General features: G+C 63.5%; 100 protein-coding genes, 2 tRNA genes and 1 other RNA gene (2 of these 103 cut by a window edge). 40 read left to right on the forward strand and 63 right to left on the reverse strand.

Translation table 11 applies throughout. The features are described from left to right. Both ACQY6T_RS02455 and ACQY6T_RS02460 read right to left on the reverse strand, forming a co-directional pair. A protein-coding gene (locus tag ACQY6T_RS02455; protein ID WP_428628020.1) for an MFS transporter crosses the window boundary here: on the reverse strand, positions 1-1,181 show its 5' portion. Its footprint begins 478 nt before the window's first position; the window shows 1,181 of its 1,659 coding nt (coding positions 1-1,181); the start codon lies at positions 1,179-1,181; the stop codon falls past the left edge of the window. Between the two features lie 118 nt (positions 1,182-1,299). Continuing rightward, entirely contained in the window at positions 1,300-2,682 is a 1,383-nt protein-coding gene (locus ACQY6T_RS02460) for a DEAD/DEAH box helicase (protein ID WP_428628021.1), read from the reverse strand. Positions 2,683-3,050: 368 nt separating this feature from the next. Here ACQY6T_RS02460 and ACQY6T_RS02465 point away from each other — a divergent pair, with 368 nt between their 5' ends. Continuing rightward, positions 3,051-4,523, forward strand: a complete 1,473-nt coding sequence (locus ACQY6T_RS02465) for a glycerol kinase (RefSeq protein WP_428628024.1) — start codon at positions 3,051-3,053, stop codon at positions 4,521-4,523. Between the two features lie 32 nt (positions 4,524-4,555). Here the strand turns inward: ACQY6T_RS02465 and rpmE are convergent, their stop codons facing one another. From rpmE to rpsB, 12 genes are all read right to left on the reverse strand, one after another. After that, positions 4,556-4,783, reverse strand: a complete 228-nt coding sequence (gene rpmE, locus ACQY6T_RS02470) for a 50S ribosomal protein L31 (protein ID WP_088439403.1) — start codon at positions 4,781-4,783, stop codon at positions 4,556-4,558. Positions 4,784-4,887: 104 nt separating this feature from the next. Continuing rightward, entirely contained in the window at positions 4,888-5,367 is a 480-nt protein-coding gene (gene fabZ / locus ACQY6T_RS02475) for a 3-hydroxyacyl-ACP dehydratase FabZ (protein ID WP_428628027.1), read from the reverse strand. 5 nt (positions 5,368-5,372) lie between these two features. After that, on the reverse strand, positions 5,373-6,071 hold the full coding sequence (locus ACQY6T_RS02480) for an OmpH family outer membrane protein (protein ID WP_428628030.1): 699 nt from the start codon (positions 6,069-6,071) through the stop codon (positions 5,373-5,375). Continuing rightward, complete coding sequence (gene bamA, locus ACQY6T_RS02485) at positions 6,071-8,743, reverse strand: outer membrane protein assembly factor BamA (protein WP_428628032.1); 2,673 nt, start codon at positions 8,741-8,743, stop codon at positions 6,071-6,073. Before bamA ends, ACQY6T_RS02480 begins: the two co-directional genes overlap by 1 nt. A gap of 72 nt (positions 8,744-8,815) precedes the next feature. After that, positions 8,816-9,946 (reverse strand): RIP metalloprotease RseP, encoded by a 1,131-nt coding sequence (rseP, locus tag ACQY6T_RS02490; protein WP_428628821.1) that lies wholly within the window; start codon positions 9,944-9,946, stop codon positions 8,816-8,818. Further along, positions 9,939-11,102, reverse strand: coding sequence for a 1-deoxy-D-xylulose-5-phosphate reductoisomerase (locus ACQY6T_RS02495; RefSeq protein WP_428628034.1), 1,164 nt, complete (start codon positions 11,100-11,102; stop codon positions 9,939-9,941). Before ACQY6T_RS02495 ends, rseP begins: the two co-directional genes overlap by 8 nt. A gap of 1 nt (position 11,103) precedes the next feature. Further along, positions 11,104-11,781: a phosphatidate cytidylyltransferase gene (locus ACQY6T_RS02500; protein WP_428628036.1), complete on the reverse strand. Its 678-nt coding sequence runs from the start codon at positions 11,779-11,781 to the stop codon at positions 11,104-11,106. 3 nt (positions 11,782-11,784) lie between these two features. Beyond that, positions 11,785-12,471: a polyprenyl diphosphate synthase gene (uppS, locus tag ACQY6T_RS02505; RefSeq protein WP_428628038.1), complete on the reverse strand. Its 687-nt coding sequence runs from the start codon at positions 12,469-12,471 to the stop codon at positions 11,785-11,787. Between the two features lie 122 nt (positions 12,472-12,593). Further along, the gene (gene frr / locus ACQY6T_RS02510) at positions 12,594-13,148 is read right to left on the reverse strand and encodes a ribosome recycling factor (protein WP_428628039.1); all 555 of its coding nucleotides are present in this window, start codon (positions 13,146-13,148) and stop codon (positions 12,594-12,596) included. Positions 13,149-13,178: 30 nt separating this feature from the next. Beyond that, positions 13,179-13,910 (reverse strand): UMP kinase, encoded by a 732-nt coding sequence (gene pyrH, locus ACQY6T_RS02515; protein WP_428628041.1) that lies wholly within the window; start codon positions 13,908-13,910, stop codon positions 13,179-13,181. A gap of 233 nt (positions 13,911-14,143) precedes the next feature. Beyond that, positions 14,144-15,070 (reverse strand): translation elongation factor Ts, encoded by a 927-nt coding sequence (gene tsf, locus ACQY6T_RS02520; protein ID WP_428628043.1) that lies wholly within the window; start codon positions 15,068-15,070, stop codon positions 14,144-14,146. 197 nt (positions 15,071-15,267) lie between these two features. Next, positions 15,268-16,113, reverse strand: a complete 846-nt coding sequence (gene rpsB / locus ACQY6T_RS02525; protein WP_428628046.1) for a 30S ribosomal protein S2 — start codon at positions 16,111-16,113, stop codon at positions 15,268-15,270. Between the two features lie 314 nt (positions 16,114-16,427). Here rpsB and ACQY6T_RS02530 point away from each other — a divergent pair, with 314 nt between their 5' ends. Beyond that, a complete protein-coding gene (locus ACQY6T_RS02530; protein ID WP_428628047.1) occupies positions 16,428-16,688 on the forward strand; it encodes a hypothetical protein in 261 nt (86 codons plus the stop codon). Here ACQY6T_RS02530 and ACQY6T_RS02535 read toward each other — a convergent pair. Both ACQY6T_RS02535 and ACQY6T_RS02540 read right to left on the reverse strand, forming a co-directional pair. Next, on the reverse strand, positions 16,672-17,445 hold the full coding sequence (locus ACQY6T_RS02535) for a CDP-alcohol phosphatidyltransferase family protein (protein WP_428628048.1): 774 nt from the start codon (positions 17,443-17,445) through the stop codon (positions 16,672-16,674). The genes ACQY6T_RS02530 and ACQY6T_RS02535 overlap by 17 nt on opposite strands. 1 nt (position 17,446) lies before the next feature. Continuing rightward, complete coding sequence (locus ACQY6T_RS02540) at positions 17,447-18,181, reverse strand: phosphatidylserine decarboxylase (protein ID WP_428628051.1); 735 nt, start codon at positions 18,179-18,181, stop codon at positions 17,447-17,449. Positions 18,182-18,319: 138 nt separating this feature from the next. Here ACQY6T_RS02540 and ACQY6T_RS02545 point away from each other — a divergent pair, with 138 nt between their 5' ends. Beyond that, positions 18,320-19,534 carry an NADP-dependent isocitrate dehydrogenase gene (locus ACQY6T_RS02545; RefSeq protein WP_428628054.1) on the forward strand — a complete coding sequence of 405 codons (1,215 nt, stop codon included), beginning with the start codon at positions 18,320-18,322 and terminating at the stop codon, positions 19,532-19,534. 66 nt (positions 19,535-19,600) lie between these two features. Next, positions 19,601-21,388 (forward strand): cation:proton antiporter, encoded by a 1,788-nt coding sequence (locus ACQY6T_RS02550; protein ID WP_428628057.1) that lies wholly within the window; start codon positions 19,601-19,603, stop codon positions 21,386-21,388. On the opposite strand, the gene ACQY6T_RS02555 is transcribed toward ACQY6T_RS02550, so the two are convergent. After that, on the reverse strand, positions 21,385-24,255 hold the full coding sequence (locus ACQY6T_RS02555) for a M16 family metallopeptidase (protein ID WP_428628058.1): 2,871 nt from the start codon (positions 24,253-24,255) through the stop codon (positions 21,385-21,387). The two genes, ACQY6T_RS02550 and ACQY6T_RS02555, sit on opposite strands and share 4 nt — an antisense overlap. Before the next feature lie 153 nt (positions 24,256-24,408). Between ACQY6T_RS02555 and ACQY6T_RS02560 the strand changes: the two genes are divergently transcribed. After that, a complete protein-coding gene (locus tag ACQY6T_RS02560) occupies positions 24,409-25,269 on the forward strand; it encodes a carbon-nitrogen hydrolase family protein (RefSeq protein WP_428628061.1) in 861 nt (286 codons plus the stop codon). Positions 25,270-25,404: 135 nt separating this feature from the next. On the opposite strand, the gene ACQY6T_RS02565 is transcribed toward ACQY6T_RS02560, so the two are convergent. Next, the gene (locus tag ACQY6T_RS02565; RefSeq protein ID WP_428628064.1) at positions 25,405-25,683 is read right to left on the reverse strand and encodes a hypothetical protein; all 279 of its coding nucleotides are present in this window, start codon (positions 25,681-25,683) and stop codon (positions 25,405-25,407) included. A gap of 123 nt (positions 25,684-25,806) precedes the next feature. Next, complete coding sequence (locus tag ACQY6T_RS02570) at positions 25,807-26,604, reverse strand: NUDIX hydrolase (protein WP_428628066.1); 798 nt, start codon at positions 26,602-26,604, stop codon at positions 25,807-25,809. Between the two features lie 103 nt (positions 26,605-26,707). Between ACQY6T_RS02570 and ACQY6T_RS02575 the strand changes: the two genes are divergently transcribed. Beyond that, positions 26,708-27,340, forward strand: coding sequence for a DUF4126 domain-containing protein (locus tag ACQY6T_RS02575; protein WP_428628068.1), 633 nt, complete (start codon positions 26,708-26,710; stop codon positions 27,338-27,340). A 183-nt stretch (positions 27,341-27,523) separates the two neighbouring features. Continuing rightward, complete coding sequence (locus ACQY6T_RS02580) at positions 27,524-30,280, forward strand: autotransporter outer membrane beta-barrel domain-containing protein (protein ID WP_428628070.1); 2,757 nt, start codon at positions 27,524-27,526, stop codon at positions 30,278-30,280. Positions 30,281-30,286: 6 nt separating this feature from the next. Here ACQY6T_RS02580 and ACQY6T_RS02585 read toward each other — a convergent pair whose 3' ends face one another. The 3 genes from ACQY6T_RS02585 to ACQY6T_RS02595 form a co-directional block, all read right to left on the reverse strand. After that, positions 30,287-31,510 (reverse strand): NAD(P)/FAD-dependent oxidoreductase, encoded by a 1,224-nt coding sequence (locus ACQY6T_RS02585; protein ID WP_428628072.1) that lies wholly within the window; start codon positions 31,508-31,510, stop codon positions 30,287-30,289. A 129-nt stretch (positions 31,511-31,639) separates the two neighbouring features. Beyond that, a complete protein-coding gene (locus ACQY6T_RS02590; protein WP_428628075.1) occupies positions 31,640-32,419 on the reverse strand; it encodes a LytR/AlgR family response regulator transcription factor in 780 nt (259 codons plus the stop codon). After that, positions 32,419-33,552 (reverse strand): sensor histidine kinase, encoded by a 1,134-nt coding sequence (locus tag ACQY6T_RS02595; RefSeq protein WP_428628078.1) that lies wholly within the window; start codon positions 33,550-33,552, stop codon positions 32,419-32,421. The genes ACQY6T_RS02590 and ACQY6T_RS02595 overlap by 1 nt, the downstream gene beginning before the upstream one ends. 107 nt (positions 33,553-33,659) lie before the next feature. Here ACQY6T_RS02595 and ACQY6T_RS02600 point away from each other — a divergent pair, with 107 nt between their 5' ends. After that, on the forward strand, positions 33,660-34,109 hold the full coding sequence (locus ACQY6T_RS02600) for a LuxR C-terminal-related transcriptional regulator (RefSeq protein ID WP_428628080.1): 450 nt from the start codon (positions 33,660-33,662) through the stop codon (positions 34,107-34,109). Positions 34,110-34,371: 262 nt separating this feature from the next. On the opposite strand, the gene ACQY6T_RS02605 is transcribed toward ACQY6T_RS02600, so the two are convergent. Beyond that, a complete protein-coding gene (locus ACQY6T_RS02605) occupies positions 34,372-35,478 on the reverse strand; it encodes a hypothetical protein (RefSeq protein WP_428628083.1) in 1,107 nt (368 codons plus the stop codon). Continuing rightward, a complete protein-coding gene (locus ACQY6T_RS02610) occupies positions 35,475-35,996 on the reverse strand; it encodes an ankyrin repeat domain-containing protein (protein ID WP_428628085.1) in 522 nt (173 codons plus the stop codon). Before ACQY6T_RS02610 ends, ACQY6T_RS02605 begins: the two co-directional genes overlap by 4 nt. A gap of 301 nt (positions 35,997-36,297) precedes the next feature. Here ACQY6T_RS02610 and ACQY6T_RS02615 point away from each other — a divergent pair, with 301 nt between their 5' ends. From ACQY6T_RS02615 to ACQY6T_RS02630, 4 genes are all read left to right on the forward strand, one after another. After that, positions 36,298-36,756: a lysozyme inhibitor LprI family protein gene (locus tag ACQY6T_RS02615; RefSeq protein ID WP_428628088.1), complete on the forward strand. Its 459-nt coding sequence runs from the start codon at positions 36,298-36,300 to the stop codon at positions 36,754-36,756. 9 nt (positions 36,757-36,765) lie between these two features. Then, positions 36,766-37,194 carry a hypothetical protein gene (locus ACQY6T_RS02620; protein ID WP_428628090.1) on the forward strand — a complete coding sequence of 143 codons (429 nt, stop codon included), beginning with the start codon at positions 36,766-36,768 and terminating at the stop codon, positions 37,192-37,194. A 118-nt stretch (positions 37,195-37,312) separates the two neighbouring features. Beyond that, positions 37,313-37,708: a DoxX family protein gene (locus ACQY6T_RS02625; protein WP_428628091.1), complete on the forward strand. Its 396-nt coding sequence runs from the start codon at positions 37,313-37,315 to the stop codon at positions 37,706-37,708. Positions 37,709-38,138: 430 nt separating this feature from the next. Beyond that, positions 38,139-38,777 carry a LuxR C-terminal-related transcriptional regulator gene (locus tag ACQY6T_RS02630; protein ID WP_428628093.1) on the forward strand — a complete coding sequence of 213 codons (639 nt, stop codon included), beginning with the start codon at positions 38,139-38,141 and terminating at the stop codon, positions 38,775-38,777. A gap of 17 nt (positions 38,778-38,794) precedes the next feature. On the opposite strand, the gene ACQY6T_RS02635 is transcribed toward ACQY6T_RS02630, so the two are convergent. From ACQY6T_RS02635 to ACQY6T_RS02645, 3 genes are all read right to left on the reverse strand, one after another. Beyond that, entirely contained in the window at positions 38,795-40,384 is a 1,590-nt protein-coding gene (locus tag ACQY6T_RS02635; RefSeq protein ID WP_428628096.1) for an ATP-binding protein, read from the reverse strand. 267 nt (positions 40,385-40,651) lie between these two features. Further along, positions 40,652-47,686 carry a putative Ig domain-containing protein gene (locus ACQY6T_RS02640; protein WP_428628099.1) on the reverse strand — a complete coding sequence of 2,345 codons (7,035 nt, stop codon included), beginning with the start codon at positions 47,684-47,686 and terminating at the stop codon, positions 40,652-40,654. Between the two features lie 259 nt (positions 47,687-47,945). After that, positions 47,946-48,032, reverse strand: a tRNA-Leu gene (locus ACQY6T_RS02645). A 201-nt stretch (positions 48,033-48,233) separates the two neighbouring features. On the opposite strand from ACQY6T_RS02645, the gene ACQY6T_RS02650 reads away from it, so the two are divergent. The 7 genes from ACQY6T_RS02650 to ACQY6T_RS02680 all read left to right on the forward strand — a co-directional run bounded on the left by ACQY6T_RS02650 (position 48,234) and on the right by ACQY6T_RS02680 (position 58,636). Continuing rightward, positions 48,234-49,172: a complex I NDUFA9 subunit family protein gene (locus tag ACQY6T_RS02650; protein ID WP_428628101.1), complete on the forward strand. Its 939-nt coding sequence runs from the start codon at positions 48,234-48,236 to the stop codon at positions 49,170-49,172. Next, positions 49,172-49,972, forward strand: a complete 801-nt coding sequence (locus ACQY6T_RS02655; RefSeq protein ID WP_428628104.1) for an undecaprenyl-diphosphate phosphatase — start codon at positions 49,172-49,174, stop codon at positions 49,970-49,972. The genes ACQY6T_RS02650 and ACQY6T_RS02655 overlap by 1 nt, the downstream gene beginning before the upstream one ends. Positions 49,973-50,130: 158 nt before the next feature. Beyond that, positions 50,131-51,573: an NAD(P)-dependent oxidoreductase gene (locus ACQY6T_RS02660; protein ID WP_428628107.1), complete on the forward strand. Its 1,443-nt coding sequence runs from the start codon at positions 50,131-50,133 to the stop codon at positions 51,571-51,573. Positions 51,574-51,595: 22 nt separating this feature from the next. Then, on the forward strand, positions 51,596-52,771 hold the full coding sequence (locus ACQY6T_RS02665) for a DUF2059 domain-containing protein (RefSeq protein WP_428628110.1): 1,176 nt from the start codon (positions 51,596-51,598) through the stop codon (positions 52,769-52,771). Positions 52,772-52,795: 24 nt separating this feature from the next. After that, positions 52,796-57,322, forward strand: a complete 4,527-nt coding sequence (gene gltB / locus ACQY6T_RS02670) for a glutamate synthase large subunit (protein WP_428628112.1) — start codon at positions 52,796-52,798, stop codon at positions 57,320-57,322. A gap of 120 nt (positions 57,323-57,442) precedes the next feature. Continuing rightward, on the forward strand, positions 57,443-57,886 hold the full coding sequence (locus ACQY6T_RS02675) for a hypothetical protein (RefSeq protein WP_428628115.1): 444 nt from the start codon (positions 57,443-57,445) through the stop codon (positions 57,884-57,886). Between the two features lie 78 nt (positions 57,887-57,964). After that, positions 57,965-58,636 (forward strand): glutathione S-transferase family protein, encoded by a 672-nt coding sequence (locus tag ACQY6T_RS02680; protein WP_428628117.1) that lies wholly within the window; start codon positions 57,965-57,967, stop codon positions 58,634-58,636. A gap of 122 nt (positions 58,637-58,758) precedes the next feature. Here the strand turns inward: ACQY6T_RS02680 and ubiG are convergent, their stop codons facing one another. Next, a complete protein-coding gene (ubiG, locus tag ACQY6T_RS02685) occupies positions 58,759-59,484 on the reverse strand; it encodes a bifunctional 2-polyprenyl-6-hydroxyphenol methylase/3-demethylubiquinol 3-O-methyltransferase UbiG (protein ID WP_428628119.1) in 726 nt (241 codons plus the stop codon). A 158-nt stretch (positions 59,485-59,642) separates the two neighbouring features. Between ubiG and ACQY6T_RS02690 the strand changes: the two genes are divergently transcribed. Together ACQY6T_RS02690 and ACQY6T_RS02695 are read left to right on the forward strand one after the other, a co-directional pair. Beyond that, on the forward strand, positions 59,643-60,890 hold the full coding sequence (locus tag ACQY6T_RS02690) for an aspartate kinase (protein WP_428628121.1): 1,248 nt from the start codon (positions 59,643-59,645) through the stop codon (positions 60,888-60,890). Positions 60,891-60,974: 84 nt separating this feature from the next. After that, positions 60,975-61,898, forward strand: a complete 924-nt coding sequence (locus tag ACQY6T_RS02695) for an alpha/beta fold hydrolase (protein WP_428628124.1) — start codon at positions 60,975-60,977, stop codon at positions 61,896-61,898. Here the strand turns inward: ACQY6T_RS02695 and ACQY6T_RS02700 are convergent. The 3 genes from ACQY6T_RS02700 to ACQY6T_RS02710 are packed head-to-tail and all read right to left on the reverse strand — an operon-like array spanning position 61,895 to position 64,007. Then, positions 61,895-63,004, reverse strand: coding sequence for an HlyD family secretion protein (locus tag ACQY6T_RS02700; protein ID WP_428628127.1), 1,110 nt, complete (start codon positions 63,002-63,004; stop codon positions 61,895-61,897). The two genes, ACQY6T_RS02695 and ACQY6T_RS02700, sit on opposite strands and share 4 nt — an antisense overlap. Beyond that, on the reverse strand, positions 63,001-63,417 hold the full coding sequence (locus ACQY6T_RS02705) for a PaaI family thioesterase (RefSeq protein ID WP_428628129.1): 417 nt from the start codon (positions 63,415-63,417) through the stop codon (positions 63,001-63,003). The genes ACQY6T_RS02700 and ACQY6T_RS02705 overlap by 4 nt, the downstream gene beginning before the upstream one ends. Further along, positions 63,414-64,007, reverse strand: coding sequence for a TetR/AcrR family transcriptional regulator (locus tag ACQY6T_RS02710; RefSeq protein ID WP_428628131.1), 594 nt, complete (start codon positions 64,005-64,007; stop codon positions 63,414-63,416). The genes ACQY6T_RS02705 and ACQY6T_RS02710 overlap by 4 nt, the downstream gene beginning before the upstream one ends. Positions 64,008-64,063: 56 nt before the next feature. Here ACQY6T_RS02710 and ACQY6T_RS02715 point away from each other — a divergent pair, with 56 nt between their 5' ends. Both ACQY6T_RS02715 and ACQY6T_RS02720 read left to right on the forward strand, forming a co-directional pair. Next, positions 64,064-65,677 (forward strand): DHA2 family efflux MFS transporter permease subunit, encoded by a 1,614-nt coding sequence (locus ACQY6T_RS02715; protein WP_428628133.1) that lies wholly within the window; start codon positions 64,064-64,066, stop codon positions 65,675-65,677. A 122-nt stretch (positions 65,678-65,799) separates the two neighbouring features. Beyond that, positions 65,800-66,456, forward strand: coding sequence for a hypothetical protein (locus tag ACQY6T_RS02720; RefSeq protein WP_428628137.1), 657 nt, complete (start codon positions 65,800-65,802; stop codon positions 66,454-66,456). 127 nt (positions 66,457-66,583) lie between these two features. On the opposite strand, the gene katG is transcribed toward ACQY6T_RS02720, so the two are convergent. From katG to ACQY6T_RS02735, 3 genes are all read right to left on the reverse strand, one after another. Further along, positions 66,584-68,776: a catalase/peroxidase HPI gene (gene katG, locus ACQY6T_RS02725; protein ID WP_428628139.1), complete on the reverse strand. Its 2,193-nt coding sequence runs from the start codon at positions 68,774-68,776 to the stop codon at positions 66,584-66,586. Positions 68,777-69,125: 349 nt separating this feature from the next. Continuing rightward, positions 69,126-71,672 (reverse strand): TonB-dependent receptor, encoded by a 2,547-nt coding sequence (locus ACQY6T_RS02730; RefSeq protein WP_428628142.1) that lies wholly within the window; start codon positions 71,670-71,672, stop codon positions 69,126-69,128. A gap of 90 nt (positions 71,673-71,762) precedes the next feature. Beyond that, on the reverse strand, positions 71,763-71,933 hold the full coding sequence (locus ACQY6T_RS02735; protein WP_428628144.1) for a YezD family protein: 171 nt from the start codon (positions 71,931-71,933) through the stop codon (positions 71,763-71,765). A gap of 190 nt (positions 71,934-72,123) precedes the next feature. Between ACQY6T_RS02735 and ACQY6T_RS02740 the strand changes: the two genes are divergently transcribed. From ACQY6T_RS02740 to ptsP, 3 genes are all read left to right on the forward strand, one after another. After that, a complete protein-coding gene (locus ACQY6T_RS02740) occupies positions 72,124-73,128 on the forward strand; it encodes an NAD(P)H-dependent flavin oxidoreductase (RefSeq protein ID WP_428628147.1) in 1,005 nt (334 codons plus the stop codon). 32 nt (positions 73,129-73,160) lie between these two features. Further along, complete coding sequence (locus ACQY6T_RS02745) at positions 73,161-73,916, forward strand: hypothetical protein (RefSeq protein WP_428628149.1); 756 nt, start codon at positions 73,161-73,163, stop codon at positions 73,914-73,916. Between the two features lie 89 nt (positions 73,917-74,005). Continuing rightward, positions 74,006-76,303, forward strand: a complete 2,298-nt coding sequence (ptsP, locus tag ACQY6T_RS02750; protein ID WP_428628151.1) for a phosphoenolpyruvate--protein phosphotransferase — start codon at positions 74,006-74,008, stop codon at positions 76,301-76,303. On the opposite strand, the gene ACQY6T_RS02755 is transcribed toward ptsP, so the two are convergent. After that, positions 76,300-77,298, reverse strand: coding sequence for a phosphatase PAP2 family protein (locus tag ACQY6T_RS02755; RefSeq protein WP_428628153.1), 999 nt, complete (start codon positions 77,296-77,298; stop codon positions 76,300-76,302). The genes ptsP and ACQY6T_RS02755 overlap by 4 nt on opposite strands. A gap of 140 nt (positions 77,299-77,438) precedes the next feature. On the opposite strand from ACQY6T_RS02755, the gene ACQY6T_RS02760 reads away from it, so the two are divergent. Beyond that, a complete protein-coding gene (locus ACQY6T_RS02760; protein ID WP_428628156.1) occupies positions 77,439-77,855 on the forward strand; it encodes a GFA family protein in 417 nt (138 codons plus the stop codon). A 2-nt stretch (positions 77,856-77,857) separates the two neighbouring features. On the opposite strand, the gene ACQY6T_RS02765 is transcribed toward ACQY6T_RS02760, so the two are convergent. Genes ACQY6T_RS02765 through ybeY form a run of 6 tightly spaced genes read right to left on the reverse strand, consistent with a single transcriptional unit; the run spans position 77,858 to position 83,603 of the window. Then, positions 77,858-79,252 (reverse strand): serine hydrolase domain-containing protein, encoded by a 1,395-nt coding sequence (locus ACQY6T_RS02765; protein ID WP_428628159.1) that lies wholly within the window; start codon positions 79,250-79,252, stop codon positions 77,858-77,860. 1 nt (position 79,253) lies between these two features. Further along, a complete protein-coding gene (locus tag ACQY6T_RS02770) occupies positions 79,254-79,607 on the reverse strand; it encodes an MmcQ/YjbR family DNA-binding protein (RefSeq protein ID WP_428628160.1) in 354 nt (117 codons plus the stop codon). Beyond that, positions 79,604-80,929 carry a replication-associated recombination protein A gene (locus tag ACQY6T_RS02775; RefSeq protein WP_428628163.1) on the reverse strand — a complete coding sequence of 442 codons (1,326 nt, stop codon included), beginning with the start codon at positions 80,927-80,929 and terminating at the stop codon, positions 79,604-79,606. The genes ACQY6T_RS02770 and ACQY6T_RS02775 overlap by 4 nt, the downstream gene beginning before the upstream one ends. Positions 80,930-80,936: 7 nt before the next feature. Continuing rightward, entirely contained in the window at positions 80,937-82,094 is a 1,158-nt protein-coding gene (locus tag ACQY6T_RS02780; RefSeq protein ID WP_428628166.1) for a glycosyltransferase family 4 protein, read from the reverse strand. A 41-nt stretch (positions 82,095-82,135) separates the two neighbouring features. Continuing rightward, a complete protein-coding gene (locus tag ACQY6T_RS02785) occupies positions 82,136-83,077 on the reverse strand; it encodes a hemolysin family protein (RefSeq protein ID WP_428628169.1) in 942 nt (313 codons plus the stop codon). Positions 83,078-83,096: 19 nt separating this feature from the next. Further along, on the reverse strand, positions 83,097-83,603 hold the full coding sequence (ybeY, locus tag ACQY6T_RS02790) for an rRNA maturation RNase YbeY (protein WP_428628171.1): 507 nt from the start codon (positions 83,601-83,603) through the stop codon (positions 83,097-83,099). A 234-nt stretch (positions 83,604-83,837) separates the two neighbouring features. On the opposite strand from ybeY, the gene ACQY6T_RS02795 reads away from it, so the two are divergent. Then, positions 83,838-84,146, forward strand: a complete 309-nt coding sequence (locus tag ACQY6T_RS02795; RefSeq protein WP_428628173.1) for a hypothetical protein — start codon at positions 83,838-83,840, stop codon at positions 84,144-84,146. Between the two features lie 211 nt (positions 84,147-84,357). Here ACQY6T_RS02795 and ACQY6T_RS02800 read toward each other — a convergent pair whose 3' ends face one another. Further along, complete coding sequence (locus tag ACQY6T_RS02800) at positions 84,358-85,224, reverse strand: sigma-70 family RNA polymerase sigma factor (RefSeq protein ID WP_428628175.1); 867 nt, start codon at positions 85,222-85,224, stop codon at positions 84,358-84,360. After that, positions 85,224-85,679: a carboxymuconolactone decarboxylase family protein gene (locus ACQY6T_RS02805; protein WP_428628177.1), complete on the reverse strand. Its 456-nt coding sequence runs from the start codon at positions 85,677-85,679 to the stop codon at positions 85,224-85,226. The genes ACQY6T_RS02800 and ACQY6T_RS02805 overlap by 1 nt, the downstream gene beginning before the upstream one ends. Positions 85,680-85,819: 140 nt before the next feature. Here ACQY6T_RS02805 and ACQY6T_RS02810 point away from each other — a divergent pair, with 140 nt between their 5' ends. Continuing rightward, complete coding sequence (locus tag ACQY6T_RS02810) at positions 85,820-86,197, forward strand: DoxX family protein (protein ID WP_428628180.1); 378 nt, start codon at positions 85,820-85,822, stop codon at positions 86,195-86,197. Positions 86,198-86,383: 186 nt separating this feature from the next. Here the strand turns inward: ACQY6T_RS02810 and ACQY6T_RS02815 are convergent, their stop codons facing one another. From ACQY6T_RS02815 to ACQY6T_RS02870, 12 genes are all read right to left on the reverse strand, one after another. Beyond that, positions 86,384-87,358, reverse strand: coding sequence for a DUF6607 family protein (locus ACQY6T_RS02815; protein ID WP_428628182.1), 975 nt, complete (start codon positions 87,356-87,358; stop codon positions 86,384-86,386). 19 nt (positions 87,359-87,377) lie between these two features. Next, entirely contained in the window at positions 87,378-89,633 is a 2,256-nt protein-coding gene (locus ACQY6T_RS02820) for a TonB-dependent hemoglobin/transferrin/lactoferrin family receptor (RefSeq protein ID WP_428628184.1), read from the reverse strand. Between the two features lie 371 nt (positions 89,634-90,004). Next, positions 90,005-91,840, reverse strand: a complete 1,836-nt coding sequence (locus ACQY6T_RS02825; protein ID WP_428628187.1) for a cell envelope integrity protein TolA — start codon at positions 91,838-91,840, stop codon at positions 90,005-90,007. A gap of 95 nt (positions 91,841-91,935) precedes the next feature. Beyond that, complete coding sequence (locus tag ACQY6T_RS02830) at positions 91,936-92,958, reverse strand: PhoH family protein (protein WP_428628190.1); 1,023 nt, start codon at positions 92,956-92,958, stop codon at positions 91,936-91,938. A 137-nt stretch (positions 92,959-93,095) separates the two neighbouring features. Continuing rightward, a complete protein-coding gene (miaB, locus tag ACQY6T_RS02835) occupies positions 93,096-94,445 on the reverse strand; it encodes a tRNA (N6-isopentenyl adenosine(37)-C2)-methylthiotransferase MiaB (RefSeq protein ID WP_428628191.1) in 1,350 nt (449 codons plus the stop codon). Positions 94,446-94,452: 7 nt separating this feature from the next. Then, complete coding sequence (locus tag ACQY6T_RS02840; protein WP_428628193.1) at positions 94,453-95,238, reverse strand: lysophospholipid acyltransferase family protein; 786 nt, start codon at positions 95,236-95,238, stop codon at positions 94,453-94,455. Next, positions 95,210-95,635 carry a Fur family transcriptional regulator gene (locus ACQY6T_RS02845; protein WP_428628196.1) on the reverse strand — a complete coding sequence of 142 codons (426 nt, stop codon included), beginning with the start codon at positions 95,633-95,635 and terminating at the stop codon, positions 95,210-95,212. The genes ACQY6T_RS02840 and ACQY6T_RS02845 overlap by 29 nt, the downstream gene beginning before the upstream one ends. A 132-nt stretch (positions 95,636-95,767) precedes the next feature. After that, positions 95,768-96,202: a MucR family transcriptional regulator gene (locus ACQY6T_RS02850; protein ID WP_428628198.1), complete on the reverse strand. Its 435-nt coding sequence runs from the start codon at positions 96,200-96,202 to the stop codon at positions 95,768-95,770. Between the two features lie 108 nt (positions 96,203-96,310). Next, positions 96,311-96,793, reverse strand: coding sequence for a GNAT family N-acetyltransferase (locus ACQY6T_RS02855; RefSeq protein ID WP_428628201.1), 483 nt, complete (start codon positions 96,791-96,793; stop codon positions 96,311-96,313). After that, complete coding sequence (gene tsaB / locus ACQY6T_RS02860) at positions 96,790-97,407, reverse strand: tRNA (adenosine(37)-N6)-threonylcarbamoyltransferase complex dimerization subunit type 1 TsaB (protein WP_428628203.1); 618 nt, start codon at positions 97,405-97,407, stop codon at positions 96,790-96,792. Before tsaB ends, ACQY6T_RS02855 begins: the two co-directional genes overlap by 4 nt. 19 nt (positions 97,408-97,426) lie before the next feature. Beyond that, a complete protein-coding gene (locus ACQY6T_RS02865) occupies positions 97,427-98,020 on the reverse strand; it encodes a malonic semialdehyde reductase (protein ID WP_428628206.1) in 594 nt (197 codons plus the stop codon). Between the two features lie 36 nt (positions 98,021-98,056). Continuing rightward, a complete protein-coding gene (locus tag ACQY6T_RS02870) occupies positions 98,057-98,632 on the reverse strand; it encodes a NifU family protein (protein ID WP_428628208.1) in 576 nt (191 codons plus the stop codon). Between the two features lie 62 nt (positions 98,633-98,694). On the opposite strand from ACQY6T_RS02870, the gene ACQY6T_RS02875 reads away from it, so the two are divergent. The 3 genes from ACQY6T_RS02875 to ACQY6T_RS02885 all read left to right on the forward strand — a co-directional run bounded on the left by ACQY6T_RS02875 (position 98,695) and on the right by ACQY6T_RS02885 (position 100,951). After that, a complete protein-coding gene (locus ACQY6T_RS02875) occupies positions 98,695-99,567 on the forward strand; it encodes a hypothetical protein (RefSeq protein WP_428628209.1) in 873 nt (290 codons plus the stop codon). Between the two features lie 17 nt (positions 99,568-99,584). Then, positions 99,585-99,660 (forward strand) — tRNA-Thr (locus ACQY6T_RS02880). 184 nt (positions 99,661-99,844) lie between these two features. Beyond that, complete coding sequence (locus tag ACQY6T_RS02885) at positions 99,845-100,951, forward strand: helix-turn-helix transcriptional regulator (RefSeq protein WP_428628212.1); 1,107 nt, start codon at positions 99,845-99,847, stop codon at positions 100,949-100,951. 287 nt (positions 100,952-101,238) lie between these two features. Here the strand turns inward: ACQY6T_RS02885 and ACQY6T_RS02890 are convergent, their stop codons facing one another. Beyond that, on the reverse strand, positions 101,239-101,871 hold the full coding sequence (locus ACQY6T_RS02890) for a cation transporter (RefSeq protein ID WP_428628214.1): 633 nt from the start codon (positions 101,869-101,871) through the stop codon (positions 101,239-101,241). Positions 101,872-101,939: 68 nt separating this feature from the next. Here ACQY6T_RS02890 and ACQY6T_RS02895 point away from each other — a divergent pair, with 68 nt between their 5' ends. After that, positions 101,940-102,350: a MerR family transcriptional regulator gene (locus ACQY6T_RS02895; RefSeq protein WP_428628215.1), complete on the forward strand. Its 411-nt coding sequence runs from the start codon at positions 101,940-101,942 to the stop codon at positions 102,348-102,350. A gap of 186 nt (positions 102,351-102,536) precedes the next feature. Here the strand turns inward: ACQY6T_RS02895 and ssrA are convergent. After that, positions 102,537-102,892: a transfer-messenger RNA gene (ssrA, locus tag ACQY6T_RS02900) on the reverse strand. A 25-nt stretch (positions 102,893-102,917) separates the two neighbouring features. Next, complete coding sequence (gene mscL / locus ACQY6T_RS02905) at positions 102,918-103,340, reverse strand: large conductance mechanosensitive channel protein MscL (protein WP_428628217.1); 423 nt, start codon at positions 103,338-103,340, stop codon at positions 102,918-102,920. A gap of 142 nt (positions 103,341-103,482) precedes the next feature. Here mscL and ACQY6T_RS02910 point away from each other — a divergent pair, with 142 nt between their 5' ends. Genes ACQY6T_RS02910 through ACQY6T_RS02925 form a run of 4 tightly spaced genes read left to right on the forward strand, consistent with a single transcriptional unit; the run spans position 103,483 to position 106,178 of the window. Beyond that, positions 103,483-104,073 (forward strand): LemA family protein, encoded by a 591-nt coding sequence (locus ACQY6T_RS02910; RefSeq protein WP_428628218.1) that lies wholly within the window; start codon positions 103,483-103,485, stop codon positions 104,071-104,073. Next, complete coding sequence (locus tag ACQY6T_RS02915; RefSeq protein ID WP_428628823.1) at positions 104,073-104,927, forward strand: TPM domain-containing protein; 855 nt, start codon at positions 104,073-104,075, stop codon at positions 104,925-104,927. Before ACQY6T_RS02910 ends, ACQY6T_RS02915 begins: the two co-directional genes overlap by 1 nt. Positions 104,928-104,939: 12 nt before the next feature. Then, the gene (locus tag ACQY6T_RS02920; RefSeq protein WP_428628220.1) at positions 104,940-105,620 is read left to right on the forward strand and encodes a TPM domain-containing protein; all 681 of its coding nucleotides are present in this window, start codon (positions 104,940-104,942) and stop codon (positions 105,618-105,620) included. A gap of 9 nt (positions 105,621-105,629) precedes the next feature. Next, positions 105,630-106,178, forward strand: a complete 549-nt coding sequence (locus tag ACQY6T_RS02925; protein ID WP_428628222.1) for an NUDIX hydrolase — start codon at positions 105,630-105,632, stop codon at positions 106,176-106,178. A gap of 100 nt (positions 106,179-106,278) precedes the next feature. Here the strand turns inward: ACQY6T_RS02925 and ACQY6T_RS02930 are convergent, their stop codons facing one another. The 5 genes from ACQY6T_RS02930 to carA form a co-directional block, all read right to left on the reverse strand. Then, positions 106,279-106,914, reverse strand: coding sequence for a rhomboid family intramembrane serine protease (locus tag ACQY6T_RS02930; protein WP_428628224.1), 636 nt, complete (start codon positions 106,912-106,914; stop codon positions 106,279-106,281). A gap of 13 nt (positions 106,915-106,927) precedes the next feature. After that, complete coding sequence (greA, locus tag ACQY6T_RS02935; RefSeq protein WP_428628227.1) at positions 106,928-107,404, reverse strand: transcription elongation factor GreA; 477 nt, start codon at positions 107,402-107,404, stop codon at positions 106,928-106,930. Between the two features lie 92 nt (positions 107,405-107,496). Continuing rightward, positions 107,497-110,832: a carbamoyl-phosphate synthase large subunit gene (gene carB, locus ACQY6T_RS02940; protein ID WP_428628228.1), complete on the reverse strand. Its 3,336-nt coding sequence runs from the start codon at positions 110,830-110,832 to the stop codon at positions 107,497-107,499. 4 nt (positions 110,833-110,836) lie between these two features. Then, positions 110,837-111,256: a hypothetical protein gene (locus tag ACQY6T_RS02945; protein ID WP_428628231.1), complete on the reverse strand. Its 420-nt coding sequence runs from the start codon at positions 111,254-111,256 to the stop codon at positions 110,837-110,839. Next, positions 111,257-112,531, reverse strand: coding sequence for a glutamine-hydrolyzing carbamoyl-phosphate synthase small subunit (carA, locus tag ACQY6T_RS02950; protein WP_428628232.1), 1,275 nt, complete (start codon positions 112,529-112,531; stop codon positions 111,257-111,259). Between the two features lie 131 nt (positions 112,532-112,662). Between carA and ACQY6T_RS02955 the strand changes: the two genes are divergently transcribed. The 3 genes from ACQY6T_RS02955 to dnaG form a co-directional block, all read left to right on the forward strand. After that, entirely contained in the window at positions 112,663-113,115 is a 453-nt protein-coding gene (locus ACQY6T_RS02955) for a GatB/YqeY domain-containing protein (RefSeq protein WP_428628234.1), read from the forward strand. Between the two features lie 120 nt (positions 113,116-113,235). Continuing rightward, the gene (locus tag ACQY6T_RS02960) at positions 113,236-113,628 is read left to right on the forward strand and encodes an endonuclease domain-containing protein (RefSeq protein ID WP_428628236.1); all 393 of its coding nucleotides are present in this window, start codon (positions 113,236-113,238) and stop codon (positions 113,626-113,628) included. A 64-nt stretch (positions 113,629-113,692) separates the two neighbouring features. Beyond that, positions 113,693-114,891, forward strand: the 5' portion of a protein-coding gene (gene dnaG / locus ACQY6T_RS02965; protein WP_428628238.1) for a DNA primase. Its footprint extends 685 nt past the window's final position; 1,199 of the gene's 1,884 nt are visible here — the first part of the coding sequence; the start codon lies at positions 113,693-113,695; its stop codon lies beyond the right edge, outside the window.

Below are 114,891 nucleotides of genomic sequence, written 5' to 3' on the forward strand. Positions count from 1 at the left end.
GCGTCGCGCGAGGCATAGGGTATGCCGGCTTTCGCCAGATAGGATTTCGCCACATCGCAGGCGGTCCGGTCGAACTTGTTCTTGCCAACGGGATCGAACTGGACAGAGCAAGCGGCGGGATTGGCGACCACCGTCACCGGCGCCTTGGCCTGTGCCTCGGCCAGCGCCGGATTGGCGGCCGCGGTCAGCATGTGGAACGCCGGGAAATAAGTCAGTGCGGCAAGCGCGCAGCCGGCGAGGATAATCGGCTTGCGGCCGATCCGGTCGCTGAGCCAGCCGAACAGGATGAAGAAAGGGGTACCAAGCGCGAGCGCGATGGCGATCAGGATGTTCGCGGTAGCACCGTCGACCTTCAGCGTCTTTTCGAGAAAGAACAGCGCGTAGAATTGACCGGTGTACCAGACGACCGCCTGCCCCGCGACCGCTCCGAACAGCGCGATGATCACCCATTTCAGGTTGGCCCATCGCCCGAACGCCTCGGTCAGCGGCGCCTTTGAGGTCGTGCCTTCGTCCTTCATTTTTTGAAAGACCGGGCTTTCGTTCAGCTGCATGCGGATCCACAGCGACACGCCAAGCAGGATGATCGAGATCAGGAACGGCAGGCGCCAGCCCCAATCGGCAAACGCTTCCTCGCCGATCAGCGAGCGGATCGTGATGACGACGCCGAGCGCCGCGAACAGGCCGAGGGTCGCGGTGGTCTGGATAAAGCTGGTGAAGAGGCCGCGTTTCCCTTCGGGGGCATGTTCGGCCACGTAGGTCGCCGCGCCGCCATATTCACCGCCCAGCGCCAAACCCTGGAGCAAGCGCAGCACCACGAGCAGCACGGGCGCCGCGACGCCGATCGATGCATAGCTGGGCAGGACGCCGACGAGGAAAGTCGACGCGCCCATGATCCCCATGGTGACGAGAAAGGTGTTCTTGCGCCCGACGAGGTCGCCGATGCGGCCGAACACCAACGCCCCGAACGGCCTTACCGCGAAGCCCGCGGCAAAGGCGCCGAGCGCGAAGATGAAGCCGGTGGTTTCATTGACGCCCGAAAAGAATTGCGCCGAAATGACCGTCGCGAGCAGGCCGTAGAGGTAGAAATCATACCATTCGAACACCGTGCCGAGCGACGACGCGAGGATGACCTTGCGCTCGCTTTGGCGGGTGTCGATGGGTGCCGCGATATCTTCGGTCATTATCTTCCCCCGTTCGCCCTGAGCCTGTCGAAGGGCCGTTCTTTCGTTTAGCCGACGCTAGAGGAAAGGACGGTGCTTCGACAAGCTCAGCACGAACGGAATAGGAAGATGGTTATGCTTAGCCGACGCGGGTTACCGCGCTCTTGTGGGCGCCAACGCTTTTGTTGCGCGGGCGGAAGCGACGCTTGCGCTGACCTTCGGCCGTCGCATCACCAGCTGCGCCATCGCGGCGCGGGCCGCGCTCGCCTTGCGGCTTGCTGCCATTGCGGCCGCGATTGGCGTCCTGGCGCTGACGGTTCGGGTCACGGCCCTGGCTGCCGGTGTCGCGCGGACCCGCAACGGGCTTGGGCAGGTTGCGCACCAGCTCGTTGAAATTCTCCGGCAGCGCCATCGGCTCGGACTTGCTGCGCGTGACGCGTTCGATGTCCTTCATATACGGCCGCTCATCGGGGGCAATGAAGCTGATCGCCATGCCCTCGGCGCCGGCGCGCGCGGTGCGGCCGATGCGGTGGACATATTGTTCGGGCACATTCGGGATCTCGAAGTTGATGACATGGCTGACGCCCGACACGTCGATGCCGCGTGCGGCGATGTCGGTCGCGACGAGCAGCTTGATATCGCCCGAGCGGAACGCCTGCAAAGCATGGGTGCGCTGCGACTGGCTCTTGTTGCCATGGATCGCCATCGCCTTGATCCCGGCGCCCGCCAAGTGGCGCACGACGCGGTCGGCGCCATGCTTGGTGCGGGTGAAGATCAGCGCGCGGTCGATATCCTGGGTCGCGACGACCGAGTGTAGCAGCGCCTGCTTTTCCTTTTGTTCGACGAAGGTCGCGAACTGGCGGATTTTCTCGACCGTGGTCGCCTGCGGGGTGACCGAGACGGTGACGGGATCATTGAGGAACTGTTCGGCCAGGCCGGCGATTTCCTTGGGCATCGTCGCCGAGAAGAACAGGTTCTGGCGGCGCGACGGCAGCAGTTTCGCCACGCGGCGCAGCGAATGGATAAAGCCCATGTCCATCATCTGGTCGGCTTCGTCCAAAACGAAGATTTCGACATCGTCGAGGCGCAGCGCACGCTGGTCGATCAGGTCGAGCAGGCGGCCCGGGGTGGCGACGAGGATGTCGACGCCGCCCGACAGGTCGCGGATCTGCTTGTTGATCGGCACGCCGCCAAACACCGTCGACACCGACAGCTTGGTGAAACGGCCATAATCGCGGCAGCTCTGCGCGATCTGCGCCGCGAGCTCACGCGTCGGGGCGAGGACGAGCATCCGGCAACCGCGCGGGGTCGGGCGGTGCGGATAGGTCAAAAGATGGTGGATCGAGGGCAGCGAGAAACCGGCGGTCTTGCCGGTGCCGGTCTGCGCGATGCCGCACAGGTCGCGGCCCTTCATCAGCGGCGGGATCGCCTGCGCCTGAATCGGTGTCGGCACGGTATAATCCTTGGCGGCAAGCGCGCGATTGATGTCGGCGTGCAGGCCAAAGTCGTTAAAAGTTGTCATAAATACTCACTATGAGCGACGCGCAGGCGCATCCGTTCGGATCGAACGGACGGCGCACGGGCCGCGGGTTCGAAACGACCCGCGTGAAAGGGTGCCTCTGGGGACAAAGCGCTGGTCCGACTCGTCCCGCGCCTGAGATTGGGCGGGAAAATCACGCTGCCGGTGGTTACGGCGGGTCATCCCGCCATGCTGCGCTGCACAACATATGGCATGGGTTGCGCGGTTTTGCAAGATAATTGCGCGGCATTCGTTAACGGCCTTCTTAACCCAGTCGCCCCGAGCTTGTCGAAGGGCCGTTCTTTCTTCATCAGGATGGAGAAAAAAGCAGGGCTTCGACAAGCTCAGCCCGAAAGGATGAGGGGTTTCTAATGGCCGAGAAGATCATCGTCATCGACGAGGGGACTACCTCGACCCGTACAATGCTGTTCGCCGCCGACGGCATCCCGCTAGGCAGCGCGCAGCGGGAGTTTCAGCAGCATTATCCCGGGGCTGGGCTGGTCGAACATGATGCCGCCGAAATCTGGGAGGCGACGCTGGCCTGCACCCGGGCGATGATCAAGAAGGCCGGGGGTGCCGAGCACGTCGCCGCCATCGGCATCACCAACCAGCGCGAGACCGTCGTGTTCTGGGACCGCACCACCGGCGAACCGCTGGCGCCCGCGATTGTGTGGCAGGACCGGCGCACCGCCGCCGACTGCGCGGCGCTGAAAGACGCGGGGCATGAGGCGGCGGTGCAGGCGACCACCGGCTTGCTGCTCGATCCCTATTTTTCGGGGAGCAAGATCGGCTGGGCGCTGAAGCATTGGCCGCAATTGCACGAGGCGGGCGCGCGGCTCGCGATCGGGACGATCGAATCCTATCTGATCTTTCGCCTGACCGGCGGCGTGCATGTCAGCGATGCGAGCAACGCGTCGCGGACGTTGTTGATGGACATCAATGGTAGCGGCGGCTGGGACGCGGGGCTGTGCGATTTGCTCGGGGTGCCGATGGCGCTGCTGCCCGAAATCACGGGTTGCACCACCACCGTCGGCACGACCGACCCCGATCTGTTCGGCGGCGCGATTCCGATCTGCGGCATGGCAGGCGACCAGCAGGCGGCGACGATCGGGCAGGCGTGCCTGGCGCCGGGTCAGACCAAGGCGACCTTCGGCACCGGCGCCTTCATCCTGTCGGCGAGTGGCACCGCGCGCCCATACTCAACCAATCGCCTGCTCGCGACGGTGCTGGTGCAAGAAGGCGATGTCCGGTCTTACGCGCTTGAAGGATCGGTGTTCGTCGCGGGGAGCCTGATCAAATGGCTGCGCGACGGGCTCGGCCTGCTGGCCAATGCGGGCGAGAGTGAGGGGCTGGCGCGGTCGGTCGCCGATAATGGCGGGGTGTATCTGGTCCCTGCCCTCACCGGGCTGGGCGCACCGCATTGGCGCCCCGATGCGCTTGCCGCGATCTCTGGCCTCAGCTTTGCCAGCGGCAAGGCGCATGTTGCGCGCGCGGCACTGGAGGCGCAGGCGTATCAGGCGCACGACCTGAAATCCGCCTTTGCCGCCGATGGCGTCGATTGGGCCGATTTGCGGATCGACGGCGGCATGGCGGCGAACGACTGGATGGCGCAGGATCTGGCCGACATGCTGGAGCTGACCGTCGAACGGCCCGATTTCGTCGAAAGTACAGCTTTGGGTGCCGCGATGCTCGCGGCGACCGGCGCGGGGCTCTATCCCGATCTGGCGAGCGCGGCGAAGGCGATGCGCGGCACCGCCACCCGCTTCACGCCTGCGCTGGGCGCCGACAAACGCAAAGCGCGCCTTGCCGGGTGGCAAAGCGCGCTTGCAAAGGTTTTGAGCTGACCGCCGAATCCCCGCCTTGGTGGGGACAGGGCTTAGCGCTTGAGGGTGAGGCCACCGAAGCGCTTGTTGAACTTGGCAACCTGGCCCGCGGCGTCGAGCATGCGGCCGTTACCGCCGGTCCATGCCGGGTGCGCGGTGGGATCGATTTCGAGCGTCATCGTGTCGCCCTCTTTGCCCCAGGTCGAGCGCGTCTGATATTCGGTGCCATCGGTCATCTTGACCGTGATCATGTGGTACGCGGGGTGAATGTCTTGTTTCATGTCTTGGCTCCTGTGCCGCTGGTTACCGACCAGCGTGCGCGAGTCTGTGCGTCCGGGGACGCGAAGGTGCGGCCCCTAACGGCGAATGCCGGATTTGGCAATAGTTAGTCCGTCGGCGGATCGGCAATCATCGCGGTGAACTGGCATTCTGCCGCCAGCACACCATTCAGCATCGCCTTGCCTTCGAACCGGCAGACGCTGCGCTTGGCCTGGATGATCGTCGCGTGCAGGTCAAGCAAGCAGCCAGGTTCGACCGGCTTGCGGAACTTCGCCCCGTCGATCGCCATGAAATAGACAAGCTTGCCGGTCCCGGCGAGGCCCATCGATTCGATCGCGAGGATGCCGGCGGCCTGTGCCAGCGCCTCGACGATCAGGACGCCGGGCATGATCGGCCGACCGGGGAAATGCCCTTGGAAAAAGGGCTCGTTCATCGTCACCGCCTTGATCGCGTGGATCGAGGTGTCCTTCACCATCGATTCCACCCGGTCGACGAGCAGCATCGGATAACGGTGCGGCAGCAGCGTCAGGATCCGGCGGATATCCACCGGACCCAACGCCCCTGCCGCATTTTCCCCGTCAACCATGACGTTTAGCGGGTCGTCGGCGCGGTGCCGGTCGGTGCCGGAGCCGGTGCGGCGGGCGTCGCGCCCGGCTGCGCCGCGCGGGCGGCGTCCATCAGCTGCTGGTTGCGCTGCTGAACAAGCTGACCCGGCTGATAACCGGCAGGGACCGCGGTCGACACGTTGGGCAGCAGACGATTGAGTTCGACCACGACGGCATCGGTGATGTCGACGTTATTCTCACGCGCCAAAACCGCATCAGGATTGAGCAGCAGGTCGATCTTTTTTGCAGCCATTGCGGCCTTGATCGCATCGTTCATGCGAACGCTGATCTGGTCTTCGACATAAGCGATGGCGAGTTCGATCGGACGGCCGATCTGACCGAGTTCGGTCTGCGCAGCCTGGCGCTTGTTCTGGACCGCTTGGCCGGCCGCTTGCAGCGCCGCCTGATTCTGCGGGGTCTTTTTCGATTCTTCGTTATATTTGGCGATCAGGACGTTGATTTCGGCCTGCAGCGTTTCGCCGCGCGACTGCTGCTGATCGATCTGCGCCTTATAGGTGGTTTCGATCTGCTGCGACGCGACGGTGAAGGCGTTCGAGCGTGCGGCGGCAACGCGAACGTCGGCCACGGCAACGGCTTTGGCCTGCGCGATTGCGGGGACCGCCACGATCGGCGAAACCGACAGCGTGGCGACGGCGAGCGCCGAAGCGACAAGAATTTTCTTCATCAGAATTGGGTTCCTACGTTGAATGAGAAGCGTTTGGTGTCATCACCCTCTTCTTTGCGAAGGGCGTATGCGAAATCGATCCGGAAAGGACCGAACGGAGAGTTCCAGTTGACCCCGGCGCCGATCGATACTCGCGGCATCCAGCTGTCGCCAAAGAAGCGTTCCTCGAACGGCGGCAGCGGCGCGAAGCCCGTGGCGCAGGTGGTGAACTGCCCGGTTGGAGCACCCGCCGCGTCGGGCGTATTGGTTGCGAAATTCGTCGCCCCGGTGGTGGAATTGCGACACAGATATTTGGTGAGCCCATCGGCCGGGTCGCGGAAATCGGCGAGCGTCGTCAGCGTCGGACGCCTCACGCTGAACACCGATCCGACGTCGAGGAAGATCGACGGCCGCAGCCCCAATTCCTTGGCACCGGTGCCGAGCGGAATATCGATCTCGACGCGGCCCTGATAATAGGCGCGGCCACCGAGCGCATCGTCGATCTGGGCGTCGCTGCTGGTGTCGAGAACCGGCGCGGCCGGATTGGTCAGATCGACATTGGCGTAGCGTACGACGCGGGGGCCGATGCCGCGGATGTCGAAACCGCGCATCTGCGGTTCGCCCAGGAAGAAACGGTCGGTCAGGCGGACTTTGTCGCTGGTCGGGGTCGGGGCGCTGCCGAACGGATAGATATAGCCGCCCTCGGCCGAGATGTTGAGGATGAAGCGGCTGCCAAGGTTGAAGTGCTTCGAACCGTTCGCGCGGGTGCGGACATATTTGACGCTCCCGCCAAGGCCGGCGAAATCCTGGCTGAGCGACAGCGACTGGCCGCGCGTCGGACGGATGCGATTGTCGCGGTCATCATAAGCGAGCGTATAACCAACGAGCGAGGTCGTCCGCTTGCCGATCGCGTCGCACAGATACCGACCGGCGACGAGGGGATCGCACTGATCGCCGAAGAAATAGATGCCGCGATCGAGCGTCACATCGTCGTAGTTCAGACTGTAACGCCCAAAGAAGGACATGAATTCGGTCAGCGGCACACCGGCGTTGAGCTGAAAGCCGGTCGTCACCTGCTGGAACGTCGTCTGACGATCGTTGTTGATGAAGTTGAACGAGTTCAAATCACGGCGATAGACGCTGCCGCCAACCGAGATATTGCGGTCGAACAGATAGGGCTCGGTAAAGCCGAGCTCGATCGATTTCGAATAGCTGGAATAATTGACCGAGGCCTGAAGCTGCTGGCCCAAGCCGCGGAAGTTGCGCTGACGGATCGACGCCTGCAGCAGGAAATTCTCGATCGACGAGAAACCCGCCGACAGTGACAATTCGCCGGTCGGCTTTTCCTCGACATTGGTTTCGAGGATGATGCGGTCGGGGGCGCTGCCCTCCTTGCGCTCGATCTCCAGATTTTCCTGGAAATAGCCGAGGCTGTTCAGGCGGTTCTCGGTACGTTTGATGCCAAAGCTGTTGAACGCGTCGCCCTCGTTCAGGCGGAATTCGCGGCGCACGACCTTGTCGTGAGTCAGCGTGTTGCCGTTGACGTCGATGCGCTCGACATAGGTGCGCGGGCTTTCGGCGACGTTGAAGGTGATCTGCATCGTCCGCGTTTCGGGATCGCGGCGGAATTCGGGGTTGATGTCGGCAAAGGCGTAACCGAACAGGCCGGCGGTCTCGCTCAGGCTTTCGACCGTGTCCTCGACCAGCTTCGCATCGTACCAGTCGTCTTTCTTCATCGGCAGCAACGTTTTCAGCATTTCGGGCTGGAAGTCGCGCAATTCGCTCTTCACGTCGATGTCGCCGAACTTGTAGCGCTCGCCTTCCTCGACGACATAGGTGATGATGAAGTCCTGCTTGTTGCTCGTCAGCTCGGCCACCGCCGAAATGACGCGGAAATCGGCATAGCCGTTTTGCAGATAAAAGAGACGCAGCTTCTGCTGGTCATAAGCCAGGCGGTCGGGATCGTAGCTGGTGTTCGACGACAGGATCGTCAGCAGACCCGATTCCTTGGTCGCCATTTCGTCCTTGAGATCGCCGTCGCTGAACTTCTCGTTGCCGATAATGCTGATCTGGCGGACTTTGGATTTCGGCCCTTCGTTGATTTCGAACACGACATCGACGCGGTTCTGGTCGAGCGACACCATCTTGGGTTCGACGGTCGCGGCGAAACGGCCCTGACGCTTGTACAGCTCGATGATGCGCGCGACGTCGGCGCGGACTTTCGAACGCGTGAAAATCTGGCGCGGCGCGAGCTTGATCTCGGGCCGGATCTTGTCTTCTTTCAGGCGTTTGTTGCCTTCCAGGATGACGCGGTTGATCACCGGGTTTTCGGTGACCTGAATGGTCAGCGCACCGCCATTGTCGGTGATCTGGAAATCCTTGAACAGCTCGGTCGCCGCCAGGTCCTTGAGCGCCTGATCGAGGATCGAACGGTCATAGGCCTGGCCGACGCGCAGACGCAGGTACGACAGAATCGTCTGTGCCTCGAGCCGCTGATTGCCGACGACGGTGATCGACCGGACAGTGGTCGCGGTCGGAACCGCTTCGCTGGCGGGGGCCGGGACGGCGGGAGCGGCGACGGGCGGCGGCGCAACTTCCTGCGCCATGACCGGCGTTGCCAGCATCGTGCCAGCCAACAGAAGTGCCGACAGCTGTGTCCGGCCCAAGAATTTGTGTGAAGCCACGCTGTTCATCCCGAAAAAATAACTCAAAAGCGACCAACCCGCCTGACCGCGGGCTCGCGCGCACTCCCTGCCCCAGACTCGCTAGCCAATCAAGCGCGCGATCCCGTTCCACAAGCCCAATGAGCCCAAATCGTTGAAAGTCACGACCAGCATCAGCGTGACCACCGCCGCAAAGCCAACCCGGAACGCCCATTCCTGCACCTGCGGCGGTGCAGGACGGCGCCGGATCGCCTCATAAGCGTAGAAAAGCAAATGACCACCATCGAGCATGGGCAATGGCAACAGGTTGATGAACCCCAGATTGATGGAAATGAAGGCGATGAACCAGATAAACGTCGCGATCCCCAGCGTCGCGACCTCGCCCGACTGTTTTGCGATCTTGACCGGCCCGCCCATGTCCTTGACCGAACGCTGCCCGGTCAGGAATTGCCCCAGGACATTCCCCGTGAGCCGCATCAGCGCCCAGGTCTGATCGGCGCCCGCGCGGACGGCGGCCAGGGGACCAACTGTCGAATAAACCGGAGCGCCTGAACGGATACCGATCATCGCTTGTTCGACCTTGTTGCCGAACTGATCGGTTTGCGAGACCACGCGGGGGCGCAGAACAACATCGATACGTTCGTCACCGCGCGCGATTTCCAGATTGGCGGGTTTGCCGAGGTTGACGGCGACGACCGCCTGAATGTCCTCGAATATCGCGATCGAGCGGCCATCGATGCTGACGATGCGATCGCCTACTTGCAAGCCGGACTGCTGCGCGGCGCCGTTCGGGTCCACTGCGCCCACCACGGCGGGCGTCCTGGGCGCGCCATAGGTCATGAACAGCGCGGCGAAGATCGCGATCGCAAACAGGAAATTGGTTACCGGCCCCGCGACGACGATCAGCGCGCGTTTCCACACCGGCTGGGCCGGGAACGTGTGCGACCTTTGCTCGGCGGGCAGTTGCTGCCATTCGGCATCGGGCTGACTGACGGCGTCGCGGTCGCCCGCGAACTGAACATAGCCGCCCAGCGGCAGCCAGCCGATTTTCCATTCGGTGCCGCGTTTATCGGTCCAGCCAAGAATCTTGCGCCCGAAGCCGATCGAAAAAGTATCGGCCTTCACCCCGCACCAGCGGCCGACGATATAATGGCCATATTCGTGGACGAACACGAGCGGGCCAAGCACCGCCAGAAACGCAATCGGATAGAGCCAGAGCGGTACATCAAGCATGTTCATATTGGTCCACAAAATGCTGGGCAGCCGCGCGCGATGCGGCATCGACGCTGAATATGTCCTGAAGCGACGTCGGCGCGGCGGGCGCATCGCCATCGATCACCCGGCGCACCGTGTCAACGATCGCGGAAAAGGAGATGCGGCCCGCCAGGAAGGCGGCGACCGCCACTTCGTTCGCGGCGTTGAGCTGCGCCGGGCGCGCACCGCCCGCGGCGATCGCGGCGCGGCACAGCGCGGTGGCGGGAAAACGCACCTCGTCGGGCGCCTCGAAATCGAGCCGCGCGATGCTGGCCAGATCGAGCGGGGCGCATGGCGTCGCCATCCGCTGCGGCCAGGCGAGCGCGCTGGCAATCGGGATGCGCATGTCGGGCGAGCCGAGCTGCGCCAGCGTCGAACAATCGATATATTCGACCAGGCTGTGGATCACCGATTGCGGGTGGACGAGGATCTCGATGCGGTCGAGCCCGACCGGGAACAGATGATACGCCTCGATCAGTTCGAGGCCTTTGTTCATCATTGTCGCCGAATCGACGCTGATCTTGGCGCCCATCGACCAGTTCGGATGCGCGACCGCCTGCGCCGGGGTGACGCGCGCCATGTCGGCGGCGCTCATCGTGCGGAACGGCCCGCCGCTGGCGGTCAGGATGATACGCCGCACCTGATCGATCCGCCCGCCCGCGAGGCACTGGAAAATCGCATTATGCTCGCTGTCGACCGGCAGGATGGTGGCGCCCGACGTTTGCGCCGCGGCGGTCATCAGCGTTCCCGCCGATACCAGCGCTTCCTTGTTGGCCAGCGCGACGTCGTGCCCGACCTCCAGCGCCGCCATCGTCGGGGCAAGCCCGGCGGTGCCGACGATCGCCGCCATCACCAGGTCGGTCGGCAGCTTGGCCGCCGCGACCAGCGCTTCGGCGCCCGCCGCGGTTTCGATGCCGGTGCCGGCCAGCGCTTCGGCGAGTTCGGCATGGCGCGATGCATCGGCGACCACAGCAATGTCGGGGCGAAATTCCTTCGCCAGCTTCGCAAGCTCCGCCACGTCGCTGTTCGCGGTCAGCACCCCAACCTGCCAAGCCTCGCCATCGCGGCGGACGAGGTCGAGCGTCGATTGCCCGACCGATCCCGTCGCACCGAACAGCGAGAGGCGGCGCGTCATATCAGCCAGCCGCCCGCACGGCGATCTGGCCAGCGAAGGCAAGCGCGCCGAGCAGCAGTGCGACCGGCAGCACGCCGTCGACGCGGTCGAACAGGCCGCCATGCCCGGGGATGAGCTTGCCCGAATCCTTCACCCCGGCGCGGCGTTTCATCCAGCTTTGCGCGAGGTCGCCCAGCTGCGCGAGCAGCCCCATGAACAGGCCGATCCACAGCGGCACCCCGATGATGCCCGCGCGGTCGCCGATCGTGGCGCTGGCGATCAATGCCGCGACCATGCCGCCGATCAGCCCCGACCAGGTTTTCGATGGGCTGATTTTGGGAGCGAGGCGCGCGCCGCCAAAGGCGCGGCCAGCGAAATAGGCACCGATGTCGGTCGCCCAGACCATGCCAAACACCCAGAGCGCGGCGGTCATGCCCAGCGCGTCGCGGATGAACCACAGTCCCGCCATCGCGCCGAGGACGAGGACCGGGCCGAAAATCTTGAGCGCGGCCTTGGCGCCGCCGCCCAGGGCCATCGCGCGCACTAGTGCGAACCATTCGACAAGGACGAGCGCGCCGCCGACGAGCAACAGCAACCCGAACGCAAAACCACCAAACCACAGCGCGGTGCCCGCAATCGCGAACAGGATGAGCGCCGATCCGGCCCTGACCCAAAAATCCGAATTACGCGCTGCGGCCATGCCCTAAAGTCCCCCGTAACGGCGATCGCGCCGCGCAAAATGATCGAGCGCCGCCGCCAGATCGGCGGGCGTAAAGTCCGGCCACAGCCGGTCGGTGAAATACAGCTCGGCATAGGCCGACTGCCACAGCAGGAAATTCGACAGCCGCACCTCGCCAGACGTGCGGATGAGCAGGTCTAGCGGCGGCATGTCGGCGGTATCGAGATGCGCTGCGATCGCGTCCTCGGTGATTGCGCCTTCGGCAGCGGCGGCCGTGGCGGCGCGGACCAGTTCGTCCTGGGCACCATAGTTGAGCGCGACCGCCAGCGTCGTGCGCTTGTTGCCCGCGGTGCGTTCGAGCGCATTTTCGATCAGTTTGACGACGTCGGGCGCCAGTGCGCGCCAATTGCCGATGACCTTCAGCTTGACGTCGTTGGCGGCGAATTCGTCGAGATCGCTGAGGATGAAGCGCTTCATCAGCCCCATCAGGTCGCTGACTTCCTCTTCGGGTCGCTTCCAGTTTTCGGACGAAAAGGCGTACAGCGTCATCGCCTCGATACCGAGATCGCCCGCCGACCGGACGATCGTGCGCACCGCCTCGACCCCGGCGCGGTGGCCGGCGATGCGCGGTAACAGGCGTTTTTTTGCCCAGCGGCCATTGCCGTCCATGATGATCGCGACATGGCGCGCGCCGTGATGCTGCGTTGTCACGAAAAGACCTCAGAACCCGTTCGTGTCGAGCGAAGTCGAGACACCCGCCGGGCTTGCGCACCGACGAGTGGTGTCTCGACTTCGCTCGACACGAACGGAAAAGGGGTCGGCGTAAGAACGCACTAGCCCAGGATTTCCTTTTCCTTCGACGTTGCCGCGGCGTCGAGTTCGGCGATCGTCGCGTCGGTCAGCTTTTGCACCTCGGTTTCGTGGCGCTTGCGCTCGTCCTCGCTGATTTCCTTTTTATTCTCGTCGGCCTTCAGATTGTCCATTCCGTCGCGGCGGACGTTGCGCACCGCGATGCGCGCCGCCTCGGCATATTTGCCGGCAAGCTTCGACAGCTCCTTGCGGCGTTCCTGTGTCATTTCCGGGATCGGCAGGCGCAGCATCTGGCCGTCGACGATCGGGTTGAGGCCAAGCCCGGCCGAGCGGATCGCTTTGTCGACCGGGCCGACGTTTGATTTGTCCCACACTTGCACCGTCAGCATCCGCGCCTCGGGGGCGCTGACCGATGCGACCTGGTTCAGTGGCATGTTGGCGCCATAGACCTCAACCGTCACCGGATCGAGCAGCGCGGTATGCGCGCGTCCGGTGCGCAGGCCCGACAGATCGCTCTTCAGCGCCTCGACCGCGCCTTGCATCCGGCGCTCCAGGTCGGCCTTGTCATATTTCGCCATCGTCTCTTCCTCTTCTTATATTTCGTGCGTTCAGGCGTTTCCGGGGGCGTCGGCCACGACCGTCGAAACGCCCTCGCCTGCCAGAACCCGCGCCAGATTGCCGGCTTCGCGAATGTTGAACACGACGATCGGAATATGGTTGTCGCGGCACAGCGCCACGGCGCTCGCGTCCATCACCTTCAGATTGTCGGCAAGGACCCGGTCATAGCTGAGCGTGTCGTACCGGACCGCCGACTTATCCTTTTTGGGATCGGCGTTATATACGCCATCGACACTGGTCCCTTTCAGCAGCGCGTCGCATTTCATCTCCGCAGCGCGCAGTGCGGCGCCGCTGTCGGTGGTAAAATAGGGGGCGCCAACGCCGGCGGCGAAGATCACCACCCGGCCTTTTTCGAGGTGGCGTTCGGCGCGGCGGCGGATCACCGGTTCACACACCTTGTCCATCTCGATCGCCGACTGGACGCGCGTTTCGACGCCAAGCTGTTCCAGCGCATTCTGCATCGCGAGCGCATTCATGACGGTGGCGAGCATCCCCATATAGTCGGCTTGCGCCCGGTCCATACCCTTGGCAGCGCCCGCCATGCCGCGAAAGATGTTGCCGCCGCCGATGACGAGGCAGATTTCGAGCCCGGTTTCCTTGGCTTGCTTGACCTCGGCCGCCATGCTCGCAACCGTTTCGGGATCGATACCGAACGGGGTCGAGCCCATCAGCGCCTCGCCCGACAGTTTCAGCAAAATGCGTTTCATGCCGGGCAGTGCCATGATCGGTGGGAACCTCTTTGGGGATTAGATACGCGAATGGCGCGCACCCTAGTGAAGGCGCGCGCCATTGCCAAGCGGACTGCCGCGTCAAGCAATTGCTATCCCCACCTTCGTCGCTCCGGACTTGATCCGGGGTCCATCTGCCGCCGAGGGGTCGGATGGATGCCGGATCAAGTCCGGCATGACGAAAAAAGGGGGCCAGCTTTTGCCTAAAACCGCAGCCCAATTCTCTTTTAGACGCCGGCGACCGCCGCGACTTCCGCCGCGAAATCGCTTTCTTCCTTCTCAATGCCTTCGCCGAGCTGGAAGCGGGTGAAACCCTTGAGCGTGATCGTCGCGCCGACGTCCTTGCCGGCGGCGGCCACGACTTCGGCGACCGGGGTCTTGCCATCCATCACGAACAGCTGCGACAGCAGCGCGTTTTCCTTGCGGAACTTGGCGATGCCGCCATCGACCATCTTCGCCGCGATGTCGGCGGGCTTGCCCGACTGAGCAGCCTTTTCCTCGGCGATCGCCCGTTCGCGGGCGATCAGGTCGGCGTCGAGATCGTCACCGTTCAGCGCCAGCGGGTTGGCGGCGGCGACGTGCATCGCCAGCTGCTTGCCCAGCGGTTCGAGGACATCGGCACCGGCGGTCGATTCAAGCGCGACAAGCACGCCGATCTTGCCCATGCCGGGGGCGGCGGCGTTGTGAACATAGGCAGTGACGACGCCCGATTTGACCGACATGATCGCGCTGCGGCGCAGCGACTGGTTTTCACCGATCGTGGCGATATTCTGGGTCAGCGCTTCGGTGACGGTGCCGCCGGCCGGATAAGCTGCGGCGCCCAGCACATCGGCGTCGGTGATGTTACCGGCGAGCGCGACATTGGTCACGTCGCGAACGAAACTCTGGAACTGTTCGTTCTTGGCAACAAAGTCGGTTTCGCTGTTCACTTCGACCATCGCGCCGCGCGTGCCGTCGGTGGCAACGCCAACCAGGCCTTCGGCGGCAACGCGGCCGGCCTTTTTGGCGGCGGCGGCGAGACCCTTGGTGCGCAGCCAGTCGATCGATGCTTCGACGTCACCGCCATTTTCGGCGAGTGCCCTTTTGCAATCCATCATCCCTGCGCCCGTGCGGTCGCGCAGTTCCTTGACGAGAGCGGCCGTAATTTCAGCCATCGGTGATCCTTTCAAATGAGATGCGGCCCCGAGAGGGAACCGCTGCGCCGCACGCGTGGCGGCGCGACAAGTCAAAACAATGACCGAGGGCGGCGGCTGCTGTTCGCAGCGCGCCGCCCCGTCATTCAGGCGCGCTTAGGCGTCGCTCTGACGTTCGGTTTCGGCAGCCGCTTCAGCGGGAACCTGTTCGTCTTCGGTCACCGGAGCAGCAGCTTCAGCAACCGGGCTTCTTCCGCTGCGGGAGCGGGTTCGACAGCCGGGGTTTCTTCGGCAACCGGAGCGGCAGCTTCTTCGACCAGCGCCGGTTCGGCGACGGGCTCTACCGCTGCGCCAAGGTCTTCGCCCCGATCGGCGCGAGCCTGCTGGCCGCCACGCGTCGCCGCCTGGGCAATCGCATCGCAATAGAGGCGGATGGCGCGCGCGGCGTCATCGTTCGCCGGAACCGGGAATGCGATGCCGTCGGGCGAAACGTTCGAATCGAGGATCGCGACGACCGGGATACCCAAGACGTTGGCTTCCTTGATCGCCAGTTCTTCCTTGTTCGCGTCGATCACGAACATCACGTCGGGAATACCGCCCATGTCGCGGATGCCGCCCAAGCTGGCTTCCAGCTTGTCGCGCTCGCGCGTCTTGTTGAGGACTTCCTTCTTGGTCAGACCCGAGGTGTCACCCGACAATTGCTCTTCGAGCGCCTTCAAACGCTTGATCGAACCCGAGATCGTCTTCCAGTTGGTCAGCATGCCGCCCAGCCAGCGATGGTTGACGAAATGCTGACCCGAAGCGCGCGCCGCGTCAGCGACGGGGCCCTGCGCCTGGCGTTTGGTGCCGACGAACAGGACCTTGCCGCCCGATGCCGCCGACGAGGCGACAAATTCCAGCGCGCGCGCGAAAAGCGGCACGGTCTGCGACAAGTCGAGAATGTGAATGCCGTTGCGCGCACCGAAGATATACGGCTTCATGCGCGGGTTCCAGCGGTGGGTCTGGTGGCCGAAGTGGGCGCCAGCCTCGATAAGATTCTGCATCGTGACGACAGGTGCCGCCATAGTCTTTCTCCTTCCGGTTGGTCCTCTGGAAAGCAAGAACCGAACGTCCGCAAGCGGAACAGTCCGGCACCGGTTTATGTGCGCCTTCCATGTGGAATGGCCGGGCCGTTAGCCGCCTTGGTTGTCAAAAGCAAGGGGCCGGCGCGCGTTTTCGGGTTCAGCGGAAATGGGGCGCCCGACTCAACTCGGCGACAAAGCGACTCCGTTCGTCGCAAATGTGTTGAGAACAAAACAAGAACATGGAACAAAAAGCCCAACGAAACCGTCGCTGGTTAACAAAAGGTTTCGCACACAGAAGCCGAAAGGACAAGATCATGGTTCAGGTCGCAGCTGCCCTCCTCTTCGCTCTCGCCGCCGGGCTCGGCATCACGGTGATCCTCGCCATGCTGAAATCGAACGAGAATGCGATTCTCTCGGCGCTGCTCGGCGAAGGTGCTTTCCAGATTGTACCAGCGCCCGAAGCCGGTCCTGCCCCGAGCGTGATTCCGATGCGCCGTGCGGCCGAACGTCGCAACATGGCGCTCCGGGTCCCCGCCGCTATGCCGACCCGTCCGCAGTTCAGCCGCGCCGCCTGACCTTCGCATAGCTGACGAGGCCGAAGGGCAGCATCACGACATATAGGGCGCATACGCCAAGGAGCGTCAGCCACGGCGCGGTGACGAGCGCCGCGCCAAGCAGCCCAACTCCTGCCAAGGCGAACAGGCGCCACGACCGACGCAGGCGGATCGACGACCAGCTGTAGGTCGGGATTGCCGAGATCATTAGCATGGCGACGCCGAGCGCCCAAGGCATGACGATATACCATTGGCGGAACAGGTCGTTGTCGGTCACCAACCACAGATAGACCGGAACGAACGACAGCCCCGCGCCCGCGGGTGCCGGAATGCCGGTCATGAACCCCGCGGATTTGTGCGGCTGAAAATCGGCATCCATGCGCGAGTTGAAGCGGGCGAGCCGCAACGCACAACATACGGCCAGCGCGAGCGCCGCGGTCCAGCCGAATTTGGGCGCATCGGCAAGCGACCACAGAAACAGGATCATCGCCGGCGCCACGCCAAAAGCGATCACGTCGGACAGAGAATCGAGTTCGGCGCCGAACTTGCTCTGCGCACGCAGCAGCCGGGCGATGCGCCCGTCCATGCCGTCAAGCACTCCGGCGACGATGATCATCGTAATGGCCGCCGCCCATTCACCGCCAATCGCGAAGCGGACCCCCGTCAGCCCCGAACAGAGCGCTAGGATCGTGATCGCATTAGGAGCAAAGGCGCGCAGCGGGATGCCACCGATGCGGCGGCGCTCGGCCTCGGTGACGGACTGATCCCTGCCAGCCACCCTATTGCCCAATGCCGTCGATTATGTCGGCCTTTCCGATCCGTGCAACCACGGTCTCGCCAGCGAGGGTCCGTTGGCCGAGCAGCACTTGCGGCGTCGTACCGGCGGGCAGATAGACATCGACGCGGCTGCCGAAACGGATCAGGCCGACGCGCTGGCCGGTGGCCAGCTGATTGCCCATGGTCACAAACGGCATGATGCGCCGCGCGACGAGACCCGCGATCTGCGTAAAGCCGATGCGGACGCCATCGGCGCGTTCGACGACGAAATGCTGGCGTTCATTTTCCTCGCTCGCCTTGTCGAGGTCGGCATTCAGGAATTTGCCCGGAATATAGACCAGCTTGCGCAGCGTCCCGGCGACCGGCGTGCGGTTGATGTGAACGTCGAAGACGCTCATGAAAATCGATACGCGTAGTATGGGGGCGTCGCCGAGCCCGTCGGGTCCGGCGATCTCCGGTGGCGGCGCCACTTCGGCAATCTGGGTCACAAGCCCGTCCGCAGGGGCGATGACGACATCGCTGCTAGTCGGGGTGATGCGGGCGGGATCGCGGAAAAAGGCGCCGACCCACAATGTCACGCCGAACATCAGCCAGCCGATTATTTCCCAGCCGAGCAACCAGAAACAGAGCGTGATGATGGCGGCGATCAAAAGGAACTTGCGTCCTTCTGGATGGATCGACGGCCATTGCCATTTGATGCCGCCACCGGGGCGGTTGGAAGAGATGATGTTGGACATGGCCGTTCTTCTAGGGTGCGCGTCTGACACTGACAATGGATAAGGCACGGCCCGGGTTCCACCACGCCCATTGATCAATCGCGCCGCTTTGCCTAAGGCCCGCTGCAACTCCGACTCCCCAAGGATAAAGGCAGCAGCATGGGCAAGATCAAGGTAGCCAACCCCGTCGTCGAACTCGACGGCGACGAAATGACCCGGATCATCTGGCAATGGATCCGCGAGCAGTTGATCCTGCCCTACCTCGACATCGACCTTCATTATTACGACCTCAGCATCGAAATGCGCGATCAGACCGATGACAAGATCACCGTCGACGCCGCCAATGCGATCGCCAAATATGGCGTCGGCGTGAAGTGCGCGACCATCACCCCCGACGAACAGCGCGTCGAGGAATTCGGCCTCAAGAAAATGTGGAAATCGCCGAACGGCACGATCCGTAACATCCTGGGCGGCGTGGTGTTCCGCGAACCCATCGTGATGAAGAACGTCCCCCGTCTCGTGCCCGGCTGGACCGACCCGATCGTCGTTGGCCGCCACGCCTTCGGCGACCAGTATAAGGCGACCGATTTCCGCGTCCCCGGCCCCGGCAAGTTGCGCCTGGTGTTCGAAGGCGAAGACGGCAAGGTCATCGACGAAGAAGTGTTCCTGTTCCCCTCGTCAGGCGTCGCGATGGCGATGTACAACCTCGACGATTCGATCCGCGATTTTGCACGCGCCAGCCTGAACTATGGCCTCGCGCGCAAATGGCCGGTGTATCTGTCGACCAAGAACACGATCCTGAAAGCCTATGACGGCCGCTTCAAGGACATCTTTGAAGAGGTGTTCAACGCCGAATTCAAAGCTGATTTCGACGCCGCGGGCATCGTTTACGAACATCGCCTGATCGACGACATGGTCGCGTCGGCGCTGAAATGGAGCGGCAAGTTCGTGTGGGCCTGCAAGAATTATGACGGCGACGTCCAGTCAGACACCGTCGCGCAGGGCTTTGGCTCGCTCGGCCTGATGACCAGCGTGCTGATGACCCCCGACGGCCAGACGGTGGAATCGGAAGCCGCGCACGGCACCGTCACGCGCCACTATCGCATGCACCAGCAGGGCAAGGCGACATCGACCAATCCGATCGCATCGATCTTTGCCTGGACCGGCGGGCTCAAGCACCGCGGCAAGCTCGACGGCAATGCCGAGCTGATCAAGTTCGCCGACGACCTGGAAAAAGTCTGTGTCGCGACGGTCGAAAGCGGCAAGATGACCAAGGATCTGGCGCTGTTGATCGGCCCCGACCAGAATTGGCTGACCACCGAAGGTTTCTTTGAAGCGATCGTTGAAAACCTGGAAAAGAAGATGAGCAGCTGAAAACAACCAAAAAGGTTGGGATAGCCATCTAGCCAATCGGGGCCGGCCTGCATAAGGTCGGCCCTTATGGTATCGGAAACAGACACCTCCGCCATCGGCAACGCGCTGGTGGTCCTCGGCGCCGCGGGCATCGTCATCCCGGCGTTCGCGCGTTTTCGCCTTCCCCCCGTCATCGGTTTCATCCTGGTCGGGTTGCTGGTCGGTCCGTCGGGGCTGGGATCGCTTGCGGGTGAGTATCCGTGGCTTAAACATATCACGATCGGGTCGACCGAGGACATCGCGCTGTTCGCCGAATTCGGCATCATCCTGCTGCTTTTCTCGATCGGACTCGAGCTGTCGTTCCGCCGGCTGTGGCAGCTCCGCAAACTGGTGTTTGGCATCGGCGCCGCCGAACTGCTGCTCGGCGGATTGATCCTCGGGGTCGCGTTGAAGCTGATCGGTGGTTATTCGACCCCAGCAGCTTTCGGACTTGGCATCGCGCTCGCCCTATCGTCCACCGCGCTGGTCCTCCCCATCGCGGGAACGAAATCAGCGGTTGGCCGAGCGTCTTTCTCGATGCTGTTGTTCGAGGATCTGGCGATCGTCCCGATCATCTTCATTCTCGGCGCGCTGGCGCCAAACGCCGCGGCTGACAACACCGAAGTGCTGCTGACGACCTTGTGGCAGGGCGCCGTCGTCGTTGCGGTGCTCGCGCTCGCCGGCTGGTTCCTGCTGCCGCGCATCTTTGCGCAGGCGGCGCGCGCCAAGGATCCCGAACTTTTCCTTGCCGCCAGCCTGCTCGTCGTGATCGTCGCAGCGATGGCGACCGCAGCGGTCGGTCTGTCGCCGATCGTCGGCGCGCTGCTGGCAGGGCTGATGATCGCCGAAACCGAATATCATAACGAGGTCGAAGCGATCACCGCGCCGTTCAAGGGTCTGGCGCTCGGGGTCTTCCTGATCAGCGTCGGCATGGGGCTCAACCTCAAGACGATCGCCGAGCAATGGCCGCAACTGATCGTCGCAGTCGTCGGGGTGGTTGCGATCAAGGCGATCGTCACGGCAGCGCTGCTGCGTTTTTCCAACGTCGCGCGGCGGGGCACGGCGGCCGAGGTCGGCTTGCTCATGGCGAGCCCGTCCGAGACGACTTTGATCGTGCTCGCGACCGCACTGCAGGCCCAGATCATCAGCCGCAACACCGCCGAATTCTGGCAGCTGGTGACTGCGATCGGGTTAACGATCACGCCCTTGCTCGCACGGGTCGGCCACGACATCGCGCGGCGGCTCGAAATGCGCAGCGAAGGGCCAAAGCCCGACGAAACGCCCGAGGGGCGCACTGTCGTTGTAGGCTTCGGCCGTGTCGGCCACACCGTCGCCGAACTGTTACGCGAACATGGCCGACCCTATATGGCGGTCGATGCCGATATCGACACGGTGGCGGCGGCGCGGCGCGACGGCTTCATCGTCCGCTTTGCCGATGTTGCGCGGCCGGGCGCGCTCGACAAGCTGGGGATCGAGACCGCCAATGCCGTCGTCCTGACGATGGACGACCCGGTGCAACAGCTTCGGATGACGCGGCAGCTACGCCAGAAATATCCCGCCCTGCCGATCATCAGTCGCGCCCGCGACGCCGACCATGCCGCCACCCTTTATCAAGCGGGCGCCAGCGATGCCGTCCCCGAAACGCTCGAAAGCTCGCTGCAACTGGCCGAAGCGGTGCTGATCGACCTGGGCGTCGCAATGGGTCCAGTGATCGCGTCGATCCACGACGTGCGCGCCAAGATGCGGCGCGACATCATGACCAAAGGGGCGCTGGAGCGCGAACCGCGCATCCGTAAAGTACGAGCCCCCACCGCCCCGGGGAGCGAAACCGCCTAGCGCCCGCCCGCGGCAGGCGCGGTCGCCGCGCCGAGCGCCGACGCATCGGCGAGCGTCATCCCCTTGGGCAAGATCGCCAGCGACCATTGGCGTTCGGGCGCCAGATATCGCTGCGCCAGCCGCTGGACGTCGGCGGCGGTGACGGCGGAAATATCATCCTGGATCGACAGTGCCGCCGCAGTGACGCGCGGATCGCGCGTCGCGCCTTCCAGCAGGAACATCCAATAGACATTGCCCGTCGAGGCCCGCGCCACCTGCTCACGGATCGGCACCGCATTGCGCGTCAGTTCATCGGCGCTAACCGGCTTCGTCACAAGATCGGCGGCGATGTCCCGCGCGATGCCATAGAAACGGTCGAGATCCTTTGGCGCGAGCAGACTGCCGACGAGCAGATAGCCCCCGCTGTCGAATCCGGTCGGCCAATGGCTGTCGACCACGGGGCCATAGCTCGCTCCCTGTTCTGCGCGAAGGCGGTCGAACAGGCGGTCGTTGAATATCGCCGCGAGCACTTCCAGGCCGCGCGCGTCGCGCGGGCTGGCGAGGCCGCCGCTGGTCGGCCAAGCGGTCATCGCCGCTGCCTGTCCCTGTTCGCCGCTATGATAAGCAATTTCGGGGACGGTCACATGCTTGGCAAAATCGACGCGCTGGCCGCTGGCCGGGGCCAAGATCGGCCGCGGCGCCAGCGCACCCAATGTGCTTGCGAGAATCTGCCGATAATCGATCGATTCCAGATCGCCGAAAATCTGCACCTCGATCGGCCCGCTGGCCAGCCGCGGTTCCCAAAACGCGCGGAACGCCGCAGGGGTCAGCGCTTCGATCTGCGCCTTGTCAGGCGCCGCCCAGCGCGCGTCGTTGTTGGTCAGCCAACCGCGCAGATTGCGGTCCAACACCGCATTGGGCGTGGCATCATTCAGGTCGTAGCCCGTGAGATAACCGATGCGGAGGCGTTCGATCGGCGCAGGGTCCCAACGCGGTTGCGCCAGCTTGCCGGCGATCAAACGCATCTGGTCCGCCAGATCGGCCGGCTTGCTTTCCGCCGAAAGTTCAAACGCGTCGTCGTCGATCGCGAAATTCAGCTGAATCTGGCGCCCGTTGGTCAGCTGGTCGATCTCATTCTGTCCCCACGGCCCGATGCCGCTCGCCATTAGGGCGTAATCGCCGGTCCAGAGCAGGTTCGGCGCGTCTGCCGCGACGCTGCGGTTGCCGGTGCCAAAGCGCACGTTGACGCGCACCTTGCCCGGTTCGACTTTGTTGTTCGATACCAGCGCCGTGACGCCATTCGCAAATTCGATGCGTTCGGCGCGCAGCCCGAGGAGGCTGCTGGTCGAACTGATCGTCCCCGGCTTTCCGACCGCGGGCAGTTGGTCGAAGTCGGCTTTTACCGTCGCCAGCCGGTCGTCGCGCGCGGTCACCGGTGCCTTCAATGCGGCGAGGACCGCAGCATTGCCGCCCGCCGCAGTCGGGGTCGTCAGGACCGCGCGCGTCACCGGTGCCGCGAAGATGGCCTTGCTGATCTCCAGCATCACCTTGGGCGTTGCCGACGCACGGATCGCCTTGAACATGTCGACCTGCCCCTGCGGGCTGGTGACGGTCTCGCCGATATCGACGGCCCGCACCATATCGTCGGCCAGTCGCGCACCCGGTTCATTGCGGGCATTTTCCAGTTCCTTGACCAGAAAAGCTTGAATCTCGTTGGCTTCGCGGTCGATATCGGCCTGCGATGGCGGATTTCGCACCGCATCGGCGATGACCCCGCGCACGTCAGCGAGTGCGGCTTTCCAATCGCTGAGCGGAACGATCGATGCCATCGTCACGTCGGCGCTGCGGCTGACATATTGCTGTTCGACCGTCGCCACCAGATAGCTGCCGCCGCTGCGCGCGCGGTTTTCCAATCGGCGATTGACGAGCGCCTGGGCGATGAACTCCAGATAAAGCCGCCGGGTGTTTTTGACCGTGTCGATCCGTTTCTGCCACGGACGCACCATTGCCAGCGTCAGCGCCAGCGGCTGGTTCGCTTCGACGATCTCGCGCGCGGCCGGTGCCTTTGGATCGGGCTTGCCGAAATCGGGGTTCGCGGGATTCACGCCAGTGCCGCGCCAGTCGCCGTAATATTTCGCGACCAGCCGCGCCAGCTCTGCCGGATCGGCGTCGCCGACGATGACGACCACCGCCCGTTCGGGACGATACCAGCGCTTGTGAAAGGCCGCGACCGTCGTCGCGCTCGCCTGGCCGAGCGATGCCGTGGTTCCGATCGGGGAGCGGTCGCCGAGCAGCTGGCCGGCAAAAAGATGCGCGTTGGTCGCATCGCCAATTCGCTTTTGCGGACCGTCCGATTCGCGCAGTTCGGACATCACGACGCCCCGCTCCGCACCAACTGCAAGCTCTGAAATCCTGGGTTCACGGATCATTCCCGACAGCAATTTCATGCTCTCGTCGAGGTTGACCGGCGTGACGCTGGGCAGGTCGAGCTGATAAACGGTCTGGGTCGGCGTCGTCTGCGCGTTCGAATCGCTGCCAAATGTGACCCCGAACCGCTGCCAAATGCGCTTGGCTTCGCCGTCGGGAATATGTTCGGACCCGCGAAAGGTCAGATGCTCGAGCAAATGCGCATAGCCGCGCTCCTGCTCGGTTTCGAACATCGATCCCACATCCATGCGGACGCGGATCGACACCTGTCCCGGCGGGACACCGTTGTTGCGCACCGCGTAACGGACGCCGTTGGGCAGCACCCCGAATTGCCACGCGGTGTCGCGCGGAATGTCACTGCCGGCATAGAGCCAGTCGCCGCTCGGCGCCTGCCGGTCGGCCGTGGCGGTCGCAGTGCTGGCTTGCTGTGCATGGACGGCAAACGGCAACAGCAACAGCACCGCGGAGGCGGCGCACAGAAGCGATCGGGAAGTTCGGAGCGGCATACGCGCAGGAGAATGGACCATTGTGCCATCTTATCGCCTTCAAACCTTGCTGGCCACTGAACTGTCGTGGCTCTTGTCCTGCAAACAGCATCGGATTAGCCATGGACGATGACCCCGACCACCAATCCGCCAGCCGCCGCCCCAATCGCTGCGCTCGTCCAGATGTCCAGCGGGATCGATCCCGCAGCCAATCTGGCGACGATCGACCGGGCGATGACCGAGGCCGCAGCAGGCGGCGCCGCAATGGCCTTCCTGCCCGAAATGTCGGTGTTGCTCGATCGCGACCGCGCCCGATCGGGGCGCCATATCGTTCGCGAAGGCGACAGCGCGTGGCCTGCTGCGCTTCAGGAGTTAGCGCAAAAGCACGGCCTTTGGCTCCATTCGGGATCGATGCCGCTGCTGTCGGAAGATGGCGCGCAGCGGATCAACCGCAGCCACGTCATCGCCGCCGACGGCAGCATCCACGCCCGTTATGACAAGATCCACATGTTCGACGTCACCTTGCCATCGGGCGAAAACTGGGCCGAATCATCGGCCTATGCCAGCGGCGACGCGCTGGCGGTTGTCGAGACGCCGCTCGGACGATTGGGACTCAGCATCTGTTATGATCTGCGGTTTGCCGAACTTTACCGGGCGTTGGTCGATCGCGGCGCGACCCTCATTGGCATTCCAGCGGCGTTCACCGTGTCGACTGGCGAAGCGCATTGGCACGTGCTGATGCGCGCGCGGGCGATCGAAACCGGCTGTTTTGTCTTGGCGGCGGCTCAATGCGGCGGCCATGACGATGGCCGGTCGACTTATGGCCATAGTCTGATCGTCGATCCGTGGGGCGCCGTGCTCGCCGATGCAATGCGCGATCATGCGGACTATCGCGTGATCTTTGCGCCGATCGAGGCCGCCAAGGCGAACGAGGCCCGGCAAGCGATTCCATTGGATCGATCAAGAGCCAACCGGAATATCACGCTTTAACGGCGATCACCGCCGGACCCGTCGTGAAAAACCGATACACATCGTGAAAATCGACAGGCCCGCGCGTTCTGAACACGCGCAAAAGGCCCCGAGCGAAGCTCGGAGCCTTTTGGTATCAGTATCGATCAGCCGAAATTACGGGCTGGTCGGCGAGTCGTCGTTGTTGTCCGACGCGAGGATGATGCCACCAACGATCGCAGCAAGAGCGAGAAGCGCGATGATCCAGCTGGTGCTGCCTTCGAGTTCGCTCTGGCCGTCAACAGCCGAAGCTGCGCGTGCTGCGGGAGCAGCCGAAGCGGCAACCGGGGCCGCGATCATCGAGGTCGCTGCGAGGGAGATCGCAGCTTTCTTAAGAAGGTTCATCATTTTCTCCGTCCACTGGAATAGTTTTTGTCGAATCAAACCAGGGGACATCCCCGATCTGCTTCTGCATCGCCCTTCTAGGGTCAGCGTTCAGCAATTGCAACGACGATCTGCCCTACCCCGCCAATTCTTAGCAAATTGCTAAATAGAGAGAAAATTGCGCTCTCAACCCGCTTAACCACGGCGAACATGGTCGAAGGATTCGCTGGTAACAGGGTAGCCTAGATGCCCCGGGATGCACAGATAGGACTGCCCTTCGCGGTCTTCGATCCACGGCGTGATCAGTTCGACCGGAAACTGAACAGAATGGTCCGAAAAGCCGGAAAAATCAGTGGCCTGAGCAAGCCGTTCCAGATTGCGGCGGGTGGGAAAAATCACCGACACGTCGCCGCGATCGGCCATCGCCAGCGTTCCCTCGGCGCTCGCCCAGAAAATATGGCTGTGTTCGGCCTCTTCAACCGTCAGCTCATGGCTGTGCGGCGGAGCAGCGACCGCGTAAAATCGCGTGTCGAATGTCCGTGCCTCTTTGAAATTGGGACACCAGCGCGCGAAAGGTACAAATGATTCCAATGCGATTCGGTCGCCACGCGCCGCAAGGATGTCGGAAAGCAGGGTGCCGCCAAGCAACGCCGTTCGAATAGCGGGAACCTCTTCCTCCGCCAGCGCGGGCCAGCCGACGGCAAGTCCTGTTTCTTCCAGTGTCTCGCGAAGCGCCGCCACCCGCGCGGCCCCGTCAGCCTCGCCGAGTTCAGGTGCTTGCTGGCGCGCCACCAAATAGTCGTCGGGATCGACGCGGCCGCCGGGAAACACCACTGCGCCCGCGGCAAACGCCATGGTCGTCGAGCGTTTGACCATCAGTATTTCGTCTGGTCCGTCTTCCTCCGACGGACGCATGATAACCAGTGTGGCCGCAGGAATCGCACCTTCGGGCAAGATCTCGGGCGGGGCGGACGGCGGAACAGCACTGGTCATGTTCAACGCGATAACCGCCTCGCTTCCGCTTGTCATCTCGGCATTGCGGGTCCGCCGGTGCGGGTGCAAGAAGGAACTAGTCGGGCGGACAAGGAGCAGGATATTGGGCATTGTCGAGATTTTGGGCGTTGCCGGCAGCCTGAGCTTGCTCGCGGGTTGGCGGCTGTACCTGACCATATTGGCGACCGGCACCGCGATGCATTTCGGCTGGCTGCCGCTTCCCGAACATCTTGCGGCCTTGCAGGTGCTGGCCAATCCCTGGGTGCTCGGCGTCGCTGCGGTCGGCACCATCGCCGAATTCCTCGCCGACAAGATCGCCTGGGTCGATTCGATATGGGATATGATTCACAGCGTCATCCGGCCGCTCGGCGGCGCCTTGCTCGCGCTCGCGCTCGTCGATGCATCCGATCCGACATGGCAGGTGATTGCGTTCCTGCTCGGTGGTGGCGGCGCGCTGTTAAGCCATGGCGCCAAGGCGACGACGCGTGCCGTCGTCAATGTCAGTCCCGAACCGTTCAGCAATGCGGTGGTTTCGACCGGCGAAGACGTCGCGACGGGCGGCCTGCTCGCGCTCGCTATCGCCTATCCGCCACTCGCGATCGTTATCGCGATCTTCATGGCGATCGCAGCCGTCGTCGTGATCATCGCGCTGCGCCGACTGCTCCGCAATCTCAGGACGACGCTGAAGAGGGCGCTGGGCGATGAGCCGGTGCCCGCGACGAAAACGCTGCCCTGACGCTTCGTCCGCGCCGTTGGCAATTTGGCAAGAAATGCCTTATAACCCCTCAGAATATCCGCACTATTTCCCGGCAGGTTCGGGGGATGGGGACCAGGCGGCGCCCAGTTAAAAAGGGGAAGCCAAATGGCCTGCACGGCACAATCATCGATCTTTCGGACCGATGGCGATCCTGGTTTTCCCATGTTCGTCCGCCGCCGACTTGCCCTGTCGACCGCGCTTATGTTCACGGTGAGCCACACATCTCCCGCTTTTGCCCAATGCGTTTTCACGCCGGCGGCCGGTGACGACACCCATATCTGCAGCAGTGGAACTTCGCCGGGCGGCCTCGACGACCCCGACGGCAATAATCGACTGGACCTTCCGACAGGCGGATCGGGTACCATTGCCGGCAACGTCACCTTCGGCGCGGGCGCCGACATCATCGTCATGCGATCGGGACGGATCACCGGATCGGTCGATCAGGGCAATGGCAGCGATCGGTTCGAAATCAGCGGCGGCGCGATCTTCGGTAATGTCCAGCAAGGCGAAGGCGTCGACGATTTCCGGATGACAGGCGGCGAAATCAACACGCTCAATCAGGGCGGGGCGCTCGACACATTTTTCATGTCGGGCGGGCGGATCGTCGATGCTTTCGACGACGGCGACATCGCGATGATGACCGGCGGACGCATCGGCCGCGTCAATATGAAACTCGCCGACAATTTGTTCGACATGTCCGGCGGCACGATCGACCGCAATCTTGTCACCGGGTTCGGCAATGACACCATCATCCTGTCGGACGGCACGATCGGCGGCAATATCAGCGTGTCGGGCGGCACCGACAGCGTCACGATCACCGGTGGTTCGGTCGGCGGCGATGTGTTGATGAGTGTCGGGACCGACAGCTTCGTCTGGGATGGCGGCGGCGTCGTGCACGGCATGGTCGATTTGGGCGGCGATAACGACAGCGCCCGGCTCGCCAATCTGAATAACGCAAATCTTGGCGGGTCGCCGCGCTTCACCGGCGGCGCTGGAACCGACGCGCTGGTTCTGGACAATGTCACGACGGGCGGAGTCGCGCGCTTCGACGGCTGGGAAGCCATCGCCGCGACGAACGACACTGAACTGACTTTCGACGGATTTCTGGCGCTGGGCGATGCGGACACCGGCACCGGAAGCTTCATGCTCGATGCGTCGAGCACAATCTTTGGCGGCGGCGTGAACGGCGGGATCGTTGCCTTCGCCGCCGACCAGCGCGCCACGGTCGTCAACGCCGGGCGGATCGACCTGACCAATGGCGGCACCGGCCCGGGCGACAGTTTCACGATCCGCGGCGACTATGTCGGCGATGGCGGGCTGTTATTGCTCGACACCGTGCTGGCGGGCGACGGCGCGCTGTCCGACAGGCTGGTCATCGACGGCGGTTCGGCATCGGGTACGACCGGGGTCACGATCCTGAACGCCGGCGGCGTCGGGGCAACGACCACGCAGAACGGCATCCTGATTGTCGAGGCGATCAACGGCGCAGCGACGGCGAGCGGCGCGTTCGCACTCAACCACCGCGTCGCGGCTGGCGCCTTTGAATATTATCTGTTCAAGGGCGGGGTCTCTGCGGGTACCGGCGACAACTGGTATCTGCGCTCGACGCTGGTTACCCCGCCGCCCGCAGTCGCACCGCCCGCGCCCGCCCCGGCGCCGCCGCCGCTGGAGCCCGCGCCGCCGCCGCCCGAACCCGCGCCGCCTGAGCCGCCCGCGCCTCCTCCCCCGCCTGTCCCGCCGCCGCCACCGCCGCCGCCCGAGCCGACCCCGGTCGATCCCGACCCGATCGATCCGGCGCCGCCAGTGGTGATCGCCGACCCGGCGCCGCCGCCCACACCCGCTCCGCCGCCAGCGCCTGAACCCGACCCGCCGGCACCGCCGCCCGAACCGCCGAGCGAGCCTACCCCCGTCCCTACGCCCGGCATCGCCAGCGTCCCGCCGACGCCCGAGGCGACCCCGGTCGTCGCCGATGTGGTGCCGCTCTATCGGCCCGAAGTTCCGGCGTTCGTCGTTGCGGTTCCGCTCGTTCAACATCTGGCGTCGGTGTCGTTCGGCACCTTCCACGAACGGCGCGGCGAACAGGCGTTGCTGCGCAGCGATGGGGCGCTACCCGCGACATGGGGCCGGCTGTTGGGCGAGGACAGTGAGATCAAATGGGACGGCGACGTCGCCCCCTCGTTCGATGGTGACCTCACCGGATTTCAGATCGGCCAAGACCTGGTTGGCTTGGGCGAAGACGGTGGCACCTATCTGCGCCTCGGCGTGTTCGGCAGCCGGACCGAGGCCGACGGCAAGGTGCGCGGTCAGGCGATCGGCTGGAACGACCTGGATGTCGGCCGTGTCGATGCCAAGAGCAGCAGCCTTGGCGGCTATGCGACCCTTATCGGCGCCTCTGGCTGGTATGTCGACGCGGTGCTGATGCGCAGCTGGTTCAAGGGCGATGCGGCCGCGAGCACCGGCATGGCGATCGACATCGACGGTACCGGCTGGGCGGCGTCAATCGAGGCTGGTTATCCGATCGCTTTGTCATCGCGCTGGAGGCTGGAACCGCAAGCGCAGATCGTCTGGCAGCAGATCAAGCTCGACGATCAGGCCGACATGTTCTCGGCCATCGACTTTGCCGCGAGCGATAGTGTCACGGGGCGTCTCGGCCTGCGCCTGCAGGGCGAATATGGCGGGCTCCAGCCTTATCTGCATGCGAGTCTGTGGCACGGCCTGTCCGGACATTCGACGACGCGCTTTGGCACTGACCCCATCCGCACCGATCTGGGGCGGACCGAGGCCGAGGTTGGCGCCGGACTGGTCGCGCGCCTTAGTAAACATGTCGAGGTGCACGCCAAGGGCGATTATGCCTTCAATGCCGACGGCCCGCATAGTCGCCGGCTGGGCGGCACGGTCGGTGTAACGATCCGCTGGTAGGCCGCGTCAGGCGGGGAGCAGCGCCTTCAGCGGCGTTTCTGTGTCGGCGAGCTGCTCGGCTGTCGCCAGCAGGCCTGCGGTGACGATCAGTCGGCCTTGGACATAATCCTTGGTCGCATTGACGCAGTCGATCGCGATGACCTTGCCCGCTTTGAGATAGACGACCGAGAAGCTGCGGTTCGCGGGATCGCCGCGCATCACCGCGCGGTCGTGGCCGGTCGACAGGCCTGCGGTTTGAAGCTTCAGATCATATTGGTTCGACCAGAACCACGGAATCGCATGGTAAGGAGCTTCATCGCCGACGATGCCCTTGGCGACGACATTCGCCTGGTCGTTGGCGTTCTGCACCGATTCCAGCCGGATCACCACGCCTTCCGCAAAGTCATTCTCGTGCGCCGCGCAGTCGCCGATCGCATAGATGTCGGGCAGACTCGTCCTGCACAGGCGGTCGACGAGGACGCCGTTGCCGCCCTCGGCCCCCGCCGCGATCAGCGGCTCGACCGCCGGAACAATGCCAATGCCGACAATAACGAGATCGGCCGCGATGACCTCACCGTCGGCCAGCCGCACGCCGGTGACGTGGCTATCGCCCTCGATCGCCTCGACCGCGACGCCGAGCCGCAGATCGACGCCATGCTCGCGATGCTCGCGTTCGTAAAAGCGCGACAGCTCGGTTCCGGCGACGCGCGCCAGCACCCGGTCGAGCGCCTCGAGCAGCACGACCTTCTTGTCCGCTTTGCGCAGTACCGCTGCGGCCTCGAGCCCGATATAGCCGCCGCCGATGACGACGATCTGGCCTGCGGTTTCGGACGCCGCCTTCATCGCGTCGGCATCGGCGCGGGTCCGCACGCCCTGCACGCCGGGCAGATCGCCGCCGGGGATCGGTAGCATCCGGGGCGAGCCGCCGGTTGCCCAGACGAGCTTGCCATAAGTGATCGTCTCACCGCTTTCGGTGGTCACGCTATGCGCGGCCGGATCCACCGACATGACCCGCGTGCCGAGCAACATCGTCACCTCGCGCTCGTCCCAATATCTGGCGGGACGCAGCTGAATGCGCTCAAATTCCTTCTCGCCGGCGAAATATTCCTTCGACAGCGGCGGGCGCTCATAAGGTAGCTCGGGTTCGTCGCCGATGATCGCGATGCTGCCCGCAAACTTTTGTGTGCGCAGCATGATCGCAACCTGCGCCCCGCCGTGTCCGGCCCCCACAATCAACACATCGAAATGCATCAGCCGCTCTCCACGCTACCCGCGAACGCGTCCCTTGCATGCGACGTCAGATGAGACAAGCCACGCCGACCTGCCGGTCGGCAAAGAAAAGCTTGGACGGTGCGGGTTGCGGACCCGTCGCCGTACCGATCAATCGCGGCGGGCGAGGCGCGCGCGAATGGCCGCCGTATAGGTGCGACCAACACGCAATTCGGCGCCATCGTTCAGCACCGCGATCAGGGAATGGAATTGGCCGCTTTTCACGCGCTCGACCGCATCGATCCGCACCATCGTGCTGCGATGAATCCGCAGAAATTGCTGCGCCGGTAACAGCCGTTCGAGCGTCGCCAGATTTTCGTTGTACAAATAGCTTTGGCCCTCGGCGTGGATGCGAACATAGTCGCGCTCCGCGCCCACATGACTGATGCTTTCGGGCTTGATACGGACATATTCGCCGCTCGCTCGCACCCAAAGCTCGGCCACGTGCGGCCGCGCGCTGTCCCCCGTCGCGCGCAGGTTGGCGACGACTTCTTCCAGTTCGCGGATGCGGTCGGCGTTGCCCGCTTGTTCGGCAGCCGCCCGCGCTCGTTCCATCGCAGTCTGGAACCGCCCCGTTTCGATCGGCTTGGTCACATAATCGACCGCATGGGCATCGAAGGCACGCAGCGCCTGATCGTTGAACGCGGTGACAAAAACGACAGCGGGGGACGGTTCGGGCAAATGCCGGAGCAGGTCGAAACCACTCCCGCCGGGCATCCGGATGTCGAGCAGGATGATGTGACAGACCGAATTGGCCAGCCAGTCGATCGCCTGGGCGACATTGCCCACCTGGCTCACTTGGCCGACCCATGGCAATTGCTGCGCCAGACGCACGGCGCGGCGCCGCGCCAGCGGCTCGTCATCAACCACCAATATCGCCAGCCCCTGCATCAAACCGCCCAGGGCAGCCTGATTTCGGCGCGAAACAGCGCCGGCGTCAATTTCGTTTCAAACGAGCTTTCGCTACCAAAGCGCGCCGCGAGCCGTTCGGCCACATTGCGCAATCCGATCCGACCGCCCGACCGCGACGCGCCTTCGTCAATCGAGCAGAGATCGTTTTCGACCCGGATACCGAGTTGGGCACCATCGCGCCACGCGGTGATCCGGATCCCGACTTCGCCAGTGCAAGGCTCGACGCCATGCCTGACCGCATTTTCGACCAGCGGTTGCAAAATGAGATTGGGAACGAGCGCGTCCAGCGCGGCTTCGTCGACATCGATCGTGAAACGCATGCGGTCGGGAAAACGCTCGCGCTCGATCTCGAGATAATCCTCCTGCAATTCCAGTTCAGCCGCCAAGGTTACGTCCTTCATCGGGTCGAGCTCGAGCGTCTGGCGCAGGAAAGTGGACAGCGAGAACATCATGCGCTGCGCCCGCGCGGTGGCGCCCTCCTCGACCAGCCCCATCGCCGAATTCAGCGTGTTGAACAGGAAATGCGGGTTGATCTGATACCGCAAAGCCCGCATCTGCGCCGCCAACGCCTCCTCGCGAGCCAGCGCCAGACTGCGCTCGCGATCGCGAACGTCAAAGCTGTAGATCATCGCGATATAGAGGCATGACCAGCCGAAAAACATCGCGGTACTGGATATCATCGTGTGGCCGAACTGGACATTGTCGAACACCCATTGGGCCGGCCGCGCCATCCACAGATAGATGAAGATGTCGAACACGCTGTAGATTGCCGCGGCAAGGATCGAGAAGGTGAACGCAACCACCACCTTGGTAAAAATCGACGCCGCGCGGATCCGAAAGAGCAGCACAGTGACCACCAGCGTCAGGGCCGCCCCGAAACTGTTCAGGATCACTTTGCCGAATGCCGACGCAATCGGATCGGTACCGACGATGCCCCACAACAGGCTGTCCGAAAGGAGCACGCAAAGCCAGAACAGCGCCGCAAGCTTGACCGTCATCGCGGTAATCGCCTTGCGTTCCTGCACCGCGCCCAGCCCCGACGATCCGTGCTGGTTTTCGCCTTCGGCCGCAACAGCGTCCGATTTCGTCGCGCGCCCTTGAACGCTCGTCATTGATGGCAAGCCATTGGTAGAAAACTCCACCCGTTCATTGTGTCCTGCAAGCCAACCGCCGGTTTGCCTCTCATTCTTCGTTACCATTGCGATAGCATTGCCGCGCCATGAAACATATCGACCCATCATTTTATCCTGTGCCCGATGCGGCATTGGACTGCCCCGACCTCAACGACCGGACCGTCGTCCTGGTCACCATATCGCGGTATCGCGAGGAAGACGTCATTTCGCGGATCCAATCCGCCCTTCCCGGTTCTGACATCATCAATCTGTCGCAGCTCTATATCGATCGCAATTTGGGAGACGCAGACACCGCTCATGGCTCCACCCCACCGCTCGCACCGCTGACGCATCGGCAGCAGGAAATTCTGGACTATCTGTTGCACGGGCTTTCGAACAAGGAAATCGGCCGCAAGCTGGGGCTGTCGCATTTCACCGTGCGCAATCATGTGTCGAATATCTTGCGCATCCTGGGCTATCCCTGTCGCCGCACGATGCGGCGCTCGCTGACCTCCGACCGGATCACGTCGGCATACCCCACCACCTTGGCCGCCTGACCACTGGCGGACGGCCGCACGCCAACGGCCGTCGGCGAAAATGCGGCGCCGGATCCATGGCGTTGCGCATCGACCATGATCGATCAAGCCCGGCGCCCAACCGGACGCAAGATGGTGAAATAACAGCCCCTGCATCGACGCAATCCTGTGGAAATTTATCGACGACCACAGCCTAGCCGAGCTTTGGGGCGAACCCAATCGACCGCGTGAACCGGTACATGTCGCGATCGGCGGCGACCGGGGCGCGACGTCATAGCTTTGCTTACTGCGTGGGCGCCCCGCATCGCGGGTCGTCCGGCGACACGAACTCCAGCCGCTCGATCAAGTCAAATCCAACTCGTCCCGATTCGCCGGCAGGAAAGCGGATATCCAGACGACTGTTTCGTTCTTTGCCCAATTCAATCAGCCAACTGCCGTCTTCGCGAACCCCGGGCGGTGCGTAAGGCGGACCGACACCGCGGCTGGGATAAAATGTTATCGCGCTGTCGTGCAATTGTCCGGCCGGATGTTCGCTGGCGTTATCGGGATCGGTGCGCCGCATGGGTTCGACCGGGCCGGACAAGGTCACGGCGACACCGTCCCGCAACCAATAGGATTGCCCGCTGCGCAGCGATTTCCAAGGTCGGCGCAATTGCTCTCCGGCATGAAATGCGAAACCGATCCCGCCTTGGCAGTGATAGCCTGCCCCCTCGTCGGGTCGCGGCGGGTAGCGACCGGCGTAAAAGGGATCGTCAAAGGACCGCGCAAATCCTGCCGTGCCATAGTCGCGCTTGCCCGCCGCCAGGTCTGCCGGTCGTACGCAGTCGGAAACGCCCGCAGCATTCAGCTGAAAACGCTCTAACAGCGCCTTGTCGGCATCGCTGCCGTCGAACGAAGGCGACGCGACGATCAGCATCGACACCATGCCGTCCGACGGTGAGGAGGCGGCCCGCGTCTCGATGGCGTAACGCACATCGTCCTTGCCAAAGCCCTCGGGGGCAAATTTCGCATAGGATATGGCGCTCTGCGGCAGCTCGCCCGAATAGCGAAAAGCGATCGCCGCACTGGTCGGCGTTTGGCCCAACGTAAATTGGCCGACAGTAAATACGCCATGCTTGACCGGTCCATCGAACAGCATGAACGCCGAGGGCGGTAGAACCATCGGCGTTGCGGCAATCAGATATTCGTCGTTGATGACCCGAAAAATTGGGCCGACCAGATGCACCGCCTCATTCGTCCGGAGCGCGATCGATAGATCATCTTCGCAGACGGTGAGCGGTCCATAGGCGCCATATTCAGGTGGTATCGGCGGTGGCAGCGTCGCTTGCACCGGTCTGCAGAGCAGCACAGCGAGCATGGTGAAACAAGGCAGGATCATTTTCCGGGTCATGGCGTGTCCGTTTCCAAAGCGATGTCGTGCTGCAAAAGCCATGTGGCGACCGCGCGGCGTAACCGCCATGTTTCTTCGTTCAGCAAGTGACCGGGTGTCATGAACAGATAGCGCTGAAATGTCTGCCCCTGCGCGTTGCGCGCTGCGGCGGGCGCGCCTGCGTTCAACAGCGTCAGCACGTATCGCGGTTTATTGATTTGTGCCGCGACGTGCAGCGGCGTGTTACCCGTCATATCGGTCTGCGCGAGGTTCGCACCCGCGGCCATCAGCAAGGTGAACTGACGGTCGCGTTCCGCCAGCATCGCTGACATGATCGGGGTGCGGCCGCTGACGCGATTGCGCGTGTCTGGACTGAGGCCGCGCGCCAGAAACAGCTCGAGATAGGCGGGGTTGCGGTCCATCGCGGCGTAGTGGATCGCGGTGTCGCCGTCGCGGTCGGGCAACATGGGATCCGCGCCGGCATCCAGTAATTTGCGCAATGCGCTGGGGTGCGACCCCTCGACGATCTGCTGCGCCATGGGCGGTCGGCTGGGCGAAGCCACCATGTCGGCCATACCCGCCATCGCGGCCGCATCGCTTGCGCCAGATACGACAGGTGCCAGGCAAGCCCAGAGCAGTGCGAGCCCCCACGCTCCGCGTCGCGTCTTTGAAATCTCCATTGCGTTGATGATCGCGTTCGATCGGCGAAAAACAACGTTCGCCGATGCACTGGTACGCCGCTCGCCCTGCCGCTGCGCTGCGCCGCGCTCTATCCCGTCAAAGGACGACGGGCCGCTTGACTGTTTGAGGCCGCGCAATGTCGCGACAGGAGACCATGTGGTGGCAAAACTGCGCAGCGGATATGGCCCATTCGGCCGATCGACATTCGCTGTCGCCGGGCTCGTCGCGGCGGGTATCGGTGGTCTGTCGGCGACCGAGCCAGCCGCCGCGGATCGTTCGCCCGAATTTCGGCAATGTGTCCGGGGCAGTGGCGGCGTGACGGCGGCGATGCAGGATTGCATGGCGGACGAATATCGTCGGCTCGATCGGGCGCTGAATCGATCGTACCGCGACGCGCTGCGCCGCTTGCCGAGCGATGCCGCCCGGTCGCAGCTGCAGGCATCGCAACGGACTTGGCTGAAAACACGCGGGAACATTTGCGACGACGAACTCGCACGATCGGGGATGGCGGGCGGGTCAGGCGGCCAGCTTGTCGAGGCCAGCTGCCGACTACGCATTTTGTCAGACCGTACCCAATGGCTGCGCGCCTATCCGCAGCCGATCCCTCAAGGAAGATAATCCAGACCGATGGACGTAACCGACACCGCGAAACTTCTGCTCTTTTCGGGCGCCGCCTCGATGCTTTTTTCCACGTTCCTCGGCTTCCTGATGCTGGCGCCGATGCAGCCGTGGGGGCGCCAATTTTTGAAGGGTATGAATTTCAAACAGTTCGGCGCCGCGCATCTCGACTGGCTCATGCTCGGTCTGATGCAGGGGCTGGTTGGGGGGCTGGTGACGGTCTTTGCCGTCAATCCGCCGATGGTCGCGGTGTGGGCTATGGTTCTTGGTGCCTGGCTCAATCCCCTCGCCTATGTTTTTCGCGCCTTCGGCGTCAACGCCTTCGCATTCGAAGGTGCCGCAAAGCAGCGGCTGGCGGCGACGTTGGGCCTCGGTTCCAGCGTGGCGATTGCTTACGCCTGGGTGTTGATCCTCGCCGCGTGCTGGAACGCCTGGTGATGCGTGGCAGGACGCCAACGATGCACCGGTGCGTCGTACTCGTTGCCATGGCACGGCCGCCATGGTGTTCAACAGCATGCGAATGACAATTGCCCGATTCCACTGGTCGAATGGCCTGATGCCGATAACGCTCCTGCTCGCTCGCGTCGCGACGGCCGGATTCTTCATGATACATGCCATCTCGCGCATCATCTACGGCACGATCCCGCAATTCGGCCAGTTTATGGAATCGCTGAGATTTCCGGCGGGCGAAGTGCTGGTTTGGGCGATCACCCTGACCGAACTGGTTGCCGGCACGCTGATTATCCTGGGCCGATTTGTCCGCCCCGCTGCCGCGGCGCTGATGGCGATCGCGGTCGGCGGCATTGTCCTGATCCATCGCCATTTCGGCTGGTTCGTCGGCGAACATGGGACAGGCGGCAGCGAGTATAGCGTGGCACTGATCGTCCTGTTGCTGTTGATCATGGCGGACGACCAAGACCGTGTTCGCAACAACGCTGGATTGATGCCCTGAAAATTGTTGGGCGCGCTGTGGGTGCGGCCGCAACATGCACCGATCCGCTAGAGCATCCCGCTAGCAACGGTTTCGTACCATATTTTGCAGCGGCCACCACGCACCCGGCGATGACGTGCTAGCCCTTCGCTGCAGTTGCTCACCGCCATCGACTGCGCCAAACTAAACCATCGATGCTGCCGTCACGCCCACCGGCATTTGCGTCACAAAGGCGTTTGCGATGCGGCAAAAAGGCAGCTTCAGATCCGCCAATGGGTCGCTTGGTGGCGGAGGGGGCGCGCAGCGATGCGAGTCCCCTCCTTTTTGCGCCAGAAAAAGGCGAACCGGTACGTCATCGCACTGGCATCTACCGCCGCATTGCGCAACCAAAGCGCACAGCTTGCGACTGCTCAACCGGGCACGGCCAGGCGGTATCGGAGTATAGCCAACCATGCCGACATCGCGCGCCGAACGGATTCTGGTTGCCGACGACCATCCCCTATTCCGCGACGGAATGTGCCGCTTGGTTGGCGGCGCCTTTCCACGCGCCGAAATGCTGGAGGCGGGTAGCATTGACGAAGTGCGGACGCTGGCCGGCAATGGCGCCGCGCCGACGCTCTTCATTCTCGACCTGATGTTCCCCGGCATGGATCCTGCTGCGACGATTGCCGCGCTGCGTGCCGACTATCCGACATCGTCGCTGATCGTCATTTCGATGAGCGATGATGCAGAAACGATCCAGCTCGTCATGCGTCAAGGCGCCGACGGCTTCATCGCCAAAGCTGTGCAATCCGACGCAATGCTTGCTGCGATCAAGTCGGTCTGCAATGGCGATACGACGGTGCTTGCTCCGACCACGGCATCAATCCTTCCGCAACCACCGCAGCGACGGCGCGCTCAGGAATTCACGCCGCGTCAGCGCGATGTGTTGTCGCAACTGGCGATGGGCAAGACGAACAAGGAAATCGGTCGCCACCTCGACATATCGCCGTTCACCGTCCGCATCCATGTGTCGGCACTGCTGCGCATATTGGGCGCGCATACGCGGTCTGAAGCAGCGACAAAGGCCAATGCCATGGGTTTTCAATAGCGCGACCGACCGGCGCGCTATCCCGTTTTTCGACGGCGCAGCGCCGCGATGGCCGACCGCAGCTCGGCGGGTCGCACCGGTTTTTTCAGGACCAGGACGTTCGGGTCGGCAAGGGTCTCCTCAATCGCCATTTCGTCGTGTCCGGTCATGACGATTGCCATGGGTGGCGGCGTTTCGTGGCGATGCAACGCGATGCAGTCTGCCCCCGTTACTCCACCGCCGATATCGAAATCCGTCACGATTAAATCGCAAGGCTGGGGATACGGCGGAACGGTGGACCATGCAGCGACTTCGGCGCCCCACGTGCGCAGCAGATGCGCGGTCGCATCGAGCACATCGACGTCATCTTCGATCAGCAATATGCGCATATCGTGCAGCGGGGCGGCATAGCTGCTTTCGCGATTGAGCACCGGCAGTTCCACCGGAGAGGCTGGAGTCAAACCGTGGATCGCGACCGCAGTACCGTGGCCCGGCCTTGCACGAATCTCCGCTTCGAGTCCCATCAATGCACCCAACCGTTTCACGATCGAAAGCCCCAGCCCGACACCCTGCATGTCGGCGGCACCCAATTTGCGGATCTGGTAAAATTCGTCGAACAGCCGCGGAAGATGCTCTGCCGAAATACCCGGGCCACGATCGATAACCCAGATCGAAAGCATGTTGCCACGCGGGCGACAGCCGATCAGGACGGGCCCGCGCGGTGCATATTTGATCGCGTTCGACACCAAGTTTTGCAGCATCGTCAGCAAAAGCGCCCTGTCTGCAAGAACGATCCGGTCGGAAGCAACGAAGCGCAGGTCAACATCCGCCCATTGCGCGCTGACCTGATTCTGCTGTTCGAGCATGCGGAACAACTGGATGATGGAAACCGGTTCGAGCTTTGGCGTCACAGCGCCGCTGTCGAGAGTCGAGATGTCGAGCAGCGAACGGAACAGTTCGGCAACACCTTGAAGCGATCGATCGATCCGATCGACGATGCCGCGCTGTTCGGGCGCAAGGCCGGTTTGGTTCAGACTGTTCAAGAAAAGACCGATCGCGTGAACGGGCTGCCGCAGGTCGTGGCTGGCCTGCGCCAAAAAGCGCGATTTCGCGGTGTTCGCCTCCTCTGCGTCGCGGCGCGCTTGCTCGATGTGGCGGAGCAATGTCTGGATGTAGATGGGAACGATCAAGGTCGTAAGCGACAGGGTAAACACCAGGATGGGATTGGCCTGCCAATATGGTGTTAGCGCCGTGATCACGGCCAGCGTAATCTGCACCATCACCCCCGCGACAATCATATATCGCGACCCGAAGCGCAGACCGTTACCCACCGTCACCCACATAATAATCGCATAGGTCGGCAGCATCGCCTGACCGCCGACGATGATCGCGAAACCAAGCCCCGCATAGTCATTGACCATCCCGAAAATTCTGCGCGCGGGATAATGGCCGGGGAAGCGAATGATGAGGTAAAGAAGCCCGATAGCGAGCGGCGTGTAGCATGCGAAGTAGCTCAGCACGTCGATCGCCCAAGCCGCGACATGCCAGTCGCGCGAGGCGATAATGCTGGCGACCATGGCGTAGGACGACACAAATATGAGGATGAACAGCCGGATCCACGCCTGCATCCGTTCCGAATGATCTTCGACGGCCGTGCTGTTCGCGCGACAACAAAGGCGTTGCGCTTGACGCCTTACCTCCGAGGCGAGGCCTCCGTACCGCATGCCACCACCCCGTCCCGGATTAACGCGCCCATCAGAGCTCGACAGCCGCGCGCGAGGCTTGCCGCCAACGCGCCGTGGGGCAAGGCGCGCGGTGTACCGTGACATTTTTCCAACCAACCACGGAAACATCCGCGCGGCGCCTTCAACGCCGCGCGGCGGTCCCCAAGCGGGTCAGAATGCCTGTTTAACGTTAATCAACACACCCTGATCGGTCCCCGCGCCGCTGTTGCTGCGACGTGAATATTCGATGTCGACCGCGGTCCGATCGCCGATTGCCATCTCGACCCCGATCCCCATCAACAGCCGGCTGCGCGCGTAGCCCGTCAGCGGAACCCCGTTGAACGGCCCCGAGATCTGATCGAAATAGGCGACCAATGCTTCGCTATCGCGCTCGATATCGCGCTGATATTCCAGCCGCAGGCGCGGCAAGAAAAAGCCGTTCTCGACCGCAATCCGATAATCGACATTGGCCCCCGCGCCGATCGTGGTGAATGCCACATCCTGATCGAGGTAGGTCAAGTCGAACACCGATCCGCTGTTTTCGGTGTAACCGTTGAGCTTGCCGCGCTGCGCGTCGATCCGCGCATAGGGCGTGAAGCGCCAGTCGCCGCTTTCGATATCGGCGCCGGCCGATACCGAACCGAACCATTGGCGACCGCTGCGCGACGAATTGACCAGCGCGCCCGACAGCGTGACATAACGGCGCAGGTCAAAATCGAGCCACTGATACCCTGCCAGCCAATCGACGTAGAGACCGCCGCCGAGCAGATGGCTGCCATAGATCGCCAGCGTTTTCGCTTCGCCCTCGCTCTGCGACCCGTTGCGACCGACATCGGTGGTCTCGCGGCCAAGGCCGACCCCGACCCCGGCAGCGAACGACGGACTGAAGCGATAGTCGGCGCCAAAGGTGATGCCTTCCGATTCAAAGCGTTCGGACGGGCGTCCGGTCTGTTCGTCGCGGTCCCCCCAGCGGATCGCTCCGCCCGCCCAGATGGTGAGCGGTGCCTGCGCGTTGCCCGAGCCATCCGTGGCGGCTGCCGTGCCGGTGTCGTCGGCGGGCGCCGCCGACCCGATTGCGCCGCCACCGAGCATGCCATCCGACATCAGGCCGCCCTGGGTGTTGCCGCCAAAACCGCCCGGCCGGCGATTCGGTCCGCCTGCCGCGTTGCCGCCCGCATTGGCACAGATCGGATTGGTCCAGGCGGTAACGGTATCGATGCAATGATCCGATGCGCTGATCCGCAGCGAGTTGCTGAACCCGCCTCCCCCACCGCCGCGACGCATCCCTTCGAGCCGGCGATTGAAATTGCCGACCTGGGTGTCGACAAAGCGCCGCGCCGAGTTGACCTGCGCCTGAACCAGCCCCCGCACTTCGGGGTCATTCGCCGGATTGGGCCGCGCAACGATCCGCAACGTGTAGGTAATCGTTGCCGTCGAAGGTGTGCCGCCTGTGCTGTCGCTGACCGTGATCGCAAAGGTGACATCGCCGGACCCCGTGGGGGTTCCGGCGATCACGCCGGTCACCGCGTCGATTGCCAGGCCCGGAGGTAGCGTCCCCGAACTGACTGCGAAGCGGTAGGGCGCGATGCCGCCCGTGGCGGTGAGCGGCTGGCTGTAAGCAACGCCCTGCGTCCCCGCCGGCAGCGTTGCCGGAGTGACGGTAATCGCGGAATTTGCCACGGTCAGCGTCAAGCTGGCGGCGCCAGCCTGACCATTGGCGTCGGTGACAGCGACGGTGAAGGCAAAGGCGCCCGCCGCCGCCGGCGTTCCCGAAACAACGCCGCCGGTGGACAGCGACAGTCCCGCGGGCAGCGCGCCGCCGCTCAGCGCAAAGCGGTACGGCGCGACCCCGCCCGCGGCGGTCAGCGTCGCGGTATAGGCGGCACCGGCGGTCGCACGCGGCAGGTCGGTCGGGGTTACCGTCACCAGCGGTGCGACGACGGCAAGGCTGTAATTACCCTGGACCGTGAACGGCGCGCCCGCCCCGGTCGATCCGGTATCGGTGGCGGTCACCGCGAAGCTGAAACTGCCCGATGCCGTCGGCGACCCGGAAAGCAGTCCGGTCGACGGATTAAGGGTGACACCCGCCGGCAGATTGCCGGTCAGGCTGTAGCTGTAGGGACCGACCCCGCCGGTCGCGGTAATCGCCTGACTATAGGCGGCCGCATAATTGGCGGTGAAGCTGCCCGTTGCGGGGGTTAGCGTCAGCGTCGGCGCGTTGACGACGAGCGTAAAGCTCTGGCTCGTGCTGAACGGCCCGTTGCCGGTCGACGCGTCGGTACCAGAGACAGTGAGGGCAAAACTGCCCGCGCTGGTCGGGATTCCCGATACGGTCACGCTGTTCGCGCTGCTGCCGCTGATCGCCAGCCCGGTCGGCAGGTTGGTCACCTGATAGCCAGCGAACGGCTGGGAGCCGCCGCTGAAGGTGAAGATCTGACTATACGGCATTCCCGCCGTTGCCGTCAGCGGTCCGCCGGCCGCGATGGTGATCGCCGGGTTGGCGACGGTAATCGTGACCGTGGCCGGAACCGACGTCCCGCCCGCGTTGGTCGCGGTGTAGGTAAAGCTGTCGGTACCGGCGAAATCCGCATTCGGCGTGTAGGTGATGCTGGTGCCGCTGGCCACCGCGGTCCCGCTGGCCGGGCTCGAGGCGATTGCGACGCTGGTCGCGGCACCGCCGGTGATGTTGAGCGCGATCGGGTTGGCGGTGCTGCCATAGGCAACGGTCGCCGACACCGAATTGGCGACGGGTGGCTGCTGGACGATCTGCACCGAATAGCTTTGGGTAGCCGAATAGGGGCCGGCACCCGTGCTGCTGTCGGTCGCGGTGGCGGAGAAGTTGAACGTGCCAAAGGCGGTAGGGGTGCCCGAGAGGGTTCCGCCGGACGACAGCGTCACGCCAGCCGGCAACGCGCCCGCCGTGACCGCATAGCTGTATGGCGCCGTGCCGCCGGTCGCGGGGTTCAGCGCCGCATTATAGGCGACCCCGACCTGTCCGGCGACCAGCGTCGTCGGCGGCAGCACGACCGTCGCAGCACCGATCGCCAGGCTGTACGCACGGCTGCCCGTCTGTCCATTGGCGTCGGTCGCGGTCAGCGTGAAGTTGAACGTGCCGCCGGCGGTCGGCGTCCCGGCGAACACGCCGCCCGCAGACAGCGTCAGCCCCGGCGGCAACGCGCCCGCAGAGAGCGCATAACCATAGGATGCGACGCCGCCCGAGGCGGTCGCCGTCTGGTTATAGGCGATCCCGACGGTGCCGGCCGGCAGCGTTTCCGGCGCGATCGTGATCGTCGGCGCGGGGACGTTGATCGTGTAGTTTTGCGCGATGGTAAACGGCGCACCCGCGCCGGTCGCACCGGTATCGGTCGCGGTAACCGTGACCGGATAGCTGCCCGGTGCGGTCGCGGTGCCGCTGAGCGTATTGCCACTGAAGTTCAGACCTGTCGGAAGGGTTCCGGTCAGCGCGTAGCTGAACGGACCGACGCCGCCGCTCGCGGTAAAGGCTTGCGAGAAGGCGGCGCTGTAGGGCGCGGTGAGCGTCCCCGCCCCCGGCGTCATCGTCAGCGACGGCGCCGCGACGACCAGCGTGAAATTCTGGCTGGCATTGAACGGCCCGTTGCCGATCGACGCATCGGTCGCCGACACGGTGATCGTGAAGCTGCCGGCGCTGGTCGGTGTCCCGATCGCTTCGACCGTGTTAGCGCCGCTGCTGCCTGCCTGCATCCCGGCGGGCAGGCCGGTGACCTGATAGTTGGTGAACGGCTGGGTGCCGCCCGTGAAGGTGAAGCTGTTGTTATAAGCCGTGCCGACCGTCGCGGTCAGTGGACCGCCCGCGGTGATTGTGATCGTCGGACCGCCAACCGTAATTGTGACCAGCGCCGGCGCCGAATTCGCGCCATTGTTGCTGGCGATATAGGTGAAGCTGTCCGACCCGGCAAAGCCGGTATCGGGAATATAGCTGATCGTCATCCGATCCACGACCGCCCGGCCCCGGGTCGGCGGCGTCGCGACCGCAACCGAATTGGCATTGCCCGTGATGCTGAGCGGGACGGGGGTCAGTCCGGCGCCATAGGGGATATTCGCGCTGACCGGATTGGCCACCGGCGGCGTGTTGACGATGTTGATCGAATAGCTTTGCTGAACGACCGCCGAGCCATTGGGATTGCTGTCGGTCGCGGTGACCACAAAGCCGAAATTATTGGCGGTCGTCGGGGTTCCCGTTATCGCGCCAGTCGGCGACATCGTCAGACCATTGGGCAGCCCGCCCGAGGTCACGACATAGCTGTAGGGGGCGACGCCGCCCGTCGCCGCGTTGATCTGCGCGGAATAGGCGACATCGGTCCCCCCGTCGGGCAGCGCCGTCGTCGGCAGGACGAGCGCCGGAACATCGACGGTGAGCGTGTAGGCACGGCCACCCGTATAGGGGCCAGGCGCCGCGGTGGCATCGGTCGCGGTAATCGTGAAGGTGCGCGGGCCACCCAGCGTCGGTGTGCCCGACAAGGTTCCGCCGGTCGCGAGAGTGAGACCGGGAGGCAAGCTGCCCGAGGTCACGGCAAAGCTGTAAGGCGCGATCGACCCGTCGGCGGTGATGGTCTGGCTGTACGCCACTCCAAACGTCGCGTTCGGCAGCGATACCGGCGTCAGTTCGATGAACGGCGGCGCGACAGTCACCGTATAAGCGCGGCTGGTCGAGTAGGGTCCGGGCGCTCCGCTGCTGTCGAGCGCGGTAATCGTGAAATTGGCGTTGCCCGCCGCGACCGGGGTTCCCGACAGGGTGCCGTCCGACGCAAGCGCCAGCCCTCTGGGCAGCGTCCCCGCGGTAACCGTGTAACGATAGGGCGCGACGCCGCCATCGGTCGTCAGGATCGCGCTATAGAAAACGCCGACCGTCCCGTTCGGGAGGTTTTCGGGCAAAATGTTCAGCAGCACGTCGTCGTTGACGATCGTCGCGGTTGCGGTGCCGGTCGCGATGGTGACGTTAAACGCGCCCGACAAGACGGCGGTAAAGCTCTCGTCGCTTTCCGGGGTGGTGTCGCCAAGGATCGTCACCGGGAAATTCTTGGTCGTTTCGCCGGGCTGGAACACAAGGGATGCGGTGGTCGCATTAAAGTCGCTGCCCGCGGTCGCCGATCCGTTGACAGTCGCGGCATCGATCGACACCTGCTGGCCGCTGGGGGCATCGAGGGTAATCACGAAGTTCCGGACCACGGCCCCGCTATTGCCTTCGACCACCGAAAAGCCGTTGATCGAAGCCGACGGCAACGGATCGTCGTTGGTGATCACACCCGTACCCTGCGATCCGTTGACAAAGGCGCCGGTGACATTGGCGATCCGGACAAAGAAATCCTCGTCGGCCTCGTTCAGCAGATCGCCGTTCACGACGACGGTGAAGGTCGCCGACGCTGCGCCCGCTGGAATAGTGAAGCCGGTCTGGCTGTTGGCGACATAATCCTGACCCGCGGTCGCGAACCGGTTGAAGGTCGCAATATCGAGGGTCACGCCCCCGGTCGCGGCCGGCGCCGACAGCGTCAAGGTGAAGACAGCGTTGGTCGTCCCGCTATTGCCCTCGGTCACCGTGGCATTGCCGACCGTGATACTGGGGAAATCGTCGTTGGTGATCGTACCGGTCGCGCTGGCCGGCGTGCCGACGACATAGCCTGCCCCGGCGGCAAGGGTGATGATGACCGTCTCGTCGGGTTCGATCGTGCCGTCCGAATTGGGATTGATGACGATTGTCTGGCTGGTCGATCCGGCCGGGATGACGACCGTCGTTCCCGTCGAGGCATAATCGTTGCCGTTGGTCGCGGTACCGCCCAACGTGAAATTCACGGTCAACGCCGAGGTCGGTGCGGCGTCGAGCGCAACGGTATAGACCAGATTCGGGGCGCCATTTTCCAACACGCTGGCCGGCGACACGGTGATCGTCGCAGTGGGCACATCGTCATTGAGGATCGTTCCGGTCGCCGAAGCGGGTGCGCCGACAAGGTACCCGGCCCCCGTCGCGACGGTCAGGATGACCGTTTCATTGGCTTCGACGGTGCTGTCGGCGGTGGGATCGATGGTCACGGTCGCAGTGGTGGCGTTGGCGGGAATCGTCACGGTGGCGACGCCGCCCGCATAGTCGGTTCCGGAGGTCGCTGTGCCGCCAGTGGTCAGGTTGACGGTCAGCGGGCTGGCGCTGGCGGCGCTGCGCGTGACCGTATAGACCAGATTGGTCGCGCCATTTTCGGAAACGGATGCCGGCGCCACCGCGATAGACACGGTGGGCTGCGCGACGACATTGATCGTCAAAGTTTCGAGTTCAAAATAGGGTGCGTTTGACGGCGTGCTGGCGTCAGTGACGCGCAATTGCACTGTGGCGCTGCCGGTGGTCGCCGGAGTGCCGGATATAAGGCCGCTGGGCGACAGACTGAGGCCGAACGGCATCGGCGTGCCCGGTGGTTCGGTGGCGTAGATATGCGGCGAGAGGCCGCCGTTGGTCGCCAGTTGCGCCGATGCCGGAACGCCCGCGGCCAGTGTTACGGTCGGCGTCGCCAGCGATAGCGAAGGGTTTTGCACCGATCCCGAGTAGCTTTTGACCGAGAAGGCACCCACCGAATCCTGAGACCGAACGCTAAAGGAGTAGAGCCCGCGCTGCGTCGGCGTGCCGGACAGCACCCCCGTCCCGCTAAGCGACACGCCGGGCGGGAAGGAGCCGCTGGCGAGCGAATAGGTATAGGGAGCAGTTCCGCCGGTCGATGACAGGCTTTGGTTGACCGGCGTGCCGGCAATCAGCGTCGGCAGGGTGTTCGGCGATACGACGATCGCCGACGTGGGCGGTGTAATCGTGATCGTGAACCGGATCCAACGCAGGTCGAGGTCCTCCATTTCGAAGGTGTCCTGGGTCGCGGAATCGCCGTTGTGGGTATAAATAAGAACGGATTTAGCGGTGCTTGGCGGCACGAAATCCTGACGCACGCTTGCCTGACCGTGCGAAGGCCCGTTGCGGGTTTGCGCAGGACCATTGCCGTAACCAAAGTTGTAATCGTCACAATCGGTTATATCGATTTCGATCGAACCGCCATTGGCGACGGTCGCGGTTTGCGGCGGGCAAGCCAGAGACGTGTGCTGCGCACTGGCGGTTCCAGGCATCATGGCACCCAATGCGACGAGCACCGCAATTACCATCCAGCGCGCAGCCATCGTGCGCAAAACCGCCAGTTTCATAATATCCCGTTCCCCGCGCCGCCCGTCGAATGACAAGACCACCCGCGGCGAACCCTAGGGATAGGAATGGAACACCACTAGAAAGGGAAATGTACTAGTTCACATCAATTTAGCGATCGAAGTCGATAGAATATGGCAAGTAAGAGCCAGCGGTTCCGGCTCGAAAAAGCCAGCCCGGCGAACCCTTGTCGCACCGCAAACAGGGCGTCCCCGCGACCGCTTGCGGAGCCGGATTTCGGATATCGCGCTGACAGGAAAATGGTGCCCAGAAGAGGACTCGAACCTCCACGACCTTGCGATCGCCAGCACCTGAAGCTGGTGCGTCTACCAATTCCGCCATCTGGGCACGGGGTAGGAGCGGGCGCTTAGCGGCGGGGCTATCGGCTTGTCAACCGCGGCGCGCGCCTTGACGATCATTTTGTCGAAAAGCCGCGGGTTTCGTCCGGCAACTCCGCCCTCGCCCCTTGCCCCCTTCCCCGCTTCGCGGCATGGGAAGCCGTGCGGCGCCCTCTGCGCCATGTTCAAGAATCGATCACAGGCGGACGCAATGCAGAAACTCGACGGGCAATTGATCACGGTGTTGGGCGGCGGGGGCTTTGTCGGGCGCTATGTCGTGCAACGCCTGCTCGCGCGCGGTGTGCGCGTCCGCATCGCGCAACGCACCCCACGTGCCGCGACCTTCCTGAAACCGCTCGGCGGGTTGGGCCAGACGCAGTTCGTCACCGCCGACGTCCGCGACCCCGCCAGCATTGCACGCGCGGTGAAGGGTAGTGATGCGGTGATCAACCTGGTCGGCGCGTTCGACAATATGCAGGCGGTGCAGGCCGATGGTGCAGGCCATGTTGCCGCCGCCGCGAAAGCCGCTGGCGTCCGCGCCCTCGTCCATATCTCGGCAATCGGCGCTGATCGCGACAGCGCGTCGGCCTATGGCCGCAGCAAGGGCGACGGCGAAGCCGCGGTCCGCGCCGCCTTTCCCGATGCCGCCATCCTGCGCCCGTCGATCGTCTTTGGCCGCGAAGATCAGTTTATCAACCGCTTTGCCGGAATGATCCGCATGGCGCCCGTGATCCCGGTGGTAGCCCCGCATGCGAAATTCCAGCCGGTCTATGTCGGTGACGTCGCCGATGCGGTCGTCGCCGCGCTGGGCGATACCGTTTCGGGCCAGACCTTTGAGCTTGGCGGGCCGCAGGTGCTGACGATGGGCGAGCTTCAGCGATGGATCGCCGACGCGATCGGTCGCAAGCCGCTGTTCGTCGACGTCCCCGATGTCGTTGCGGGGGGGCTCGCGTCGGGGTTCGGCTGGGCCCCCGGCGCGCCGATCACCAAGGATCAGTGGCTGATGCTGCAAAACGACAACGTGGTCGCGAACGGCGCGGCGGGCTTGGCCGAGCTTGGCGTTGCGCCGACATCGCTGGCGGCGGTCGCCGACGACTGGCTGGTGCAATATCGCCGCCACGGCCGTTTTGCTCAGCTTGCCTCGCGCTGATGGGTATCTGGCTCACCGTCATCATCCTCGGCATCGTCGAGGGTCTGACCGAATTTCTTCCCGTCTCGTCGACGGGCCACCTGATCCTCGCGACCGAGCTGCTCGGTTATGACGCGTCGCGCTGGGCGATCTTCAACATCGCGATCCAGCCGGGCGCGATCCTGGCGATCGTGGTGCTTTATCGGAAATTATTCTGGGACATGTTCACCGGTTTCTTCCGCCGCGATCCGGTTGCCATCGCCTTTGTCCGTAACCTGGCGCTCGCGTTCTTCCCGGCGGTCATCCTCGGCTTGGCGCTGGGCGACTATATCGAGGTGCTGCTGGAAAATGCTGTCGTCGTTGCATGGGCGCTGATTATCGGCGGTTTCGCGATTTTGCTGGTCGAGCGCTTCGCCAAGCCGAAGGAAAGCGGCGGCGTCGCCAATTTGTCGGCGCGCCAGTCGATCTTGATCGGCCTCGTTCAGTGTATCGCGATGATCCCGGGCGTTAGCCGGTCGGGCGCAACGATACTGGGCGCGATGTCGCTGGGCGTCGATCGCAAGACCGCCGCTGAGTTCAGCTTTTTCCTCGCGCTGCCGACGCTGTCGGGCGCGACCGCGCTGCAATTGTTCAAGCATCGCGACGCAATCACGACCAACGACCTCAGCCTGATCGCGGTGGGGGCGCTGGTTTCGTTCATCGTGGCTTGGGCGGTCATCAAAGCGTTTCTGGCGGTGGTGACGCGATACGGTTTTACGCCTTTTGCCTGGTACCGAATCGTCGTTGGCGTTGCCGCATTGGTCTGGCTGGGCCTGAGATAGGTCCGATACGGAACTAGTTGCGAAAGATAGTTGCGCGAAATTCGTCATACCTCGATTTTGATCGCAATTTAAGGTCAATAATATTGACCTATCTGCCATTTCGCCCGTGACATGGCGGTTTTCGCCATGCATTTCCCCCGCATCGAAGGGGAAATTGCATGGCTGCCGATCGCATGCTTCAATTTGTGGAGCGCGAACAACATTATCCGGACAAGCGCTCTGCCGATGACCGCGCGCAGGACTTTCGCGAGATTGCGGAACGTTATGCCGCGCCCGACGCCGATGCACAGGCCGCGCGCTGTTCGCAGTGCGGCGTCCCCTATTGCTCGGTTCATTGCCCGCTGCACAATCACATCCCCGATTGGCTGCGCCTGACCGCCGAAGGGCGGCTGCGCGAGGCCTATGAGCTGAGCAACGCAACCTCGACGATGCCCGAAATCTGCGGCCGTATCTGCCCGCAAGACCGATTGTGCGAAGGCAATTGCGTCATCGAATTTTCAGGCCACGGCGCGGTCACCATCGGCAGCGTCGAGAAATATATCACCGACACCGCCTGGGCCGAGGGCTGGGTCGAGCCGCTGCATCCCGGCACCGCGACCGGCCAGTCGGTCGGCATCATCGGCGCCGGTCCCGCAGGGCTGACCGCGGCCGAATATCTGCGCGTTGCGGGGCATGAGGTGCATGTTTACGACCGCCACGACCGCGCGGGCGGGCTGCTGACCTACGGCATCCCTGGCTTCAAGCTGGAGAAGGAGGTCGTGATGCGCCGGATCGACCGGCTGGTCGACGGCGGCATCCATTTCCATCTGGGCTTCGAAGTCGGGAGCGATGCGACGCTCGACGCGCTGCGCCAGAAGCACGATGCGCTGCTGATTGCGACGGGCGTGTACAAGGCGCGCGAGATCAATGTCCCCGGCAATGCGGCGGAAGGCGTGATCGCCGCGCTCGACTATCTGGTGGCATCGAACCGCAAGGGCTTTGGCGACGCGGTTCCGGCGTTCGACGACGGTCGCCTCGATGCAAACGACAAGCATGTCGTCGTTATCGGCGGCGGCGATACTGCGATGGACTGCGTCCGCACCGCGGTGCGCCAGGGCGCGAAGTCGGTCAAATGCCTCTATCGCCGCGACCGCGAAAATATGCCGGGGTCGCTGCGTGAAGTGTCGAACGCCGAGGAAGAAGGCGTCGAGTTCGTCTGGCTGTCGGCACCCGAAAGCTTCACCGCCGACAAAAGCGTCAAGCAGGTCGCCGTCGCGGGCATGCGCCTCGGCGCCCCGGACGCCAGCGGCCGCCGCAGCCCCGAGATCGATCCCGGCCGCCAGTTCGACGTTCCCGCCGACATGGTGATCAAGGCGCTGGGCTTCGACCCTGAGGAGTTGCCGCACCTGTTCGGCGCCCCCGACCTCAGTGTCACGCGCTGGGGCACGCTGCGCGTCGATCACCAGACGATGATGACCAGTTTGCCCGGGGTTTTTGCGGCGGGCGACATCGTTCGCGGCGCCAGCCTGGTCGTCTGGGGCATCCGCGATGGCCGCGATGTCAGCGAGCAAATGGCAAAGTGGTTGAAAGCCAAAGCGAAAAGCGAAAAGAAGGCAGCATGACCAACAGGGAAGGAAATTCGTAATGTCGAAATTCAAAGCGATGCTGCTCGCCGGAACAATCGCAATGCTGCCGCTGGGGGCGCAAGCCTATGCCGCGCCAAAAGAAGCGCCGATGGCGGAAGTCGTCGAAGCGCCCACGCCGACCGAGGCTGATGACGCCCAAGGCGATTTTGACAGCGAAGCTTATGCCGAACAGGCAAAGGCCAAGATGCAGAAGGAAATGGACGAGGCGATCGCGCTGGTCGAAAAAATGTTCGACACCAAAAGCCTGCCCCCGATCGAACCGGCGCGGTTGGCGCTTGGACAAAAAACCATGAGCGCGCTGATCCCCGCGGGCAGCCTCGAGAAGATGATCGATAATCTCTATGGCAAGATGTTCAAGACGATCATGGGTGAGCTCGGCGGCCAATCGGACCTGATGCTCTCGATCAAGACCGGCGTCGAAAGCGACAAGATCGCTACGCTCGACGAAGCGACAAAAGGAAAGATCGCCGACTTGTTCGATCCGCATCGCAAGGAGCGCGAAGACCAGATAACCAAGGTCATCAAGCCGCTGATTAGCGAAGCGCTGACCGACATGGAGGTACCGATGCGCGACGGCATGGCCAAAGCCTATGCCCGCAAATTCAGCGCCGCCCAGCTGGCCGACCTCAACACCTTCCTCGCGACCCCGACCGGCAGCCTCTATGCCAGCGAATGGATGGCGTTGCAGGCCGATCCCGAAGTGATGGTTGCGGTGATGAAAGCGCTGCCGCCGCTGGTCACGAAATTCATGGATCGCGGACCGCAGATCGAAAAGGATATGAAGGAGCTGCCGAAGGAAAAGCAGTTGTCCGATTTCAGCGACAAGGAACTCGCGTCGCTCGCCAAGCTGATGAAGGTCGATGTGAAGGTGCTGAAGGAACAGCGCGACATGTGGAAGACCGACACGGTGGAAACGACCGAGGCGCTGCCCGCCGACGCCGCTTATGACGATGCCGCGACCAACGCGGCGGTGGATGCCGCAGCCGAGGCGGCGGATGCGGCCGCTTATGCCACGGACGCTGTCATGGACCCCGCCGAGGATCGCAGCAACTGGTCGGCCGCCGACCTGAAGCGCGTCGAGGATCTCGAGGCCGCCTATGAAAATGCGTCGCTCGCGGCGCAGCAAGCCGCCGAGGAAGCCGCCGCCAACGCGCGGAAGAAACTGCCCGACTAAGTCTTATCGTCAGGACGACAGAAGATGACCCACTACCCCACCCCCGAACACGCCCGGCTTGCCGAAGAAGGCATGTATCGTCCCGACATGGAATCCGACGCCTGCGGCGTCGGGCTCGTCGCCGCGACCGATGGCAAGGCCTCGCGCCGCGTCGTCGAGGCGGCGATCGAGGCGCTGCGAGCGGTCTGGCACCGCGGCGCGGTCGATGCCGATGGCAAGACGGGGGATGGGGCGGGCATTCACGTTGACCTGCCGGTCCGCTTCTTCGACGATGCGATCGCCGCGTCAGGCCACAAGGTGCGCCCCAACCGCCTCGCCGTCGGCATGATCTTCCTGCCGCGTACCGACCTGGAGGCACAGGAACATTGCCGCACGATCGTCGAGGCCGAGATCATCGACGCGGGATTCACCATCTATGGCTGGCGTCAGGTGCCGGTCGACGTGTCGGTGATCGGCGACAAGGCGCAGCGCACGCGGCCCGAGATCGAGCAGATCATGATTGCCGGACCGCTGCCCGATCAGGCGTCGCTCGCGGAGTTCGAAAAGCAGCTCTATCTCGTCCGCCGCCGGATCGAGAAAAAGGTCATCGCGGCACAAATCGCCGATTTCTATATCTGCAGCCTGTCGTGCCGCTCGATCATCTACAAGGGACTGTTCCTGGCCGAAAGCCTAGCGGATTTCTTTCCGGACCTCACCAGCAAGCTGTTCGAAAGCCGTGTCGCAATCTTTCACCAGCGCTATTCGACAAACACCTTTCCCCAATGGTGGCTGGCCCAGCCGTTCCGTTGCCTTGCCCATAATGGCGAAATCAACACGATCCGCGGCAACAAGAACTGGATGAAAAGCCACGAGATCAAGATGGCGAGCCTCGCCTTCGGCGAACATTCGGAAGACATCAAGCCGGTGATCCCCGCGGGCGCCAGCGACACCGCGGCGCTCGACGCAGCGTTCGAAACGCTCTGCCGCGCCGGTCGTGATGCGCCGACCGCCAAGCTGATTCTCGTTCCCGAAGCATGGACGAATGAAAACGACGTACCCGACAACCACCGGGCCATGTACGCCTACCTGGCGAGCGTCATGGAACCGTGGGATGGTCCGGCAGCGCTGGCGATGACCGACGGCCGCTGGGCGGTCGCGGGCATGGACCGTAACGCGCTTCGCCCGCTGCGCTACACGCTGACCGCCGACAATCTGCTGGTCGTCGGGTCGGAGAGCGGCATGGTGCTGCTGCCCGAGGCGAGCATCCGCAAGAAGGGCCGGCTTGGCCCCGGCCAGATGATCGCCGTCGATCTGGAAGAAGGCATCCTCTACGAAGATCTCGCGATCAAGGACAAGATCGCCGACGCGCACGATTACCCCGCCCGCGTCCGTGGATTCCGCACCATGGCCGACCTGCCCAAGGGTGGAAAATCGAGCCTGCCGACCTTCGAACGCAGCGAATTGCTGCGCCGTCAGGTCGCTGCCGGGCTGACCATGGAGGATATGGAACTGATCCTCAGCCCGATGGTCGAGGATGCCAAGGAAGCGATCGGGTCGATGGGTGACGACACCCCGCTCGCGGTCATTTCGGACAAACCGCGCCACGTGGCGCAATTCTTTCGCCAGAATTTCAGCCAGGTCACCAACCCGCCGATCGACAGTCTGCGCGAACGCCATGTGATGAGCCTGAAGACGCGCTTCGCCAACCTCGCCAACATCCTCGATGAACGCGGGCAGAGCGACCATGTTCTCGTCATCGATTCCCCGGTGCTCGTCGGCGACGACTGGGACCGCTTGCGTGCCTATTTCGGCGATGCGGTCGCCGACATCGATTGCACCTTCAAGGTCGGCGGCGACGCCGCGTCGCTGCGCGAGGCGATCGCGCGGGTCCGCCGCGAGGCCGAGGATGCGGTGCGCGCGGGTCGCAGCGAGCTGTTCCTGACCGACCAGAGCATCGGCGAAGATCGCGTCGGCATGGCGATGGTGCTCGCCGCCGCCGCGGTGCACACGCATCTCGTGCGTAAGGGGCTGCGCAGCTACGCTTCGATAAACGTCCGCTCGGCCGAAGTGCTCGACACCCATGCTTTCGCGGTGCTGGTCGGCGTTGGCGCGACCACCGTTCATGCCTATCTGGCCGAAGCCGCGATCATCGACCGTTGGAATCGCGGCTTGTTCGGCGGCGAATTGTCGCTCGACGATTGCCGCTTGCGGTTCCGCAAGGCAATCGATGACGGGCTGCTCAAGATCCTCGCCAAAATGGGGATCGCGGTGATCTCCAGCTATCGCGGCGGCTATAATTTCGAGGCGGTCGGCCTGTCGCGCGCGCTCGTCAACGACCTCTTCCCGGGCATGCCGGCCAAGATTTCGGGCGAAGGCTATCAATCGCTGTTCATCAACGCGACCGAGAAGCATGAGGCGGCGTTCGACAAGCGCGTCACCACCCTGCCCATCGGCGGCTTCTATCGCCAGCGCGCCGGCGGCGAGACACATGCCTATTCGGCGCAGCTTATGCACCTGTTGCAAACTGCGGTCGCGACCGACAGTTACTCGACTTATCTGCAATTCGCGCGCGGCGTCGCTGACCTGCCACCCGTCTATCTGCGCGACCTGATGGAGTTCAACTATCCGGCGCAAGGTGTCGCGCTCGACAGCGTCGAGGCGATCACCGAAATCCGCAAGCGCTTCGTTACCCCCGGCATGTCGCTGGGCGCGCTGTCGCCCGAAGCGCATGAGACGCTGGCGATCGCGATGAACCGCATCGGCGCCAAGGCGGTGTCGGGTGAAGGCGGCGAAGCGAGCGAACGCTATCAGCCATATGCCAATGGCGACAACGCCAACAGCAACATCAAGCAGATCGCCAGCGGCCGCTTTGGTGTCACCGCTGAGTATCTCGGCGCGTGCGACGAGATCGAGATCAAGGTCGCACAGGGCGCCAAGCCCGGCGAGGGCGGCCAGTTGCCCGGCTTCAAGGTCACCGAATTCATCGCCCGGCTGCGCCACGCAACCCCGGGGGTGACGCTGATCAGCCCGCCGCCGCACCACGACATCTATTCGATCGAGGATCTGGCCCAGCTTATTTACGACCTCAAGCAGATCAACCCCAGGGCGCGCGTCTGCGTGAAGCTCGTCAGCTCGGCGGGCATCGGCACCGTAGCGGCGGGCGTCGCGAAAGCCCACGCCGATGTCATCCTGGTCGCGGGCAATACCGGCGGCACGGGCGCTTCGCCCCAGACCAGCGTCAAATATGCCGGCACCCCATGGGAAATGGGATTGTCGGAGGTCAATCAGGTGCTGACCCTCAACGGTTTGCGCCACCGCATCCGCCTGCGCACCGATGGCGGTCTGAAAACCGGGCGTGACATCGTCATTGCCGCCATTTTGGGCGCCGAGGAATATGGCATCGGGACGCTCAGCCTCGTCGCGATGGGCTGCATCATGGTGCGCCAGTGCCATTCGAACACCTGCCCGGTCGGGGTCTGCACCCAAGACGAAAAACTGCGCGCGAAGTTCAGCGGCAGCCCGGAGAAGGTCATCAACCTGATGACCTTCATCGCCGAGGAAGTGCGCGAAATTCTCGCCAAGCTTGGCTATCGCAGCCTCGACGAGGTAATCGGCCGCACAGAGTTGCTACGCCAGGTCAGCCGCGGCGCCGAGCATCTCGACGATCTCGACCTCAACCCGATCCTCGCCAAGGTTGACGCGCCCGACAATCAGCGCCGGTCGCAGGGCGGCGGCCGCAACCCGGTACCCGACAGCCTCGACGCGCAGATTTTGAACGACGCCAAGCCCTTGTTCGAGCGCGGCGAGCGGATGCAGCTAACCTATAACGTCCGCAACACCCACCGCGCGGTCGGCACTCGCCTTTCCGCCGAGGTCACCGCGCGCTTCGGGATGAAGGGGCTGGCCGACAATCATGTGCAAGTCCGCCTGCGCGGCACCGCCGGGCAGTCGCTGGGCGCTTTTCTGTGCAGCGGCATCACGCTCGAAGTGTTTGGCGACGCCAACGACTATGTCGGCAAGGGTTTGTCGGGCGGTCGCATCGTCGTGCGTCCCACGGTATCCAGCCCGCTGGTCAGCCAGCATAACAGCATCATCGGCAACACGGTCCTGTATGGCGCGACCTCGGGAACGCTGCTCGCCGCCGGTCAGGCAGGCGAACGCTTTGCAGTCCGCAATTCGGGCGCGAACGTCGTGGTGGAAGGCTGCGGCGCCAATGGCTGCGAATATATGACCGGCGGCACCGCGGTGATCTTGGGACCGGTGGGATCCAACTTTGGCGCCGGAATGACCGGCGGCATGGCCTTCATCCTCGACACCGACGGCCAGTTCGACCGCCGCGCCAACGCCGAATCGATCGTCTGGCAACGCATCGACAGCGCGCATTGGGAAACGATACTGAAGGATTTGGTCGAGGATCACGCGAAGGCCACGGGAAGCAAATGGTCGAGCGAAATCCTTGCGGACTGGGATCGCTGGAAAGACCAGTTCTGGCAGGTCTGCCCAAAGGAAATGCTGTCGCGCCTGACGCATCCGCTGAGCGACGCCGAGATCGAGGTGGTTGCGGCAGAGTGAACTTATCGCAGCGATAGGGCGGCCCGTCGCAGCACTGAGGGCCGTTCAGCGCCGCGAAAGCGTTGTGTCCTTATACCCGCGGCTTTGCTGACCCTTGCGTCCTTTGAAAGGATGAAAGCCATGACCCGTTTGACGCCCCGTTTTGCGCTGATCGCCCTTCCCCTGCTCGCACTCGCCGCGCCGCTGCCCGCTGCCGCCGCAGACAGCGAGATGCGCGATACGGTCACGACGCTGAATGACCCAGCGGCGCAGGACCGGATGGCCGACACGGTGACCGCAATCGTCGGCGCGCTGATGCAGATGCAGGTCGGCCCGCTCGCCGATGCCATCGCGCGCGTCGATCCCGAATCCGATGCCGCGTACATCCCGCGCGACGCCACGCTGGGCGATGTTGCGGGCCGCGATCCCGAATATGCGGAGCGGATGGGTGCGGACGTCCGCGCCACCACGCGCATGGCCGGGCAGGCTGCGTCGGCGCTCGCGGTGTACGCTCCAGTGCTCAAGGACATGGCGCGCGATATGGCCGCGCAATGGGAACGTGAGCGCACCGCCCCGCGCCGCTAAAGCGCAATCCACAATATAGGCGTCAGACCCGCGCCATAGCCGTTGCACGCGCGCCCTTGCTGCCGCTATGCCGGAGCGATGTGGCAACTCTATCAATTCCCGCTCTGTCCCTTCTCGCGCAAGGTCCGCCTGTTGCTGGGCGAAAAGGGCGTCGGTTATGAATTGGTGCGCGAATCGCCGTGGGAACGCCGCGACGAATTTATCGACTTGAATCCGGCGGGGCGCACTCCGGTGATGGTCGATGAGGCGCGCGGTCAGGTGCTGATGGACAGCATGGCGATCGCCGAATATTTCGAGGAGACCGTCGAAGGCAAGGCGATGATCAACGGCACCGCGGCCAGCCGCGCCGAAATCCGCCGACTGACGTCGTGGTTTGACCATGATTTCTATTATGAGGTCACCGGCCCGTTGCTGTTCGAACGGATGCAAAAACGCATCGTCCACCGTCAGCCCCCCGACGGCGGCGCGCTGCGCGAGGCGATGAAGGCGGCGAACAACCATCTCGATTATGTCGATTATCTGATCGACCACCGCACCTGGCTCGCCGGCGCGACGATGAGTCTCGCCGACCTGACCGCCGCCGCGCATATCTCGGTCGCCGATTATCTGGGTGGCATCGACTGGACCGGACACGAGCAAACGAAGGGCTGGTATTCAGGGCTGAAGTCGCGGCCTTCCTTCCGTCCCCTATTGGCAGAGCGGATGGAAATCGTGACCCCGCCGAAATATTATGAGGATGTGGATTTCTAAACCTCGTCATTGCGAGGAGCGTAGCGACGCGGCAATCTCGAGCTATCTGCCTTGCACAACATCGATGGCTGGAGATTGCTTCGCTACGCTCGCAATGACGATTAAATAGGGACAGTCCCTATTTAATCCAGCCACCGCGCCGCGACCAGATAGTTTAGCGCCTCGCTGCCACCAAGCTTGAAGCCCTTGGCGGGCGACAGTGAAAACCCGGTGCGGTCGATGACCTCCAGCCCCGCGCCTTCGAGCAATGCGGTCAGTTCCTCGGGCCGCAGGAACTGGTCCCAGTCATGCGTCCCGCGCGGCACCGCGCCAACGCGCTCGGCGGCCTCGACGAGCAACAATCTCGAGAGCGTCGTGCGGTTGGGCGTCGACAGGATCATCAACCCGCCGGGCGCCAACCGCGCCGCCAGCTCGCCGATAAAGGCCGCCGGGTCTGTCACATGCTCGACCACCTCCATCGAGGTAACGAGATCGAATGTGGCGGGCGGCAACGCGGCGAGCTCCCCCGCGTGATAGGCGATTTCCAACCCCTGCCCCGCCGCATGCGCCCGCGCCGCGTCGATATTCTCCGGCGCCGCATCGACCCCGGTCACCGTCGCCCCCATCCGCGCCAGCGGCTCGGCAAGCAGCCCCGCGCCGCATCCGACATCGATCGCGCTCCGCCCCGCGAGCGCATGACGCGCGTGCGCATCGCCATGCCAGTGCGCGTCGATCTGTGCGCGAATATACGACAGCCGCACCGGGTTCAGCCTGTGCAGCATCGCCGACGACCCATGCGGGTCCCACCAGTCGGCGGCGAGCGCGCCGAAATGGGCGGCTTCGTGCGGATTGATCGTTGCGGCGTTCATGGGTGCGATGTGGCATTGCCGCATCGCCGGTGCAAGAAATTCTATTCCCTCGCCGCGCGCCCTGCCCTTGCCTTACGGCGCCCCCTTCCGTAACAGCGGCGCGCCGCAATCTTGTACGAATGTTGCGGCGCAAACCAGTTTCTTGAAAGCAGGGCGACATGGCGCGGATCGTGATGAAATTCGGGGGCACGTCGATGGCGGGCACCGAGCGGATTCGCACCGTGGCGAAGCTCGTCGCGCGCGAAGTCGCCAATGGCAACGAAGTCGCGGTCGTCGTCTCGGCGATGGCGGGCGAGACCGACCGGCTGGTCAATTTCTGCCGCGAGGCGAACCCGCGCTACGACCCCGCCGAATATGACGTCGTCGTCGCCGCCGGCGAACAGATCACTTCGGGCCTGCTCGCGCTCACCTTGCAGGCGATGGGCACCCCGGCGCGCAGCTGGCTCGGCTGGCAGCTGCCGATCCGCACCGAGGAAGCCCATGCGCGCGCGCGCATCGCCGACATCGACACCGGCGCATTGGGCGCCGCGATGGCGCGCGGCGAGGTTGCGGTGATCCCGGGCTTTCAGGGCCTGATGGACGATGGCCGCGTCTCGACGCTGGGCCGCGGCGGGTCGGATACCAGCGCGGTCGCAGTCGCGGCGGCGCTCAAGGCCGACCGCTGCGACATCTACACCGACGTGGACGGCGTCTATACCACCGACCCGCGCATCGTCGCGCGCGCGCGCAAGCTCGATTATGTCACCTATGAAGAAATGCTCGAACTCGCGAGCGTCGGCGCCAAGGTGCTGCAAACCCGATCGGTCGGGCTGGCGATGAAAGAGGGCGTGCGCGTGCAGGTGCTCTCGAGCTTCGTCGAGGGCGACGAAGCCCCGGCCCGCGGCACGATGATCGTCAGCGACGAGGAAATAGAGGAACATCAGATGGAACGGCAGCTGATCACCGGCATCGCCCACGACAAGAATGAAGCGAAGATCATCGTCACCCGCGTCCCCGACAAGCCGGGCGGCGTCGCGAACATCTTTGGTCCGCTCGCCGCGGCCGGGATCAACGTCGACATGATCATCCAGAACGTCGGCCGCGACAAGGGCGAGACCGATGTGACCTTCACCGTGCCGCAGACCGACCTGTTGCGTTCGATCGACCTGCTCGACGACGCGAAGGAAAAGATCGGCTTTAACCGGATCATCAGCGACGACAAGGTCGCAAAAATCAGCGTCGTCGGCGTTGGCATGAAAAGCCATGCCGGGGTCGCGAGCACGATGTTTCGCGCGCTCGCCGATCGCGGCATCAACATTCAGGCGATCTCGACCAGCGAGATCAAGGTCAGCGTGTTGATCGACGAGGATGAAACCGAACTCGCGGTGCGCGTGCTGCACACCGCATACGGCCTCGACGCCGACTGATCGTCCTTGCGGATACCCGGCTTGGGGCGCATGCTGGCGGCCTGAGGCGGCGCACCTGCCTCCTTCGATCGAGGGGCAAGCGCAATGACATATCGCATTGGATTAGGGGCAGCGTTGGCGCTCGCACTGACCAGCCTCCCCGCGGCGGCGCAGGTGCCGCCCTATCCCGCCAGCTTCAAAACCCGGGAAGTCGCGGCGAACGGCACGACGCTGCACGTCCGCGTCGGCGGCAAAGGGCCTGCGGTCGTCCTGCTCCACGGCTTTGGCGAGACCGGCGATATGTGGGCTCCGCTCGCTGCTGCGCTGATGAAGGATCACACCGTCATCGTTCCCGACCTGCGCGGCATGGGGCTGTCGGCGCATCCCGAGGGCGGTTATGACAAGACGACGCAGGGACACGACATCGCCGCTGTGCTTGACGGCCTCAAGATCGACAAGTTCGCACTGGTCACTCATGACATCGGCAATATGGTCGGCTTCGCGCTCGCGACGCAGCAGCCCGAACGCGTCACCCGCTTCGCCCTGCTCGACGCGCCGGTGCCCGGCGTAGGGCCTTGGGACGAGATTCTGAAAAACCCGCTGCTCTGGCATTTCCGCTTTGGCGGCCCCGACATGGAACGGCTCGTCGCCGGGCGCGAGCGCATCTACCTTGATCGCTTCTGGAACGAATTTTCAGCCGATCCGAAGCGCTTCGACGAAGCGTCCCGCGACCATTATGCCAAGCTCTATGCGCTGCCCGGCGGCATGCATTCGGGCTTCGCGCAATTCGCAGCGTTCGACCAGGACGCCATCGACAATCGCGCCTGGCTCGCCAAGGGGCAGAAGCTGACGATGCCGGTGCTGGGCATCGGCGGCGCCAAATCCTTTGGCCCGACGATGGCTCTCGTCATGCGCTACGCGGCGACAAACGTGCGCGAAGGCGTAGTCCCCGATGCCGGACATTGGCTGATGGAAGAACAGCCCGACGCGACGGTGACGATGGTCGTCGACTTCTTGAACGCACCCTAGCGCAGCCGCACCTTCGCGGTCACCGACAGGCCGGGCCGCAACTGCGTCAGCGCCGCCTGCCCCGGATCGAGCCGGATGCGCACACCGACCCGCTGGACAATCTTGGTGAAATTGCCCGATCCGGGCTCGAACGGCAGCAAAGTGAATTTGCTCGCCGATCCCGGCGCCAGGCTTTCAACAGTACCGGTCAGCGGATCGCCGCCCAGCGCGTCGACGTCGATCTCGGCCTTTTGTCCGGGACGCATCTCGCGCGTCTGGGTTTCCTTGAAGTTGGCGACGACATAGATCGATCGCACCGGCACCACGGCGAGCAATCGCGATCCCGGCTGGACATAATCGCCGACCTGGATACGGCGGTTGCCCACCACGCCATCGATCGGCGCGCGCACCAGCGTATGCCCGCGGTCGAGTTTGGCGAGCGCGAGCGCGGCGCGCGCTTTTGCCGCCGTCGCCTCCGCCGCCTTTACCTGAGCTTGCAGGATCGGACCGCGCGCCCGCGTCACTGCGGCTTCCTCGATACTCGCGCCCAGATCGGCGCGCGAACGTTGCGCCGCCGATGCCGCGCCCACCGCAGCAGAGTCCACCTGTTCGGCATCGCGCCGCGTCACGAAGCCATCGACGACCAGCGCGTTATAGCGGCGGCGGTCGGCGGCGGCACGAGTGAATTCGGCGTCGGCGGCGGCGATCTGGGTGTTGATCGAGCGGACATGCGCCGCGGCCAGCCGTTGTTCGGCGCCCAGCGAGGCCAGCGTCGCGCGCGCGGTCGCAACCTGGGCATCGGCGTCGGCGACCGCGGCTTCGGCTGCCTGCACCCGCGCATCATAATCCTGGACATCGATGCGGACCAGCGGCTCGCCCGCCTTTACCACCTGATTGTCGCGCACCAGCACCGCTGTGACCAGCCCGCCAACGCGCGGTGCCACCTCGCTCGCATCAGCCTGTAGATACGCGTTGTCAGTCGATTCCACCGTGCGTGGCGACAGCAGCCACCAGATGCCGACAATCGCGATCAGCAGCGCGATCAGCCCGATCTGCCATGCCTTGCGCGGCACCGTGAAGCCTTTGCGAACGGGCACTTCCGCCTCGACGGCAACCTGTGCATTCATGGCGTGATCACCAGCAGCGTCGAGGTCGCGGTCGCCAACAGCCGTCCCGTTTCGTCGCTCAGTTTCGCCTCGGTATAAGCGACGCGGCGGCCGATCGAGATCACCCGACCCTCGGCGCGCACTTTGCCCGTCGTCTCGTTCATCGCCTTGAGGTAGCTCGTCTTGAGTTCGAGCGTCGTCATCGATTGCTTGTCATCGAGCTTGGTGACGACCGCGATGCCACAAGCCGAATCAAGGAGCGTTGCCGCATAACCACCATGAACGGTCCCCTGCGGATTATAATGCTCGCGCCCCGGCACCCCCTCGAACGCCGCCCAGCCGTCGCCTGCATCGACAAGCTGGAACCCCAGCGTGTCGCCGATCGGCGGGCGTCCCCCGGCATCGATCAGCCCCCGAACCCTCTCTAGCGTCATTGCACGGTCTCCAAACCATAGCGTACGACGATGCTCGCGTGCGTATCCGCCAGCATGGCATCGGACAGCTCGGAGTCGCCGACCGCCCGCGCCAGCGCGACCGCGCCGACCAGCTGCGCCACCAACACCCGCGATTCCGCTTCGGCATCGGCATGGCCGAGCGCCTGGAGCGGCGCTGCAAGGCGGCTCGCGATCCCGACGACGCCTTCACCAAACCGTGTCCGCGTCGCGGGCTGCGACCGCGCGAAATCGCCCGACAGCGTCGGCAGCGGGCAACCCCGGTCGCGGCTGTCGCGATGCGCGGGCGACAGATAGAAATCGACATAGGCGCGCAGCACCGCGCGCGGATCGCCGTTCGCGTCGATCCGTTCGGTGCGTTTCCGGGCATCGGCAAACATCGTCCCGATCGCCTCCTTCACCAGCGCATCCTTCGACGCGAAATGGGCGTAGAATCCGCCATGCGTCAGCCCGACGCGCGCCATGATACCCGACACCGCGACATTGTCGGGTCCCTTAGCGCGGATCTCCTTCGCCGCCTCTTTCAAAACCCGTTCGCGGGTTTCCGCCTTGTGCTCACTTGAATAGCGCACTTGTCGTCTCCTTTTATATGATACATATAATATAAAGATCGCAGGACACAAGTCGCATGGCATCGATTCCCCTCTCCCCCGACCAGACGCCCGCCGGAGCCGCCGCGCAGTTCGACCCCGCGAGCCTCAGCAACGCGCGCAAATATCTGATCTTTGCGGTGATGGCGTTCGGCCAGTTCATGGCGCTGATCGACATCCAGATCGTCGCCGCGTCGCTCAACGAAGTGCAGGCAGGCCTCAGCGCCGGACCCGACGAGATCAGCTGGGTCCAGACCGCCTATCTGATGGCCGAACTGGTGATGATCCCCTTCGCCGCCTTTCTAGCGCAGGCGGTGTCGACGCGCTGGCTGTTCGCTGCATCGGCGGGGCTGTTCACCATTGCATCCATGCTGTGCGGGCTCGCATGGAACATCGAATCGATGATCCTGTTTCGCGCCGTGCAGGGCTTTGTCGGCGGCGCGATGATCCCGACGGTGTTCGCGACCGGCTATATGCTGTTCGAAGGTAAGCAGCGCGCGATGATCCCCGCGATCCTCGGCATGGTGTCGGTGCTCGCGCCCACTTTGGGCCCGACGGTCGGCGGCTGGATCACCGACGCGATGGGGTGGCGCTGGGTGTTCTTCATCAACGTCTTGCCCGGCGCTGCGGTAACGCTGGCGATCATCGCGCTGGTGCGCGTCGATACCGCGAACCTTAAAATGCTTCGCCGCATCGACTGGGTGCATCTCGGCTCGATGGCGGTCTTTCTGGCGGGCCTGGAATATGTGCTCGAGGAAGGGCCAAAGCATGAATGGTTCAGCGAACCGTCGATCGCAATCGCGGCGTGGCTGTCGTTCGTCGCCTTTGGCCTGTTCCTGGAACGCTCGTTCCGCTCCGACGGTCCAATCGTCAAGCTCACGCCGTTCCGCAAGCCGACCTTCGCCTTCGCCTGTGTCTTTAACCTCGTGATCGGCTTCGGCCTTTATTCCAGCACTTACCTGATCCCGATCTTCCTCGGCCGCGTGCAGGGCTATAACGCGTCCGAAATCGGCACCACGGTTTTTATCGCCGGCATCGCGCAGCTGCTTGGCGTGCCGATCGCCGCCGGGCTGTCCCAGCGCGTCGACCCGCGCATCATCATCACCTTCGGGCTCGGCCTGTTCGCGGTCGGGCTCTGGATGTTCAGCTTCATGACCCCCGAATGGGGTTTCGCCGCGCTGTTCTGGCCGCAGGTCGTGCGCAGTTTCGCCATCATGCTGTGCATCGTGCCCTCGGTCGGCCTGGCGCTCGGCAATTTCGAGGGGCCGGAGCTGCGCTATGCCTCGGGGCTGTTCAACCTGATGCGCAACCTTGGTGGCGCGATCGGTATCGCGCTCGTCAACACCTGGCTCGGCGACGGGCTGCGGCTGCACATCCTCCGCCTGTCGGAGGCACTAGGCCGGTCGAGCGAGGCCGCGAACGAAGCCGCCGCAGGACTCGCGCTGCATATCGGCCATTATGTCAGCGATCCCGCACTCGCAGCGCAGATGGCGGGCGGGACGCTGGCACGCGTCATCGGTCGCGAAGCACTGACGCTGGCGTTCGACGACGTCTTCCGCCTGATGTCCTACATCTTCCTCGCCGCGCTGGTGATGGTGCCATTTTGCAAGCCCCCGCCAACCGGTGGCCCGGCGCCGGTCGACGCACATTAGCTTTCTAGCGGAGGAACAGATCGACTGGAAACGACCGAATTGAAGACACAAAGGGAGGCGCGACGTCGCGAATTGTGAAAGTCAGGCTTCAGGAATGGGCCAAAACGAGGTAAGCGACCGCGATGCGAATCGAAGGCGACTATCCCGAAGACGGTTTTACGACGATCAGGGGTTTGATCCCTCCCGAAGTCGCTTCGAACCTCTTCAAACAGTTGCAGATCGACCTTGCGGCGGCAGGAAAATCGTTCGAGACGTTTGCCAAGTCGCAACCGCTCTCGACGCAACAGACTGTCGATATCTCCGGTCATTTCTATCGGCCGCTAACGACGTTCCTGTGGGGCCTGACGCCGATCATCAGTCAGATCACAGGGGCTGATCTTTTGCCCAGCTACGACTATTTTCGCATCTATCAACAGAATGATATTTGCCGCGTCCATTCAGATCGCCCGTCGTGCGAACACAGTGTGTCGCTTACACTTGCTTATAGCGATGATTTGCCATGGCCGCTTCAAGTCGGCTCGACGCGCGTCAGCGGTGAGGGGCCGTGCGTAGAGGATTTCGGCGACGAACCCTATTCCGCGATCGAGATGCAGCCGGGCGACGCCGTCCTGTATCGCGGAATCGATCTGCGCCACGGGCGGACGCAACCCAATCCCAACCGATGGTCGGCGCATCTTTTTCTGTTTTGGGTAGAGCGCGGCGGCGAATTCGAGCAACACGCATTTGATGCGCAACGCCTCAAGTCGGAATTGCAACGGGTTGGCAATATAGAGGCCTGAGCAGGGCTGACGAAAAGAGCACCGCTGCCCGCCCGCATGCCGGTATCGCGGGGACGCCTTGCGACCCGTCGTCTTTATGGCCGACGCCGCCCCCGCGGCATGATGCGGGGACAGCGACGCCAAAAGATCAGGCGAGGTCGAACCGGTCGGCGTTCATCACCTTCGTCCACGCCTTGACGAAGTCCTTGACGAACTTCTCTTCATGGCCCGTTTCAGCATAGACTTCGGCCACGGCGCGCAGTTCTGAATTGGACCCGAACACCAGGTCGGCACGCGTCGCGCGCCAGGTTTCGCCGCCGCCCTTGCGATCGGTGGCGACATATTCCTGATCGTCCGACCCATCGACGGCCTTCCAGACATTGGTCATGTCGAGCAGGTTGACGAAGAAGTCGTTGGTCAGCTGGCCCGACCGCTTGGTGAAATGGCCGTGCCCGCGTTCGCCATGATTGGCACCGAGGACGCGCAAGCCCCCGACCAGCACCGTCATTTCGGGCACCGACAGGCCGAGCAGCGATGCGCGGTCGAGCATCATTTCCTCGGTCTTGATCGCCAGCTTCTTTTTGCCGACATAGTTGCGGAACGCGTCGGCCTCGGGCTCCATCACGTCGAAGCTTTCGGCGTCGGTCTGTTCGGCGGTCGCATCGCCGCGCCCGCCGGTAAACGGCACCGCGACGTTGAAGCCCGCATCCTTGATCGCCTTTTCAAGCCCGACCACGCCGCCGAGCACTATGGCATCAGCGATCGACAGATTGCCGCGCAGGCCGTCGAGCGTGCTCAGCACCTTGGCCAGCGCCGCCGGTTCGTTGACGTCCCAGTCCTTTTGCGGCGCCAGACGAAGGCGCGCGCCATTGGCACCGCCGCGATGGTCCGACTTGCGATAGGTGCTTGCCGACGCCCAGGCCGCCTTGACCAGTTCGCTGACGGTCAGTCCGCTACCGGCAATCGCTGCCTTGACGGCGGCAACATCGGCGTCGGAAGGCTTCGCGCCGGCGGGAACCGGATCCTGCCAAATCAGGTCTTCGGCCGGAACTTCGGGGCCGAGATAGCGGACCTTGGGACCCATGTCGCGGTGGCACAGCTTGAACCAGGCGCGCGCGAAGGCGTCCTTGAACGCTTCGTGATCGGTCCGGAATTTCTCGCTGACCGCGCGGAATTCCGGGTCCATCTTGAGCGCCATGTCGGCGGTCGTCATCATCGTCGGAACCTTGACGTTCGGATCCCACGCCGCCGGGGCCATATCCTCCGGCTTCTGGTTGATCGGCTGCCACTGCTGCGCGCCGGCGGGCGAATGGACGAGCTCATAATCATAATCGAGCAGCAGGCGGAAATAATTTTCCGACCACTCGGTCGGGGTGTTCACCCACGACCCTTCGATCCCGCTCGTCACACTATGCTCGCCGATACCGCCGCTGTCGTGGCTGCTCACCCAGCCGAAGCCCTGCGCCGCCAGATCGCCGCCCGACGGCGCGTTACCGAGCAGCGAGGCGTCGCCATTGCCATGCGCCTTGCCAAAGGTGTGCCCGCCCGCGGTCAGCGCGACGGTTTCCTCATGATTCATTGCCATGCGCTCAAAGGTTTCCTTCATGTCGCGCGCCGACAGCAAGGGATCGGGATTGCCGCCCGGGCCTTCGGGATTGACGTAGATCAGGCCCATCTGGATCGCGGCCAATGGCCCTTCGATCGCCTCAAATCCGTTGTCCGGATCGATGCGGGTCTGAACGCCCTCGTTCACCCACTTGTCTTCGCTGCCCCAATAAATATCGCGCTCGGGCTCGAACACATCGGCGCGGCCGCCGCCGAAGCCGAACACCGGGCCGCCCATGCTTTCAATCGCGACATTGCCGGTCAGGATGAACAGATCGGCCCAGCTGATCTTGTTGCCGTATTTCTGCTTGATCGGCCACAACAGGCGGCGCGCCTTGTCGAGATTGCCATTGTCGGGCCAGCTGTCGAGCGGGGCGAAACGCTGTTGCCCGCTGTTGGCGCCGCCGCGGCCGTCGGCGGTACGATAGGTGCCCGCGGCGTGCCACGCCATGCGGATGAAGAACGGACCATAATGGCCATAATCGGCCGGCCACCACGGCTGGCTGTCGGTCATCAGCGCGGTCAGGTCGGCCTTGAGCGCGTTATAGTCGAGCAGCGCGAACGCTTTCGAATAGTCGAAATCGTCGCCCATCGGGTTCGACGGGCCGTTCGGCGTGAGGACTTCGGTCGCCAGCATGTCGGGCCACCAATCCTTGTTGGTGCGGCCAAGTAGCGAACGCACGCCGCCGGGCTGATGGACGGGGCAACCGCTTCCGATGGGGGTCTGGTCGTTCATACAGTCTCTCCTTTTGGGGTTATCGTTGGATCGGGGTGGCGCGGCAGGATGACGGGCGCATGACGCGCGGGCGACCAGAGGGTCACCGCTAGCACGTCGATAGGGGCCGGTCGCGAGTCGATTGATCATCCTTTCACCTTGAGATGGGAAGGATAGGCCGCCCCCCTTCATCGACATAACCGAATAAGCTGAATTCAGTCATTGAACGAACCGATTACAGCGGCGCAGGTTGCCGCAATCAAATGACATTGGTCGCACCGCCGCCACGCCCCGGCGAAACGGCCCGTTACACGAGAAAGGGGGCCGCTCCAGCTGGCGCGGCCCCCTTTTTTGGACAAAAGCGAAAGGATCAGAAGTTGAATTTCACCGTCCCGCCCCAGGTGCGCGGATCGCCGGGTTGACCCGCGATCAGACCGACATTGCCCGGCGCGACCTGCAGCGTCTCGATATACTTTACGTCGAAGGCGTTACGGACCCAGCCAAAGACGTCGAAACCCTCGGCACGGAAACCGGCGCGGACGTTGGTCAGGGCATAGCCTTTGACGTCGGTGTAGATCGACGGCGATGCGTTCGAATTCCAGTGCGAGCGATAATTGCCGTCGATGCCCAGATAGACCTGGCCATCCTTCGCCAACAGCGTCACCGGAGCATTGGCCTCGGCACCATAGGAGAAGGCCCATTTCGACACGCCGGGGAGATCCTGGCCGGAAATATCACACTGCCGCGGGCTGAGCGCGCCGGGTACGCCCGGCTGAGAATAGTCAGGTACGGCGCCGATTGGCTGAAGCGTGCCGCCTGACAGCTCCGGTGGGCACGGCGCGTTGGTGAACTTCTTATACTTGGCATCGGTATAAGCGCCGTTGGCATAGGCCGTGAAGCGATCGCTGGTGCGGATCTTGAAGTCTGCTTCGACGCCTTGCGAGACGACCTTCTCTGCATTGGCGAGGTAGCCGCGGACCGTGCCGAACTGACCGCCGTTCACCGTCGCCTGGAAATCCTTGATCTCGGTGCGGAAGGCAGCGAGGTTAAACGTCGCCCGGCGGTTCCAGAATGACGTTTTGAGACCGACTTCGAAATGGTTCACCGCTTCGGGTTTCACCGTGCTCGCGGACAGATCGGGCAGGTTGGTGGCGCTGTTGAGCGGCAGGCCGTTCTGGTTGATGCCGACCGTCTTAAAGCTCTTTGCATAGGTCGCGTAGGCCAGAATGTCCGGGGTGACCTTATAGTTCACATTGAGGTCGTAGCTGAAATTCCAGTCGCTGACCGACGGCGACGTGCTCTGCGGCTGATAGACACCGCATTGCGCCGCCAGCGCACTGTTCGCGGCCAGCGGCGGCGCGCAGCTGATGACCTGGCCGGCGCCGTTGGTCACCACGCGTTCGTAGAAGCCGGCCTTCTTGTCGTAATTGACGCGGATACCCGGCTGAATGGTCAGCTCGGGCGTCAATTTGTAGCTGAGCTGACCATAGAGCGCCGCGCTGGTGCTTTTGAGGAACTGCGTGTTGCTTGCGGTCAACCCGTTGAGCGTGGCCGGGTTGTTTGCGCCCTGCGCCGCGGTGAGGCTCCACAGGCTCGCGTTCGGACCTTGCTGTTCAGTGCCTTGGGTGTCGATCCGCTGTTTGAAGCCGAACAGGCCGACGACGAAGTCGAGCTTGTCGCCCGAATAATTGTAGCGAAATTCCTGGCTATACTGGTCCTGCTGCGACGGGTTCTGCGATTTCGAAACGATTGATGCGCCGGTGAAGTCGCGGTCGTTCTCAGGCTTCCAGTCCCAGAAGCGCCAAGCGGTGATCGAGGTGAAGGTGCCGGGACCGACGTCCCACTTCACCTTTGCCGACACGCCGCCGATCTTGTTGCCCGCGTTCAGGCTGGCGTCGATGTCGGTCAGGCGGTCATAGACGTCGCGGCTGGGCACCGTGAAGTTTCGCCCGGGATTGGCGGTGTTGAGCGCCGCGATCAGCGCATCATATTGGCGATTGAGCGCGCGCTGCGTCCTGCCCACGCGGACAAAGGCTGTGCCATAGCCCTCCGGATCCTGCTTGCTATAGTCACCCGACAGCGTGATGCTGAGATCCTCACTGGGTTTGAACAACAACTGGCCGCGAAGACCCAGATTATCCTGTTCGTTGATCCAGCGGTCGCTCGTAACATTGAACAGCGTGCCGCGCCGGCTGGTCGCGGCGATGGCGAGGCGAGCGGCGATGGTTTCGGTCAACGGGCCGGAGATTGCAGCCTTGGCCTGCCGGAAATTGAGGTTGCCGACGCTGAGCTCGGCCCGGCCTTCGAAATCGAAGGTCGGCTGGTTGGTCGTGATGCTGATCGCGCCCGCAGTGGTGTTTTTGCCGTACAGCGTGCCCTGCGGCCCGCGCAGAACCTCGACCTGGTCGACGTCAAGGAAGTCGAAGGTCGCGGCGGCGACGCGCGAATTATAGACGTCGTCGACATAGATGCCGACGCCCTGCTCAAAGCCGTCGCTGGTCAGGCCGTAAGGCACCCCGAGACCGCGGATGTTGACCGAGGTGTTGCGCGGGTTGGTGGTATAAACCTGAAGCGTCGGAGCGATCTGCTGCAGCTTTACGACGTTGAAGTTGCCCGTCGCCTCGATCGAATCCCCGCGAATGACCGAGATCGCGACCGGCACTTCTTGCGCGGTTTCCTGACGGCGGCGCGCGGTGACGATGATGATGTCGCCGCGGCTGACGTCGTCATCGACCTGCGCCGCGGTGGCCGCCGAAGCGGCTGCGGCGGTCGCGGCAGCGGCGACGCCCTCGTCCGCCGTGGCTGCAGATAGGTCCGCTGCCGTAGCAGGCGTCGCGCCGAGTGCGAGAAGGAGCGAAAGGGTTAGCGATGATGCCTGCACGCGGCGGCGGCGAACGGACGGGTATTTTGCGGTCATGACAATTTCCTGTTGCAAAGAAAATTGCCACATCCGGTGGTCCGGTCTGCGGCAGGTTGAGGGGAGAGTCCCTCTTGGGAGCGGTTGAAATCAGTTGGGGTAGCGGTGCCGTTCGGTCACATCGACCTGCACCAGCCGTCCTTCGTGGACGGTCAGCTGGATCGCCCCGAACTTCAGCTTGTCGAGCGCCTCCAGCACCGTCTGAATGGCGCGGGGCAGCTGTTCGGAACCGTCTTTGGCGGCCTCCTCGACAGTGCTCATGGTAATTCCTTTCCCTGGTGGATTCGCTGCATAAGCATATGCCAAGTGATTTAGTTGACAATGATTGATTTGCTTTCTGCGCCGAAAGGTTCGGTTGTCGCGCCAAATGGATTCCAGCTTGCGACGGGCTGCTGACCCCGAGACCACAAGGGATTGCGCGCGAGTCCCAGTGCTGGCAAAGGCAGCTTCGATGAGCAAAATGAAAGAATTGATGGCGCGCGGGACCGCGTTGCTCGGCAGCGACTATGCCATCCTGTGCGGCGCGATGAGCTGGGTTTCCGAACGCAATCTGGTCAGCGCGATCAGCAACGCTGGGGGGTTCGGCGTCATCGCGTGCGGCGCAATGACGCCCGAGCTGCTGGATGCCGAAATCGCCGCGACCAAAGCGCTGGCAAAGCGCAATTTTGGCGTCAACCTGATCACGATGCATCCGCAATTGTTCGAATTGATCGACGTTTGTGCAAAGCATGATGTCGGCCATGTCGTGCTCGCGGGCGGGCTCCCGCCCAAGGGCAGCCTTGAAGCGATCAAGGCATCGGGCGCGAAGGTCATCTGCTTTGCGCCGACACTTGCCATGGGCAAGAAGCTGATCCGTTCGGGCGTCGATGCGCTGGTGATCGAAGGGATGGAGGCCGGCGGTCATATCGGTCCGGTATCCACCAGCGTGCTGGCCCAGGAAATCCTACCGACGCTGGCGGACGAGGTTCCGGTATTTGTCGCCGGCGGCATCGGCCGCGGCGAGGCGATCGCGGCTTATCTGGAAATGGGTGCATCGGGCGTCCAGCTCGGCACGCGTTTCGTCTGTGCCACAGAGAGCATCGCGCATCCGAATTTTAAGAAGGCCTTCCTGCGCGCATCGGCGCGCGAAGCGGTGGCAAGCGTCCAGATCGACCCGCGCCTGCCCGTCATTCCCGTCCGCGCGCTCAAGAACGCGGGGACCGAAGCCTTTACCGCGAAACAGCGCGAGGTCGCCAACAAGCTCGACGGCGGCGCGATCGACATGATGGAAGCTCAGCTGGAAATCGAGCATTATTGGGCCGGCGCGCTGCGCCGCGCAGTGATCGACGGCGACGTCGAAAATGGTTCGTTAATGGCAGGGCAATCTGTCGGTATGGTATCCGAAGAAGAGAGCGTGACAGCAATCGTCGCGTCTCTGGTGCAACAGGCCGAAGCCGCGTTGCACGCTCGGGGTTAACGCCGCATGGTGAAGCGGTTGGGGAGTGAATCATGAATTTGTCGCGGAAGATCATCGTGGCCGGACTGTTGGCGAGCGTTGCCGCTTGCACCAAAGCGCCGCCCCCGCCGCCCCCGCCCCCGCCGCCGCCGCCGGTTGTGATCGTGGTGCCGCCGCGCCCGCTGCCGCCGGGCAATGCTGCCGTCACGCAGATCCTGCCCGGTCGCGGCATCGACGGCCGGTTCGTTACCGCCAACAGCAACATCACCGGCGACCGCGCCTTCTGGCAGCTCAAGATCGGGTTGAACGTCGCCGCAATCGGTTGCCGCGGCCTCGAAGAAACGACGCTGGTGTCGGCCTATAACAATATTATCAAGGCGCACGGCAAAGTCATCCGCTCGACCGAGAAGAATGTAATCACCCAGCTGGGCAAGGATACCAAAACCAACGGCACCGCCGCGCGCGACCGCCTGTCGACGCAGCTGTTCAATTATTTCGCTCAGCCGCCCGCCCAGCGCGCCTTCTGCGCCCGTGCCAATGAAATCGCGCAACTGGTCTCGTCGACGCCCACTGCGCAGGTCATCGAACAGGCGCCCGCGCACCTCGCGCGGCTCGACCAGCCCTTTCACGATTTTTACGAAGCTTACGCCCGATATCAGTACGACGTCGTTGCGTGGGACGCCAAATATGCGCCGCCCCCGGCCATTATGAGTACTCCGGCGCCGTTCTCGCCCGTTGGTCCGACAACCGGAACCGTCACGCCGCCCGGTGCAGCGCAAGGACCGACCGCACCGGTCGGTGCCAACTGACGCCGACCTAACGCAACCCAAGAATAGATTGGCTGCGATAGCGCGCGAGGTAATGGCGCTCGGCGCGTCCATCTGTTAGCAGGGGGCGAATGACCAACGCCCCGCCTCCGCCTTCTTCTGCCGCCCAATCGGCGCGGACCATATTGACCCGGTTGCACGAGGTCATGGCATCGCGCGCGAACGCGCAGGGCAAGCTCAATCAGGTCGTCGGCATCATCGGCGAATGCCTGGATAGCGAGGTCTGTTCGATCTATCTGCTGCGCGACGGTGCGCTCGAACTTTACGCGACGCGCGGCCTGAAACAGGAAGCGGTGCATGTCACGCGCCTGGGGCTGGGCGAAGGACTGGTCGGCACGATCGCCGATCAGATCGAAACGCTGAACCTCGACGAAGCCGCCTCGCATCCCGACTTTTCCTATCGCCCCGAAACCGGCGAGGAATTGTTCCACAGCTTTGCCGGGGTGCCAATCATTCGCCGCGAACGCGCCGTCGGCGTCCTCTGCGTCCAGCACGCCGACCCGCGCCGGTACGCCGACATCGAAATCGAGACGTTGCAGACCGTCGCGATGGTGTTGTCCGAACTGATCACCAACGCCGACCTCGTCGACACCGCCGCACGCACCGATGCCGCCGCGGCCGACCAGTCGGCGCAGCGTCTGAACGGGCAGAAACTGGTCGACGGCATGGGCGCCGGGGTCGCGGTGTTCCACCAACCCCGCATCACCATCGAACATACCGTCGCCGAAGATACCGAGGCCGAGCGACACCGTGTTTATGCCGCGTTCGACAAGATGCGAGAACAAATCGACCGTATGGCCAGCCAAGCCGATTTCGGAGTCGGCGGCGAACATGATGAAGTCATCCAGACGTACAAGATGTTCGCGTATGACGAAGGCTGGTCGCGGCGTATCAACGAGGCGATCGACAGCGGCCTGACCGCCGAGGCGGCGATCGAGCGGGTCCAGCAGCGCACCCGGATGCGGATGCGCCAGATCGACGATGCGCTGCTGCGCGACCGCATGCACGACCTGGAGGATCTGTCGAACCGGCTGATCCGCATCGTGTCGGGGCAGATGGGCACCGCGGCGCAGATGGGCCTGCGCCAAGATTCGATCCTGATCGCGCGCAACCTCGGCCCCGCCGAACTGCTGGAATATGATCGCCGCCGTCTGAAGGGCGTTGTGCTCGAGGAAGGGTCGCTGACCGCCCACGTCATCATCGTTGCGCGCGCGATGGGGGTGCCGGTGATCGGCCGCGTCAGCGATGTGCGCAGCTCGATCCGCGAAGGCGATTTGCTGTTGCTCGATGCGGCGGCCGGGGCGCTGCACGTCCGCCCGACGCAAGCGGTGCAGGATGCCTTTGACGCCAAACTGGTCATTTCACAGAAGCGCCGCGCCAATCTGGCCTCGCTGCGCGACTTGCCCGCAGTCACCAAAGATGGCGTCGCGATCGAACTGATGATCAACGCCGGGCTGCGCGAAGATGTCGCTGCGCTCGACCTCACCGGCGCGCGCGGTATCGGGCTGTTCCGGACCGAATTCCAGTTTCTGGTGTCGGCGACGCTGCCGTCGCGCGACCGGCAGCAGCGCCTTTATCGCGACGTGCTTGATGCCGCCGGCGACCGGCCGGTGATCTTCCGCACCGTCGATATCGGCGGCGACAAAGCGCTGCCGTATATGAACGTCGGCGACACCGCGCAGGAAGAAAATCCCGCGATGGGATGGCGGGCGCTCCGCCTTGCGCTCGAACGCGAGGGGTTGCTGAAGGTACAGGCGCGGGCGCTGATGGAGGCGGCCGCCGGACGGACACTGAACGTCATGTTCCCGATGGTGTCCGAACCCTGGGAATATGAAGCCGCGCGCGATTTGTTCGTCGGCCAGAGGGCGTGGCTGGCGAAGCATAATAAAAAGCTGCCGGTCGCGATCCGCTATGGCGCGATGCTCGAGGTGCCGGGGCTACTCGAAACGCTCGACCTGATGCTGCCGCATCTGGATTTCCTGTCGGTCGGTACCAACGACCTCACCCAGTTCCTGTTCGCGGCCGACCGCGCCCACCCGCGCCTCGCTGAACGCTATGACTGGCTGTCGCCGATCGTTATGCGCTATCTGGCCCGCGTCGTCCGCACGGTATCGGGATCCAAAGTGGCACTCGGCGTCTGCGGCGAAATGGGCGGACGGCCGCTGGAGGCCATGGCCTTGCTGGGCGTCGGCATCGAACGTCTGTCGATCACCCCCGCCGGCGTCGGCCCGGTCAAGGCGATGATCCGCTCGCTCGATCTGGGCGCGCTGCGCGCCGATATGCCTGCTATTCTCGCCCAGCCCTCGTCCAATCCGCGCGGGCAGTATCAGGCTTGGGCCGCGGAGCATCAGGTGGACTTGGGCGACTAGGCGACCGGCCGCCTTCCATACAATTGTCGCTGGGCCGCGGCAGTCAGTTTGCATGCGGCATAGATCGAACAGATGGCAACCGCAGCGCCCGCTATAGTGTCGATCAAATGGTGACTCCCATGGAGAAGCGTCCCGACCCAGACGGACAAATTGAAAATCACGGCCGGCCAGCGAAAAATTCGAAGCTGCCAAAAACTCCAGGCGGACTGGATTGCCAGCACCGTGTGAAAGCTGGGAAAGGTCAGCAATCCCATCATCGGCGCGCTGCTCAGATCGAAGAGCGCACCCGTCCGGAGTTGCATCACCTGGATCGCCGTATGGCCTTCAGACGTCAATATCATTCCGGGATGATCGGACGCCGTCAGGCCCAGATAGCCATAAGCCCCAATCGCCGGCGCGAAAATCGCAACGATATGGACGATGACAAGGGCGATCAATTGGGCCGACACCAGCTTCATCAAACGGTCATTCTGGCCGACAAGGACCAAAAACGGAAGCGCGACGGCGATTTGCAGCGGGGCGAGATCATAGGTCACCTGCGTCAGCTTCGCCAAGATGGGATGACGGCCAAACCAGTGCAGCATCGTCAGCCAGTCGAAACCCATTGCCTGATCGATGGCATGAAGCTGCGCATCAATGAGCGGAAAGCGCGCTCCCGCCGAATAGACAAGATAGCCGTTCGCCGCGCCGAGGAAGCTGCCGAGCTGCAGCGCGAGGACAAAACCCAGCGCAGTAGCAATGTCCGGTCGAAACCTGACCGTGCAATAATGGAACGTGAGCACAGCCGCCGCAAAAATGATGGGCAGACGCCAGAGACTCGGGGTCACATGGACGTTGGCAACGAACCAAAGCAGGCCGACGAACGCGAACAGCAACGCGCACAGCGATGCTGTGACGATCGAAGACACCAGTTCCTCTTCCGCGGCGGCAGTGTCCCAACGCTTCGACAACCCGCTGGGGATGAAGCGCAATTGGAAGGAGGACATCGAGGTCATGGAGCGCCGTTAACTATCTTCGCGCGATTAAGATCGCGTAAATCGAGGGGCTGGCCCTTACCCATGTACGCAAACAGGCGTTGCGATTTCGACAATGTTTATGTTATGTTCTCACGTCGATTCCCTAAGGAGAGAACGAAATGACTGAACAAGCCCCCCGTGCCAAAGGCCAATGTCATTGCGGTGCGATCCGTTATTCGATGAGCACCGCGGTTCAGCATCACGCGCTGTGCCATTGCAAGGATTGTCGCCGCCATGCGGGCGCGCCGATGGTCGGTTGGGGACTGGTTGGGTCGGATGAGATTGACATCGACGGCACCGCCAAGATTTATGCTTCGTCGGAACATGGCCGCCGCCATTTCTGCGGCGAATGCGGCACCGGGCTCTTCTATACCAACGAAGCGATTTTTCCGGGCCAGATCGACGTCCAGGTCGCAACGCTCGACGACCCCGACCTCATCCCTGCGCGAGTGCAGATTCAGACCGCCGAACGCATCGGCTGGATGGAAAAGCTGAACGACCTGCCCGCGTTCGAGCGTTACCCTTCCTTCGAATAGGGTCAACGCGGCGGGTCGGCGGCGACGACCGCTTTGACGAAGGCGGCGATGTCGAGACGGTTCTTGTCGTCGTCATACCCCTGGCGCACGATTACCAGATCGCGCGAGGGGATGACGACGAGATATTGGCCGCGGTTGCCGAAGGCGCCAAAGGCGTCGGCGGGGATGCCGTCGGACTTGTTCAGCAACCAGAAGCCTGCCCCATAGCCGAACGGCCCAGCAGGCTGCGGTCCGCTGGGCGTGGTGACGAAGGTCCGCCAATCCTGGGGCAGCAGGCGCTTGCCGTCCCACAGGCCGTCGTTTTGATAGAGCAGCCCCAGGCGCGCCAGATCGCGCGCGGTCGTCGACACCTGGCTCGACAGAATGAAGTCGCCATCCTTGTCATGCTCGACATAGGTGCGCGTCATGCCGAGGCGGTCGAAGAATGCGCCCGGGTTCAGCGGCGCGCCGGCCTTCGCCTGCGCTGCTTTGAGCGACAGCACCGCGAGCAGCGTGTCGTTGTTGGCATAGCGATAGCGCCCGTTCGGCGGGTTCAGCAGCGGCCATTGCACCGTCCACTGGCGTACCGACGCGCCGCCCATATAGATGGCGTCGGTGCGGTTTCCCGCACTGTCGCTGGTCAGTCCGCTCGCCATCCGCATCAATTGTTCGGTGGTGATGACGGCGCGCGGGTCGCCCGGGGTCTGCCATTCGGCAATCATCGCGGGCTTCGCCACATCGATCTGGCCGCGATGCACCGCATGACCTATCAAGGTCGCAGCCATCGACTTAGCGATTGAAAAGGTCCGCTGCGCTGTGTGGGGCGCATGCCCAAGCCAATAGCGCTCAACCGAAATCTTGCCGCTCTTGACGATCAGCACCGAGCTGGTGCGGCCGCCGAAAACCTCCATATTCGTCGTCGCCCTATCAAATGCCGTCAACGCCCTGGGAATCGGCCAGCGCGCATCTTTGTCGCCGAGCGGCCACGGCTTGGCATCGAGATCGAAGCTGCGCTCCAACGCCCGCCCGGCGACCGGCGTACCCGCCCCGATCGGCAGGGTGACGCAGCCGGACCGGCTGTCCCACTCGGCAATGCGCGGTGGCATATCGGCGCGATAGGACACGCTCACCCGCTTTGCCTTGTCGTCAACCTCGGCCTTCAATGCGCGGACTTCGGCCTCGATCTCGGAGTAGATGCCGGTCAGTTCGTCACGCTCGATAGCGGCGGGCGACTTGCCGCTACCGTTCCACAGCGCCGAACAGGTGAAACCCGCGCGATACCCCGCGGCCCAGGCGCGATTAATCTCCGCGTTCATCTGCGCCACCGGTGCCGGTGCCGGTGCCGGTGCCGATGTCTGTGCCTGTGCGGGCACGACACCGAGCGTGAACGCTATGCCGAAAATCAGCCGGCGCAGCATCTCAGGGCCGCTCACCAAAGGACTGGCGCTGCGCCTTTTTTGCGCGCGCCCACCAGGCGCGGCGGATGACGTTGGCGACGCGTTCGGGATCGTCGGACCCGAAACGGACAAGCAGCGCATGCCATCCTTCGTAATGGGGAGTTTGCCAGAAGGTGTCGGGATCGGTTTCAAGCAGGATCTCCTTTTCGTCGGGCGAACACATGGCGGCAAAGCTGCCTGGTTCACGCCCGGGTGACGCCAGCGACTTGCCGTTGAGCTTGGGACAAGGCGTGCCATAGAAAGGCAGCAGTTCGACATCGGGGAGCGCGCAGGCAAAGGTAACCACATCGTCCCAGCCGTCGAATTTCGGCGTCATTCCGCGCTCCGGGTCCGGCGTTGTTCGTCCCACCAGGCGATCCGTTCGGCGATGCGTTTTTCAAAGCCGCGATCGGTTGGCTGGTAATATATTTGCGCGCCCATTTCCTCGGGCCAATAATCAGCGCCTGAAAACCCATCCGGCGCGTCATGGTCATAGGCGTAGCCCGCGCCATAACCCAGGTCTTTCATCAACTTGGTCGGGGCGTTGAGGATGTTCGCGGGCGGCGCCAGCGATCCGGTGTCGCGCGCCGAAGCGAAGGCGGCTTTCTGGGCGGCATAGGCGGCGTTCGATTTCGGCGCCGTGGCGAGATAGAGGCACGCCTGCACGATCGCCAACTCCCCCTCTGGCGAGCCGAGAAACTGATAGGCATCCTTGGCCGCCAAGCATTGCACCAGCGCTTGGGGATCGGCGAGGCCGATATCTTCGCTTGCGAAGCGCACCAGTCGCCGCAGCACGTAAAGTGGCTCCTCGCCCGCCACCAGCATCCGCGCGAGATAATAGAGCGAGGCCTGCGGATCAGACCCGCGCAATGCCTTGTGCAGCGCCGAAATCAGATTGTAATGCCCGTCCCGATCCTTGTCATAGACCGGCATCCGGCGGTGCAGGAACTGGGCAAGCTCGGCCGGATCGAGCGGGCTGGGAATCGCAGCGGCGAACAGCGTTTCGACCTGGTTGAGCAGGAAGCGCCCGTCGCCATCGGCACTCACGACCAACGCCGCTTTGGCATCGTCGGTGACGGGCAGACGGCGCCCGACCTCGGCCTCGGCCCGGGTGACCAGCATGGTGAGCGCGTCGGCGCCGAGCCGGTCCAGCACCAGCACCTGCGCCCGCGAAAGCAGCGCGGCGTTCAGCGCGAAGCTCGGATTTTCGGTCGTCGCGCCGACCAGCACCACGGTGCCGCGTTCGACATAGGGCAGAAAGCCGTCCTGCTGCGCGCGATTGAACCGGTGAATCTCATCGACGAACAGCAGGGTGCGTTTTCCCGCCGCTGCCATTTTTTCGGCATCGGCAAAAACCTGTCGCAGGTCGGCAACCCCCGAAAAGACCGCCGACAGCGGCGCAAAGCGCATGCCCACTGCCTCGGCGAGGAGGCGCGCGATCGTCGTCTTGCCCGTACCCGGCGGTCCCCACAGAATGATCGAGGATAATTGCCCGGCCGCAACCATGCGCCCGATCGTGCCTTCGGGACCGGTCAGATGCTCCTGCCCGACGACATCGGCCAAGTCACGCGGACGGAGCCGTTCGGCGAGGGGCGCCGCACCGGCTACACCGCCGTCGCGCTGTGTGGGTGCGTCGCCGCCGAACAAATCACCGGCCATCGCGAACCTAGCCCCCACGCCGCTGTTTCTGGCGGATCAAGCGCAGATAGGTGTCGGCAACCGACTGGTTGATCGCGTCCCATTGATAAGAACCGCTTTCCACCACCGCCGCCAACCCATGGTCGGTACGCAATGGAATATCGCGGCAATAGCGCTGGAGATGATCGGCGAAGCTGGTGATCGAACCGGGCGCGACGAGATACCCCGTCCGCCCGTGCTTGACGATGCTGGCGCTGCCGGTTGCGCGCGCGGCCACAACCGGCAGGCCGCACGCCATCGCCTCGAGCGTGACGTTGCCAAAGGTTTCGGTGACCGACGGGTTAAAGAAAATGTCGCACGACGCCAACGCGTGCGCCAGATCTTCGCCGCCCTGAAACCCGATGAAATTGGCGTTCGGCAGGCGGGATTCGAACCACTCGCCGGCCGGTCCCTCGCCGATCACGACGACCTTGTGCGGCACGCCGCGGCGCGCGAGGACGTCGATGGCGTCGGCAAAAACGTCGAGCCCTTTTTCCATCACCAGTCGGCCGAGAAAAGCGATCACCGGGACATCGTCGGCGATATCAAGCGAACGACGCCAGTCCAAGTCGCGGCGGCCGGGATTGAAAACCCCCTGCTCGACGCCGCGGGTCCAGATACCGATGTCGTAATTCATCCTTTGTTCGCGCAGCACCTGTGCGAAGCTTTCCGAAGGCGCAATCAGCGCGTCGCATTTGCGGTACAGCTTTCGCAACCACGCCACCATCAGCGGTTCGATGAAGGAGAGGTTGTAATAGCGAAAATAGGTTTCGAAGCGCGTGTGGACCGAACATGCGACCGGCAGCCGCCGCCGACGCGCCCAAGCCGCCGCCTGCCGCGATACGCGATCGGGGCTGGATATATGGAGGACGTTCGGCGCAAATTCGCTGATGTCCTGCCGCACGCGCGACGAAAAGCTCACCGGGATGCGATATTCGCTGCGACCAGGAATCGCGAAGGACGGCACGCTGACGAGATCGCCGGTCGGTTCGAAATCGGGGTTGACGACAGTCGGCGAATAGACCCGCACCGCGGCGCCATGGGCCAACAGATACCCGACCAGGCGGTTCAGCGCTTTGTTGGCGCCGTCAACGGTCATGTTGTAATTGCCGCTGAAGAGGGCGATGCGCAGGTCGGAAACGTCCATCTCGCCTCAGCTAGTCCCTTGGACGGCCAAAGGCAATTGCGTCAGAACTCTTCGCCCCGCTCCGACGATGCCTCCAGATCGACGACGACCGGCGGGTGCAGGCGCAGGCGATGGACCCGGCGTTCGTCGGCCTCGATCACCTCGATGCGCCAACCGCTGGGGTGGAGCAAAATCTCGCCAACCTCGGGGACATGCCCCGCGAGCACTGCGGCAAGGCCACCCAGCGTATCGACGTCCTCGTCGACTTCGGCCAGCCGCGGGTCGATCGCTTCGCCGACATCGTCGAGTTCGGCGCGCGCCTCGGCATCCCAGCAGCCGTCGACGCCGCGTGAGAAGAGCAGGACCGGTTCGTCGTCGTGCTCGTCCTCGATCTCGCCGACGATTTCCTCGACCAGATCTTCGATCGTCAGCAGGCCTTCGGTGCCGGAATATTCGTCGATGACGATCGCGAGGTGGGTGCGCTTGGCGCGCATTTCGGCGAGCAGGTCGAGCACGCCCATCGATTGCGGGACATAAAGCGGCTGGCGAATGAGGTCGAGCAGCGGCGGCGGCGGCCGCCCCTCGGCGAGCACCGCGAACACGTCCTTGACGTGGATCATGCCGCTCACCTCGTCCAGATTTTCGCGATAGACGGGCAGACGGCTGTGTCCCGCGTCGGCAAATTGGGCGACGATTTCTTCGAAACTCGCGCTTTCGGGAATGGCGATGATGTCGGCGCGAGGCACCGCGACATCGTCGACCGTCTGTTCGCCAAAGTGGAGAAGGTTGCGCAACATCTTGCGTTCGATCGGCGACAGGTCGCCGACGATGCTGCTACCGCGGCGCTCCTGCCCTTCTTCCTCGGCTTCGTCGATGACCTCTTCGATCTGCTCGCGCAGCGATGGTTCATTGTGGCCGCCGAACAGCAATGTCTTCAATCCGGCCAGCAGGCCGGACCTACTGTCCTCTTCCGATCGGTTCGAAGACCCCTGATCATCGGGCATATTTTCAGCGTTTCCTAAGTTAATCCTGATCCGCATATGGATTGGCGATGCCCAGCGATGCAAGCGCTTTCACTTCCAATGCTTCCATCGCACCGGCGCTGGCGTCCTCCATATGGTCGTAACCGACCAGATGCAGCATACCGTGGACGATCAGGTGGGTGGCATGATCGACGATCGACACCCCCTTCTCGCCCGCCTCTCGCGCGCAGGTTTCGCGCGCCAGCACGATGTCGCCAAGCAGGATTTCGCCGTCGTCGCTGTTGGCAAGGCCTGCGAGCAGATCATCCTGAACCTGCGGAAATGACAGCACATTGGTCGGCTTGTCCTTGCCGCGGAAGTCGCGATTGAGCGCGTGCACTTCCGCATCGTCGGTCAAGCGCACCGCGACCTCGACCAGCGGCGCGGCGTCAGCGAGGCTGGCGTAAGGCGTGAGCGCGAGCGCAGCAGCGACCGCCTCGCCAGCGCGAGTTTCCCAATCGAGCGCGTCGGGCCATGGTGTGGCTTCCTGGGTTTCGACGATCAGCACAATGCAACTCCACGATGAAAAAGCCCGGAAAACTGCCCAACTTCACACTGAAAACTTATGGTCATTGCCGTTGGCGCCGCAGTGGGGAGGGTATGGTGACAATGCATCATCGGCGCCACGCTATCGCGGCATAATAATATAGGACAGCGGAAATTTCGGATGCAGAGCAACCGGATTCGACGCGCGACGTCGATTGCGCCGTAACCTTCGCGGAAGCGGGACCGTACTCCCTTCGTGCCGCTATTTCGCTCCATCCTCGCCGCGCTGCTGTTCGCGATCGCCGTGACCGGATCGGCCGCCGCGGCTCCAATTTGTGCAGCGAGCGGCGCAGCAAGCGGCTGTTGCGACGAGAAGCGCCCCGCCTGCCCGATGGTCGGGCCGGCGTGCCGTGCCGTGTGCGCCGCCGCGATAACTACCTTCTCGCTCGGCTTCGCCACGACGCTGGCGGCGAACGCGCCGCTCCCGTTCTCGATCATCGTTGGCGCTAGTGAGGGGCGCATGATCCGTCCTCCTTTGCCGCCACCGCGAGCGACAAGCGTCTGAACTGGAACCCGAATTTACAGGAGAATGACAATGAAGAAGATTATTGGCCTTTTCGCCGTTGGTGCTGCGACCATGAGCAGTGCCGCCTTTGCCGCCTCTCCGACAGCCTTTGCTGCCGCCTGCTGCGCCCTTGGCGCATGTTGCGGATTGCCCTGCTGCGGATAGGATGGGTCGCGGGTCGGGGTGGCGGTTATCCGTCGCCCCGATTCCGTCAGTGCATATGTCGCAGCTTGTCGGGGTTCCGCACGACATAGATGGCGGCGATCTTGCCGCCAGTAATCTCCAGTGCGGTGGTTTGCAGTTCGCCGTCGGCTTCACGGGTGACAAAGCCCGGCAGGCCATTGATCGTCCCGGTATGGACAAGGGTCGAGCCATATTTACCGAACAGCACGGCCAGGCCGCGATGGAGCTTCATCACCGTATCGAATCCCAGCACCGGCCGATCAACCGCCGGACGCTTGCCGCCACCGTCCGCCCACATACCGACGTCGGCAGCCAGCAGCGCACCGAGCGTTCCCATGTCGCCGCTGCGCGACGCGGCAAAGAATGCGTTGGCGATCTGGAGCCCCTGCTCCTTTTCCAGCTTGTAGCGTGGGCGCGCGTCGCGGACGTGGGTGCGGGCGCGGGCAGCGAGCTGGCGGGTCGCGGCGGCGTCGCGGTCGATCGTTGCCGCCACCTCTTCAAAGCCGACACCAAAGACATCGTGGAGCAGGAAGGCCGCGCGTTCGAGGGGAGAAAGCCGTTCGAGCGCCAGCATCAGCGGTAGCGTGACATCATCCTCTTCCGCCTCGTCAATCAGCGGTTCGGGGAGCCACGGTCCAATATAGGTTTCGCGCTGGTGGCGCGCCGACTTGATCTGGTCGAGGCAGAGCCGGGTCACGGTGCGGCGAAGAAACGCCGCGGGCTCGCGCACCGCGCCTCGATCGGTACCGAGCCAGCGAACGAAGGCATCCTGCACCGCATCCTCGGCATCGGCGACCGAGCCGAGCATGCGGTAGGCAACGCGGGTGAGCAGCGGACGCAGCGGGTCAAAACTGTCCGCCGCGTCCGCCGCTTCATGGGAACCCTGTGGGATCATCAGGCCGCCTTGGCCGCCGGCTGCTCGTACCAGAGGTCGAAGCCCACCGCGAGGCGGTTCCAGCCATTGATGACGTTGATCATCAGGGTCAAATTCACCTGTTCCTCCGGCGTAAAATGCGCTTCGAGCGCATTCTTTGCGGCCTTCTGTGTGTGACCCTGGGCGATGCGGGTCAAGGCATCGGTCCACGCCAGCGCCGCACGCTCGCGGTCGGTGTAGCATGGCGCTTCCTGCCATGCGGCGAGGAGGTGGATACGCTGTTCGGTTTCGCCTTTCGAACGCGCGTCGGCCGTGTGCATGTTGATGCAGTTGGCGCAGGCGTTGATCAGCGAAGAGCGGATTTTCACCAGTTCGACCAAGCCGGGATCGAGGCTTTTTTCCGCGGCGAGCGAGACGGCCATCCACTGCTTCATCAGCTGCGGCGCGGCGGCGAAGGGATCGGTTACCTGGGTCATGTCATGTCTCCTTTGTGCGGGTTGTACAAACATGACGAGACAGGCTTGCGCGATGTGACATGGGACGCGAAAAAATTTCGTACCAGCCGCAAAATCGGTTAGCCTTCCTCTCTCGGTAACCGGGATGGGGGTGTCATATCATGAAGTTTTTCGATGGTTTTAGGCAACAGGCCTATGCGCTGCTACGCATCGTCGCGGGCCTGTTGTTCATGGCGCATGGTATCCAAAAATTCTTCAATTTCCCGGTCGCGTTTCCGATGCCGCTCAACCCGATGCTGCAAGCCGCCGGCACGATCGAGCTGATCGCGGGCGGCCTGATCGTCATCGGCCTGTTCACCCGCCCAGCGGCATTCATCGCCAGCGGCATGTCGGCGGTCGGTTACTGGGTCGCGCATGGCAGCAACGGCCCCTTCCCCATCGCCAACGGCGGCGAGACGATCGTGCTGTACTGCTTCCTCTTCCTGTTCATCGCAACGCGCGGCGCAGGGATGTGGAGCGTCGAGGGCGCCAAGAAATAGTGCTGCTTAAGCCCCTCCCCTTCAGGGGAAGGGATGGGGTGGGGGCTGTCGGCGTGGCGCAAGGCCGATGGGCCCCCACCCCGCTCGACTAAAGGCCCGGCTGCGCCGGACCAAGTCTCACTGCCACTCTCCTGAAGGGGAGGGGCTTAAGCAGTTACGGCGACGTTCTTTGCACGCCGAAAATCGTCACAGCTTGCGGGTATTCGCCTCGATCAGTTTCTTCGCCTCCGCGATGGCCTTGGCGGTGGTCAGTTTCTTGTCCTGCACCTCGTCGGCGATTTCGAGCAGGCGGCCGCTGATGACGGTGCCGGTGTCGGCCTTTTCGTCGATTGAGATACCGCCCTTGGTCGCGGCGACGCGGTCCCACTCGGCGCGGACAGCGGCCCAATAGTCCTTGGTGGCAGCCCAATAATCGTCAGCCGCCTTCACGTCATACTGGTCGTATTTGATATAGGTGTTGAGGACATATTCCTGGACGATCGGCACGAGCTTGCCGTCCTTCGTCCCCATCTTGGTATTGTCCTGCCAGTGAACCCAGCCGTCGGGCGAGGGCTGGTGGCGGTTGATCGACAGGTAACGGTCATAGACCGGGTTGCGCACGGCGTCGCGGCGCGCGAGCGGGCGCCACGTCCAGTTCGAGCGCCAGCGGCGGACGCCGCCCTGCGTTTCATACTGGCCCCAGCCAGCGTAACGCGGGCTGTCGTCGACCTGATACACGGTCTGCGACCAGCGCCCGGTGCGCATCTTTTCGGGGACGTCTTCCCACGTCCAGCTGTTACGATCCGAATAGACGAGCAGCTTGGCGGGTTCATATTCCCAATCCTGCCGCCAATGTTTGATGATCATGCTCTTGTCGTCTTCGCCGGTGATAACGAGCATATGCTGCAATATGATCTTGCGGCCGGTATCCTCGATCACGCGCACGACCTCGTTGCCGCCCGAGCGCTTGGGCTCGAGGACTTCGTAGTTTGGATCCCAGCGTGTCGTTTCCTGCATGTTGAAACTGACGCGGTAATTGCCCGCCATCGCGAGAATGTCGGCACGGTCCTGTTCGAAACTGGCCGCGGCGGCGTCGGCAGCAATCGGCGGGTGGGCGAAAGCCGCGAAGGGCAGCGCCGCCGAGAGCAGCAACGCAGCAGCGAGATTGCGGATGGATTTCATGATAGCAATCCTTCTGGTTTTAGAAACGATAGCTGAGCGAGACGCTCGCGTTGCGGCCGGGCTGGGTATAGGCGTCGGTAACGAGCGAGGTGGATGCGAGGCCACGGACGTCGCTCCACCAGCTGTATTTCTTGTCGAGAATGTTGAAGACCCCGCCGCGCAGCGTCAGCGTGTCCATGACGCGAACAAAGGCGGTCGCATCGAGGATGGTGAAGGCATCGGGGCGGAAGCACGAAGGGGTGCACAGCCCGGTCGTGCGCGACGCCTCCTTGCGTCCGGCGTGCGTCATGATGAGCTGACCGCCGAAGCGCCCTGTCCCGTCACGATAGCCGACCCCGGCGACAAGCTTGAGCGGATCGATCGACGACAGCGGGGACCGCACCCCGTCGGGATCGATCACATCCCCCTTCGCATAGGATAGGGCGAGCGTCGTATACAGGCCGGACGACGCTCGCCCCTCGAACCGTGCCTCGGCACCTTTGACCCGGACACGGTCGAGATTCACGAATTGGAAGATGGCCGGGTCGTTCGGCAGGAAATTGCCGTTGACCTGTTCCTGGCTTATGAAATCCTTGTAGCGTGCGGAGAAGCCCGTCACGTCGAGGCTGACCGCGTCGCTTGAAAAGCGGATGCCACCCTCGAAACTCTGGCTGCGTTCGGGGCCGAGGTCGGGGTTCGGGATCGAGGTATAACCCGATGCGATGTTCGAAAAGAACTGGTTTACCTGCCCCGGCTCGGGCGCCTTGAAGCCGGTCGCATAATTGGCGAACAGGCGGACCTCGTCGGTGATCTTCCACACCGCACCGAATTTCGGCGAGACGCGGGATCCGTCCTGCTTGGCGCCGGCAAAGGTCGGCAGCAGCGGGTCTTCGTCGGGCGACAGATCGTACCAGTCGAAACGCAGCGCTGGATACAGCAGCAGTTTGCCGCCCGCGGCCGATATTTCATCGCCGACGAACAATCCGCCGCGGGTGAAATCGGTCCTTGGGAAGGCGCGCGTCGGGAAAGTTTCGCCGAACGGCGGCACGGTGCCGTCGCGCAGGCCGCGCTGGCGCGTCTGGCTGATGTCGCCGCCAAAGACGAGGCGGTGGGCGATCGCGCCGGTTGCGAAGTCGGCGCGCGCGTCAGCCGATGCGCCGATTACACGGTTCTCGAAGGTGTTGAGGCGCGTGCGATCGGCTGCGGGGGTGCGATCTTCCTCGGTATATTGCCGGTCCTCGCCGTCTTGCCAGTATAGCGCGACGCGGGCGAAATCGATCGCGCCCTCGCCTTCCCAGCTCCAGTCGAGCGACACACGTTTGCGGTCCCCGCTATCGAAGCCTTCGAGGCGATCAACGCTGGCGGTCGTGACGCCCAGCGCATTGCGCGTCGCGGTCACCCCGGTCAGGCCGTTGGTATAGAGATCGGTGTCAAGATATTCGCCGGTCAGGCGGATCTTGTGACCATTGGCGGGGTCATAGACGATCCGCGCCAACCCGGCGTTCGATTGGCCATCCTGCGGGTTGGGACGCGTGCGGAGCGGTCCGGTACCCGCATCCTTGCCCGATGTGCCGGTCGGCGTGACGCCGCCAGCGACATTCCCCTTGTTGTCGAGCTCCTGATAATCGCGGCGGGTATAAGCTGCCATGATCGACCAGTCGCCGCTGCGTCCCGCGAGGATCGCGGTTTCGCTAAACTCTTCATCGGCGCTGCTGTAGCCCGCGCGGAGGAGGCCGCCGACATTCTGACCTTCCTTCAAGAAATCCGACGGATCGGACGTGATGAAGCTGACGGCACCGGCAAGGCCGTCGCTGCCGTAAAGCGCCGAAGAGGGACCGCGCAGGATCTCGACCGATTTCACGAGGCCGAGGTCGACATAATCGCCGCGCCCTGACGCCTGCGCGCCAAAGCTGAAGCCGTCGGGGACGCGGACACCGTCGACCTGGATCAGCACGCGGTTGCCGCCTATACCGCGGATGTTGAAGCTGTCGTTCCCGGCGCGGCCGGTCGCGCCCAGCGCGGCCCCGAAGCGCGCAGGCTGACGCTGGACGCTGACCCCGGGTTCGAAACGCACCAGATCGCGGATGTCGGTGACCAGTTCGTCGGCGATCTGTTCGTCGCTCTTGACGGTCACAGTGACCGGAATGTCCTCTACATTCACCGCGGTGCGTGTTGCGGTGACGACGATCTGGTTCTTGCGCTGAGCCCAATAGTCGCCATCATTGTCCTGAGCGAAAACCGGCGAGGCGACGGCTGCGAGCGCGAGGCTTAGCGCGGTGCCCGCAGCGAGGCGCATAGCGGACGGCGAACGATGGCTAGTCAAAATTCTTCCCCTGATTGATTGAGATTGATTCGCAATAGCGTCGCTCTAAGCTTGCTGAATCAGGGGGTCAAGATTTATGCTATTGCGACTCGTTATTATTATAAGACATCCCGGTTGCCGCATGCCAGACCGGGGTTAGGACAACAGGTCGAGTGTTTGTCAAAAGCTATCGGGTGGCGGTCAGCGTCGCGTCACGCGCGCCTTTGGCCTTCCCGCCACCGTCATCGGTGGGGCTTCTGGACGGCACACGCCGTTAAGTCGGCTTCAGCCCCAAGACGCTGTGATGGCCCGATGCCTGTTCGAAGCGATCCAAGGCCGACGATAGCGCCGACCCCGGTGCGCCATCACCGCTGGGGTTGCGGCGCGCACTGGCTTTGGTCGCCTGCTCGGCAGGCCGCCACCGATGCCTCCCATTTGGCGCGCGCCTCGCTCGCCCGGCGATTGTTCTCGGCAATCAACGCCTCGCGATCGGCCAGCGCTTGACGATAGGCGGCCTCTTTCGCCGCCTGTTCGTCGGCAATCGCTTTTTTGCGCGCTTCATAGGCCTGAATCTCGCGTTTGGCGGCCGCGGCCTGTTCGCTGTTTAACGACTGCACAGCTTGCGACGGCTGTGCTGGCTCGGGAGGCGTTACTGCCGACGGCGGCTTGCGCGCCGCGGCACCCGCTCCCGCCTTGGTATAGGAATAGGTGTTCGACGTGCCGCGTTCGCGCAACGTTTTTGTCTCCGGGTCGATCACCAGTTCGCAGGCGGTTTCGACCATCTTGAAATCGGGCCGACCGTTAATCGTCGTGCGCTGCGAGGCATAGCATTTCGCGGTGTACACGCATGCCGACTTCATCCGCATGCTGGTATACTTGTCCTGCCCGCGCACCCAATTTTCCGGATGATCATCCATGCTACCGGTGCCGCCAACCCCTTGGGTGCCTGCGCCGCGAATGGTCACGCGCGCGCCGTCGGAGCGGTCCCAGCGACCGTTGAAATCGGCAGGGGTGCAGGTTGTCGGCAAGGCGGCCGCGGCGCCGCGCAGCCAGCGACCCGGTGCGCCCGCGACGGCCTGTGCATCGAGCTGGTCGGCATAGATTTGATAGCTGCCGTCTTTGAAGCGATAGGCCTGCTCGTTCACAAAGCGCAGTGATCCGTTTTTTGTGTCGATCAAAGCGGCGCTGCGCGATACGCCGCTGTCGCGCATATTGATAACCATAGGGATCAGGCAGAGATCTTTTCCGGCGGCATAGGCTTTGGCATCGGTAAACATGGGCGTAGGCGCCAGACCGAGTAACCGCTTGTGCGCCGGATAGGTGGTAAATTCGCCGCGATACCGTTTTTGATTGCCGTCATGGTTGGCGGCGCCCCCCGTCGACACGGCAAAGGTCACCGCGTGACCCGTTTTGGCAAGCTCCGCATTTTCAGCGCGCCATGGGCCCTTGAGCAGGTCGGTTGTGCAGGCGGAAGTCTTTACGGGGGCGCTTGCCGATTTCGGGCGCGGCACGATGAGAGTAGCGTCGATCGCGATGGTCCAGTGCGAACGTTGTAAAGTATTACCATAGCTAAGCACGCAATCCGTCACAAACGCGCCGTTTGGCAAACGCTTATCCGAGGCCGCGGAATAGATATTGGACACTGCGCTGACCACACCCGGACACAAACGGTTCGCGGACGGCACTGGTGGTGGCAAATGATTAGTGTCTGAGAAGTAACTCCGGTTTGGAAAACGAATGGCCCCATCAAGACCTTCCGTAAAACTATTCAAATTGAATGGAGGTATTATGTCTGAAGGTAAATTTCTACCGTAGTAAGACCATTCGAGCCTAAAATTAAGGACATAATATTCCCTATTATTCGGAATGACAGCATCATATCTGGGATTGTTTGGGTTACTTGATATATAAATAGTAGGTTGTCCATACCCCTCGATATTGGCCGAGCCCACCCCGGAGCAGGTAAAACTAAATCTTTCTTTGCTCTCAATTTGCTTCAGCGCATTAGCGTTAGCCGTGCAATTTTCACTGGATGCGACCCCGGCTTCCGTTGGGGCCCAAAAAGGAGCGCCGCTGTTCTGTGCGGCGGCTGGGCCAAAAGCATTAAACAACGCCAGCCACAGCGAAAAAGCCGCCAGTAGCAGCAAGGCGATCAATTTGCGAAAATGCCGCATGGTTCCCAGCCAACGCGCTCTGATCATAAGTCTGCTCCCCCGGACGCAACATATAACAGCACCGCGCATCGACATGCAGCATCGGCGGGATTGCGCCAAGCTGAACAAGCGTTTGCGCCGGTTTATCCGCCGCCCTTCAACGCGTCGGGCCCCTCATAGGCGTCGACGATGCGCCCGACGATCGGGTGGCGGACGACGTCAGCGCTGGTGAAGCGGCTGACATTGATGCCTTCCACGCCCTCGAGCCGCGCTACCGCATCGGCGAGGCCCGACGAGGCGGGAACGGGCAAATCGACCTGTTTCGGATCGCCGCACACCACCATCCGGCTGTTCGCACCGAAGCGCGTCAGGAACATCTTCATCTGCGGGATCGAGGTGTTCTGCGCTTCATCGAGGATGATGAAAGCATCGGCCAGCGTGCGTCCACGCATGAAGGCGAGCGGCGCGATCTCGATCTCTCCGCTCGCGATGCGGCGCTCGACCTGTTCGGCGGGCAAGCAGTCGTGCAGCGCGTCGTAAAGCGGGCGCAGGTACGGATCGACCTTTTCCTTCATGTCGCCGGGCAGGAAGCCGAGCTTCTCGCCCGCCTCGACCGCGGGGCGCGACAGGATCAGGCGTTGGACGCTGCCGGTGATGAGCTGCGCCACCGCTTGCGCCACCGCGAGATAGGTCTTGCCGGTCCCCGCCGGGCCGAGCGCGAAGATGATGTCCTCGCGCGCCAGTGCTTGCATGTAAGGGATTTGCGACGGCGCGCGCGGGACGATGGTCTTTTTGCGCGTCCGGATCATGATCGGCGGCGCTTCGCTCGCCTCGTGGCGGATGATGCCGTCGAGGGTCGGCTGCGCCGACATCGCGATCACCCCGTCGACCATGCCGGCATCGACCTCCTGCCCCTGTTCAATGCGATTATACAGATCGACGAGCACATCGCGGGCGCGCGCGGCGGCTTCGGCTTCCCCCTCAATCTGCACCCGGTTGCCGCGCGCCGAGATATAAACACCCAGGCGATTCTCGATGCCAACGAGGTTGCGGTCGAACTCGCCAAACAAAATCCCCAACAGCTGCGTTCGCTCAAATTCCGCGGTCAGTCGGACGCGGTCGCCGGGTGCGGCGGGAGAGGTGGCAGTCAGCGGGCGTTTGGACATATGGGCAAGTCACCTAGGCTAAGAATGATCCTGTGTACTCCCGCAAAGGCGGGAGTCCATCACCGTTAGTTTGGAAATTCGACAGAAGGAGACGGAGTGTGTCTTCGTGGAGACAGCTTCCGCCAGTCCCAGTCGCACTAGGCGACCGCTTCCATCAATGGCTCGGCGGCAACACTGTTGGCGCCAGCCGACACGATCCGCACATCGATCATGTCGCCGATCGCCAGGCCCGGGGCGATGACATGCGCCGATTGCAACCAAGGCGTCTTGCCGATCAGCTGGCCGTCGAGCTTGCCCTTGCGTTCGAGGAGCAGCCGCGTCGTGCTGCCGACACTCGCTTCATTAAACGCCTGCTGCTGTTCGTTGAGCAACGCTTGCAGCCGTTGGAGCCGGTCGTTCATCACCTCCTCCGAAATCTGGTCGTCCATCGTCGCGGCGGGGGTGCCGGGGCGGCGTGAATATTTGAAGCTGTACGCCATCGCGTAACGCGTCCGGTGGATCAGATCGAGTGTCGCCTGGAAATCGGCCTCACTCTCCCCGGGGAAACCGACGATGAAATCGCCCGAGATCGCGATGTCGGGGCGCACCGCGCGGACGCGTTCAATGACGCGCAAATAGCTGTCGGTGCTGTGGCTGCGGTTCATCGCGGCGAGGATGCGGTCGCTGCCCGCTTGCACCGGCAGGTGAAGGAACGGCATCAGCTTGTCGATCTCGCCATGCGCGGCAATCAGCCCGTCGGTCATGTCGTTGGGGTGGCTGGTGGTATAGCGAATCCGCTCCAACCCATCCTCGCGCGCCAGTTCGCGGATCAGGCCATCGAGGCCGACGGTGCGGCCCTTGTCATCTTCGCCATCCCATGCATTGACGTTCTGCCCCAGCAAAGTGATCTCGCGCGCGCCGCCTTCGACCAGCGCGCGCGCTTCGGCGATGAGGTCGGCGAACGGCCGACTGATCTCGGCGCCGCGCGTATAAGGGACGACGCAATAGGTGCAGAATTTGTCGCAGCCTTCCTGCACTGTCAGGAAGGCGGTCGGGCGCTGACCGGCGGCGCGTTTCGGCAGCGCGCCGAACTTGCTCATCGCGGGCATGTCGAGATCCACCGCTTTCTCGCCGCGCGCGGCACGCGCGAGCAGGTCGGGCAGGCGGTGATAGGCTTGCGGACCGACGACGACATCGACGGTGGGGGCGCGGCGGGCGATCTCGGCGCCCTCAGCCTGCGCGACGCAGCCCGCGACGGCGATCGTCGGGCGGCTGCCGTCGGCGCGCTTCAGGCGGCCGATGTCCGAATAGACTTTCTCGGCCGCCTTTTCACGGATGTGACAGGTGTTGAGCACGACCAGATCGGCATCGGCGCCGTCGGTGGCAGCGACATAGCCTTCGGCGCCCAGCATCTCGGCCATGCGTTCGCCGTCATAGACGTTCATCTGGCAACCAAAGGATTTGACGTGGAAGGTCTTGGCAGTTTTAGGGGACGAGTCAGGCTTCATCGGCGCGCTATAGGCGATGCCGCACCGCGGCGGAAGGGCCGCCTAGCGCATCGGCGATGGCAGCGCGCGCCGCCTCGTTGATCGCCTTGCGGTCGTTCTCGGCCTGATCGGGTAGCGGGTCGAGATAATGGATGGTCAGCGGGATCGGCCGCTTGCGGGCCAACAGCCGCTTGAAATTGTCGAGCCCGGATTCGGGGTCGAGCCACGCGATGTCGCTGGCCTGATCGCCATAGTCGAGCAGCACCGGCTGAACCTGTAAATGGGGCGGCGTCGGAATGATGGCCTGAAACAGCGACGCACGAAACGGCAGCAGCCCGTCGCCCGGGCCGGTCGTTCCCTCGGGAAACAGCGTGACCGGACGGCCTCGCGCCAGCGCGGCGCGCAAGCTGCCGGCTTGGTTATGAATGTCGCGCTTCGCCTCGCGCTGCACATAAATGGTGCTATTCTGATCGGCGAGCCAGCCGACGAACGGCGTCGTCTTTACTTCGGCTTTCGACACAAATGCCGAGCGCGCCGCGCCGCCGAGCGCGAGAATGTCGAGCCAGCTAACATGATTCGATACGAACAAGACGTTGCGGCGCAGCCGTGTGCCGGTGGTGCGAACCCGCAGTCCGGCGATCCAGCCCGCCGCATTGAGAAACGCCATGACCATCGGCGACGGGCGGCCAACCGCGCGATACAACAGGTGCGGCACGATCAGGAACAAGAGCGCCAACACCATCAAGGTCAGGCGGGCGACGGTCCGCCACGTAATCGAGGCGCGATCAGTCGCGCTTGCGATCGAGGGCGACACCATAAAGCTCCATGCGATGATCGACGAGGCGGTAGCCCAGTCGTTCGGCGATAACCTTTTGCAACGCTTCGAGTTCCGGATCGACGAATTCGATCACCTTGCCCGTTTCGACGTCGATCAGATGGTCGTGATGCGCCTCGGGCGCGGCTTCGTAGCGCGAGCGGCCGTCGCCGAAATCATGGCGGTCGAGAATTCCCGCCTCTTCGAACAGGCGCACGGTGCGATAGACGGTGGCGATCGAAATGCCGCTGTCGACCTTTGACGCGCGCTCATACAGCGTTTCGACGTCAGGATGATCCTCGGAATCCGAGATGACACGCGCAATAATGCGGCGCTGCTCGGTAATCCGCAGCCCCTTTTCGTGGCACAATGCTTCGAGATCAATGTTACCGGACATGCTGGCCTTTCCTGCAAGATGCAGCCGTGTCTTTCTTATGACAACTGTATAGGGTCGCGCCGCGGATAGGACAAGGGCGGCACCTGGCGGCGCCGCCCTTCCCTGCCCTTTCGGGCGATCGATGCGAAAGCGTCAAACTTTCGCTTTGCGCTTGCGCCCGCCGCCACGACCCTTGGTACCAAGGCCGATCTGCATCGCCAGTTCGCGGCGCTTTTCGGCGTAGTTCGGCGCAACCATCGGATAATCGGCGGGCAGGCCCCATTTGGTACGATAGTCGTCGGGGGTCATGCCATAATGCGTCATCAGGTGGCGGCGGAGCATTTTCAGCTTCTTGCCATCCTCGAGACAGGTGATGAAATCGGGTTTTACCGACGTACGGATCGACACCGCCGGCACCAGTTTTTCTTCGACGATCGGCGCGCTGCCAAGACCCGATAGGGCGGCATGGACATTATTGATCAACAGCGACAAATCAGAAATCGCAACGCTGTTGTTACTGACGTGCGCGGCGACGATGTCGGCGGTCAGGGTAACCAGCATCTCGCTGGTGTCGGCTTGATCGGACATGAGACTATTCCTTGTTATTTTTTCCCAGAAGATTCATCGGCGAACATTAGAATTCCTGAAGCGCCGCTTATAATATTGTCACTTTGCGCGAGATTTCGCAACAACCGATCATTGGTTGCCGGTGACCGTTTGCGTTCGCCGCATGGTAATAGCGTCGCGCATGACACCGTCATTGCCGCGATAATAAGCAGCGCGGCGACCAACTTCCGAAAATCCCGTGCGCGAATACAGATGAGCCGCGTCATTGTCAGCGCGCATTTCCAGGAAATACTCATCGGCGCCTTGCGCTGTGGCCCAGCTCTGCCAGTCCTGCATCAACAGGCGGCCAATTCCGCGCCCGCGCCAGGTCGGGTCCACCGCCAGCAGCAAGAGCTCGCTTTCGGGTCCGGCCAGGCGGGCGGCGGAAAAGCCGCACGGCTGTTCGCCGTCCCAGGCGATGCAAACCCGGGCGGACGGCAAAGCGAACAGGGTCAACAGCTGCGCCCCGCTCCACGCCTCTCCATAAGCCGGTTCGAAGGCGGCATCCATGACCCGCATTACTGCGGCGAGGTCACCGACGCGCGCGGTGGCAAGGCGGATGTTGCCGGTCATGCCCGTGCCATGGGCTTGGCGTCGGCAGCGCGCCCATAGATCGGGCTCGGCTGATCGAGCAACGCTGTCGAAGGGAGCCGCCCAAACGCACGCGCGTCGGGCAGCATCGTCATCGCGCGCCCAGAACCGCGGTGCGATACAAAAAGTTCGGCGCGGTTTCCGACGACCAGTTCGTCCGTGAGCGCCGCCGCGTCGTCGGGCAACAGCGAACGCAGGTCCGCGCGCGGGGACAGGTCGGGGTTGAAGGGCTGGACGAACCATTGGCCATGGCCGCCCTCCATCACCACCAGACCGCCGCCCGCAGCGGCAATAGCCTCCGCCGCACCGGCGGCCACGAGCGCAAGCGTCGAGAACCCCTGCACCGGAACCTGCCAACCCAAGGCGAGTCCGCGCGCCGCAGCGACGCCGATGCGGACCCCGGCAAAGCTGCCCGGGCCACAGCCGACGACGATCGCATCGGCTTTGCCGCCGTCGATCAGTTCGGCGATCAAGGGAACGAGCCGTTCGACATGCCCGCGACCGATCACCTCGTGACGATAGTCGACGAGGTTTGCGCCCTCCAGCAGCGCCACCGAACAAGCCTCACTCGCCGAATCGATCACCAGCTGGCGCATGAAGTCGAGAAATTCCGGCTCAGGCGATGCGATTGAAGCGGGGGAAGTCCGGGCGCGGGCTGCGCTCGAAGATCGTTGCCGGATCGCCGTAACCAAGGGTCGAGATGAAGTTGCTCTTCACGTTGGGCTGGTCGGCAAAGAAAGCCTCATCGACCGCTGCATTGTCGAACCCCGACATGGCGCCTGTGTCGAGCCCGAGCGCGCGCGCGGCCAAGATGAAATAAGCACCCTGTAAGCTGGAATTGCGAAACGCCGTCGTCTTCGCCAGTTCGTCGTTACCGACGAACCAGCTGCGCGCGTCGGCATGCGGGAACAGTTCGGGCAGATGCTCGTAAAATTCGTTATCCATCGCGATGATCGCGGTGACTGGAGCCTGCAGGATCTTGTCCGCGTTCGCTGGCATGGCGAGCGCGGCGAGTTTCGCCTTTGCCTCATCGGACACGCACCAGACGATCCGCGCCGGCAGGCTGTTGGCGCTGGTCGGGCCGAATTTCAGAAGGTCCCATATCGCGTGCAGCTGCGCCTCGGACACCGGCTGATCGGTATAGCCGTTATAGGTCCGCGCGGACCGGAACAACTGGTCGAGGGCGCTGGCAGAAAGCGGCTCGCTCATCGGGCAATCTCCTGAAAATGGGATCCGACCAAGCGGTCAGACGGCGTGGACCGCCGTTACTTCGGGTACATAATGTTTCAACAGCGATTCAATACCGTTTTTGAGCGTCGCCGACGAAGACGGACAGCCAGCGCACGCGCCCTGCATCTTCAGATACACATTGCCTTTGTCGAATCCGCGATAGACGATGTCACCGCCGTCGTTGGCGACCGCCGGGCGGACGCGCGTTTCGATCAATTCCTTGATCTGATCGATGATGTCGGCGTCGGCGGGATCGTCGGCAAAGCCTGCCTCATCCTCAGGCGGGACCGCAAAACCGGCACTGGCCGTGTTGAACAGCGGCACCTCGGCAAGGAAATGGTCCATCAAGATGCCGAGCACATCGGGCTTCAGGTCGCTCCACCCGACCCCCGGCGCCGCGGTGACCGATACGAAATCGCGGCCAAAGAAAACCCCGGTGACATCGCCGAGCGAAAATAGCGCACTCGCAAGCGGCGACGCCTCGGCCTCTTCGGGGCTGGCAAAGTCGCGGGTTCCCGCTTCCATCACCGCCCGGCCGGGCAGGAATTTCAGAGTCGCAGGATTGGGCGTTGATTCGGTTTCGATCAGCATGGGGTGCATGTGGGACGCCATCGTCCTTTGTGCAAGCCGATTGGCCGCGCTAAGGCCCGCCGATGCGCCGCTTTACCCATTTCGCTGCCATCGACTGGTCGGGCGCCCGCGGGGCGCGGCAACGCGGGGTGGCGCTGGCGGTTGCGACCGGAACCGCCGCCCCTGTCCTGATCCGTCCCGGCCATATATGGTCCCGCGCCGAAATTTTGTCGTGGTTGCAGGATGTTGCGGCATCCGGAACCGACATGCTGATCGGTTTCGATTTTTCGGCGGCTTTCGCCTTTGCTGACTGCGGCGCCTATTTTCCCGAATGGCCCGACAGCCCCGCCGACCCGCCGGCTTTGTGGGCGCTTGTCGAGCGGCTCTCCGCCGCCGATCCGCACTATGAAAGCGGCGGATTTCTGGCGCATCCCGCGGCGCGTCGGCATTTCCGGCACAAAAAGGGCGACGTCGGCGATCTCTTCGCGCCCGGCGCAGGTCGGCTGCGGACCGTCGAACGGCGCCAGCGCGCGACCAAACAGGCCGCAAGCGTCAGCAACTTCAATCTCGTCGGCGCGGCGCAGGTCGGCAAGGCGAGCTTGACGGGCATGCGGCTGCTCCACCGCCTGCACCCCCGATTGCCGCTGTGGCCGCTCGATCCGGTGCCTGCCGAAGGCCCATTGCTTGTCGAAATCTATACCGCGGTCGCGGCGCGCGCCGCCGGGGTCGCAGCGGGACGCAGCAAGATTCGCGACGGCGCGGCACTCGATACCGCACTGACGGCGCTCGGCTCGCCGCCCGCCGGCGTGATCGGCCCGATCAGTGACCATGCCAGCGACGCCTTGCTGACAGCCGCGTGGCTCCGCGCGATCGCGGGTGACGCGGCGCTCTGGTCCCCCGGCCCGCTGACCGCCGACATCGCGCAAACCGAAGGCTGGACCTTTGGTATAATTTGAAGCAAGGAGCGCCCGACGCCGGCTTAGCTCAGTTGGTAGAGCAACCGCCTTGTAAGCGGTAGGTCGTCAGTTCGAGTCTGACAGTCGGCACCAGCCCCCGTCCCCTCCCCGCCGCGAGACAGGTATTGGCGCCGCATGCGAAAGCCTGCGGATGTCTGAGAAACCGTGCCTCGCACCAGATCGAAGTTGATTTATTTAAGTTAATCTGTTGGCTTTTGTTAAGAACTTGGACGACAGGCCGTGGGACTGAGGCATCTTTGGGATTGCGGCGGACGCGATGGGGCAGCGGGCGGAACCGGACTGGGACGATATCTTCATGCAGGCGGCGCTGCAGCCTGACATGTGGCTGGATGCGCTCGACACGCTGGCCAGTCAAACGGGATCGGGCCATGGTCAGCTCATCGGCGTCGGCGGCGCCCGCGAAATCCCGTTCAACATCGTCACCAATTTCAGCACCGAGCTGATCGATCATTTCGCGGCGAGCGGCTGGGGTTCGGAAAGCCATAATTTTCGCATCGCCGCGTCGAACCGGCACGTCGAACGCGGTTTTTATGACCCGGTGCTGCACGAAGATCATTATGACCGGGTCATTCCCCAGCTCGCCTCAACCGACTATCTCGATTGGTGCGAAGAAATCAGTATTCCATTCGGCTGCCAGACCAATCTGGTGATCGACAATTTTGGCATCGTCGGACTCGCGACCCTGCGCGACCGCAACGACGGCCGGACGACCCCGGCGCAGCGCAAGATCTTTGCCAACGGCGCCAAAGCCGCTCGCCGCGCGGTGCGCTTGCAGGAAAAGCTGGAGGGCGAGCAGGCCAAACTGCTCATCGGCGCATTCGATGCGGTTCGGGTCAGCGCCTTCATCATCGACGCGCGCGGGCAATTGCTCGCCCACACGATCGGCGCCGAAGCCATGCTCGACGCCGGCGATGTCCGGCTTTCCGGTCGGTCCATCGACGCGGCGGGCGCACCCTTCACCTTGCGCCAGATGATTCAATCGCTGATCGCGGACGGCGGGATGGATCACGCCAGAACCAAGGTTGCCACCGCCGAAGGCCGGCCGCCGATTGTGATCGAGGGGTTTTGCCTTCCCGAACGCGGCTGGTCGCTCGGCAAACTGCCGCACGCGATCCTGATCGCCAACGGACCCAACCGCGACCGGGCCGGCGTAACGCACTATCTGAGTGCGATTTACCGTCTCAGCCCGGCCGAGGCGGACATTGCGGTGCGACTTTTCGAAGGCAAGGGCCGACCGCAGATTGCCGCCGAGCGCGGTGTCACCACCGAAACACTGCGTGGGCAGATCAAGCAGCTCTATCTTAAATGCAGCGTCGACAGCGAAGCCGGATTGATGCGGCTGCTGGCCCCCATCTTAAGTTGACCACCCCCCGGCAGGGGGATGACCCCTTCTCCCGGCCGAAATAAAGGTCCGTTCGCAAGGACTAAGGGGGCTGTCCTTTCGACCCAGGGCGCCGGATTCATTTTCGGCGAACCGCTGTGCGTCGAAGCGATCCGGCTCAAGATATTCCTGTCGTTCTACGCGACCCAGGACGACGGGGCGAGGGTCTTCGCCAGTATGTGCTGTGTGCGACCTGGAAGAGCCCCGTCGAATATCGGCGGGGCTCTTTTCGCACCGGCAATCTGCAACGCCGTCGTCGGGCCGATCCGTCAGCGACCGGATGCCGGCACGACGGCCAGTTCGCCGCGCGCCTGACGGAACACCTCGATGCTGCCCCAGATCGCGAGTACCGCCATGATCGCCGCCACCGCGAGGTCGGGCCAGCTTTGCCCGGTGCCGAATACGCCGAGCGCTGCGCCCATGACAGCGACATTGCCGATCGCGTCGTTGCGCGAGCATATCCAAACCGAGCGCATGTTCGCATCGCCCGTGCGATAGCGATAGAGCATCAGCGCGACCGCGACATTGGCGGCGAGCGCGAGGGCGCCGATCAGCCCCATCGTTTCGGCTTGCGGCGCCGATCCGCTGATGAAGCCCCAGACCGCCGAACCGAATACCCACAGCCCAAAGACAAGCATCGTCACAGCCTTGAGCAAGGCTGCGCGAGCGCGCCACGCGAGCGCCATCCCGGCCACGCCCAGGCTGATCGCATAATTGGCGGCATCACCGAGGAAATCGAGCGCGTCGGCCTGGAGCGCGCGCGAGTCCGCGGCAACCCCTGCGACAATCTCGACGCCAAACATCGCGGCGTTGATCAGCAGCGCGATCCACAGGATGCGCCGCCAGCGCGGGTCGTTCAGCGCGGTCTTGCCGCTGGCACCGGCACAGCATTGGTCGGACAATGTCGAGGCTCCTTTGATCTTCGAGTCGGCACCCTATATGCACTCTGTAGCAACTACAGGGTCAAGCAATGAAAATCGGCGAACTGTCGCGGGCGACCGGGACCAATATCGAAACCATCCGCTATTATGAGCGCATCGGATTGCTGCCGGCGCCCGATCGCACCGCGGCGAACTATCGCAGCTATAGCAATGCGCACCGCGCGCGGCTGGCATTTGTGCGCCATTCCCGCGACCTGGGGTTCCCGATCGAAGAAATCCGTTCGCTGCTCGACCTGTCGGACGATCCGGGGCGCGATTGCAGCGAGGCCGACCGCATCGCGAGCCGACATCTGGAGCAGGTCGAGGAAAAGATCATACAGCTCACGCTGCTTCGCGATGAACTGACGCGCATCGTCGGGCGGTGCCGCGGTGGGATTGCCGCCGACTGCCGCGTGATTGAGGCGCTAGGTGATCATGGACACTGCGAGGGGGCGCATTGAACGCCCCTCCCTCGTCATTCCCGCCCTGCGAAAGCGGGAACCCAGCGGACTAGCCTATCGCCTCCCCGCTCCGGCTTGCCTAATCGGACGCCGAAACCGGGTTCCCGCTTTCGCGGGAATGACGAGGAGGAGGAGGATTGAAGGAAAGGTGGGACGATTCTGTTGCCCGGCTCGTCCCCAGCCGCTGGTATCCGATTCTGTTGCCCGGTTCGGTCCGAACCGCGCTCTCTTTGAATAACTTTCGGCCGTGAGGCCTAAAGGTTACGCAGCCAGAGCGAGTGCTTCGTTATCGTTAGCACCTATTGGTTTTGAGCCTTGAACGGGTTACTCAGCCCGGGCAAAAATATCGTCTTTGAACACACGTCGATCCTGGTTCGGCCCCCTCAGAAGCCCGCTTTTCCTCGACGGAAGGCGGGATTGTGGTGGAGCCGCCGGGTACTGCCCCCGGGTCCGCTGTATCTATTTCACGACACCATTTATCACCATAGTCGGCCGAAACCGACCTGACCTATATAGGGTGGACGCCCTCCGATGGAAAGGGCGGGCGTGCATTTCATCGCCGATCGATCACGGCCGCTTTTTCAGCTCGTCGCGGATTTCGGTAAGGATATCGACTTCGGTCGGACCAGCAGGCGCCTCTTCAGCCGGCTTGATGAACTTGCTCGCCTGCCGCACCAGCAGGAAGACGACGAACGCGAGCAGGATAAAGTTGATCACGGCGGTGACGAAGCTTCCGAGCGCCATGACATTCGCGCCCGATGCCTTAGCGGCGGCCAGCGTCATGCCTTCGGTCACCTTCTCGCCACCGGCCAGGATCAGATATTTGTTGGTGAAATCGACTCCGCCGCCGGTGACAAAGCCAATGAAGGGCATCAACACGTCGTCGGTCAGCGACTTGACGATGGTCCCGAACGCGGCGCCAATGATGACACCGACGGCCAGCCCCATCACATTGCCTTGGTTGAGGAACGCCTTGAAATCCTTGATCATGTTTTATCCCCTTGGTCTGTGCGCCTGCGATTCCAGACTGCCTGATAGGATTATCTCCGTCAATGATTGCGGGGGGCGGAGCGTCTTACTATATTAAAGCAGTTGGCGCGGCGCCGTGCCGCGCGGAGGGAGTGCCTGACCCATGACTTTCCGTTCCGCCCGTTGGATGATTATCCCCGTTGCCGCAATGTCGCTGTCCGCGTGCGGCATCAACAGCGTCCCCACCAAGGAAGAAGCCGCCAAAGCGAAATGGGCGAATGTCGAGGCCGCATACCAGCGCCGCGCCGACCTGATCCCCAACCTGGTCGAAACCGCCAAGGGCGCGTCGCAGATCGAGCAATCGACGCTGGAAGGCGTTATGCAGGCGCGGGCGTCGGCCACTCAAATCAAGCTCAGCACAGACGACCTTAACAGCCCTGAAAAGGTGCAAGCATTCCAGCAGGCACAGGGACAGGTAACAGGCGCGCTCGGTCGGTTGATTGCCACCGTTGAAGCCTATCCGACTCTCGCCAGCCAAGCGCGCTTCGCCGACCTGATGACCCAGCTCGAAGGCACCGAAAACCGCATCAACGTGTCGGTGCAGGACTATAATGGCGCGGTGCAGGATTATAATACGACGATCCGCACCTTCCCCGACATCATCGGCGCCAAGATCGTTCATGGCGCCAAGCCGATGACGCCGTATCGCGCAGTGACGCCGAACGCGAACCAGGCGCCGACGGTCAAGTTTTGATCGATAAATTGGGCCTGAGCGCTTTCTTTCGCCCGCTGGCAACGGCGGCCCTGACCGGGCTGCTGTTGCTGACGGCTGCCCCCGCCGCCGCGCAGACCTTCCCCAAACTCGCGGGCGCACCGGTCGTCGATCAGGCCGATATCATCCCGGCAGCCGAGGAAGCGGCGCTCAATGCGCAGCTTCTGGAATTGGAGACGAAAACCGGTCATCAGCTGGTCGTTGCGACGGTCAGCAATCTCGAGGGCAATGATATTGCCGACTATGGCTACAAGCTGGGCCGGGCGTGGGGGATCGGCGATGCCGAGAAGGACGACGGTGCCGTTTTCCTGATCGCGCCCAACGAGCGACGGATGAATATCGCGGTCGGGCTGGGGCTTGAGCCAGTGCTCACCGACGCGCTGTCGGGGCGGATCATCCGCGATGTCGTGACCCCCAAGTTCAAGGCGGGCGACATGCCCGGCGGCATCCAGGATGGCGTCAACGCGATCGTCGAGCAAATCCAGCTGCCCCCCGAGGAAGCCGCAGCGCGCGCGCAGGCAGCGGCGGCACAGCAACGCGACCGCGCCGACGACGGCGATTTCGGCGGGCTTTTCTTTGTGGGCTTCATCATCCTGATCTTCTTTGTCCTGCCGATGCTCTCGCGCCTCGGGCAACGCGGCAAGAAACGTCGCAAGGGGCGGCCATGGGATGTCCCGATCATCATCTGGGGCGGCAACGACTGGGGCGGCGGCGGAGGCGGCTCATCCTGGGGCGGTGGCGGATCGAGCTGGGGCGGCGGCAGTGGCGGTGGCTTTGGCGGGTTTTCGGGCGGCGGCGGTTCTTTCGGGGGCGGCGGCGCCTCCGGCGGCTGGTAGGGAGCGCGGCACATGAAAGTCAGTCACGTCAGCGAAGCCGACCACGACATTGTCACAGCAGCGGTCGCAGCGGCGGAAAAGCACACCAATGGCGAAATCGTCACGGTCATCGCCGGACAGTCGAACGATTATGACGATGTCGCGCTCGTCTGGGCCAGCGTCATCGCGTTCATCGCGATGTCGGTGGTCGCGCTCTTCCCCGAATTCTACCGCAACCTCTATGATCAGATAACCGGCGGTTGGGGGCACGAGATCACGGCGAATGAATGGCTGGGCACGGTCATCGCCATCGGCGTGCTCAAATGGATCGGGGTCTGGCTGATCCTGCTCTGGCGCCCGCTGCGGCTCGCGCTGACTCCACGCGCGATCAAGGCGGGGCGGGTCCGCGCCCGGGCGATCGATCTGTTCAAGGTCGGCACCGAGGCAAAGACGATGGGCCGCACCGGCATCCTGCTTTACCTCAGCCTGCGCGAACACCGCGCCGACATCGTCGCCGACGAAGCGATCGCGGCGAAAGTCGCGCCGGAGGTCTGGGGCGACGCGATGGCGGCGCTGATCGAACAGGTGCGTGCCGGCCGACCCGGCGAAGGCATGGCGGAAGCGGTCAAGCAGATGGGCGTCGTGCTGGCCGAGCATTTCCCGCGCGGCAGCGAGAATCCCAACGAGCTCCCCGACCGCCTGATCGAGCTTTAGGAAACACCCGTGACCCGCCCTGCCCCCGAAGCCCCGATCGAGACGCGCTGGGAAGGCCGCTTCATCACCGTAAAGCAGCAAGGAACGTGGGAATATGTCTCGCGGTCGCGCGGCATCCATGCCGCGGTGATCCTGGCAATCGACGACGCCGCGGACGGTCGCCACGTCATCCTGGTCGAACAATATCGCGTGCCAATGAAGATCCAGTGCCTCGAACTGCCTGCGGGTCTTGTCGGCGACGAGGCGGCGGGCGAAGCGCCCGAAATCGCCGCCGAACGCGAACTTGAAGAGGAAACCGGCTATCGCGCCGCGCATTGGCGCACGGTGGGCGAGTTTTACAGCTCGCCCGGGATGGTCAGCGAAAGCTTCACCCTGCTCGTTGCGACTGGTTTGACCAAGGTCAGCGACGGCGGCGGGGTCGGCGGCGAGGACATCATCGTCCACCGCGTGCCGCTGAACAGCATCGCCGATTTCGTCGCGGCGAAACGTGCCGAGGGATGCGGGATTGATGTGCGGGTCGCGATGTTGCTGGCGGGCGGGTTGCTGGAAGCCCTCTAATTCCGTTCGCGTCGAGCGAAGTCGAGACACCCATCGGCCTTGCGCCACTCCGGCGGGCATCTCGACTTCGCTCGATGCGAACGGATTCTATAGATCGAGGCTACCGCGCCCCGAACCGCCAACGCAGCAACGGCCTTGCCAGCAGCAGTCCGGCCAGAAAGCCACCGACATGCGCCCAGATCGCGATCGCGCCAAACCCGCCGCCGCCGGCCAGGCCGATCAGCAACTGCACGCCGATCCACGCCGCGGCCAGCCACAGCGCGCGCACCCAATGGCTGGGAATGGGGCCAATGGCTGGCGCCTGTGAGCGGCTGAAAATGAGCGCGAAAACCGCGATGACTGCCGAGATCGCGCCGCTGGCGCCGATCATCGGGACCGCCGACTGCGGATCGGCCAGAAACTGGGCGAACGCGCCGCCATAAGCCCCCGCGAGCAGCAGCACCGCCATCGCCTTTGACCCGAGCGGCGCCTCCAGCTGACGGCCGATGAAGAGCAGCACAACGATGTTAAAGACGATGTGCAGCACCCCGCCATGCAGAAATGCCGAGGTTAGCGGGGTGAGAAAGAACGGCGTCATCGTCCCCGGCGGGACGATGAGTTCCGACCCGAACCGCGCGGGAATAAACCCCGCGCGAATGATCGCATCGACCTGGAACCCGGTAATCCACAATAGGACAAAGACGATAACGCAGACGAGCGCATAGCCCGTGACCAGCGGCGCTTCCTGCGGCTTCATCGTCAACAATCCATCAGATGAATTCGATTTTCTTCACCACATAATATTTGTCGCCGGCAGGCACGGTGACTTCGATCTCGTCCTTGACCCGGCGACCGATCAGCGCGCGGCCGAGCGGGCTGTTATAGCTGATCCGCCCGACGCGGGCGTCGGCTTCGGCCAGGCCGACGATCTGATATTTCACCGGCTTTTCGTCTTCGTCGAGCAGCGACACAGTCGCGCCAAAGACGATGCGATCGCCCGACAGCGTCGTCGGGTCGATGATCTGCGCGCGCGACAGCTTGTCTTCCAGGTCGCCGATCGACGCCTCGACCTGCCCCTGGCGTTCCTTGGCCGCATGATATTCGGCGTTTTCGCTCAGGTCGCCGTGCGCCCGCGCGACCTCGATCGCCTCGACGATGATCGGGCGTTCAGCCTTGAAATCCGCCAGTTGTGCATTCAGCTTTTCATAGCCTTCTTGCAGCATCGGCACTTTTTCTACGCTCGCCATTCTTCGTCTTCCTTCGTCAATAACTCTCCGCCAGCGAAGTTTCGCCGGGCGGCTGCGCCGCTTTTCCGTCAATGTCGGGGGGCGGTGTTGGTTCAATAATAGTCTTGAAGCGGCTTTACTTCAAGAGAGTGCGCGCGCAGCGCCCCGATCGCGTGGGTCGCGGCATCGCTGCCTGCCGCGGTCGTGTAATAAGCGACATCGGCGGCGAGCGCCGAGGCCCGGATCGATTGCGAATCCTGCAGGCTCTGCCACCCCTCGGTGGTGTTGAAGATCAGTTGCACATCGCCGTCCTTGATCCGGTCGACGATATGCGGCCGGCCCTCGGCGACCTTGTTGACGCGCTCGACCGCGATCCCCTCGCCGGTCAGATAATCGGCGGTGCCGCCGGTGGCGATCACTTTCCATCCCCAGCCGGTCAGGCGGCGAACCGAGTCGAGAACCCGCGGCTTGTCGCTGTCCTTGACCGACACGAAGACTCGGCCATCGGTCGGCAGGCGGTCGCCGGCCCCCAGCTGGGCCTTGGCGAACGCCAGGTTGAAATTGCTGTCGATTCCCATGACTTCGCCGGTGGATTTCATTTCCGGCGACAGCACCGGATCGGTGCCGGGGAAGCGCGCAAAGGGGAACACCGCCTCCTTCACCGCGACATGTTTGATGTCGCGGTTGATCTTGGGCAGGTCGGCGAGCTTTTCGCCCGCCATCACCCGCGCCGCGATCTTGGCGATCGGCGAGCCGACGGCCTTGGCGACGAACGGCACGGTGCGGCTGGCGCGCGGGTTGACCTCGATCAGATAGACGTCGTCGCCCTTGACCGCGAACTGGATGTTCATCAGCCCGCGGACTTCGAGCGCGCGCGCAAGCAATTCGGTCTGGCGCTCGATTTCGGCGATGATGTCGGCGGACAGGCTGTACGGTGGGATCGAGCAGGCGCTGTCGCCCGAATGGACCCCGGCTTCCTCGATATGCTGGAGCACCCCCGCGACCACGACATCGGTGCCGTCGCACAGCGCATCGACATCGACCTCGATCGCGTCGCGCAGGTAGCGGTCGATCAGCACCGGCGAGTCGCCCGATACCTGCACCGCGGTCTCGATATAATTTTCGAGCTGGGCCTGATCGTCGACGATTTCCATCGCGCGGCCACCGAGCACATAGGACGGGCGGGTCAGCACCGGATAGCCGATGCGCGTCGCGACCGCGATCGCCTCTTCGCGGCTGCGCGCGATGCCGTTTTCGGGCTGCTTGAGGCCGAGCTTGTTGATCAGCGCCGCAAAGCGCTCGCGGTCTTCGGCGAGGTCGATCGCGTCAGGCGAGGTTCCGAGGATCGGGATGCCAGCGTCGGACAGCGCCTGCGCCAGCTTCAGCGGGGTCTGGCCGCCGAACTGGACGATGACGCCGACGAGCGTACCGTTCTGCTGCTCGACGTGCAGGATTTCGAGCACATCCTCGGCGGTCAGCGGTTCGAAATAGAGGCGGTCGGAGGTATCATAATCGGTGCTCACCGTTTCCGGATTGCAGTTGATCATGATCGTCTCATAGCCCGCCTCTTCGAGCGCGAAGCAGGCGTGACAGCAGCAATAGTCGAACTCGATCCCCTGCCCGATCCGGTTCGGACCGCCGCCGAGGATGACGATCTTTTTCCGGTCGCTCGGGTTCGCCTCGCATTCGGGTTCGCCAAAGGTTGGGGCTTCGTAGGTCGAATAGAGATAGGGGGTCTGCGCCGCGAATTCGGCGGCGCAGGTGTCGATGGTCTTGAACACCGGGCGGACGCCGAGCTTGTGGCGGAGCTGGCGCACTTCCATCTCGGTCACGCCGCCGGTCATCGCCTTGACCGCTTCGTGGATCAGCCCGCGGCCGCTGGCCGTCGCACGGCGCGTGCCCGGTTGCAGGTTCGCCGATTGCAGCGCGAGATAGGCGAGCCGCTTGTCCGAAAAGCCCATGGCTTTCAGCTTGCGCAGTCCCTCGGCATCGCGCGGCAGACCGTCGCGGCACACTTGCTTCTCGGCCTCGACGATTTCCTCGATGCGTTCGAGGAACCACATGTCGTAACCCGCGATGCGGTTGATTTCGCTGAGCGGTAGCCCCTCGCGGATCGCTTGCGCGGCGTTGAGCAACCGGTCGGGGGTCGCCTTGGCCAGCTCGCTGCGCAGCTGGTCGTGGGTCGCGCCTTTCAAGCGATCGACGAAGTTGAAGCCCGACAGGCCGGTTTCCAGCCCGCGCAGCGCCTTTTGCAAAGATTCGTGGATCGTCCGCCCGATCGCCATCACCTCGCCGACCGATTTCATCGCGGTCGACAGCACCGCCTCGGCGCCCTTGAATTTCTCGAAGGCGAAGCGCGGGATCTTGGTGACGACATAATCGATCGTCGGTTCGAACGACGCCGGGGTGACCCCGGTGATGTCGTTCATGATCTCGTCGAGCGTATAGCCGACCGCCAGCTTCGCCGCGACCTTCGCGATCGGGAAGCCCGTCGCCTTTGACGCCAGCGCCGACGAGCGCGACACGCGCGGGTTCATCTCGATCACGATCAGGCGGCCGTCCTTGGGATTCACCGCGAACTGGACGTTCGACCCGCCGGTCTCGACCCCGATCTCGCGCAGGCACGCGATGCTCGCGTTGCGCATGATCTGATATTCCTTGTCGGTCAGCGTCAGCGCCGGGGCGACGGTGATGCTGTCGCCCGTGTGCACGCCCATCGGATCGACATTTTCGATCGAACAGATGATGATGCAATTGTCCTTGCGGTCGCGCACCACCTCCATCTCATATTCTTTCCAGCCGAGGAGCGATTCCTCGATCAGGACTTCGGTGGTCGGCGAGGCGATCAGGCCGCCGCGGACGATATGCTCGAACTCCTCGCGGTTATACGCGATGCCGCCGCCGGTGCCGCCCAGCGTGAACGACGGGCGAATGATCGATGGCAAGCCGGTGCGTTCGAGCACCGCGAGCGCCTCGTCGAGCGTGTGCGCGATGCCTGAGCGCGCGCTTTCGAGCCCGATCTTGGTCATCGCGTCGCGGAACTTGATCCGGTCCTCGGCCTTGTCGATCGCCTCGGCATCGGCGCCGATCATCTCGACGCCATATTTGGTCAAGGTGCCGTCGTTGAACAGCGCCAGCGCGGTGTTGAGCGCGGTCTGCCCGCCCATGGTCGGCAGCACCGCCCAGCCGCCCGGATGCAGCGCAACCTCCTTGGCGATGATCTTCGCAACGATCTCGGGCGTGATCGGCTCCACATAAGTGGCGTCGGCCAGGTCGGGATCGGTCATGATCGTCGCGGGGTTGGAGTTGACGAGGACGATGCGATAGCCCTCCTCCTTCAGCGCCTTGATCGCCTGCGTCCCCGAATAGTCGAACTCGCACGCCTGACCGATAACGATCGGGCCAGCGCCGATGACGAGGATGGATTGGATGTCGGTTCTTTTGGGCATTTTTTTATCCGAAATATGATTTTGCAGCGGCGCCAGCGGCAGCAGCCAGAAGAAGTTTTGTGGTTTCCCAAATCCCCTTGCCGACGGGGATTTTGCTAAGACGCTGTTTCCAAGTGAGCGGCTTGCGGGCCTCGCTAATTTCTGACGCTCGTGCTTTTCCGGCAGCAGTTAGTGCTAAAAGCATCATGGCCGGCTTATCACTGTCACGGATAGACCGAGCAAATGACGGCTCATTACGGATCAATAACCAACCCGCGTCGCGAGCAAGCTGAGGGTTCTCGTCCCAGTTCACATCTGACCGAGCTTCTCTAAGTACCGCAATCGGGCTTAAAGGCTTCGTGTTGGAAGACCCCTGCGCCGCCAGCGCGACAAGCAGATCGTCTCTTAGCACGTTGAGATTGGGAGGATCGGGCTGAAGCGCCATTTACCTTAGATTTCCCACAAACTTCTCGAACAAATAGAAGCTGTCCTGCGGCCCCGGGCTCGCCTCGGGGTGATATTGCACGCTGAACGCATTCTTCCCCGTGATCGCGATGCCGCAGTTCGATCCGTCGAACAGGCTTTTGTGCGTCTCGACCACGCCGCCCGGCAGGGTCGAGGCGTCGACCGCGAAGCCGTGGTTCATGCTGGTGATCTCGACGATGCCGTCGCCGAAATCGCCACCGACACGCTGCACCGGATGGTTCGCGCCGCGATGCCCCTGATGCATCTTCACCGTCCTCGCCCCCGCGGCGAGCGCGAGCAGCTGGTGGCCAAGGCAGATGCCGAAGATCGGGACATTGCGTTCGAGCAGCCCCTTGATCACCGGCACCGCATAATCGCCCGTCGCCGCCGGATCGCCGGGGCCGTTCGACAGGAACACCCCCGCGGGGCGCAGCGCGACGATGTCTTCAAGGCTGGTCTTTGCGGGCACCACGGTGACGCGCGCACCGGCGTGGACCAGGCTGCGGAAGATATTGTCTTTGGCGCCGTAGTCGATGGCGACGACGTGGGGCTTCTTTTCCCCCTCCCGCTCGCGGGAGGGGTTAGGGGTGGGCATGTCCTCAGATGTCGGCGCAGAATTCGGCCCACCCCCGACCCCTCCCGCAAGCGGGAGGGGGGAAGAGGCATAGCCCTTTCCAAGCGCCCAAACCCCCGCATCCCACGCACCCTGCCGCTCGCGGGTGACGGTCTTGGCCAGGTCCATGCCTTCCAGCCCCGGCCAGCCCTGCGCCAGCATCAACAGCTTATCGAGATCGAACTTGCCCTCGGCATGATGCGCCACCACCCCGGTCGGCGCGCCGCCGTCGCGGATGCGGCGGGTCAGCGCGCGCGTGTCGATGCCGGCGAGGCCGATCAGCCCCTGCGCCGCCATCCATTCGGGCAAAGTCTGCACGCTGCGGAAATTGCTGGGCAGCGTCGGCAGCTCGCGCGTGACACAACCGATCGCGGCGCGTTTTTCGCGTTCCATATCGTCGGGGTTCGCGCCGACATTGCCGATGTGCGGAAAGGTGAAGGTGATGATCTGACCCGCATAGCTGGGGTCGGTCAGGATTTCCTGATAGCCGGTCATCGCGGTGTTGAAACAAATCTCGCCCACCCCCGCACCGGCCGCGCCATAACCGACGCCCCACAGGACGGTGCCATCGGCAAGAACGAGGACGCCGGTGGCGCCATCGGGCTGGCTTGCAGGCGCGGCAGAGGGGTTGGCAGGTGCCATTCAACATGCTCCGGACGGGGGGCTAAACGGCCGATCAACTAGGCAGCAAAAAAGTGATTCACAAGCTATCGAATTCGGAATCTTCCCGCTAGAGAGGGTCTTTCCGAAATTTGCAGCGCATGGGGACACGCATGATTCGTGACGACATCAAGGCTGCGCAGGTCACCGCGATGAAAGCCGGCGACAAGGCGCGGCTCGGCACCATCCGGCTGATGCTGGCCAAGATCAAGGACAAGGACATCGAACTGCGCACCGGCACCCCGCCGGCCGACGACGATGTGCTGGTCACCGACGTGCTGCAGAAGATGGTGAAACAGCGCCGCGAGTCGATCGCGCTGTACGAACAGGGCAACCGTCAGGAGCTCGCCGACATCGAGGCGGCCGAGGTTGTCGTGATCGAAGATTTCCTGCCCGCACAGCTTTCCGACGACGACGCAATGGCCGCGATCAAGGCGATCGCCACCGAACTCGGCGCCGCCAGCCTGAAGGACATGGGCAAGGTCATGGCCGCGGTAAAGGAACGCCACGGCTCCGAACTCGATATGAGCAAGGCGAGCGGGTGGGTGAAGGCGGCGCTTAGCTAAGGCCACCGAAGGCGTCGCCCACCCCTAACCCCTCCCGCAAGCGGGAGGGGGACTGGACCGCAATCTTACCTCTCCCCTCCCGCTTGCGGGAGGGGTCGGGGGTGGGCATACCGCCATTCAATGGATGGACAGTTTCAGCCCCGCAACACAGTGCGAGCCAAGGAGTTGCGCAACGCGGCAACGCCCGCCGAGCGGACACTATGGCGCTGTCTATCCGGACGAAAAATCGGCGGCTGGAAATTCAGCCGACAGATGCCGGCTGGTCCTTACTTCGCCGACTTTCTTTGCCGGGAAGCGCAGTTGATAGTCGAACTCGATGGATATTCGCACGATATGCGTCAGGCCTATGACGAACGCCGGGATCTTTGGCTTACCGAAAACGGTTATCGGGTTCTTCGCTTCACGAACAGCGATGTCATGACGAATATCGACGGCGTCGTGTTCGAGATCGAACGCAGCCTTGCCCTTCTGCCCACCCCTAACCCCTCCCGCAAGCGGGAGGGGGACAAGTGACACCTCACGCAGACCGCCTCCTCTCCCGCTTGCGGGAGGGGTCAGGGGTGGGCATGGCCCGCTCATGACCCTCACCCCGCAATGGCTGGACGAACTGCGCGCGCGCGTCACGCTATCGACCCTGATCGGTCGCACGGTGAAGGTCACCCGCGCCGGCCGCGAATATAAGGCCTGCTGCCCCTTCCACAATGAAAAGACGCCCAGCTTCACGATCAACGACGAAAAGGGCTTCTACCACTGCTTCGGGTGCAGCGCGCATGGCGATGCGATCCGCTGGATGACCGACCAGCGCGGGCTGTCGTTCATGGATGCGGTCAAGGAGCTAGCCGCCGAGGCCGGGATGGAGGTTCCCGCCGCCGACCCGCGCGCCGCGAAAAAGGCCGAGGAGGCGGCGAGTCTGCGCGATGTGGTGCAGGGTGCGGCCGACTGGTTCACCCAGCAACTCGACAGCAGCAACGGCGCGCCGGCGCGCGACTATTTGGCGAAGCGCGGCATATCCGACCCGACGCGGCGGGCGTTCGGCTTCGGCCTTGCCCCCGATAGCCGCAGCGCGCTCAAGGAAGCGCTCAAGAAATTCCCGAGCGCGATGCTGGTCGAATCGGGGATGCTGATCGAAGTCGAGGGCAAGGAGCCTTACGACCGCTTCCGTGGCCGGTTGATGATCCCGATCCGCGACGCGCGCGGGCGGGTGATCGCGTTCGGCGGGCGCATTTTGGGCGATGGCGAGCCCAAATATCTGAATTCGCCCGACACGCCGCTCTTCGACAAGGGCCGCGTTCTCTACAATCTCGACAAAGCCAGCCCGACGTCGCGGCAGACGAACCGGATCATCGTCGTCGAAGGCTATATGGACGTCATCGCGCTGGCCGAGGCGGGGATCGCCGACGCGGTCGCGCCGCTCGGCACCGCGCTGACGGAGGCGCAGCTTGGGCTGATCTGGCGGATGGTGCCGGTGCCGGTGCTCTGCTTCGACGGCGACGCGGCGGGACAGAAAGCGGCGATGCGCGCCGCGATGCGCGCGCTGCCGTTGCTGCGACCAGGTTTCAGTCTCGCATTTGCGGTTCTGCCCCCGGGACAGGATCCCGACGATATCGTCCGCGCCCGCGGCGCCGAAGGCTTCACCGCCTTGCTCGACGAGGCGCAGCCGCTCGTCGAACGCCTGTGGGCGCATGAGGTCGCAGCAGGGCCGCTCGCGACCCCCGAGGAACGCGCCGCGCTCAAGACTCGGCTGCTCGGCCATGCCGATGAAATTCAGGACCCCGA

Origin of the sequence: Sphingopyxis sp. (assembly GCF_965279725.1) — a bacterium.
GTDB lineage: Bacteria > Pseudomonadota > Alphaproteobacteria > Sphingomonadales > Sphingomonadaceae > Sphingopyxis.

Bases quoted from the DNA above. Each gene is read 5' to 3' on its own strand.
- ACQY6T_RS02705 (WP_428628129.1), bottom strand. From the start codon at position 63,417: ATGACGCTAGAGAGGGTTCGGGGGCTGATCGATGCCGGGGGACGCCCG.
- ACQY6T_RS02785 (WP_428628169.1), bottom strand. From the start codon at position 83,077: ATGCCCGATGATCAGGGGTCTTCGAACCGATCGGAAGAGGACAGTAGG.
- ACQY6T_RS02500 (WP_428628036.1), bottom strand. From the start codon at position 11,781: ATGGCCGCAGCGCGTAATTCGGATTTTTGGGTCAGGGCCGGATCGGCG.
- ACQY6T_RS02825 (WP_428628187.1), bottom strand. From the start codon at position 91,840: ATGATCAGAGCGCGTTGGCTGGGAACCATGCGGCATTTTCGCAAATTG.
- ACQY6T_RS02540 (WP_428628051.1), bottom strand. From the start codon at position 18,181: ATGTCCAACATCATCTCTTCCAACCGCCCCGGTGGCGGCATCAAATGG.
- ACQY6T_RS02895 (WP_428628215.1), top strand. From the start codon at position 101,940: ATGAAAATCGGCGAACTGTCGCGGGCGACCGGGACCAATATCGAAACC.
- ACQY6T_RS02945 (WP_428628231.1), bottom strand. From the start codon at position 111,256: ATGGCGCTTCAGCCCGATCCTCCCAATCTCAACGTGCTAAGAGACGAT.
- ACQY6T_RS02550 (WP_428628057.1), top strand. From the start codon at position 19,601: ATGGTATCGGAAACAGACACCTCCGCCATCGGCAACGCGCTGGTGGTC.
- ACQY6T_RS02695 (WP_428628124.1), top strand. From the start codon at position 60,975: ATGACATATCGCATTGGATTAGGGGCAGCGTTGGCGCTCGCACTGACC.
- ACQY6T_RS02635 (WP_428628096.1), bottom strand. From the start codon at position 40,384: ATGCAGGCGTGGATCCGGCTGTTCATCCTCATATTTGTGTCGTCCTAC.
- ACQY6T_RS02660 (WP_428628107.1), top strand. From the start codon at position 50,131: ATGGCTGCCGATCGCATGCTTCAATTTGTGGAGCGCGAACAACATTAT.
- ACQY6T_RS02730 (WP_428628142.1), bottom strand. From the start codon at position 71,672: ATGACCGCAAAATACCCGTCCGTTCGCCGCCGCCGCGTGCAGGCATCA.
- ACQY6T_RS02610 (WP_428628085.1), bottom strand. From the start codon at position 35,996: ATGGCGCAGCAGATCGTCGAGGGGTCGCACCCCAGCGCATTGCGCAAA.
- ACQY6T_RS02630 (WP_428628093.1), top strand. From the start codon at position 38,139: ATGCCGACATCGCGCGCCGAACGGATTCTGGTTGCCGACGACCATCCC.
- ACQY6T_RS02655 (WP_428628104.1), top strand. From the start codon at position 49,172: ATGGGTATCTGGCTCACCGTCATCATCCTCGGCATCGTCGAGGGTCTG.
- ACQY6T_RS02700 (WP_428628127.1), bottom strand. From the start codon at position 63,004: ATGAATGCACAGGTTGCCGTCGAGGCGGAAGTGCCCGTTCGCAAAGGC.
- ACQY6T_RS02780 (WP_428628166.1), bottom strand. From the start codon at position 82,094: ATGGACGTTTCCGACCTGCGCATCGCCCTCTTCAGCGGCAATTACAAC.
- ACQY6T_RS02690 (WP_428628121.1), top strand. From the start codon at position 59,643: ATGGCGCGGATCGTGATGAAATTCGGGGGCACGTCGATGGCGGGCACC.
- greA (WP_428628227.1), bottom strand. From the start codon at position 107,404: ATGGCGAGCGTAGAAAAAGTGCCGATGCTGCAAGAAGGCTATGAAAAG.
- miaB (WP_428628191.1), bottom strand. From the start codon at position 94,445: ATGAAGCCTGACTCGTCCCCTAAAACTGCCAAGACCTTCCACGTCAAA.
- ACQY6T_RS02805 (WP_428628177.1), bottom strand. From the start codon at position 85,679: ATGACCCAGGTAACCGATCCCTTCGCCGCCGCGCCGCAGCTGATGAAG.
- rseP (WP_428628821.1), bottom strand. From the start codon at position 9,946: ATGCTTGATGTACCGCTCTGGCTCTATCCGATTGCGTTTCTGGCGGTG.
- ACQY6T_RS02460 (WP_428628021.1), bottom strand. From the start codon at position 2,682: ATGACAACTTTTAACGACTTTGGCCTGCACGCCGACATCAATCGCGCG.
- ACQY6T_RS02545 (WP_428628054.1), top strand. From the start codon at position 18,320: ATGGGCAAGATCAAGGTAGCCAACCCCGTCGTCGAACTCGACGGCGAC.
- ACQY6T_RS02800 (WP_428628175.1), bottom strand. From the start codon at position 85,224: ATGATCCCACAGGGTTCCCATGAAGCGGCGGACGCGGCGGACAGTTTT.
- ACQY6T_RS02870 (WP_428628208.1), bottom strand. From the start codon at position 98,632: ATGCTGATCGAAACCGAATCAACGCCCAATCCTGCGACTCTGAAATTC.
- ACQY6T_RS02570 (WP_428628066.1), bottom strand. From the start codon at position 26,604: ATGACCAGTGCTGTTCCGCCGTCCGCCCCGCCCGAGATCTTGCCCGAA.
- ACQY6T_RS02855 (WP_428628201.1), bottom strand. From the start codon at position 96,793: ATGACCGGCAACATCCGCCTTGCCACCGCGCGCGTCGGTGACCTCGCC.
- ACQY6T_RS02565 (WP_428628064.1), bottom strand. From the start codon at position 25,683: ATGTCCCCTGGTTTGATTCGACAAAAACTATTCCAGTGGACGGAGAAA.
- ACQY6T_RS02495 (WP_428628034.1), bottom strand. From the start codon at position 11,102: ATGACGCGCCGCCTCTCGCTGTTCGGTGCGACGGGATCGGTCGGGCAA.
- bamA (WP_428628032.1), bottom strand. From the start codon at position 8,743: ATGAACAGCGTGGCTTCACACAAATTCTTGGGCCGGACACAGCTGTCG.
- gltB (WP_428628112.1), top strand. From the start codon at position 52,796: ATGACCCACTACCCCACCCCCGAACACGCCCGGCTTGCCGAAGAAGGC.
- ACQY6T_RS02680 (WP_428628117.1), top strand. From the start codon at position 57,965: ATGTGGCAACTCTATCAATTCCCGCTCTGTCCCTTCTCGCGCAAGGTC.
- mscL (WP_428628217.1), bottom strand. From the start codon at position 103,340: ATGATCAAGGATTTCAAGGCGTTCCTCAACCAAGGCAATGTGATGGGG.
- ACQY6T_RS02930 (WP_428628224.1), bottom strand. From the start codon at position 106,914: ATGAAGCCGCAGGAAGCGCCGCTGGTCACGGGCTATGCGCTCGTCTGC.
- ACQY6T_RS02650 (WP_428628101.1), top strand. From the start codon at position 48,234: ATGCAGAAACTCGACGGGCAATTGATCACGGTGTTGGGCGGCGGGGGC.
- ACQY6T_RS02480 (WP_428628030.1), bottom strand. From the start codon at position 6,071: ATGAAGAAAATTCTTGTCGCTTCGGCGCTCGCCGTCGCCACGCTGTCG.
- ACQY6T_RS02815 (WP_428628182.1), bottom strand. From the start codon at position 87,358: ATGAAATCCATCCGCAATCTCGCTGCTGCGTTGCTGCTCTCGGCGGCG.
- ACQY6T_RS02850 (WP_428628198.1), bottom strand. From the start codon at position 96,202: ATGTCCGATCAAGCCGACACCAGCGAGATGCTGGTTACCCTGACCGCC.
- ACQY6T_RS02885 (WP_428628212.1), top strand. From the start codon at position 99,845: ATGGGGCAGCGGGCGGAACCGGACTGGGACGATATCTTCATGCAGGCG.
- ACQY6T_RS02590 (WP_428628075.1), bottom strand. From the start codon at position 32,419: ATGCAGGGGCTGGCGATATTGGTGGTTGATGACGAGCCGCTGGCGCGG.
- ACQY6T_RS02465 (WP_428628024.1), top strand. From the start codon at position 3,051: ATGGCCGAGAAGATCATCGTCATCGACGAGGGGACTACCTCGACCCGT.
- ACQY6T_RS02765 (WP_428628159.1), bottom strand. From the start codon at position 79,252: ATGCTGCGCCGGCTGATTTTCGGCATAGCGTTCACGCTCGGTGTCGTG.
- rpmE (WP_088439403.1), bottom strand. From the start codon at position 4,783: ATGAAACAAGACATTCACCCCGCGTACCACATGATCACGGTCAAGATG.
- tsf (WP_428628043.1), bottom strand. From the start codon at position 15,070: ATGGCTGAAATTACGGCCGCTCTCGTCAAGGAACTGCGCGACCGCACG.
- ACQY6T_RS02735 (WP_428628144.1), bottom strand. From the start codon at position 71,933: ATGAGCACTGTCGAGGAGGCCGCCAAAGACGGTTCCGAACAGCTGCCC.
- ACQY6T_RS02755 (WP_428628153.1), bottom strand. From the start codon at position 77,298: ATGACCTCGATGTCCTCCTTCCAATTGCGCTTCATCCCCAGCGGGTTG.
- ACQY6T_RS02865 (WP_428628206.1), bottom strand. From the start codon at position 98,020: ATGAGCGAGCCGCTTTCTGCCAGCGCCCTCGACCAGTTGTTCCGGTCC.
- ACQY6T_RS02955 (WP_428628234.1), top strand. From the start codon at position 112,663: ATGATTCGTGACGACATCAAGGCTGCGCAGGTCACCGCGATGAAAGCC.
- ubiG (WP_428628119.1), bottom strand. From the start codon at position 59,484: ATGAACGCCGCAACGATCAATCCGCACGAAGCCGCCCATTTCGGCGCG.
- ACQY6T_RS02875 (WP_428628209.1), top strand. From the start codon at position 98,695: ATGCGCCGCTTTACCCATTTCGCTGCCATCGACTGGTCGGGCGCCCGC.
- katG (WP_428628139.1), bottom strand. From the start codon at position 68,776: ATGAACGACCAGACCCCCATCGGAAGCGGTTGCCCCGTCCATCAGCCC.
- ACQY6T_RS02745 (WP_428628149.1), top strand. From the start codon at position 73,161: ATGAATTTGTCGCGGAAGATCATCGTGGCCGGACTGTTGGCGAGCGTT.
- frr (WP_428628039.1), bottom strand. From the start codon at position 13,148: ATGGCGAAATATGACAAGGCCGACCTGGAGCGCCGGATGCAAGGCGCG.
- ACQY6T_RS02845 (WP_428628196.1), bottom strand. From the start codon at position 95,635: ATGTCCGGTAACATTGATCTCGAAGCATTGTGCCACGAAAAGGGGCTG.
- ACQY6T_RS02665 (WP_428628110.1), top strand. From the start codon at position 51,596: ATGTCGAAATTCAAAGCGATGCTGCTCGCCGGAACAATCGCAATGCTG.
- ACQY6T_RS02820 (WP_428628184.1), bottom strand. From the start codon at position 89,633: ATGCGCCTCGCTGCGGGCACCGCGCTAAGCCTCGCGCTCGCAGCCGTC.
- ptsP (WP_428628151.1), top strand. From the start codon at position 74,006: ATGACCAACGCCCCGCCTCCGCCTTCTTCTGCCGCCCAATCGGCGCGG.
- ACQY6T_RS02560 (WP_428628061.1), top strand. From the start codon at position 24,409: ATGACCCCGACCACCAATCCGCCAGCCGCCGCCCCAATCGCTGCGCTC.
- ACQY6T_RS02530 (WP_428628047.1), top strand. From the start codon at position 16,428: ATGGTTCAGGTCGCAGCTGCCCTCCTCTTCGCTCTCGCCGCCGGGCTC.
- carA (WP_428628232.1), bottom strand. From the start codon at position 112,531: ATGGCACCTGCCAACCCCTCTGCCGCGCCTGCAAGCCAGCCCGATGGC.
- ACQY6T_RS02720 (WP_428628137.1), top strand. From the start codon at position 65,800: ATGCGAATCGAAGGCGACTATCCCGAAGACGGTTTTACGACGATCAGG.
- ACQY6T_RS02770 (WP_428628160.1), bottom strand. From the start codon at position 79,607: ATGACGCCGAAATTCGACGGCTGGGACGATGTGGTTACCTTTGCCTGC.
- ACQY6T_RS02715 (WP_428628133.1), top strand. From the start codon at position 64,064: ATGGCATCGATTCCCCTCTCCCCCGACCAGACGCCCGCCGGAGCCGCC.
- ACQY6T_RS02640 (WP_428628099.1), bottom strand. From the start codon at position 47,686: ATGAAACTGGCGGTTTTGCGCACGATGGCTGCGCGCTGGATGGTAATT.
- ACQY6T_RS02580 (WP_428628070.1), top strand. From the start codon at position 27,524: ATGTTCGTCCGCCGCCGACTTGCCCTGTCGACCGCGCTTATGTTCACG.
- ACQY6T_RS02585 (WP_428628072.1), bottom strand. From the start codon at position 31,510: ATGCATTTCGATGTGTTGATTGTGGGGGCCGGACACGGCGGGGCGCAG.
- ACQY6T_RS02595 (WP_428628078.1), bottom strand. From the start codon at position 33,552: ATGACGAGCGTTCAAGGGCGCGCGACGAAATCGGACGCTGTTGCGGCC.
- pyrH (WP_428628041.1), bottom strand. From the start codon at position 13,910: ATGGCACTGCCCGGCATGAAACGCATTTTGCTGAAACTGTCGGGCGAG.
- ACQY6T_RS02920 (WP_428628220.1), top strand. From the start codon at position 104,940: ATGAAAGTCAGTCACGTCAGCGAAGCCGACCACGACATTGTCACAGCA.
- rpsB (WP_428628046.1), bottom strand. From the start codon at position 16,113: ATGGCGGCACCTGTCGTCACGATGCAGAATCTTATCGAGGCTGGCGCC.
- ACQY6T_RS02810 (WP_428628180.1), top strand. From the start codon at position 85,820: ATGAAGTTTTTCGATGGTTTTAGGCAACAGGCCTATGCGCTGCTACGC.
- ACQY6T_RS02675 (WP_428628115.1), top strand. From the start codon at position 57,443: ATGACCCGTTTGACGCCCCGTTTTGCGCTGATCGCCCTTCCCCTGCTC.
- ACQY6T_RS02830 (WP_428628190.1), bottom strand. From the start codon at position 92,958: ATGTCCAAACGCCCGCTGACTGCCACCTCTCCCGCCGCACCCGGCGAC.
- ACQY6T_RS02910 (WP_428628218.1), top strand. From the start codon at position 103,483: ATGACTTTCCGTTCCGCCCGTTGGATGATTATCCCCGTTGCCGCAATG.
- fabZ (WP_428628027.1), bottom strand. From the start codon at position 5,367: ATGGTTGACGGGGAAAATGCGGCAGGGGCGTTGGGTCCGGTGGATATC.
- carB (WP_428628228.1), bottom strand. From the start codon at position 110,832: ATGCCCAAAAGAACCGACATCCAATCCATCCTCGTCATCGGCGCTGGC.
- tsaB (WP_428628203.1), bottom strand. From the start codon at position 97,407: ATGCGCCAGCTGGTGATCGATTCGGCGAGTGAGGCTTGTTCGGTGGCG.
- ACQY6T_RS02605 (WP_428628083.1), bottom strand. From the start codon at position 35,478: ATGACCCGGAAAATGATCCTGCCTTGTTTCACCATGCTCGCTGTGCTG.
- ACQY6T_RS02760 (WP_428628156.1), top strand. From the start codon at position 77,439: ATGACTGAACAAGCCCCCCGTGCCAAAGGCCAATGTCATTGCGGTGCG.
- ACQY6T_RS02775 (WP_428628163.1), bottom strand. From the start codon at position 80,929: ATGGCCGGTGATTTGTTCGGCGGCGACGCACCCACACAGCGCGACGGC.
- ACQY6T_RS02625 (WP_428628091.1), top strand. From the start codon at position 37,313: ATGCCGATAACGCTCCTGCTCGCTCGCGTCGCGACGGCCGGATTCTTC.
- ACQY6T_RS02620 (WP_428628090.1), top strand. From the start codon at position 36,766: ATGGACGTAACCGACACCGCGAAACTTCTGCTCTTTTCGGGCGCCGCC.
- ACQY6T_RS02740 (WP_428628147.1), top strand. From the start codon at position 72,124: ATGAGCAAAATGAAAGAATTGATGGCGCGCGGGACCGCGTTGCTCGGC.
- ACQY6T_RS02960 (WP_428628236.1), top strand. From the start codon at position 113,236: ATGGATGGACAGTTTCAGCCCCGCAACACAGTGCGAGCCAAGGAGTTG.
- ACQY6T_RS02600 (WP_428628080.1), top strand. From the start codon at position 33,660: ATGAAACATATCGACCCATCATTTTATCCTGTGCCCGATGCGGCATTG.